The sequence below is a fragment of the Flavobacterium sp. genome (assembly GCF_017744675.1).
In the GTDB taxonomy this organism is placed as follows: Bacteria; Bacteroidota; Bacteroidia; order Flavobacteriales; family Flavobacteriaceae; genus Flavobacterium.
In genome coordinates, this window is record NZ_JAGIAV010000002.1 from 57,672 (window position 1) to 173,014 (window position 115,343).

Annotated in this window: 86 protein-coding genes, 2 other RNA genes and 1 pseudogene (2 of these 89 cut by a window edge); 35 read left to right on the top strand and 54 right to left on the bottom strand. The window is 34.2% G+C overall.

The annotated features are described in order from the left end of the window. The 8 genes from J7574_RS05755 to J7574_RS05790 form a co-directional block, all read left to right on the top strand. A protein-coding gene (locus J7574_RS05755) for an ACP phosphodiesterase (protein WP_290965541.1) crosses the window boundary here: on the top strand, nucleotides 1-418 show its 3' portion. The gene continues 167 nt to the left of window position 1, outside the view; the window shows 418 of its 585 coding nt (coding positions 168-585); the start codon falls outside the window, past its left edge; the stop codon is at nucleotides 416-418. Between the two features lie 21 nt (nucleotides 419-439). Further along, a complete protein-coding gene (gene ggt, locus J7574_RS05760; protein WP_290965543.1) occupies nucleotides 440-2,128 on the top strand; it encodes a gamma-glutamyltransferase in 1,689 nt (562 codons plus the stop codon). Between the two features lie 74 nt (nucleotides 2,129-2,202). Further along, complete coding sequence (locus J7574_RS05765; protein WP_290965545.1) at nucleotides 2,203-3,987, top strand: chloride channel protein; 1,785 nt, start codon at nucleotides 2,203-2,205, stop codon at nucleotides 3,985-3,987. 64 nt (nucleotides 3,988-4,051) lie between these two features. Then, a complete protein-coding gene (locus J7574_RS05770; protein WP_367272542.1) occupies nucleotides 4,052-5,005 on the top strand; it encodes a Fic family protein in 954 nt (317 codons plus the stop codon). A gap of 102 nt (nucleotides 5,006-5,107) precedes the next feature. After that, nucleotides 5,108-7,939 (top strand): excinuclease ABC subunit UvrA, encoded by a 2,832-nt coding sequence (gene uvrA / locus J7574_RS05775; RefSeq protein ID WP_290965549.1) that lies wholly within the window; start codon nucleotides 5,108-5,110, stop codon nucleotides 7,937-7,939. Between the two features lie 840 nt (nucleotides 7,940-8,779). After that, nucleotides 8,780-9,508, top strand: coding sequence for a TIGR00730 family Rossman fold protein (locus tag J7574_RS05780; RefSeq protein WP_290965551.1), 729 nt, complete (start codon nucleotides 8,780-8,782; stop codon nucleotides 9,506-9,508). A gap of 270 nt (nucleotides 9,509-9,778) precedes the next feature. Then, a complete protein-coding gene (locus J7574_RS05785; protein WP_290965553.1) occupies nucleotides 9,779-12,526 on the top strand; it encodes an aminopeptidase in 2,748 nt (915 codons plus the stop codon). 189 nt (nucleotides 12,527-12,715) lie between these two features. After that, a complete protein-coding gene (locus tag J7574_RS05790; RefSeq protein WP_290965555.1) occupies nucleotides 12,716-15,136 on the top strand; it encodes a thiamine pyrophosphate-dependent enzyme in 2,421 nt (806 codons plus the stop codon). Between the two features lie 306 nt (nucleotides 15,137-15,442). Here J7574_RS05790 and kdsB read toward each other — a convergent pair whose 3' ends face one another. Further along, a complete protein-coding gene (gene kdsB, locus J7574_RS05795) occupies nucleotides 15,443-16,177 on the bottom strand; it encodes a 3-deoxy-manno-octulosonate cytidylyltransferase (protein ID WP_290965557.1) in 735 nt (244 codons plus the stop codon). A 132-nt stretch (nucleotides 16,178-16,309) separates the two neighbouring features. Here kdsB and J7574_RS05800 point away from each other — a divergent pair, with 132 nt between their 5' ends. Next, on the top strand, nucleotides 16,310-17,650 hold the full coding sequence (locus J7574_RS05800; RefSeq protein WP_290965559.1) for a PQQ-binding-like beta-propeller repeat protein: 1,341 nt from the start codon (nucleotides 16,310-16,312) through the stop codon (nucleotides 17,648-17,650). 83 nt (nucleotides 17,651-17,733) lie between these two features. On the opposite strand, the gene ygiD is transcribed toward J7574_RS05800, so the two are convergent. Together ygiD and J7574_RS05810 are read right to left on the bottom strand one after the other, a co-directional pair. After that, nucleotides 17,734-18,564, bottom strand: a complete 831-nt coding sequence (ygiD, locus tag J7574_RS05805; protein WP_250347816.1) for a 4,5-DOPA dioxygenase extradiol — start codon at nucleotides 18,562-18,564, stop codon at nucleotides 17,734-17,736. An 89-nt stretch (nucleotides 18,565-18,653) separates the two neighbouring features. Continuing rightward, nucleotides 18,654-20,063, bottom strand: coding sequence for an ATP-dependent RecD-like DNA helicase (locus J7574_RS05810; protein WP_290965566.1), 1,410 nt, complete (start codon nucleotides 20,061-20,063; stop codon nucleotides 18,654-18,656). A 380-nt stretch (nucleotides 20,064-20,443) separates the two neighbouring features. Between J7574_RS05810 and J7574_RS05815 the strand changes: the two genes are divergently transcribed. Together J7574_RS05815 and J7574_RS05820 are read left to right on the top strand one after the other, a co-directional pair. Beyond that, nucleotides 20,444-21,265: a DUF3822 family protein gene (locus tag J7574_RS05815; RefSeq protein WP_290965569.1), complete on the top strand. Its 822-nt coding sequence runs from the start codon at nucleotides 20,444-20,446 to the stop codon at nucleotides 21,263-21,265. Continuing rightward, the gene (locus J7574_RS05820) at nucleotides 21,262-21,867 is read left to right on the top strand and encodes an RsmD family RNA methyltransferase (RefSeq protein ID WP_290965572.1); all 606 of its coding nucleotides are present in this window, start codon (nucleotides 21,262-21,264) and stop codon (nucleotides 21,865-21,867) included. Before J7574_RS05815 ends, J7574_RS05820 begins: the two co-directional genes overlap by 4 nt. 176 nt (nucleotides 21,868-22,043) lie before the next feature. On the opposite strand, the gene J7574_RS05825 is transcribed toward J7574_RS05820, so the two are convergent. Then, nucleotides 22,044-24,158: a TonB-dependent receptor gene (locus J7574_RS05825; RefSeq protein ID WP_290965575.1), complete on the bottom strand. Its 2,115-nt coding sequence runs from the start codon at nucleotides 24,156-24,158 to the stop codon at nucleotides 22,044-22,046. Nucleotides 24,159-24,295: 137 nt separating this feature from the next. On the opposite strand from J7574_RS05825, the gene J7574_RS05830 reads away from it, so the two are divergent. The 3 genes and pseudogenes from J7574_RS05830 to J7574_RS05840 all read left to right on the top strand — a co-directional run. After that, nucleotides 24,296-25,654, top strand: coding sequence for a sensor histidine kinase KdpD (locus J7574_RS05830; RefSeq protein ID WP_290965578.1), 1,359 nt, complete (start codon nucleotides 24,296-24,298; stop codon nucleotides 25,652-25,654). A 10-nt stretch (nucleotides 25,655-25,664) separates the two neighbouring features. Beyond that, a complete protein-coding gene (locus J7574_RS05835) occupies nucleotides 25,665-26,351 on the top strand; it encodes a response regulator transcription factor (RefSeq protein WP_290965582.1) in 687 nt (228 codons plus the stop codon). A gap of 90 nt (nucleotides 26,352-26,441) precedes the next feature. Beyond that, a pseudogene (locus tag J7574_RS05840) lies at nucleotides 26,442-26,642 on the top strand (hypothetical protein); the annotation flags it as partial. A 69-nt stretch (nucleotides 26,643-26,711) separates the two neighbouring features. Here the strand turns inward: J7574_RS05840 and J7574_RS05845 are convergent. Together J7574_RS05845 and rnpB are read right to left on the bottom strand one after the other, a co-directional pair. Continuing rightward, nucleotides 26,712-27,962 (bottom strand): cation:dicarboxylase symporter family transporter, encoded by a 1,251-nt coding sequence (locus J7574_RS05845; protein WP_290965584.1) that lies wholly within the window; start codon nucleotides 27,960-27,962, stop codon nucleotides 26,712-26,714. Nucleotides 27,963-27,992: 30 nt separating this feature from the next. Further along, an RNA gene (rnpB, locus tag J7574_RS05850) (RNase P RNA component class A) lies at nucleotides 27,993-28,346 on the bottom strand. Between the two features lie 124 nt (nucleotides 28,347-28,470). On the opposite strand from rnpB, the gene J7574_RS05855 reads away from it, so the two are divergent. After that, complete coding sequence (locus J7574_RS05855; RefSeq protein ID WP_290965587.1) at nucleotides 28,471-28,764, top strand: hypothetical protein; 294 nt, start codon at nucleotides 28,471-28,473, stop codon at nucleotides 28,762-28,764. A gap of 103 nt (nucleotides 28,765-28,867) precedes the next feature. On the opposite strand, the gene J7574_RS05860 is transcribed toward J7574_RS05855, so the two are convergent. Then, entirely contained in the window at nucleotides 28,868-29,239 is a 372-nt protein-coding gene (locus J7574_RS05860) for a LysM peptidoglycan-binding domain-containing protein (protein ID WP_290965590.1), read from the bottom strand. 7 nt (nucleotides 29,240-29,246) lie between these two features. Beyond that, complete coding sequence (locus tag J7574_RS05865; protein ID WP_290965593.1) at nucleotides 29,247-29,726, bottom strand: BON domain-containing protein; 480 nt, start codon at nucleotides 29,724-29,726, stop codon at nucleotides 29,247-29,249. Between the two features lie 242 nt (nucleotides 29,727-29,968). Here J7574_RS05865 and J7574_RS05870 point away from each other — a divergent pair, with 242 nt between their 5' ends. After that, complete coding sequence (locus J7574_RS05870) at nucleotides 29,969-30,442, top strand: hypothetical protein (RefSeq protein WP_290965595.1); 474 nt, start codon at nucleotides 29,969-29,971, stop codon at nucleotides 30,440-30,442. A gap of 76 nt (nucleotides 30,443-30,518) precedes the next feature. Here the strand turns inward: J7574_RS05870 and J7574_RS05875 are convergent, their stop codons facing one another. The 4 genes from J7574_RS05875 to J7574_RS05890 all read right to left on the bottom strand — a co-directional run bounded on the left by J7574_RS05875 (nucleotide 30,519) and on the right by J7574_RS05890 (nucleotide 32,347). Further along, nucleotides 30,519-30,812 carry a type II toxin-antitoxin system RelE/ParE family toxin gene (locus J7574_RS05875; RefSeq protein WP_290965597.1) on the bottom strand — a complete coding sequence of 98 codons (294 nt, stop codon included), beginning with the start codon at nucleotides 30,810-30,812 and terminating at the stop codon, nucleotides 30,519-30,521. Next, entirely contained in the window at nucleotides 30,805-31,056 is a 252-nt protein-coding gene (locus J7574_RS05880) for a type II toxin-antitoxin system ParD family antitoxin (RefSeq protein WP_290965600.1), read from the bottom strand. The genes J7574_RS05875 and J7574_RS05880 overlap by 8 nt, the downstream gene beginning before the upstream one ends. 82 nt (nucleotides 31,057-31,138) lie before the next feature. After that, nucleotides 31,139-31,537 carry an NIPSNAP family protein gene (locus J7574_RS05885; protein WP_290965602.1) on the bottom strand — a complete coding sequence of 133 codons (399 nt, stop codon included), beginning with the start codon at nucleotides 31,535-31,537 and terminating at the stop codon, nucleotides 31,139-31,141. 15 nt (nucleotides 31,538-31,552) lie between these two features. Beyond that, entirely contained in the window at nucleotides 31,553-32,347 is a 795-nt protein-coding gene (locus J7574_RS05890) for a hypothetical protein (protein ID WP_290965604.1), read from the bottom strand. A gap of 180 nt (nucleotides 32,348-32,527) precedes the next feature. Between J7574_RS05890 and dnaX the strand changes: the two genes are divergently transcribed. Next, nucleotides 32,528-33,613, top strand: a complete 1,086-nt coding sequence (gene dnaX / locus J7574_RS05895; RefSeq protein ID WP_066034110.1) for a DNA polymerase III subunit gamma/tau — start codon at nucleotides 32,528-32,530, stop codon at nucleotides 33,611-33,613. A gap of 275 nt (nucleotides 33,614-33,888) precedes the next feature. Next, nucleotides 33,889-34,305 carry a DNA polymerase III subunit gamma/tau gene (locus tag J7574_RS05900; RefSeq protein WP_290965608.1) on the top strand — a complete coding sequence of 139 codons (417 nt, stop codon included), beginning with the start codon at nucleotides 33,889-33,891 and terminating at the stop codon, nucleotides 34,303-34,305. Between the two features lie 43 nt (nucleotides 34,306-34,348). Here J7574_RS05900 and J7574_RS05905 read toward each other — a convergent pair whose 3' ends face one another. From J7574_RS05905 to J7574_RS05935, 7 genes are all read right to left on the bottom strand, one after another. Further along, nucleotides 34,349-34,927: an NAD(P)H-dependent oxidoreductase gene (locus tag J7574_RS05905; protein WP_290965610.1), complete on the bottom strand. Its 579-nt coding sequence runs from the start codon at nucleotides 34,925-34,927 to the stop codon at nucleotides 34,349-34,351. Nucleotides 34,928-34,931: 4 nt separating this feature from the next. Next, the gene (locus J7574_RS05910) at nucleotides 34,932-35,960 is read right to left on the bottom strand and encodes a saccharopine dehydrogenase NADP-binding domain-containing protein (RefSeq protein WP_290965612.1); all 1,029 of its coding nucleotides are present in this window, start codon (nucleotides 35,958-35,960) and stop codon (nucleotides 34,932-34,934) included. Nucleotides 35,961-36,021: 61 nt separating this feature from the next. Then, nucleotides 36,022-36,582 carry a cyclic nucleotide-binding domain-containing protein gene (locus tag J7574_RS05915; RefSeq protein ID WP_290965614.1) on the bottom strand — a complete coding sequence of 187 codons (561 nt, stop codon included), beginning with the start codon at nucleotides 36,580-36,582 and terminating at the stop codon, nucleotides 36,022-36,024. Between the two features lie 11 nt (nucleotides 36,583-36,593). Then, nucleotides 36,594-37,175, bottom strand: a complete 582-nt coding sequence (locus tag J7574_RS05920) for a TMEM175 family protein (protein WP_290965616.1) — start codon at nucleotides 37,173-37,175, stop codon at nucleotides 36,594-36,596. Between the two features lie 15 nt (nucleotides 37,176-37,190). Next, a complete protein-coding gene (locus J7574_RS05925) occupies nucleotides 37,191-38,081 on the bottom strand; it encodes an exopolyphosphatase (protein ID WP_290965618.1) in 891 nt (296 codons plus the stop codon). A 34-nt stretch (nucleotides 38,082-38,115) separates the two neighbouring features. Beyond that, nucleotides 38,116-40,194: a polyphosphate kinase 1 gene (ppk1, locus tag J7574_RS05930; RefSeq protein WP_290965620.1), complete on the bottom strand. Its 2,079-nt coding sequence runs from the start codon at nucleotides 40,192-40,194 to the stop codon at nucleotides 38,116-38,118. 5 nt (nucleotides 40,195-40,199) lie between these two features. Then, nucleotides 40,200-40,685, bottom strand: coding sequence for a histidine phosphatase family protein (locus J7574_RS05935; protein ID WP_290965622.1), 486 nt, complete (start codon nucleotides 40,683-40,685; stop codon nucleotides 40,200-40,202). Between the two features lie 817 nt (nucleotides 40,686-41,502). Between J7574_RS05935 and J7574_RS05940 the strand changes: the two genes are divergently transcribed. The 3 genes from J7574_RS05940 to J7574_RS05950 all read left to right on the top strand — a co-directional run bounded on the left by J7574_RS05940 (nucleotide 41,503) and on the right by J7574_RS05950 (nucleotide 52,920). After that, complete coding sequence (locus J7574_RS05940) at nucleotides 41,503-49,920, top strand: gliding motility-associated C-terminal domain-containing protein (protein WP_290965624.1); 8,418 nt, start codon at nucleotides 41,503-41,505, stop codon at nucleotides 49,918-49,920. 126 nt (nucleotides 49,921-50,046) lie between these two features. Next, nucleotides 50,047-50,964, top strand: coding sequence for a type IX secretion system membrane protein PorP/SprF (locus tag J7574_RS05945; protein ID WP_290965625.1), 918 nt, complete (start codon nucleotides 50,047-50,049; stop codon nucleotides 50,962-50,964). 12 nt (nucleotides 50,965-50,976) lie between these two features. After that, nucleotides 50,977-52,920: an OmpA family protein gene (locus J7574_RS05950; protein ID WP_290965627.1), complete on the top strand. Its 1,944-nt coding sequence runs from the start codon at nucleotides 50,977-50,979 to the stop codon at nucleotides 52,918-52,920. Between the two features lie 120 nt (nucleotides 52,921-53,040). On the opposite strand, the gene J7574_RS05955 is transcribed toward J7574_RS05950, so the two are convergent. The 6 genes from J7574_RS05955 to pyrR form a co-directional block, all read right to left on the bottom strand. Continuing rightward, complete coding sequence (locus J7574_RS05955; RefSeq protein ID WP_290965629.1) at nucleotides 53,041-53,547, bottom strand: CAP domain-containing protein; 507 nt, start codon at nucleotides 53,545-53,547, stop codon at nucleotides 53,041-53,043. 174 nt (nucleotides 53,548-53,721) lie between these two features. Then, on the bottom strand, nucleotides 53,722-54,366 hold the full coding sequence (gene pdxH / locus J7574_RS05960; RefSeq protein ID WP_290965631.1) for a pyridoxamine 5'-phosphate oxidase: 645 nt from the start codon (nucleotides 54,364-54,366) through the stop codon (nucleotides 53,722-53,724). Between the two features lie 129 nt (nucleotides 54,367-54,495). Beyond that, nucleotides 54,496-55,401 carry a ribonuclease Z gene (locus J7574_RS05965; RefSeq protein ID WP_290965633.1) on the bottom strand — a complete coding sequence of 302 codons (906 nt, stop codon included), beginning with the start codon at nucleotides 55,399-55,401 and terminating at the stop codon, nucleotides 54,496-54,498. A 97-nt stretch (nucleotides 55,402-55,498) separates the two neighbouring features. Then, a complete protein-coding gene (locus J7574_RS05970) occupies nucleotides 55,499-55,828 on the bottom strand; it encodes a ribonuclease Z (protein WP_290965634.1) in 330 nt (109 codons plus the stop codon). A gap of 324 nt (nucleotides 55,829-56,152) precedes the next feature. Further along, nucleotides 56,153-57,082: an aspartate carbamoyltransferase catalytic subunit gene (locus J7574_RS05975; protein ID WP_290965636.1), complete on the bottom strand. Its 930-nt coding sequence runs from the start codon at nucleotides 57,080-57,082 to the stop codon at nucleotides 56,153-56,155. Between the two features lie 155 nt (nucleotides 57,083-57,237). Next, entirely contained in the window at nucleotides 57,238-57,777 is a 540-nt protein-coding gene (gene pyrR, locus J7574_RS05980; RefSeq protein ID WP_144219125.1) for a bifunctional pyr operon transcriptional regulator/uracil phosphoribosyltransferase PyrR, read from the bottom strand. Nucleotides 57,778-57,941: 164 nt separating this feature from the next. Here pyrR and J7574_RS05985 point away from each other — a divergent pair, with 164 nt between their 5' ends. Together J7574_RS05985 and J7574_RS05990 are read left to right on the top strand one after the other, a co-directional pair. Then, entirely contained in the window at nucleotides 57,942-58,658 is a 717-nt protein-coding gene (locus J7574_RS05985; RefSeq protein ID WP_290965642.1) for a hypothetical protein, read from the top strand. 323 nt (nucleotides 58,659-58,981) lie between these two features. Beyond that, nucleotides 58,982-59,152, top strand: a complete 171-nt coding sequence (locus J7574_RS05990; RefSeq protein ID WP_290965645.1) for a hypothetical protein — start codon at nucleotides 58,982-58,984, stop codon at nucleotides 59,150-59,152. Between the two features lie 69 nt (nucleotides 59,153-59,221). On the opposite strand, the gene J7574_RS05995 is transcribed toward J7574_RS05990, so the two are convergent. From J7574_RS05995 to J7574_RS06010, 4 genes are all read right to left on the bottom strand, one after another. After that, nucleotides 59,222-60,238: an RNA ligase family protein gene (locus tag J7574_RS05995; RefSeq protein WP_290965648.1), complete on the bottom strand. Its 1,017-nt coding sequence runs from the start codon at nucleotides 60,236-60,238 to the stop codon at nucleotides 59,222-59,224. A gap of 176 nt (nucleotides 60,239-60,414) precedes the next feature. Next, complete coding sequence (locus tag J7574_RS06000) at nucleotides 60,415-62,034, bottom strand: ABC-F family ATP-binding cassette domain-containing protein (RefSeq protein ID WP_290965651.1); 1,620 nt, start codon at nucleotides 62,032-62,034, stop codon at nucleotides 60,415-60,417. Between the two features lie 157 nt (nucleotides 62,035-62,191). Beyond that, the gene (locus tag J7574_RS06005) at nucleotides 62,192-62,962 is read right to left on the bottom strand and encodes a TlpA disulfide reductase family protein (RefSeq protein WP_290965653.1); all 771 of its coding nucleotides are present in this window, start codon (nucleotides 62,960-62,962) and stop codon (nucleotides 62,192-62,194) included. A gap of 92 nt (nucleotides 62,963-63,054) precedes the next feature. Beyond that, nucleotides 63,055-63,285: a helix-turn-helix domain-containing protein gene (locus tag J7574_RS06010; RefSeq protein WP_290965655.1), complete on the bottom strand. Its 231-nt coding sequence runs from the start codon at nucleotides 63,283-63,285 to the stop codon at nucleotides 63,055-63,057. 82 nt (nucleotides 63,286-63,367) lie between these two features. Here J7574_RS06010 and J7574_RS06015 point away from each other — a divergent pair, with 82 nt between their 5' ends. Continuing rightward, entirely contained in the window at nucleotides 63,368-63,598 is a 231-nt protein-coding gene (locus J7574_RS06015) for a hypothetical protein (RefSeq protein WP_290965658.1), read from the top strand. 193 nt (nucleotides 63,599-63,791) lie between these two features. Here the strand turns inward: J7574_RS06015 and chiA are convergent, their stop codons facing one another. From chiA to J7574_RS06040, 5 genes are all read right to left on the bottom strand, one after another. Further along, on the bottom strand, nucleotides 63,792-68,516 hold the full coding sequence (gene chiA / locus J7574_RS06020) for a T9SS-translocated chitinase ChiA (RefSeq protein WP_290965661.1): 4,725 nt from the start codon (nucleotides 68,514-68,516) through the stop codon (nucleotides 63,792-63,794). A gap of 469 nt (nucleotides 68,517-68,985) precedes the next feature. Further along, nucleotides 68,986-71,052, bottom strand: coding sequence for a family 20 glycosylhydrolase (locus J7574_RS06025; RefSeq protein WP_290965664.1), 2,067 nt, complete (start codon nucleotides 71,050-71,052; stop codon nucleotides 68,986-68,988). Between the two features lie 152 nt (nucleotides 71,053-71,204). After that, nucleotides 71,205-73,142, bottom strand: coding sequence for a glucosamine-6-phosphate deaminase (gene nagB, locus J7574_RS06030; protein WP_290965667.1), 1,938 nt, complete (start codon nucleotides 73,140-73,142; stop codon nucleotides 71,205-71,207). A gap of 105 nt (nucleotides 73,143-73,247) precedes the next feature. Beyond that, the gene (locus J7574_RS06035) at nucleotides 73,248-74,825 is read right to left on the bottom strand and encodes a RagB/SusD family nutrient uptake outer membrane protein (RefSeq protein ID WP_290965670.1); all 1,578 of its coding nucleotides are present in this window, start codon (nucleotides 74,823-74,825) and stop codon (nucleotides 73,248-73,250) included. A 154-nt stretch (nucleotides 74,826-74,979) separates the two neighbouring features. Next, entirely contained in the window at nucleotides 74,980-78,027 is a 3,048-nt protein-coding gene (locus J7574_RS06040) for a SusC/RagA family TonB-linked outer membrane protein (RefSeq protein WP_290965673.1), read from the bottom strand. A gap of 276 nt (nucleotides 78,028-78,303) precedes the next feature. Here J7574_RS06040 and J7574_RS06045 point away from each other — a divergent pair, with 276 nt between their 5' ends. From J7574_RS06045 to J7574_RS06055, 3 genes are all read left to right on the top strand, one after another. Beyond that, nucleotides 78,304-79,356, top strand: coding sequence for a sensor histidine kinase (locus J7574_RS06045; RefSeq protein ID WP_290965676.1), 1,053 nt, complete (start codon nucleotides 78,304-78,306; stop codon nucleotides 79,354-79,356). Beyond that, entirely contained in the window at nucleotides 79,346-80,047 is a 702-nt protein-coding gene (locus tag J7574_RS06050) for a LytTR family DNA-binding domain-containing protein (RefSeq protein WP_160783677.1), read from the top strand. Before J7574_RS06045 ends, J7574_RS06050 begins: the two co-directional genes overlap by 11 nt. Before the next feature lie 175 nt (nucleotides 80,048-80,222). After that, nucleotides 80,223-81,692: an MFS transporter gene (locus J7574_RS06055; RefSeq protein WP_290965684.1), complete on the top strand. Its 1,470-nt coding sequence runs from the start codon at nucleotides 80,223-80,225 to the stop codon at nucleotides 81,690-81,692. Between the two features lie 126 nt (nucleotides 81,693-81,818). On the opposite strand, the gene J7574_RS06060 is transcribed toward J7574_RS06055, so the two are convergent. From J7574_RS06060 to ffs, 4 genes are all read right to left on the bottom strand, one after another. After that, nucleotides 81,819-82,316, bottom strand: coding sequence for a hypothetical protein (locus J7574_RS06060; RefSeq protein ID WP_290965687.1), 498 nt, complete (start codon nucleotides 82,314-82,316; stop codon nucleotides 81,819-81,821). Between the two features lie 89 nt (nucleotides 82,317-82,405). After that, complete coding sequence (gene fsa / locus J7574_RS06065; RefSeq protein WP_290965690.1) at nucleotides 82,406-83,062, bottom strand: fructose-6-phosphate aldolase; 657 nt, start codon at nucleotides 83,060-83,062, stop codon at nucleotides 82,406-82,408. 510 nt (nucleotides 83,063-83,572) lie between these two features. Further along, a complete protein-coding gene (locus J7574_RS06070; RefSeq protein ID WP_290965692.1) occupies nucleotides 83,573-84,376 on the bottom strand; it encodes an SDR family oxidoreductase in 804 nt (267 codons plus the stop codon). A gap of 151 nt (nucleotides 84,377-84,527) precedes the next feature. Beyond that, nucleotides 84,528-84,625: signal recognition particle sRNA small type (gene ffs / locus J7574_RS06075), an RNA gene on the bottom strand. Nucleotides 84,626-84,713: 88 nt separating this feature from the next. Between ffs and J7574_RS06080 the strand changes: the two genes are divergently transcribed. Further along, nucleotides 84,714-85,766: a glutaminyl-peptide cyclotransferase gene (locus tag J7574_RS06080; protein WP_290965695.1), complete on the top strand. Its 1,053-nt coding sequence runs from the start codon at nucleotides 84,714-84,716 to the stop codon at nucleotides 85,764-85,766. 120 nt (nucleotides 85,767-85,886) lie between these two features. After that, nucleotides 85,887-87,125: an imidazolonepropionase gene (hutI, locus tag J7574_RS06085; RefSeq protein WP_290965698.1), complete on the top strand. Its 1,239-nt coding sequence runs from the start codon at nucleotides 85,887-85,889 to the stop codon at nucleotides 87,123-87,125. Nucleotides 87,126-87,380: 255 nt separating this feature from the next. Here the strand turns inward: hutI and J7574_RS06090 are convergent, their stop codons facing one another. Then, complete coding sequence (locus J7574_RS06090; protein ID WP_290965702.1) at nucleotides 87,381-88,259, bottom strand: hypothetical protein; 879 nt, start codon at nucleotides 88,257-88,259, stop codon at nucleotides 87,381-87,383. Nucleotides 88,260-88,357: 98 nt separating this feature from the next. Between J7574_RS06090 and J7574_RS06095 the strand changes: the two genes are divergently transcribed. Both J7574_RS06095 and J7574_RS06100 read left to right on the top strand, forming a co-directional pair. Next, nucleotides 88,358-89,395, top strand: a complete 1,038-nt coding sequence (locus tag J7574_RS06095) for a formimidoylglutamase (protein ID WP_290965705.1) — start codon at nucleotides 88,358-88,360, stop codon at nucleotides 89,393-89,395. A 136-nt stretch (nucleotides 89,396-89,531) separates the two neighbouring features. Then, a complete protein-coding gene (locus J7574_RS06100; RefSeq protein ID WP_290965708.1) occupies nucleotides 89,532-90,779 on the top strand; it encodes a DEAD/DEAH box helicase in 1,248 nt (415 codons plus the stop codon). Here J7574_RS06100 and J7574_RS06105 read toward each other — a convergent pair. The 3 genes from J7574_RS06105 to aroC form a co-directional block, all read right to left on the bottom strand. After that, complete coding sequence (locus J7574_RS06105; protein ID WP_290965711.1) at nucleotides 90,776-92,959, bottom strand: response regulator; 2,184 nt, start codon at nucleotides 92,957-92,959, stop codon at nucleotides 90,776-90,778. The two genes, J7574_RS06100 and J7574_RS06105, sit on opposite strands and share 4 nt — an antisense overlap. Before the next feature lie 126 nt (nucleotides 92,960-93,085). Further along, nucleotides 93,086-94,348, bottom strand: coding sequence for a cation:dicarboxylase symporter family transporter (locus tag J7574_RS06110; RefSeq protein WP_290965714.1), 1,263 nt, complete (start codon nucleotides 94,346-94,348; stop codon nucleotides 93,086-93,088). Between the two features lie 52 nt (nucleotides 94,349-94,400). Beyond that, entirely contained in the window at nucleotides 94,401-95,459 is a 1,059-nt protein-coding gene (aroC, locus tag J7574_RS06115) for a chorismate synthase (RefSeq protein ID WP_091133017.1), read from the bottom strand. A gap of 188 nt (nucleotides 95,460-95,647) precedes the next feature. Between aroC and J7574_RS06120 the strand changes: the two genes are divergently transcribed. Further along, nucleotides 95,648-96,469: a UDP-2,3-diacylglucosamine diphosphatase gene (locus J7574_RS06120; protein ID WP_290965722.1), complete on the top strand. Its 822-nt coding sequence runs from the start codon at nucleotides 95,648-95,650 to the stop codon at nucleotides 96,467-96,469. Between the two features lie 139 nt (nucleotides 96,470-96,608). Further along, nucleotides 96,609-97,106 (top strand): hypothetical protein, encoded by a 498-nt coding sequence (locus J7574_RS06125; protein ID WP_290965725.1) that lies wholly within the window; start codon nucleotides 96,609-96,611, stop codon nucleotides 97,104-97,106. Between the two features lie 134 nt (nucleotides 97,107-97,240). Here the strand turns inward: J7574_RS06125 and J7574_RS06130 are convergent, their stop codons facing one another. The 7 genes from J7574_RS06130 to J7574_RS06160 all read right to left on the bottom strand — a co-directional run bounded on the left by J7574_RS06130 (nucleotide 97,241) and on the right by J7574_RS06160 (nucleotide 104,141). Next, nucleotides 97,241-97,666 (bottom strand): protease complex subunit PrcB family protein, encoded by a 426-nt coding sequence (locus tag J7574_RS06130; RefSeq protein ID WP_290965727.1) that lies wholly within the window; start codon nucleotides 97,664-97,666, stop codon nucleotides 97,241-97,243. Nucleotides 97,667-97,681: 15 nt separating this feature from the next. Continuing rightward, nucleotides 97,682-98,827: an N-acetyl-alpha-D-glucosaminyl L-malate synthase BshA gene (gene bshA, locus J7574_RS06135; RefSeq protein ID WP_290965730.1), complete on the bottom strand. Its 1,146-nt coding sequence runs from the start codon at nucleotides 98,825-98,827 to the stop codon at nucleotides 97,682-97,684. Nucleotides 98,828-99,139: 312 nt separating this feature from the next. Then, nucleotides 99,140-99,622 (bottom strand): ABC transporter ATPase, encoded by a 483-nt coding sequence (locus J7574_RS06140; protein WP_290965733.1) that lies wholly within the window; start codon nucleotides 99,620-99,622, stop codon nucleotides 99,140-99,142. A 106-nt stretch (nucleotides 99,623-99,728) separates the two neighbouring features. Continuing rightward, on the bottom strand, nucleotides 99,729-100,520 hold the full coding sequence (locus tag J7574_RS06145; protein WP_290965736.1) for a (Fe-S)-binding protein: 792 nt from the start codon (nucleotides 100,518-100,520) through the stop codon (nucleotides 99,729-99,731). A gap of 136 nt (nucleotides 100,521-100,656) precedes the next feature. Further along, entirely contained in the window at nucleotides 100,657-101,994 is a 1,338-nt protein-coding gene (locus J7574_RS06150; RefSeq protein ID WP_290965739.1) for a (Fe-S)-binding protein, read from the bottom strand. Nucleotides 101,995-102,000: 6 nt separating this feature from the next. After that, nucleotides 102,001-102,966, bottom strand: a complete 966-nt coding sequence (locus J7574_RS06155; protein WP_290965742.1) for an MlaD family protein — start codon at nucleotides 102,964-102,966, stop codon at nucleotides 102,001-102,003. 50 nt (nucleotides 102,967-103,016) lie between these two features. After that, nucleotides 103,017-104,141 (bottom strand): N-acetylmuramoyl-L-alanine amidase, encoded by a 1,125-nt coding sequence (locus J7574_RS06160; protein WP_290965744.1) that lies wholly within the window; start codon nucleotides 104,139-104,141, stop codon nucleotides 103,017-103,019. A gap of 82 nt (nucleotides 104,142-104,223) precedes the next feature. Here J7574_RS06160 and J7574_RS06165 point away from each other — a divergent pair, with 82 nt between their 5' ends. Beyond that, nucleotides 104,224-106,926, top strand: a complete 2,703-nt coding sequence (locus tag J7574_RS06165; protein ID WP_290965746.1) for a putative LPS assembly protein LptD — start codon at nucleotides 104,224-104,226, stop codon at nucleotides 106,924-106,926. Nucleotides 106,927-107,048: 122 nt separating this feature from the next. Further along, entirely contained in the window at nucleotides 107,049-107,429 is a 381-nt protein-coding gene (locus J7574_RS06170; protein WP_202003948.1) for a RidA family protein, read from the top strand. Here J7574_RS06170 and J7574_RS06175 read toward each other — a convergent pair. The 5 genes from J7574_RS06175 to J7574_RS06195 all read right to left on the bottom strand — a co-directional run. Next, entirely contained in the window at nucleotides 107,410-107,784 is a 375-nt protein-coding gene (locus J7574_RS06175; RefSeq protein ID WP_044048067.1) for a methylglyoxal synthase, read from the bottom strand. The two genes, J7574_RS06170 and J7574_RS06175, sit on opposite strands and share 20 nt — an antisense overlap. Before the next feature lie 10 nt (nucleotides 107,785-107,794). Next, on the bottom strand, nucleotides 107,795-108,646 hold the full coding sequence (locus J7574_RS06180) for an N-acetylglucosamine kinase (protein WP_290965751.1): 852 nt from the start codon (nucleotides 108,644-108,646) through the stop codon (nucleotides 107,795-107,797). Nucleotides 108,647-108,776: 130 nt separating this feature from the next. Continuing rightward, entirely contained in the window at nucleotides 108,777-109,781 is a 1,005-nt protein-coding gene (gene gap / locus J7574_RS06185) for a type I glyceraldehyde-3-phosphate dehydrogenase (protein WP_290965754.1), read from the bottom strand. A 94-nt stretch (nucleotides 109,782-109,875) separates the two neighbouring features. Continuing rightward, on the bottom strand, nucleotides 109,876-110,862 hold the full coding sequence (pfkA, locus tag J7574_RS06190) for a 6-phosphofructokinase (protein WP_290965757.1): 987 nt from the start codon (nucleotides 110,860-110,862) through the stop codon (nucleotides 109,876-109,878). 309 nt (nucleotides 110,863-111,171) lie between these two features. Further along, nucleotides 111,172-115,343 carry the 3' portion of a translocation/assembly module TamB domain-containing protein gene (locus tag J7574_RS06195; protein WP_290967149.1) on the bottom strand. Its footprint extends 355 nt past the window's final position, so the window shows 4,172 of its 4,527 coding nt (coding positions 356-4,527); its start codon lies beyond the right edge, outside the window; it ends in the stop codon at nucleotides 111,172-111,174.

Below are 115,343 nucleotides of genomic sequence, written 5' to 3' on the forward strand. Positions count from 1 at the left end.
TATTTTTAGAAAAAGTACCAAACGCCTTCATGATCGATACCATCATTATGCTGGCGTTATTGTAGATATTGTTTACGATCATTTTCTAGCCAAAAACTGGACACAATATTCAGATGAAAAATTGGAGGTTTTCGTAAACCGCTTTTACCATTCGCTACATGATAATTACGAGATTTTAACCGAAAAAACACAAGGTTTAATGCCGTACATGATCGAGAGAAACTGGCTTGTGAGTTATCGCACTACAGAAGGAATTCAGAATATTTTGACCCAAATGGACAGAAGGTCTAAAAATATTTCCCAAATGCAATTTGCTGTTGAAGAGCTAACTGAATTTTATGATGAATTTGAAGAAGAATTCACCCTTTTCTTTGAAGAAATGAGAGCACAAGCCAAAGAAAAACTGCTTACGCTCTAGCCCAATTTAATTTTATTACCAATGAAAAAAATTACACTTTTAATAGCACTTTTATACCTAAGCAATAGTAATGCACAACAATCTGCTCCAAATCCGACGGGATTGGTCGTTACAAAAGCAATGGTCGTTTCAGCCCGTGAAGAAGCTTCTAAAATTGGCGCTGATATTATGAAAAAAGGAGGCAACGCTTTTGACGCTATGGTCGGGACTGAATTGGCTCTTGCAGTTGCTTTTCCGTTTGCAGGAAATATTGGCGGCGGCGGATTTATGGTTTACCGAAAAGCAAATGGCGAAGTCGGTTCTTTGGATTATCGCGAAAAAGCGCCATTGGCAGCCACAAAAGACATGTTTTTAGACAGTGAAGGAAATGTAATAAAAGGCAAAAGTACTCAGACAGCACTTGCTATTGGCGTTCCTGGAACTATTGCAGGCGTTTTTGCCGTACATAAAAAATACGGGACAATGCCAATTTCTAAAATTCTTGAACCTGTAATTGCTTTGGCTGAAAGAGGTGTTGTAGTGACCAAAAAGCAAGAGAAAAGCTTAAAAGACTATCATGAAAGCATTGTAAAAATAAATGGAGAGAATTCGCTTTTATCGGGCAATTTCAAAGAAAACGACACGATTAAATATCCTGCACTTGCTAAGACTTTAAAAAGAATTCAGAAAAATGGAAGAAACGAATTTTATAAAGGTGAAACAGCAAAAATCCTTGTCAATTATCTTAAACAAAAAGGCGGCATTATCACTATGGCCGATTTGGCAAAATACGAAGCCAAATGGAGAAAACCACTTCAGTTTAAACACAAAGATTTAAAAATAACGTCAATGGCTCCGCCAAGCAGCGGCGGAATTTGTCTGGCTCAAATCTTAAAAATGCTTGAACCTTATGATTTAGCCAAAATGGGACATAATTCGCCAGATGCCATTCAGGTTATTGTTGAAGCAGAACGAAGAGCATATGCAGACAGGAGCTACTTTTTGGGTGATCCCGATTTTGTCAAAATTCCGATGAAAGAATTATTGGATGAAAACTATCTGCGTGAAAGAATGGCTAGTTTTAATCCGGAAAAAGCAACTTTATCTACCGAAATAAAAGAAGGAAAAGTAAATTATGCCGAAAGCACAGAAACGACGCATTACTCTATTGTAGATCAATTTGGAAATGCAATTGCGGCTACTACAACTTTAAATGACGGTTACGGTTCTAAATACTATTGCGACGAATTAGGTTTCTTTTTGAATAATGAAATGGATGATTTTAGCGCTAAACCTGGCTCTCCAAATATGTTTGGATTGGTAGGGAATGAAGCCAACAGCATTGCACCGCAAAAACGCATGCTAAGTTCGATGACGCCAACCATTGTAGAAAAAGATGGGAAACTTTTTATGGTAGTTGGAACTCCAGGAGGTTCAACAATTATTACTTCGGTTTTACAAACTATTTTGAATGTTTACGAATACAAATTAAGTATGCAGGAAGCTGTAAATGCTCCTCGTTTTCATCATCAGTGGCTTCCAGATTTAATTACCTTCGAGCCCAATGCTTTTGAAACCAAAACTATCGATGCTCTAAAAACGAAGCATTACATCATTAACGAAAAACCAACTCCGATTATCGGAAAAGTAGATGCTATTTTGGTTTTGCCAGATAATAAATTAGAAGGAGGGGCAGATTTTAGAGGAGACGATGCCGCTTCTGGTTTTTAATTCTTTCTTGATTTTATATTTTTTTAAATTAAGATTATACTCTAATTTTGTAAGTCAGATAATTTTAGAACAGAATGATAAAAAAATATTTCAGACGACTTGAAAGTATAATTGCTTTGGCTCAATCATTAATGACTCCAAAACAATTCCTTTTTTTATCTAGCGTTTTAACAGGTATATCGTGTGCGTTTGCGGTAATTGTGCTTAAAACATTCGCTCACAGTGTTTTCTCTTTTGCAACCTACATTAACGGAATCCTGAAATTGAGTTTCATCAACAGTATTTTGCCTATTATTGGTATTCTATTGACCGTTTTTGTGGTAAAAAAAGTACTTAACGGAACAATTCAGAAAGGAACTTCGCAAATACTTTATGCGGTTGCCAAAAAAGCAAGTATCATTCCGAAAAAACAAATGTATGCGCAGATTGTAACCAGTTCGTTAACGGTTGGTTTAGGAGGTTCAGCAGGTCTAGAGAGTCCGATTGTGATTACAGGAGCTGCGTTCGGATCTAATTTTGCCCAAAATTATAAGTTACAATATAAAGACAGAACTTTATTAATTGGCTGTGGAGTGGCGGCCGGAATTGCTGCTGCGTTTAATGCACCCATTGCAGGAGTACTTTTTGCTATTGAAGTTTTATTGGTAGATGTGAGTATTTCTGCCTTTACACCTATTATGATTTCTGCGGCAACAGGTGCTTTGGTTTCTGCTATTGTCTTAGACGAAAGCATTTTATTGAGTTTCAAAAAACAAGAAACATTCGATTATCACAATATCCCTTTCTATATTATTTTGGGAGTTTTAACTGGCTTGGTTGCCATTTATTACTCGAGAAATTTCCAGAGAGTCGAGCATTATTTTGCCAAACAGCAAATCAATCCATACAAAAAAGCTTTAATCGGTTCGTCGTTATTGGCCTTATTAATCTTTATTTTTCCAACCTTATTTGGTGAAGGTTACGAAAGCATTAAAACACTATCTGAAACAGATCCAGGAAAACTGTTAGACAACACTTTGTTTGCCGATTTCAGAAACAATCAATGGGTTTTACTTTTGTTTGTTGGTGCTACAGCAATGGTAAAAGTTTTTGCTTCGGGATTAACCATCGGAAGTGGTGGAAACGGAGGAAACTTTGCTCCTTCTCTATTTTTAGGATCTTATTTAGGCTATTTCTTTTCTAAACTTATAACACTTACCGGTTTAACAAAACTTCCAATCAGTAATTTTACTATGGTTGGAATGGCCGGAATCCTGAGCGGTTTGTTTCATGCTCCGCTAACCGCAATTTTCCTAATTGCAGAAATCACAGGAGGTTACGGACTAATGATTCCGCTTATGATTGTCTCTTCCATCAGTTTTGCCATTTCTAAACGTTATGAAAAATATTCACTTGACGTAAAAGGCTTAGCCAAAAAGGGACATGCTTTTACGAGCAATAAAGACACTAATATTCTATCGACTTTAGAAATTGACACGATCATACAATGCGATTATTTAACGGTTCATCCAGATGAAAATCTAAGCAAATTGGTCGATCTTATTTCGCACTCCAATCAAGTGGTTTTCGCAGTTGTCAATCACGACAAAGATTTAATTGGCGTTGTGCATTTTAATGATATTCGCGAAATTATCTTCAATGCCTATCGCGTAAAATATACCAGCATTAAAGATGTTATGAAAGCGCCATTGGCCACAATTTCTACTCTAGACAGCATGGAAATTGTAATGAGAAAATTTGAAACCTCAAAATCTGCCTTTCTTCCAGTTTTAAGAGACGGAAAATATTACGGCTTTATTTCCAAATCAATAGCACTTGAAGCTTATAGAACCAAACTTCGTTCTATGACAATTGAATAGGCTTAATATCGGATAAGTTAAAAATTTTATTTATCCGATATTAAGAAGTATCTTTGTCTGCATTATGTGGAATATCGATTTAACATACAGGCCAGAATTTGAATCAACCTTTGAGAGATTGTATCAAAAAAGGCAAGAACTGCAAAATAGCAGACCTTTGCCTAATATTGCTTTGAACAAAATACGAGAAAGTCTAGCGCTAGAATGGACCTATAATTCTAATAGCATCGAAGGAAATACACTTACCTTGAGAGAAACCCAAATGGTCATTCAAGAAGGAATTACCATAAAAGGAAAATCGTTACGTGAACATTTTGAAACACATAATCACGATAAAGCGATCGATTATCTCTACTCTATTGTTGATGAAAATTACAAGCTAAGAAGCATAGATATTCTATCTCTTCATGGTTTGGTGATGCGTTCTATCGAAGAAGATTTTTCTGGCAGAATTCGCAACGGAGGCGTTAGAATTTCAGGAGCCAATTTTATGCCACCAAACGCCAATAAAGTCTCGAATTATCTGGATGAACTGATTGATTTTATCAATACAAATCCGTTAGAATTAAATGATATTGAACTAGCCACTATTTACCATCATAAATTAGTTTGGATTCATCCTTTTTTTGATAGAAACGGGCGTACAGTTCGTTTAAGCATGAATTTGCTCTTAATGCGTTGTGGTTTTCCGCCTGCTATTATTTTAAAAAATGATCGCAAAAAATATTACGAAGCGCTTAATCAGGCCAACAATGGCAATTATCAAAAATTAACGCTTTTGATGTGCCAGGCTTTAGAACGAACGCTTAATATTTATTTAGGAGCAATGCCAGGAAGCAGTTATGATTACCAATCGATCCAAAATATTGTTAGCGAACCCGATACTCCTTATGGTCAAGAGTACGTCAGTTTATTGGCCAGAACAGGCAAAATTGACGCCTACAAAGAAGGAAGAAATTGGTATACGACAAAAGAAGCTATTGAAAACTATATGGCAACCCGAAAAAGAAAACGCTAATTGATTATTAGCGTTTTTTGTTACTATTTGTAACATAAACTTTTGCTATCGAGCACTAAAAGAACAAATCAAAGTGGTAACTTTGCGTTTTTGCTCAAAATTATGTTAGATAAAGATAATACTATAGAAGTTCTTGGTGCAAGAGTTCACAATCTAAAAAACATTGATATATCCATTCCGCGTGAAAAACTGGTTGTTATTACTGGTTTATCAGGTTCGGGAAAATCTTCTTTGGCATTTGACACTATTTATGCCGAAGGCCAGCGCCGTTATGTGGAAACTTTTTCGGCATACGCGAGGCAATTTCTTGGCGGATTGGAACGTCCTGATGTTGACAAAATCGACGGACTTTCTCCTGTAATCGCGATTGAACAAAAAACAACAAGTAAAAGTCCGCGCTCTACAGTTGGAACCATTACCGAGATTTACGATTTCCTGAGGCTTTTATACGCACGTGGTGCAGATGCCTATAGCTATAACACAGGTGAAAAAATGGTTTCCTATTCTGATGAACAAATTAAAGATTTGATTATTCAGGATTACAACGGAAAACGCATCAATATTCTAGCTCCCGTTATTAAAGCCAGAAAAGGGCATTATGCCGAATTGTTCCAACAAATTACCAAACAAGGATTTTTGAAAGTTCGTGTAAATGGCGAAGTTCAAGATTTGGTTGCAGGAATGAAACTGGATCGTTATAAAACGCACGATATTGAGATTGTTGTAGATAGAATGGTGATTGAAGACAATCCTGATACTCAGAAACGATTATCTGAAAGCATCAATACAGCCATGCATCATGGCGAAGATGTTTTAATGATTTTAGATCAGGATTCTAATGAAGTACGCTATTTCAGCAGAAATTTAATGTGTCCTTCAACAGGAATATCGTATCAAAATCCGGAACCAAATTTATTTTCTTTTAACTCTCCAAAAGGGGCTTGTCCGCATTGCAACGGCTTAGGAACTGTTCACGAAATCAACGTTAAAAAGATTATTCCAAATCCAAAATTATCTATAAAAGCAGGAGGTTTTGCGCCTCTTGGCGAATATAAATCGTCATGGATTTTTAAACAGTTGGAAACCATTGGAGAAAAATTTGGTTTTAAAATAACCGATCCGATTGAGAAAATTCCTGAAGAAGCCATGACTATGATTTTGTATGGCGGAAAAGATAAATTTTCTATTAGCTCCAAAGATCTTGGCGTAACGAGAGAATACAAAATTGATTTTGAAGGAATTTCAAATTTTATCAAAAATCAATACGATGAAAGTGCTACAACTAGCATAAAACGTTGGGCAAAAGATTTTATGGACGAAATTAATTGTCCTGTCTGCGACGGTTCTCGTCTTAAAAAAGAAGCTTTATTTTTTAAAGTTAATGGAAAAAACATCACCGAATTGTGTGATATGGATATTTCCGATTTGACAGCATGGTTCTTAGATTTAGAAAATCATTTGACCGACAAACAGCTTTTAATTGCTTCTGAAGTGGTGAAGGAAATTAAAGACCGTTTGAACTTCTTGATGAATGTTGGTTTAAATTATTTGGCTTTAAGCCGAAGTTCAAAATCGCTTTCGGGTGGTGAGGCGCAGCGTATTCGTCTGGCAACACAAATTGGTTCGCAATTGGTTGGCGTTTTATATATTTTGGATGAGCCAAGTATTGGTTTGCACCAAAGAGATAATGAAAAACTGATTCAGTCTCTGGAGCAACTGCGTGATATTGGAAACTCTGTAATTGTGGTAGAACATGATAAAGACATGATCGAAACTGCCGATTATGTTATTGATATTGGGCCAAAAGCTGGAAAATACGGCGGACAAATCATCAGTACAGGAACTCCAAAAGAAACCTTAGCTTCTAATACAATTACCGCTCAATATTTGAATGGCAAAATGAAATTTGACATTCCGAAAGAAAGAAGAAAAGGAAATGGCAAATTCTTAAAACTAACTGGAGCAACAGGAAACAACCTTAAAAATGTTTCGATCGAAATTCCGTTAGGTCAGATGACATGCGTTACAGGAGTTTCAGGAAGCGGAAAATCGACTTTAATTAATGAAACTTTGTACCCGATTCTGAATGCGTATTATTTCAATGGCGTAAAAAAACCGCAACCTTACAAAAAGATTGAAGGTTTGGAGCATATCGACAAAGTAATTGATATTGACCAAAGTCCGATTGGTAGAACGCCACGTTCGAATCCGGCAACTTATACAGAGGTTTTCACCGAAATCAGAAATCTATTTACCATGACTTCTGAGAGTATGATTCGCGGTTATAAAGCGGGTCGTTTCAGTTTTAATGTAAAAGGCGGACGTTGCGAAACCTGCGAAGGTTCTGGTGTAAGAACAATCGAAATGAACTTTTTACCAGACGTTTATGTAGAATGCGAAACGTGCCAAGGAAAACGTTTCAACAGAGAGACTTTAGAAATTAGATACAAAGGAAAATCTATTTCAGATGTCTTGGATATGACAGTTGATGAAGCAGTTCCTTTCTTTGAAAATATTCCAAAAATTCACAGAAAAATCAAAACGATTCAAGATGTTGGTTTGGGTTATATCACGCTTGGTCAGCAAAGCACAACGCTTTCTGGCGGTGAAGCGCAGCGTATTAAACTGGCAGGTGAATTGTCTAAAAAAGATACTGGAAATACATTTTACATATTAGACGAACCCACAACAGGATTACATTTTGAAGACATTCGTGTTTTGATGGAAGTAATCAATAAACTGGTTGACAAAGGAAATACGATTCTTGTGATCGAACATAATATGGACGTGATAAAACTTGCAGATTATATTATCGATATTGGCCCAGAAGGAGGAAAAGGCGGCGGACAATTGGTCGCCAAAGGAACTCCTGAAGAAGTGGCAAAGAACAAGAAAAGCTATACGGCTAAATTTTTGAAAAAAGAATTGGAGTAAACAAAACCCGACAGGTTTTTAAAACCTGTCGGGTTTACTATGTATAGGGATCTTTTTTCAAAGTTTAAAACTTTGACAAAGGTTAAATCTCTTTAATCTACTCTATTAATATCTGTCGAACCTACGGTTCTTTTTTTCTTTTCGTTTTATCTTTCCGACGGATTAAAATCCGTCGCTACAAAATGAATTGAGCCGATGGCTCTTTTTAAAATCTTAATTAGCATTGTTCAGTAAAAGTTTCGTAGAAACGAATATATTGTAGCAACGGATTTTAATCCGTTGAAGATTTATGGAGAGATCTATATTAGTTTCATAGAAACGAACATTTTGTAGCAACGGATTTTAATCCGTTGAAGATTTACGGAGAGATCTATATTAGTTTCATAGAAACGAACATTTTGTAGCAACGGATTTCAATCCGTTGAAGATTTACGTTGAAAATTATTACGAACACAATATTGAGTTCCATAGGAACGGAACATTATTTTTCGCATTCAAATTATTCAATTATCTTTTTGCTTTTAATGCATTGATAATGAATCAAAAAACTGAATTTGATTATTATCACAAGATTACTTTTAGATTATAATTCGTGTTTTTTGTAACAATTCTAGAAAAAAGCGTTAATTTAGTGTCCGCTTTTTTTGAAAAATTCAATGTTTTAAAGAAAGATCTTTTCAATTAAACCAATTGTTTATTTTGAAACCAACTGCCCTAGCCCTGATGGGAACGGCATCCTTTTGTGGTGGGGTTCACCGCAAAAGATACAGTGGACAGCAGGAATTAGCTCCTTCAAATCCGCTAAATACATAAATAAAATAATAAATTAAAATACCTAAAATGAGATTAGAAGATTTTGATAATGATGAAGATAAAGTAATTCAGGATCGTTTGAAACAAAAAACGTGGAATGAAATTAAAACCAATGACAGCTGGGCAATTTTTAAAATTATGTCTGAGTTTGTAAACGGTTACGAAGCAATGGGACGTATTGGTCCGTGCGTTTCTATTTTTGGATCTGCAAGAACAAAACCAGATGATAAGTATTATAAACTAGCTGAAAAAATCGCTTATAAAATCAGTAAAGCAGGTTACGGTGTGATTACAGGAGGTGGTCCCGGAATTATGGAAGCTGGAAATAAAGGTGCGCATTTAGGTGGTGGAACTTCTGTAGGCTTGAATATTGAGCTTCCGTTTGAGCAACATTTCAACCCTTATATTGACCATGATAAAAACTTAAACTTCGATTATTTCTTTGTGAGAAAAGTAATGTTCGTAAAATATTCGCAAGGATTTGTGGTTATGCCTGGAGGATTTGGAACTTTAGACGAAATGTTTGAAGCAATCACTTTAATACAAACTAAGAAAATTGGAAAATTCCCAATTATTTTGGTTGGTGTTGAATTCTGGTCAGGACTGATCGAATGGGTTAAAACTGTTTTGGTTGAAAAAATGCATACAGTAAGCCCAGAAGATTTGAATTTGTTTAAAATCGTAGATACCGAAGATGAAGTTGTAGAAGCATTAGATAAATTCTACAAAAAGTACGATTTAAGTCCGAATTTCTAATTTTCAAACCATTCATAGTTCTTAAATGTTTTTAAGCACTTATGTCACTGATATGGTTAAATTATACTGCAAATACGCAAAAATTGAAAGCTGTTTTTTTAAACAGCTTTTTTTATATTATTTTTACAGAAATCCGAAACTCTGATATGTTCGTAACTTAAGTATATCTAATAATTTTTAAGCCACTATTTGAAAGCACTTTATAAAATTATTTGCCTCTTTTTAGCTTTATCATTTTCGATAAAACTAACTGCACAACATCTCTCCAAGATGGAAGTGGCAGTAAATCTTGAGCTTAAAACATTAAACGTTAGGCAGGATATTACGTATCACAATACTTCAAACGACACTTTAACTTCGATTGTCTTAAACGATTGGAACAACGCTTTTGTAGACAAAAATACTCCTCTAGCCAAACGTTTTTCTGATGAATTTTATAGAGGATTCCATCTGGCAAAAGCTGCTGATAGAGGAAAAACAACGATTATAAATCTAACCGAAACCAATTATTTGGCTTTGGAATGGGAAAGAAGCGCTCAAGATCCAGACTATATTATTGTAAAGCTTAATCGCAATCTTTTACCTAACGAAAAAATCGATTTACATCTTAATTATATCGTAAAAATACCAAACGATAAATTCACTCATTTTGGTTTTGACCAAAATGGCGGTATGGCGCTTAAAAACTGGTTTTTAAGTCCTGCCCGTTTTGAAAATGGCCTTTTTGTAAAATACAACAATTACAATTTGGACGATATTGCCAATGCAGTGAGCGATTATGAAGTCGAAATTAAAATTCCCACCCAATATTCTATTACAACCGATTTAAATTCGGTTGCAAAAGACACAACCAATCAGGGCTACAATATCCTAAGTTTCTCAGGAAAAAATAGAACCGATTTTAGTTTGTATATCGAAAAGCAAAACAGTTTTAGATCGTATGACAATGGCTCTTTGGTGGTTGAAACCAATTTAAAAAACAAAAAAATAGACGAATTTCAGAAAGCGATTATTATCAATCGCGTGGTTTCGTATGCTGAAAAAGTTATTGGCAAATATCCGCACGAAAAAATAACCGTTTCTCAGATCGATTACGATCGAAATCCGTTTTATGGTTTAAACCAGCTGCCTTCATTTATTAGTCCGTTTGAGGATGATTTTGTATTTGAAATTCAATTTTTAAAGACTTTTTTAAATAATTACCTTAAGAACAGTCTTCGATTAGACCCAAGAAAAGACAATTGGGTTTATGACGGAATCCAGATTTATACTATGATGAAGTACATGGAAGAACATCATCATGACGAAAAAATGCTGGGAAGGCTTTCTGACATGAAACTCTTTAAAAGCTATAACATTACCAATCTTACTTTTAATGAGCAATACAGCTATTACTATATGCTAATGGCTCGTAAAAATTTGGATCAGCCGTTAGGTGACCCTAAAAACACATTAATAAAATTTAACGAGCAAATTGCCAGTAAATACCGCGCAGGTTTAAGTTTAAGCTATTTAGACGATTATCTCAATCACGATATTGTTCCTAAAAGCGTAAAAGAGTTTTACAATCTAAACCAAATTGGACAGTCGAATCGTTATGATTTTGAGAAAATCTTAACCCAGAAAAGTCCAAAAAAAATAGACTGGTTTTTTAAAACTATTATCGATTCAAGAGATATTATCGATTATAAATTTTCTCACGTTTCTCGAACTGCAGATAGCATTACTTTCTCTGTCAGAAACAAAACCGGAATCTACGCTCCTATTCCAATTTACGGAATCAAAAAGAAAGAAGTCGTGTTTAAGGAATGGATTGAGCCAAAAACAGCGGATTCTGTTTATCAATTCAGCCGAAAAAATGCAGACAAGATCGTTATTAATTACGACAATGAAGTTCCAGAATACAATCAAAGAAACAACTGGAGGTCTTTAAAACATGTTGCGCTAAACCGTCCTGTAAAATTTAATTTTGCCAAAGATCTGGAAGATCCAGATTATAATCAGATTATCTACATTCCAACATTAAATTATAATTATTATGATGGTTTTGCACCTGGAATTCGTTTTAGCAATAAAACCATTTTAGACAAACCTTTCAATTTCGATATCAACCCAGCCTATTCTATAAAAGCGGGTACAATTTCTGGATCATCAGCTTTTTCATGGAATCAGTATTATAGAAATAGCACTTTATACAATGTTCGTTATTCTATCAGCCAGAATTATTTCCATTATGCTCCAGATGCGACTTATTTGAAATTAAATCCGATGGTCATATTTCGCATTCGCGAAAAAGATTTCAGAGACAATAGAAAACAAGCATTTTTATTTCGTCAAGTCATTGTAAATCGTGAAGAAAGCCAGTACATCACAGATAATTCAACACCTAATTATTCTGTTTTTAATGCCCGCTATTCTAACACCAAAACAGAATTAATCGATCATTTCAATTTTATGACCGATTTACAGTTTTCTAGCGGATTCGGTAAAGTTTCTGGGGAAATAGAATACAGAAGACTATTTCAAAACAATAAGAAATTAAATTTAAGATTATACGTTGGAAGTTTCTTGTATAATAAAACAAACTCAGATTATTTTAGTTTTGCTTTAGATCGTCCGACAGATTATTTATTTGATTATAATTTATTTGGAAGATCAGAAAGTAAAGGTTTCTTCAGTCAGCAGTATGTCATTGCAGAAGGAGGTTTCAAATCGCAGTTAGAACCATCTTACGCCAATCAATGGATCACGACTTTAAATGCAAGTTACGCAATATGGAACTGGGTAGAACTTTACGGAGACATTGGTTTTTTGAAAAACAAGCATCAAAGTGAGTTCTTTGCTTATGATTCTGGAGTGCGTTTAAACTTGGTTCCAGACTATTTTGAACTCTATTTTCCTGTTTATTCTAATAATGGATGGGAAATATCGCAGCCTAAATACAATGAAAAAATACGATTTATCATCACTTTTTCACCAAAAACGTTAGTTACCCTTTTCACTAGAAAATGGTTTTAATCAAATAAATTTTAAACAAAAACTTGCGAAATTGTCAATAAAATTAAATTTTACATAAAAATAACAAAAATAAAATACGTTGTTTCTGAATTTGAATACAAATAATTAAATTATATTTAGTTCAAAGAATTATGATTATTGATTGTTTTTAAGTAATTTCGCGTCAAATAACATGACCACTACAAGATTATGATAAAAGAAAAAAGCAATACTACACTGACATTTGAAGATTTCAAAACTGAGGTATTGAATGACTATAGAATTGCGGTTACAAGCCGTGAATGTAGTCTTTTAGGTCGAAAAGAAGTATTAACAGGAAAAGCTAAATTTGGAATTTTTGGCGACGGAAAAGAAGTTCCTCAGCTAGCAATGGCAAAAGCTTTTAAAAATGGAGACTTCCGTTCTGGATACTATCGCGACCAGACTTTTATGATGGCTATTGGCGAATTGGATGCAAAACAGTTTTTTGCTGGCTTATATGGTCATACTGATTTAGCTTTTGATCCGATGTCTGCAGGAAGACAAATGGGCGGACACTTTGTAACGCACAGTTTAAACGAAGACGGTTCTTGGAAAGACTTAACTAAACAAAAAAATTCAAGCTCAGATATATCTCCAACAGCGGGGCAAATGCCAAGATTACTTGGTTTAGCTCAAGCTTCTAAAATTTATAGAAACGTTGACGGAATTACGATTAAAGATAAATTCTCTGTTAATGGAAATGAAGTAGCATGGGGAACTATTGGCAATGCAAGTACTTCTGAAGGTTTATTTTTTGAAACCATAAATGCTGCAGGAGTTCTTCAAGTTCCAATGGTAATGAGTGTTTGGGATGATGAGTACGGAATTTCTGTTCATGCCAAGCATCAGACTACCAAAGAAAATATCTCTGAAATTTTAAAAGGATATCAGCGCGACGAAGATTCTAAAGGTTATGAAATCTTTAGAGTTAAAGGTTGGGATTATGCCGAATTGGTTTCGACTTACGAAAGAGCTGGAGCAATCGCTCGCGAAGAGCATATTCCTGTTTTAATACACGTTAATGAATTAACGCAACCTCAAGGCCACTCGACTTCTGGTTCTCACGAACGTTACAAAAGTGCAGAAAGATTGGCTTGGGAAAGAGATTTTGACTGTATTCGTCAAATGCGTCTTTGGATGATTGCGATTAATATTGCTTCTCCAGAAGAATTGGCAGAACTTGATTTCGAATTAAAGAAAGAAGTTTTAGAAGCTAAAAAAGAAGCTTGGAATTCTTTCATTAATCCTATTATTGAAGAACAAAAAAACCTTCTGGCTTTATTGGAAGAAATTGCTGAGGCAAGCATCAACCATAAAGACAGAATCAAAAAATTAATTGCTGAATTGACAGCGATTAAAGCGCCTTTGAAAAAGGAACTATTGGTTTATGCTAGAAAGATTCTTCGTTTTATTGAAGTTCCAAACAGCAAAGTTCTTTTATCAAATTGGATTACAAAATTCTTGAATGAAACTCAAGAAAAATTCAGCAGTAATTTGCATTCAGAGTCTGCTCAAAATGTATTTTCAGTACAAAAAGTGCTTCCAAAATATGCCGAAAATGCAAAACCAGATTTGGATGGAAGAATGATCTTGCGAGATAATTTTGATGCTTTATTTGCGAAATATCCTGAAACTTTAATTTTCGGTGAAGATGTTGGAAACATCGGAGACGTAAATCAAGGTCTTGAAGGCATGCAGGAAAAATACGGAGAACTTCGTGTTGCCGATGTCGGAATTCGTGAAGCGACTATTATTGGTCAAGGAATCGGAATGGCTTTAAGAGGCTTACGCCCGATTGCTGAAATTCAATATCTAGATTATTTATTGTACGCTATTCAGATCATGAGTGATGATTTAGCTACTTTACAATATAGAACAGTTGGTAAACAAAAAGCGCCGTTAATCATTAGAACTCGCGGTCACCGTTTGGAAGGAATCTGGCATTCTGGTTCTCCAATGGGAATGATCATCAATGCGATTCGTGGAATTCATGTTTTGGTTCCAAGAGATATGACACAAGCAGCTGGTTTTTATAACACTTTGTTAGAATGTGACGAACCTGCCTTGGTTATCGAATGTTTGAACGGATACCGCTTAAAAGAAAAGACGCCGCTAAACTTTGGTGAATTTAAAACGCCAATCGGAGTTGTAGAAACTTTAAGAGAAGGTTCTGATATTACTTTGGTTTCTTACGGATCCACTTTAAGATTGGTGATGCAGGCCGCTAATGAATTGGCAGAAAAAGGAATTGAGTGCGAAGTTATTGATATTCAATCTTTACTTCCATTTGATATTAGCAAAGACATTGTAAAAAGTATTGCCAAAACAAATCGTCTTTTAGTAATTGACGAAGATGTTCCTGGAGGAGCTTCGGCCTTTATTTTACAGCAGATTTTAGAAGAACAAGACGCTTACAAATATTTAGACAGCAAACCGCAGACTTTAGCAGCGAAAGCACACAGACCTGCTTACGGAACTGACGGTGATTATTTCTCTAAACCTTCTGCAGAAGACATCTACGAGAAAGTTTACGACATGATGCATGAAGTGAATCCGTCTAAGTTTCCTGATTTGTATACGGGATTTTAGATTTTTAAATATAAAAAAAACGCTCCACAGGAGCGTTTTTTTGTTGCCCTTACCCAAAGAACGAAGCAACCTCACTAACAATTATCGACTAAGCAAATGAGGTTGCTTCGTTCCTCGCAATGACCCAATCTTTGTCGAGTTTCTTGCGGAGATCCCTCGTTCCTCGGGATGACAAGATTATGGATAATTCTTGTATTTATGTTTTAGTAATTTCAGGTTCAACCATCAACCATCAACCATCAACCATCAACAATCAACAATCAACAACCACCATCAACAATTAACAATTAACAATTAACCATTAACTTAAAGATCTCTGAGCATAGCTCTCGCTCTTTCCAAATCCTCGGCAGTATCAATTCCGATTCCTACGTGAGTGGTTTCAACCATTTTAATGCGTTTTCCGAATTCTAAATAGCGTAATTGCTCTAACTTCTCTGAAGCTTCTAAAGATTTCATTGGAAGGCTGTAGAAGTCTAATAAGGCTTGTTTTCTGAAAGCATAAATTCCTATGTGCTGAAAGTATCTTACTCCAACATTTTTTTCTCTTGGGTACGGAATTACAGAACGAGAAAAATACAAAGCAAACTGCGATTGATCTACCACAACTTTCACATTATTCGGATTATTGATTTCTTCTTCATCTGTGATTTCACGCATTAGCGAAGCCAAATCAATCTTTTTATCTGGGTCATTTTTAAAAACAGATAAAACTTGTTCTAGTGGCCCAGCTTCTGTAAAAGGTTCATCACCTTGCACGTTTACCACAATATCAACATCAAGATTCGCAACGGCCTCTGCAATTCGGTCGCTTCCAGATTCGTGTTCTTTGATGCTCATAATCGCTTTTCCGCCATTAGAAACAATTTCGTCAAAAATCAGATCAGAATCCGTAACCACAAAAACATCATCGAACAGTTTTGTCGAAACTGCCGCTTCATACGTTCTTAAAATCACAGTTTTCCCCCCTAGGTCCTGCATTAACTTAGCAGGAAAACGAGTTGAAGCATATCGTGCCGGAATTACAGCTATTATTTTCATTTGAATATTCAATTTTAAAGAGTCTAACAAATATACTATACACCAAGAGCTTTCAAAAATATATTTATAACATATTTCTTAAAGCACTGCATTTTAATCTCTTATAAAATTTTTACTTTTAAGGGAAAAAACATGAAAAGAAACTTTACTTCACTCCTGCTCTTTTTCTTTTTAATTTTAAGCTCCAATACTTTTTCGCAAAACAGCAATCCTACTATTCTAAATGCATTTTCGAATCGTGTTTTTTCAGGAAAAGGATACCAGCAAATCCAAAATTTAAAGTGGAAATTCAAGACTGAAGGCAAGATCTTTTCTTCGCCAATTGTACAAAACGGCATTGTTTACATTGGCAGTGAAGATGGCTATTTTTATGCCATTGATGAAAAATCAGGAAATCTAAAGTGGAAATTCAAAACCAATGGAGCCGTTCACAGTTCGGCAAGCATTTATAATGATATGGTTTATTTTGGGAGTTTTGACGGTTATTATTATGCTATAAACACAAAAACAGGAAAACAAATCTGGCGTTTTAAAACTAAAGGTGAACATTGGTACAGCGAAATCGGAATGTGGGGCATGAAACCAACCGATTCGCTTATGGCCGACTTATGGGACTTTTACCTTTCAACTCCCGTTATTTATTCAGACAACAAATTGGCTTTGGCCATTTTTGGAAGCAGCGACGGAACAATGTACGCTGTTGATGCCAAAAATGGAAGTTTAAAGTGGAAATTCGAAACAAAAGCCGCCATCCATAGCACTCCTATAATAGATCAAAATACTGTTTATTTTGGAGGCTGGGATGGAATATTTTATGCTTTGGATGCAAAAACTGGAAAAGAGAAATGGAAATTTTCGACCGAAGTGAAAACGGGTTTTACCGGAATTCAAGCTTCTGCTGCAGTTTCTTATGGAATCGTATATTTTGGCTCAAGAGATCCTTATTTATTTGCGCTTGACACCGAAACGGGAAAATTAATATGGAAATACAATGCTGAAAATTCATGGATTTTAAGCTCAGCAGTTGTTAAAGACAATACGGTTTATGTTGGAACTTCAGACACTTATGCTTTATTGGCGCTTGACTCGAAAACTGGAAAAGAAAAATACCGATTTAAAGGCAACGGATATATTTATTCTTCCCCTGCAATTGCCAGTAACACGATTTATTTTGGAGATTTCTCCGGAAACTTCTTTGATTTGAATCTGCTTTCAGATGGAAAAGAATCGCATACTATTTCGACAGAAAATAGAAATAAATATGCGAACACTATTCTTAACAACAATCATCTAGACTTTCTATTTGTGGCCAAACAAGCAGATTTATCTATTTATGCCGAAAACAAAAAGATTATGGATGAATTTTATAAATTAGGTCCGATCGTTTCTTCTCCGTTTATCAGTAATAATGTGATTTTTTATGGAAGCGCAGACGGTTTTTTATATGCTTACAATTTGAGAAAAGAAAAATAATCTTAGTGAATCTCTGCGAATCTTTGTGGTATTTATATTTCACAGAGTTACACAAAGGTTTTCGCAGAGATTCACTAAGTAAATTACATGATTTTTACAGAAGTCATGCTTAAAGAACCTGCCAATAATTTGTCATTAAACAAGTCCAATTCATCTGTTTTATCCTTTAATCCTAAAGTATACAATAGCGGAAGATAATGTTCTGGAGTTGGAACTGCCAATTGAACCGCTTTGTTTAATTTTTCGAAATCAATTAACGGCTGGAAATTTCCGTCTAGCAAATAATTATTTACAGTTTCTCGAGCTTCAATTGCCCAATCGTAACCGTAATTGTCTTTATCGAAATTTCTAAAATCAACCATTCTAAGATTATGCACAATATTGCCGCTTCCGATGATTAAAACACCTTTGTAACGAAGCGCTTGCAGTTTCTGAGCCAATTCAAAATGATATTGCCCTGATTTGGTATAATCAATACTCAACTGAATTACAGGAACATCTGCATTTGGATACAAATGCTTGATAACACTCCAAGCTCCGTGATCCAATCCCCAATGTTCGTCTAATTCAACCATCACAGGATCTAAAATCTTTTGTGTTTCAACTGCCAATTCCGGACTTCCTTTTGCAGGATATTGCACATCAAAAAGCGCTTGCGGGAAACCTCCAAAATCATGAATAGTTCTTGGCATTTCCATTGCGGTTACTTTTGTTCCTTTCGTAAACCAATGTGCCGAAACGCATAAAATAGCATTGGGTTGTGGCAATGTTTTGGCTAAATTGCGAAAACCCGTTACAAACTGATTTTCTTCAATAGCATTCATGGGACTGCCGTGTCCTAAAAACAGAACTGGCATTTTATCTGTATTCGAAAACGTTGATGAAATCGAATGTAAGTCGTTTAGTGTTGTCATTGTCTTGAAATTTTTTCCGCCATAAATTCACGAATTTTATTTTAAAACCTTTCCCTATTCTCTATAACTCGGATCGTGGATAATAAAAACTATTCCACGAAACTCTCGTCTTTAAATCCTATCAAATATAGTTTATTTTTGGCACGTGTCATAGCAGTATAAAGCCATCTAATATAATCTGTATCAATGCCGTTTGGCAAAAATGGCTGTTCGATAAAAACAGTATTCCATTGTCCTCCTTGCGATTTATGACACGTTATAGCATAAGAGAATTTCACCTGCAATCCGTTAAAATATTCGTTTTCTTTTACCTTTTGAAATCTTTTGTATTTTGTTGGTTCATCTTCATAATCTTTCATCACTTCTTCATACAAACGGTTCGATTCTTCGTAAGTTAAAGAAGGGGATTCGCTTGTTAGAGTATCCAAAATCAGAACTGTTTCAAAAGGCTTTTGTTCGGGATAATCGACCATTCTGATTTTCACTTTGGCAAACTTAAATCCGTACAATTCTTTGATTCCGAAAAGTTCTAAAACTTCGATAATATCACCGTTGGCAATAAATCCAGCTTCGTCAGTTTCTTTCAGCCAGAAATAATTGTTTTTTACCACCATCAAGAAATCTCCAACCGAAAGTTCGCTTTCTTTAAATAAAATTCGGCTTCTAATCTGTTCATTATACTGATTGGCGCGTTTATTTGAACGAACAATAAATGCAGTATCTTCAATGCTATAATTGCTGTATGCAGTATTAATTGCATCCTGAATATCGTAACCATCAGTCAGTCGAACGATATCTTTGAACTTTTTTACATTGAATTTAAATTCGGTAATAAAACTCTCTTTCAGCAACTCGCGTAACTCTGTAGCATTATATAAAATCCCAGAGCTTTCTTCCTGACGCATTACTTCGTCCAATTCGATATGTTCGATTTCCTTATCGTAATGAATTCCCAAGGTTTGGATATCTAAAGCCGGACTAATATCTAGATTGACAGGAGGCAGCTGCGCCGTATCTCCCAGAAGAATCATTTTGCAATTGCTTCCAGAATACACATAATTGATCAAATCGTCTAAAAGGGAACCGCTATCTAAGGTACTGTCTGAAATCATAGAAGCTTCATCGACGATAAAAATGGTATTTTTATGTTTATTTACTTGTTTGGTAAAAGCTACTCCACCGCCAGAAGATTTCTTCGGAAAGTATATTTTTTTATGAATCGTAAATGCTGGATTATTCGAATAATTGGCAATTACTTTTGCCGCACGCCCAGTTGGAGCAAGCAAAACATATTTTTTATTAATAGAGGCTAGATTATTAACTATGGTAGAAATAACGGTAGTCTTTCCCGTTCCAGCATATCCTTTCAAAACGAAAATCGTGTCGTTTTGAGGTTCGGTTAGGAAGATTGCAATTTTCTGAAAAAAAATGTCCTGTTTGTAAGTTGGAGCAAAAGGAAATCGCTTTTGTAAAGTACCGTAAAACTGTGCAGAATTCATAAAGTAATATTGAAATACAAAGTTCGCTTTTTTTAATGGCAATGGCAAAAATCAATTTCAATGTCAATTTCAATGTCAATGTCAATTTCAATGTCAATGTCAAATTCAAATTTCAATGTCAAATTCAATACCCAAAATACAAATTGAGAAACCATATAAGTTATATAAGTTAATATAATCTAGAAACCAAAATTTAAACGAACTTATATAACTTATATAGTTTAAAGACAGCAAACTAAACTTTTTCTTAACCTTGTTTTAAACTTAAATCCAAATTGTTTTTTGAAATTGCAATTATAATTGTTCCTTTTTAATTTGTAAGTTTGTGGTCGCTTAAATTCTTTCTTGATTTAAAACAGGTAACGAATTGTAAATCAACTATGTCATTACAAAACACTAACATTACTTCAAAAAATTACAGAAAACTTTCTATTCAGGTTTCTCTGACTGGATTTTCATATTGCTGTTTTGATACTCTAAATAACATCATTACTTCATTCAAAGAAATAAAGTTTGACACATCTAGCAAAACATCTCGAATTGAAGATTTATTTAGCGATGCTTTCAGAAACAATCCTGAATTAAAAAATGCTTACGATGAAGTAATGGTTATTCACAATAATAACCTTTCGACTTTTGTTCCGACTGCTTTGTTTGATGAGAATTATTTAGGAAGTTATTTGCAATATACTACGAAAGTATTTGAAACGGATCATTTTACCTTTGATCAAATTCCTAATTATCAGATGAATTCGGTTTATATTCCGTTTGTGAATATCAACAATTTCCTAATCGATAATGTAGGTTCTTTTGATTACAAACACGCGAACAGCATTTTGGTCGAAAAAATCTTGGACAGCTCCAGAAACAACGACGATAAGAAAATGATCGTCAATTTTAATCCAGGTAATTTTGAAATTATCGTGGTGCAAAATCAAAAACTTTTGCTGTTTAATTCATTCGAATACAATACTCCAGAAGATTTTATCTATTATATTTTATTCACGGCAGAACAAATGAGCATGAATCCTGAAAGTTTCAAACTGGAACTTCTAGGAACGATTTCAGAAAATGATCCGTTTTATGCGATCGCTTACAAATATGTGCGCCATATTTCTTTCATGGACGTTTCAAAACTGAAAGAAAGAAATAGCTTTACAACCGCTCAAAACCAAAAACATTATATCTTATTTCAATCATGAGAATCATTTCAGGAAAATATAAAGGACGACGCATTAATCCGCCAAAAAATCTCCCTGTAAGACCAACGACTGACATGAGTAAAGAAGCATTGTTTAATGTTTTGAACAACCATTTTAATTTTGACAGTTTAAAGGTTTTAGATCTTTTTTCGGGAACAGGAAATATCAGCTACGAATTTGCTTCACGCGGAAGCGCGCCAATTACTTCGGTTGACGGCGATTTTGGATGCGTTAAATTCATCAAACAAGTTTCGTCTGAATTTGATTTTGATATTGCAGCAACCAAAAGTGATGTTTTTAAATTTTTAGAAAATTCTAAAACTACTTACGATATCATTTTTGCAGATCCTCCTTATGGATTAGATCAAGCAACTTTTGAAAAAATTGTTCTAACCGTTTTCGAAAGAGATTTATTGGAAGAAGACGGAATGATGATTATTGAACATTCTAAATATACAAAGCTTGATCACATGATTAATTTTTCTTTCCAGAAAAGTTATGGCGGTTCTTATTTTAGTTTCTTCGAACTAAATTCTACCGATGACGATGAAGAATTGCCTCATGATGATTCTAAAAAAGAATCTGAAGAAGATGAAGGGTAATTTTTTTTTAAAACTCCAATATTTGAAATTCCAAATACCAATTTTTAAAATTGAAATCTCAAATTTTAAATTCCAAATTCCAATTTCTGTACGAGATTGGAATTTGGAATTTTTATTTTTGGAATTTTCCTTTTTTTGGGTTGGAATCTGGAATTTAAAAAATTTGAATTTAATTATTATCTGATTCTGTTTTCACTTTCATTCACGCTCTTTTGTTTAAATTCTGAATCTTTTATTTTTCCAAAAGAATAACGAACGGCAATAGAAATCTCATTAGCATCAACAAAATATTTAAACTTTGAATGAATATTATTCACAGTAAAACGATCTGTATAGCTTGTCGCTTTAAAAATATCATTGTAGTTTAAAGTACAATTCCAGTTTTTTCCAAATGCTTTTGCCAGCGATAAATCGACTATAAAATTGGCCTTTCGTTCAAAAATTCCATCGTTTTGTTTGGTTGCTCCCCAAAAAGATAAAACGACAGTAAAGTCTTTAGGCAATTTGAAAGTATTGTTGGAGTAATAATACAAATACGGTTTTGAAGAATGCACAAGTGCTGAATAATCTTCAACTTTACTTTTTACAAAAACCAGTGAATTTGCTGTTGTCCAGAATTTATACGTAAACGGAAGCGTAAAATCTATTGTAAAACCCGTTTCTCGCTTAAAATTAATATCGGTAATCATCAAAACATTTGTTTCGTCATTAAATACAAAACTCGGATTGGTTACATCTTTGGTCTGATAATAACTTACTTTTAAAGTTTTGTCCTGATATTGAAACGAACTCGAAATTTCGTCTACAAATGCCGGTCCTAAATTTATACTGCTTCCGTACAAAAAATACGGATTTATGTATGTCGCAATTTGACTTAACGAAGAATATTTAGGCCTCACGATACTTTTTGAATAATTTACATTAATGCTTTTTGTGCTATCTATAGGAAATGTAACATCGATTTTAGGAAACAAATTGGTATAATTTTTATCGATAGAAGGCAAAAATTGCGCTCTAAACTTGGAATACACATTGGTGTTTTCTGTTCTCAATCCGAATGAGAAATCTACTTTTTTGAGTTTTCCCGAAAACTGAACATAAGCAGCGAGATTCTCTTCTTTAAAATCATAATCAGAAACTTCGCTTTCCTTTTTTTCAAAATCAAAAATGTCCGCGTTTGATATTGACTTGGCTTTTAGATACAATCCACCGTATTCTAGCGTCATTTCATTTTTGAACTTTTTCTCCAAATCGATCCTTCCAGAAAAGACATCAACATTAAATTTCTGATCTCGGTTTTGCGACAATTCAAAATTGGTTTCGTTATAATTATTGGCAACCAAACTTTCTAAATGCTGATTAAGATTGGAATACTGAAAGCCCACAAAAAGTTTTGTATCAATCGCTTTTATTTTTTTAGAATAATTTACAAATGCATTCGCAAAATCCTTTTTACTAGAATTGCCAGTTAAGGTCAAAACATTATTTATCTGATCTTTATTTTGATTAAAAGTAAACGTATGAATATCGAAAGTATCATTCTGAAGTTTTCCATTTACATTAATAGAAAAATAATCGTCTTCATTTATTTTGTAAAACATACCTCCACCAAAAATGTATTGATTTCGATTTGTAGTTGCCATTACATCGTAATTGGAAACAATGGAAGCTCTTGGAATCTGATATTCTAAAGTATGGTTTTCCCACGGGTTCAGTCTATTATAATTAAAATTGGCTTTCCATTCTAGTTTGCCTTTTTTAAAACTAGAATTAAATCCTAAGTAATTATTATAGTTTCTCTTAAAAGAAGCCACTTCAGAAATTTCGGTTTTAAAACTGTCTTTTTTACTCAGTTTTCGAGTAATCAGAATCACAGCGCGACCTTCAGCTTCGTATTTAGAAGACGGATTCTTAACGATTTCTATTGTTTTGATATCGGCGACAGACAATGCATTTAAATCGGCTACAGTTGCTTTTTGACCGTCAATATAAATTAACGGATTTCCTTTTCCAACAATAGAAATACTCTCGCGATCACTGCTTATTTGAACTGACGGAAGTTTCGAAAGCAAATCGATCGGATTTGGAATGGTAGTATAAACCGAATTGGCAACATCAACTTTTATATTTCCGTTGGAATTGGTAATTGCTTTTTTCTCCTGACTGATTACAACTTCGTTTAATTGATTTGAAATTGAATCTTTTGGTGTTTCGTTCTGGGCATTTGCGATAAACGAAAGACAAAAAAGCAAAAGTGCAAGAAGTAATTTTAAAGGCAGATATAAATTCATTTTAAAATTTAAATTGGGTTAGCGCTGCAAAAATGCTTTGAAAACCGACTTCTGAAAGTTAATCGTAGGTTAATGCAAGGTTAATCTGCTATTTGTTTCTTAAAAGCTGTATTTTTGAAACCGCATTTTAAATCAATATGAAGCAAAGAATCAATTTATTAATCGCATTTTCTGTCGTAGCGCTAATTGTACTTATGACGGTGCAATGCTATTTGGTAAAGACCGCTTATGAATATAAAGTGGCGCAGTTTCATACGCAGATTAAAAATGAAATTGGTGCAATTACCAATAATTACAGTGATATCGATTCGGATTTGGTTTCTAGAAAAGAAATGTTGTACAAAAGCCTTTCAGAGAATTACATGAAAGGAAAAAAGAACAAATTGGATATTAAAAATGGCATTTTGAAAACAGAATTTCAAAGTGCAATTACACAGAAAATACAACGAAAATTTGAAAGAGATTTGCCAGATTTCAAAATTGATTTTGCCATTGTCTTAAACAAATTTATCCTGTATAAAAATGCCCAAAAAGCCGATACTATTTTTTCTGAAAAACCTTTTATACGAAACAAATTATACGGAAATCTGATTTCTTTAAATCATGCTTTTTTGGTAAGAAGTTATGTTGGTACAACAAACGGAAGTTTTGAAAATGAGGAATATAAATTATTGACCGAAGATTCGATGTACGTTTCTGTAATTGATTGGGAAATGATTATTCTCAGACGAATGACTTTTATCTTGATTCTTTCTTTACTCTCAATTGCAACCTTAATCAGTCTTTTTGTAATTGCAATTAGAGCGTTAATTAAACAGAAAAAAGTAAGCGACGTTAAAACCGATTTTATCAATAATATAACGCACGAATTAAAAACGCCTTTGGCAACTCTAGGAATTTCGACAAAGATTTTAGCGCAGAAAAACATTCGTGACAACGATGAAAATTTCAATTCGATTGTAAATACGATTTCACGCCAAAATAATCGTCTTCAGAATCTGATTGATCAAGTTATGGCTAACTCCTTGGCTGAAAATGAAATCGAATTGCAAAAGGAAAAAATAGAAGCCGAAGATTTTCTGCTTTCTATTGTAAATGATTTTAAAATCACTTTTCCAAAAATCACTCTTAAAACCGATTTTGAGACAGAGAAAACTATTTTGGTTTTGGATAAATTCCATTTGACAACTGCGTTCTTAAATGTTTTGGAAAATGCCGTCAAATATGGTTCGAACACGATTACTGTAAAAACAAAAATTGTAGATAAACAATTCTCAATCAGTTTTGAAGATAACGGAATTGGAATTGCCAAAAACAAACAAGCTTTTCTTTTCGAGAAGTTTTATCGCGTAGAACAAGGAAACCTGCACAATACAAAAGGTTTAGGACTTGGATTGTATTATGTTGACCAAATCGTAAAAGCGCATCAGGGTTCTGTAAGCGTGATTAGCGATTTAGGAAAAGGAACTCAGTTTACTATTTTATTAAAAGTTTAATTCCCTTATTTTGAAAAGATTACTTTTAGCCGAAGACGATTTTGATTTTGCAGCAATTTTAAAACAATATTTAGAATTGCATCAATTTGAAGTAATCTGGGCAGAAAACGGAGAAATAGCGCTTGACTATTTTAAAAACCAAGTTTTTGATATTTGTATTTTTGATGTCATGATGCCCAACTTGGATGGATTTTCTTTGGCTGAAAAGGTAATTACAATTAATCCTGAAATTCCATTTATTTTCTTAACGGCAAGAAAATTAAAAGAAGACAAAATCATTGGCCTGAAACTTGGCGCAGACGACTACATCGTAAAACCTTTTGAAGTGGACGAATTGGTTCTTCGTTTGCAGAATATCCTAAAAAGAATCGAACAAAAGAGAAGTCTGGAAGGAAATAATATAATCGAAATTGGTTCGTATATTTTTGATAACGAACGTTTAACGCTTAATAATAAAAATCACGTACAGCAGCTTACAGAAATGGAAGCTTCTCTTATTGAATATTTGTATCTCAATCATAATCAGTTATTAAAAAGAGATCAAATATTAATGTCGGTTTGGAAAAAAGACGATTATTTTTCGGGAAGAAGCATGGATGTTTTTATTAGCAGACTGAGAAAATATTTTAATTCAGATCCGAAAATTAAGATTGAAAGTGTTCGTAATATTGGTTTAGAATTTAAAATAGAAAAATAAGATCCTGTAAATCATATAATTTATCGCAAGCAATTGTATAACAGCAATTAACTTATAGGATTTTAATTTTGTTAGAGAACTTTAAATCTAACAATTATGAACCTAAAAAGATTTTTCGGTGGATTACTAACAATCCTCGGAATAGTAGGACTTATTTATACAGCCGTTATTTTTGCTGGCACATCTGGAGAAACCAGAGATATTAAATCACTTATCATTTACGGAATATTAGGAATTGTCTTTTTTGTGTCGGGAATCAGCTTGGTGCGAACTACGAAAGATGAAAGTTAATTCTAAGTAACAAAGTAACAAAGTGACAGAGTGACAAAGTTGCAAAGTTTTACATTCTTTGTCACTCTGTCACTTTGTTACTCTATCGCTTAAATCCAACTCTACAAAATCTCTTTCTGTTTTAGAAATTATGATCGTTGCGACCGTGTTTCCGATTAAGTTCGTAATGGCTCTTGCTTCGCTCATAAATTTATCTACACCAAGCAAAAAGGCCAAACCTTCAACTGGAATTTTATGCAAGGCGGTTAAAGTTGAAGCTAAAACAATAAATCCGCTTCCTGTTACACCTGCTGCTCCTTTCGAAGTAATCATCAAAATTCCGATAACAGTCATAATTTCGAAGAAACTCAAATGCACATCGTACAATTGTGCGATAAACAGCACCGACATCGAAAGATAAATCGAAGTTCCGTCGAGATTAAAAGAATATCCTGTCGGAATCACCAATCCTACAACCGATTTACTGCAGCCCATTCTTTCCAATTTGACCATAATACTAGGCAAAGCGGCTTCAGAAGATGAAGTTCCTAGAACTAGTAAAAGTTCTTCTTTTATATATTTTAAAATCGAAAGAATACTTATTTTATAATATCTCAAAATACTTCCCAGAACCAAAAACACAAAAAGCGCCATCGTTAAATAAACGCAAAGCATTAATTTCCCTAACGGAATCAGAGTTGCCAGACCAAATTTTCCTATTGTATAGGCCATTCCGCCAAAAGCACCAATTGGAGCTAAGTACATTACATATTTTAAACCAAGGAAAACCACTTTTGAGAAACGTTCTAGAACCAAAATAGTCTGCTCTCTTTTTTGATAAAAATTTAATGCAATTCCGCAGACAATCGCAGCCAGTAAAACCTGAAGCGTAAAATTGGATAAGAAAAACTCTAACCACGAAAAATCCTTTGCTGCTCCGTTTGTATATTGGCTGGCGTCGCCAAAAGTCAATCCCGATTTGTCTATTTTTCCAGGTTTAAAAATATAAGCAATCGTCACACCGATTGCCAAAGCAACTGTCGAAACTGCTTCAAAATAAGTTAAAGCTTTTACGCCAATTCGCCCTACTTTCTTTAGGTTTCCCATTCCCGAAATTCCCAAAACGATCGTCAGAAAAATAATCGGTCCAATAAAAAGAGAAATAAGCTGAATAAACTTCTTGCCCAAAAATTCCATCTTCACGCCATTTTCGGGAGAAAAATGACCGAGCAATACTCCTGAAATAATAGCAATTAAAACCCAAAATGTAAGATTGGTTACAACAGTTCTAAAAAGACTTTTTTTAGCTTTATAAGAAGGATTTGGAGTAGTGATATTCATGAAAATAAGTTAGATAGTTCACAAATATATAAAAAATGCAGACCTGTAAGCCGGATTCTGTTCTTGTCTTATTTTGCAACAAGACAATACCTTATCATTTATCTAGATCCAGCATTACTGCTGGACTCAATCTACCTACCCTTCGGCAACGAACGAGAAGCCCTTAAATGCCGATATACTTGGTATTTCACCGCATAGAGTTTACCTGGTTTCACTACAGCATTACCTGTACATACTTTCTGCTGCACTTGTCCTAATCCTCTCGTTCCTAAAAACGAGAGAACCGACGGGCGTTACCCGCTATGCTTCTCTATGGTGTCCGGACTTTCCTCCCTCCCGCCCCGATAGCTATCGGGACTGAACGACGATAAGGCGGTCTGCGCTGCAAAAATAGGTATTTAAGAACTAACAATAGTAATTTTAAAATTTAGATTTTATGAATTTTATCATAACTTTTTAATTTTAAAATAGTTATCTTTAGAAATCTATAATTTAAATTCAGTTTATCATGAAAAGAATGTATCATTACGCAACTGTTTCAAAAGCTTTAGATCAATTGAATGAGAAAGGATTTACCTGCGATTTTAATCTAAATGCAGACGCAATTAAAAAGAATCCTGAGAAATTTGAAATTGTTCATGTGTATCGATACGAGGGTGAGTCAGACCCAGCGGATGAGGCAGTTGTATACGGAATTAAGTCGACTTCGGGTAAAAAAGGAGTTTATGTTGCTGGTTTCTCAGCCGATTCAGATCAGGAAACAGCAAAATTTTTATTTGATTTAAGCATTAGAGGAAGGTAGTTTTAAAAAATCCTATCCAGAGCTTGAAAATAAAAAAATCCAAATTCCAATTGTATTCATGCAAAATTGGAATTTGGATTTTTTTTATTGGAATTTGCCGATTTTACGGTGTTGGTATTTTCAATATCCAGCCTGGCTGAATTAAATCAGGATTTGAGATTATATCTTTATTGGCTTCAAAAATATCTTGCCACGAAACTCCATAAGCTTTTCCAATCTTCGAAAGAGAATCGCCTATTTCTACTGTGTATTCTCTAGAAACACTTTCTTCCACTTCTATATTCATCACAACATCGGCCGATCTGTACTCAGGATCTAATTTTTCGTAAGCATTCCAAAGCTTATTTTTATCTGCAGCAGATTTTGCTTTTCCGTCAATATAAAGCACATTGTCTTGTTCTCTTACCTGTAAATTTTCAATTCCGAGTTGAGAGGCCAAATCTATTACTTCTCTATATTTATCCTGTACACTCATAAGTTCCTTATTTAACAATTAATTTATTGTCTACTTTTTTAGGATGCAATTCCTGAATACTTTGCATTAAAGGCTGTAATTTGTCTTTTTTGATTTCTCCTGAAAGAGTCACCACTCCACCCACAACCGTCGCGCTAACACCATCGTAAGCACCTACTATCTTGCTTACAGCTTTATCCAAATCGGTATCTGAATTGATAATAACAGTAGCCGCAGCAGGTTCCTGATTGGCTCTGGCAAGTTCGCAGGTATTTATTACAGATTTTACACCTTTGGTTGCTCGAACGCTTTTTTCAATATTTTTTTTGAAAATTTCGTCTTCGCAAGTTCCGGTTATGGTTGCAACACCATCATGTACAGCAACTTGAATTGTTGTGGCGTCACTCAGTTTTTCTCTTATTGCTTTTTCAATATCAGCATCATTAGGCTTACATGAAACCAAGGCAATACTCAGGCTCACTCCTAATAAAATGGATCTCATTTTCATAATACTTTCTTTTAATAATTAACATTTTTAAAATTAAAGAGATTAAGTATCAAAAGATTATATGATGTTGCTATAGGTTTTATATGTTTTTCAGTAAATAGCTACCAATTAAGCATTATAGAATTGGATTTGTATTTAGAAAAAAACCTTATTCTAATACAATTAAAACTTTTACAGGCAAACAAATCAAACCTCTCAAGTTTATTTTACAAAACAATCAAGCTGTTTTAAAGCTATTATATATGCAGACAGAAGAATTATTACACACATTGTTATCTCAAAATTATCAAAGTCCTATTATTTGTTTTCACAATGAGATTGAAGGCGAAAGGACGATTATACTAGATTCTGAAAACGGAACTTTATTCTCTATTTTAGAAAAAACTCTTTTTTCTTTTAAAGATCAAGATGACAATAGTTGGTCAACAGCTCCTAAGTCCATTTATATAAACAACAAAGAATATTATCCCGAAGTTGGCGACAGTATTATGAGAAGCGATGGAGTAACGCATTATTTTACAACAAAAGAAATAGTGCTAAAAAAGGCTTTATCTTACTTCACAAAATTTATTCTTTACTACGGATTACAAGTAAAACGTAGAATTTGCCATTTTGAAGAAGTTAGCAACGAAACTAAATACACTTTTAAATTGTCTGAAAAAAAATTCAAACATATAGAATACAAAAAGGCAAAAATCTATATTTCGTATAACTAGAATTACCGAAACCTTTATCTTAGAAAATCATAACGCTAGCACTTACTTGATAGCATTTATAAGTTTTTAGTAAATTTTAAATTCTACTTTTTAAATCCATTCTTCCATGAAGAATCCTAATTATTTCAATTTCTTTCCTTGAAATAATCTGATAAAAGATAATATGTTCATTAGATTTGTAACCTAGTAATTTTGGAGTAACAATATCATATTTTTTTCCAAGTTCTGGATTATTTGCAATTTCTTGGCAAGAACTTAAAAGTAAGAAATAATATTTATCAGCCTGACTCTCTGACCATTCTTCGAAAGTATAGTTCCAAATATCTTCTAAATCTTCGACCGCTTTATTGGTCAAATAATATTTAGCCATTTTTTCTTTTGTTAGCTTTTAAGCTTTCCAAATGTTTCTGTGGATCAAAGTTTTCAGCTCTTCCACTTTCTATACCATCTTTTACAGCTTTTTTCAACAGTAACAATCGATTTTCCTCTTCTTCCAAAAGGCGCAATCCTGCCCTTACAACTTCACTTGCATTTTTGTATCTTCCTTCTGTTAGACTATTTTCAATGAAGTTCTCAAAGTGGTTTCCAAGCGATATTGAGGTGTTTCTTCCCATTTCTATTTACTTTTCAAAACTCAAAGTTACCAATTTTTGGTACAATTAAATAATAGTTCTTCCATTTTTCAATAGAAAAAATTTAATTAGGCGAATAATCAAGCTTAGTTAATACTCGATCTTCAATATTGCCAACGACATCTCCATACTTTTCAGTGTACAGCTTTTTAATATCAATCCATTCCTGGTCTTTTCTAAAATCTTCCCAGGCTTTTTTCATTGTTGCTTCATCTGGCCATTCAAGAAAATAGACAAACTCGGTTTTCTTCTCCGATTTTGATTCGTAAATCGAAACTATCTTAAAGTTGTATTTCTTCATTATACGCATCGCGTGATCTCTAAAACGTTCATGAAATTGCTTTTTGTTGTTTTCAAAAATTTCATAAATACGCAATTGATAGATTGGATTTTTTTGAGTTGTGTTTTGTGATTTTACACTAAACGCCGTTAATAAAACTAAAAATAGAAAGTACTTTTTCATGCTTTTATATCTTTATTAGCTTCCTAATTTACCATATCGCTGTTGTTCAGAAAAATACAAAACAATTTTCTTTCCATTCTTTTTATAGGGATAAAACAACTCATAGTTTCCATTATACGAACTATATCTTAATTCATTATTATCTTTACTAAAAACGGAGTCAAGATATTCCCTTTCTTCTTTTGTTGTTTCATAAAGATAACCTGTCTTTAAAGGTTTGATTGTATCATTTGCATGTATAGATTGATAAGCCTGAAAACCAAGAAATACAGGTGTTCCTTTTATTGTATCTTTTACTAGAACTACAACATTTGGAAAATTCTTATCTGTTTTTGATAAAATTTCCAAAGTGCTTGCTGTTTCGTTGATGTAGTTTTTTGAAAAATTATAATCCAACAATTTATCGCTGTTGGTTTTATTCACTTCAAGTATTGATTTTGCCGATTCTACCAACATCTTTTCTTTTTTGACAGAAGTCAGATAATTTCCGCCAAACAGAATCGCCAAAATAATAGGAAAAACTAAAATCATAGCTGCAACTCCAAATTTGCCTGCTTTCTTCTGCAAAACCTCTTCTTTATCTTTTTCAGCGATTCTCGTTAAATTAAACATTATATTCACAATCAAAGAACCAAACATTAAGGCTAAGATTCCTAAAACGCTTAAATAGAAAGTTTCAGTCATGTTTTTTCGAAATACCTTCAGTCCAAAAACCTCGATAGTGATAAAGGTAAACACCCAATAAACCAATAAAAGGATTGAAATAATTCCGATAACATTGCTTAGTCTGACGATTTTTTTTGCATTCATTTTTTCTAATATTATAATTTAAAAAGGGCGTTTATTTTGAGGTAAAAATATTACATTATAATTAAATTATTTAAAAAATATTTTTTTCTTTCTCCTTTTCAAGCAATTAAAAATCTTTCATTTTTAAAATTTTTAAATCACTAAATTATACTCTATATTTGCTATCCAATAAAAGAGAATATGGAACAATTTGTAGTATCGGCACGTAAATATCGCCCGCAGACCTTTAAGGATGTTGTGGGACAAAAAGCCATTACCAACACTTTGTTGAACGCCATTGAAACCAATCACTTAGCTTCTGCTCTTTTATTTACAGGACCTCGTGGAGTTGGAAAAACAACTTGCGCTCGTATTTTGGCTCGAAAAATAAATCAGCCTGGATATGATGATCCTACTGAAGATTTTGCTTTTAACGTATTTGAGTTAGATGCTGCTTCAAACAACTCTGTTGATGACATTCGTAACCTTATCGATCAGGTTAGAATTCCGCCACAAACTGGACAATACAAAGTATATATCATTGACGAGGTTCACATGTTGTCTTCGGCCGCTTTTAATGCTTTTCTTAAAACATTGGAAGAACCGCCAAAGCATGCTATTTTTATCCTAGCAACAACAGAAAAACACAAAATTCTTCCTACGATTTTATCTCGTTGTCAGATTTTTGATTTCAAAAGAATTACAGTAAAAGATGCTAAAGAACATTTGGCTGACGTTGCTGAAAGTCAAGGAATCGTTTTTGAAGATGATGCATTGCACATTATTGCGCAAAAAGCAGATGGTGCCATGCGTGATGCTTTGTCTATTTTTGATCGTGTTGTTTCGTACTGCGGCACAAACTTGACACGTCAAGCCGTAACCGAAAACTTAAACGTTTTAGATTACGAAACTTATATTTCGATTACCGATTTACTTTTAGAGAATGAAATTCCGAAGCTTTTATTAGCATACAACGATATTCTAGCAAAAGGTTTTGACGGACATCATTTTATTGCTGGTCTGGCTTCTCATTTTAGAGATTTATTAGTAAGCAAAACGCCTTCAACAATTGCTTTATTGGAAGTTGGAGAGCAAGCACAGCAAATGTATGCCGTCCAATCACAGAAATGTTCTCAAGAATTTTTATTGAAAGGAATTGATATTGCAAATGACTGTGATTTAAAATACAAATTGAGTCAGAATCAACGACTTTTAGTTGAATTATGCTTGATGCAATTGGCCTCTATCAACTTTGATGGAGAAAAAAAAAAGCTGAGCAATTCATAATTCCACCCGTTTACTTTAAAAATGGAGGCTATTCTATTGTTGAAGTCGCAAGTCCAAGCAAGGAAGATCCAAATACAAAATCCCAAATTCCAAATTCGGAAGAAAAAAATAATGTCAATAGCATTCCTAATGGCGCATCTGTAAATACCCAAAATACAGTTCAAGCTCCTGCCGAAACTCTAAAAGTTCAAACTCCAGAAGCTCCCAAAACAGACACAAATGGTGCGCCGAAAGTTTCTGCTTTTTCTCTTGCTAGTATTCGCAAGAAAAAAGAAATGGAAGAAAGCAGCAAATCGTATGTTAAACCTTCTTCGGTATTGCCAACTGAAGAATTTAACGAAACCGATATGCGTCTTTATTGGAATAAATATGCAGAGCGTTTAGGCCAAAAAGGTTTAAAGATCATGGAATCTATCTTATTGATCAACGATCCTGTTTTGGATGGAACGAGAATTACCTATGAACTTCCAAACGAAGGTTCTAAACTGGAATTTGAAAGTCAAATGAATGGACTGCTAGGGCATTTAAAAGGACATTTACACAATCATGACATTACGATTGAAGTAATTGTAAATGAGAAAGTAGAAATGAAACGAAGCTACAATAATCAAGATCGTTATAATCGTTTCTTAGAAATCAACCCAAACATTGAGCTTTTACGCACAACATTTGGATTGGATTTGAAGGATTAATTTTTTTTTACAGCCTTTTTTAAACTGTGCTTTCTTTTTAGAATTATCTGTTTTTAAGTCCGAAATTGTAGATTTTTTCGAGCCATTTTTTTCTTTGTTCTTCGTTAGAGGTTTTTATAATTCCGACATAACTTACTTTGACCGGTTTTACCCCACAGAATTCCAAAGTCGATTTTTTTAATTGATTAACGCTTGGTCTGCCGAACATTAATCTATAATACCAGCCTGGCTGATCTAACGTTGTAATGATGTGAGCCGTTTTTCCTTTAAGCAATTTGTCCCACCAAACAGAGTTATCGCGGTATCGAAAAGCCATTCCAGGCAAAAATAATCGGTCCAAAAAACCTTTGGTTATAGCAGGAAGTCCGCCCCACCAAACAGGATGAATCCAAACCAAGTGATCGGCTCTTTTTATTTTCTCCCAAGATTCTAGTAAATCTGGTTCTAACTCAGTACGTTTTTGATAGCCAAACTGCAAGTTCGGATTGAATTTTAAATTGGTAATTGTAATCATTTCTACTTCAGCACCCGAAAAAATTGCTCCATTTTTATACGCTTCTGCGATTTCGAAATTGAAACTTTCGGCATTTGGATGTCCGTTTATAATCAGTATTTTTTTCATAATGCTATTTGTCCATTTTAAGGTTGAATGTACTGTAACTATTTAATGCTTCATAAACTTCTTTCGGGGAATGCATCTGATGACTAAAATAAACTCCGCCAGACAAAGACTCACTCAGCATTTTCTCGATGTGCAAAACAGTAGAAAATGCAGTTAACTCGGCTTGACCTTTTAAACTTTGCAAACTAATTCGTTTGGTTGTATTTTGAGTTTTAATTATCACTTCAAAAGCAGTCTGATCACCATTTCCACTAGAACCAAACAACAATTGCCTTTCTCTCAAAAGCATGATATTAAAAATTTTAAGCGATTGAAAATATCCCATTAAGCGGGTTATAAACTTAGAATTGTACGTCATCTTAACAGACACTGTTGGAATTTTTTCTATCTGGTTTAAAATAAACAAATCCGGCACATCTAGATTATAAACCTGACGATCTCCTATTCCGAATGAAAAATTAAATCTTTCAGAATCTAGAAAATGTTTAACTTTTAACGGTTTGTCATTTTTATACGTCAGAAATGGTTTGCATACATTTTCAGCTAAAAAATTGGCTGAACTTTTACCTGCCAGATCTTTTACAGAATAGTAGATATAAATACCTGTTTCCTGAATTTTAGTTTTGTCAGATTCAGCAAAATCAATCAAGCTAGGTACAATTCCACCCATCCATCCAGAACTGAAAACAATTCGGCTTTGCACATTTAGCATTGTTTTGGCCAAATCATAAGCAATGGTTAACTCTGGAGTTGGTTTTGTAATATCTATGTAATCGACTTTGTTTTTTATTGCAAACTGTAAAATTTCATTATTGCTGTCTTTTGTACATAATACAATCAGGTCAATTTTGTTATCTGTAATAGCATCAAAAGTTTTTGAATTGGTTACATCGATAACGAGATTGTTAGCATTTTTTCCTGATTGGCGGCTGCCGATAAAAAGGTTAAAATCGGGATTTCTTGCTTCTAGAATACGCAATATAACTTTTCCAACCAATCCGGTTCCTCCGATTACTAAAATATTTTTTCTCATTATATATATTGTTTTCAGCAAAAATAATGAGGCAATATCTTAAGACAACTAGACAAATGTCCTATAAAATAGCTTTACGGATTCGGCTTAAATGCCTTGGAGTAACGCCTAAGTAAGAGGCTAAATACTGAAGCGGAATTAACTGCAAATATTTCTGATGGTTTTTATAAAGTTCTTCATAGCGCTGTGTTCCCGATAATTTCTGAAATGAAATCATGCGTTTTTGAAGTGTTACATATTCCATTTCGGTCAATTTACGTCCAATTTCCTGCCAATGTGTGCCTAATTCATAAAGTTTGAATAATCCTTCACGGCTTAAAACTTCTAACTCTGTATCTGCCAGAGCCTGAATATTTTCTTCGGCAACGTTCTGCGTTATAAAACTTGAAAATGAAGCCATAAATTCATTTTCAAAAGCAAAACAATTCGTGATTTCATCTCCTTGATGGTTGAAAAAAAAAGAACGCAAAATACCTTTTTTAATAAAGTAGATTTCTTTACTAATCTGATTTTCTTTTAATAATAACTCTCCTTTTTTGAGTTTGCGTGTGATAATTAAATCATCTAACTGGTCTAATTCATTTTGCGGTATAAGCTGAATGGATTGAAATACGGATTTCATTTTAGGCAAAATTAATCTCTTGAGTCAAAAACGCGCTCAATTCTTTTATCAGGAATAAGCCATAACATTGCAACGGTAAAATAAGCCGCACCAGAAATCCACTGATTGTAAAATGCTGTAACAATTCCTATTACGTATAAAACTAAAGATATTTTACCTTTAAAATCTCTTTTTAGCGCTTTTCTCAAAGCAGAATTCTTTCCTTCGCTGCACATAATAGTGTATTGCAAAATAATATACGAGATTGCAGAAAGAAGCAGTACAACTCCGTACATTGTCATAGCTGCTTTTTCAAAATTATGTTCTCCCATCCAAGCGGTAGAAACAGGAATTAAAGACAGCCAAAACAAAAAGTGCAGATTGCTCCATAATACTTTTCCGTTTACTCTTGATAAACTATGAAGTAAATAGTGATGGTTGTTCCAGTATATTCCAACGTATATAAAACTTAAAATATAGCTTAAAAACTTCGGTATAAGCGGTTTTAGATCTGCAAATTGATGGCCTTCTGGCGCTTTAATCTCCAAAATCATAATCGTAATAATGATTGCCAAAACGCCATCACTAAAAGCTTCTAATCTGCCTTTGTTCATTTAAAAAATATAATATTAAATTTTACCGTAATACATTGCTTTTACGATACCATCAGAAAGTCCGATTTTAGGAACATAAATTTGGCGTGCTCCACTCCATTTCATCGCATTCAAGTAAATGCGAGTCGCGTGGATAATTACGTCGGCACGGTCAGAGTTTAATCCTAATTCGGCAATTCTCTGTTCGTAGGTCAATGAATTTAAAAATGCATATTGCGAGTTAACATAAATGTACGAAAGCGGCTTTTCCTGCTGTTTTCCAGACATTTTAAACAATTTATTGATGTTTCCTCCAGATCCTATCAGCGTTACTTCATCGTAATCTGCGGTATTGGTTTTAATCCATTTTTCGATTTCATCCCAAACTGAATCATGAACCATGTTGTTCAATAAACGAACAGTTCCCGCTTTGAAAGATCTTGACGTTATCATTTTTCCGTCAGAGAACAAAGTAAACTCGGTGCTTCCGCCTCCAACATCTACAAAAAGATAAGTTTCGTCTGATTTGATTAAATGATGCAGGTCTGTAGAAGCAATAATTGCCGCTTCTTTTTTACCATCGATAATCTCAATTTTAATGTCGGCTTTTTTCTTAATCAAAGCCACCACTTCTTTTGCATTATAAGCTTCGCGCATTGCAGAAGTTGCAAATGCCATATAACGCTCTACTTTATGTACTTTCATCAAAAGGTGAAATGCTTTCATGGCATCTACCATTCGATCTATATTTTCTGGTGAAATTTCTCCAACTGTAAAGGCATCTTGCCCTAAACGAATTGGCACACGAACAAGGGAACTTTTGTTAAACTGCGGTTCCTTGCCTTCTTGTTCTACGACGTTAGCGATCAAAAGCCTCATAGCATTTGAACCGATATCTATCGCCGCAAACTTCCTAATATTAATCATGCTCACTTTATGATTTGAAAATTGGTATTTATTATTAATTTACTTTTTGAGGAACCTCATCTAGTATGGCTACTTTATTCTGATAATATTTATAGGTCTCAAATTGTGCTCTAAATGGGGCATGATGATTTTTGGGTTTATATTTATTATCTAATTTATAGGAATGATATCTTACTTTTACGTTTCCTTTCCAGCCGATGTTAAAGTTGTCGATTAGTTCTTTCTTAATTTCAAGGTCATAAATCGGACATGTTACTTCTACCCTTGCATCCAGATTTCTAGTCATGAAATCGGCAGATGAAATGTATACTTCGGTTAAACCGGCATTTCCGAAAATATAAACTCTAGAATGTTCTAAGTAGTTGTCTACAATACTTATGGCTTCGATATTTTCGCTCATTCCCGGAATTCCTGGAATTAAAGAACAAATTCCTCTTACTTGAAGTTGGATTTTTACTCCCGCATTGCTTGCTTCGTATAATTTATCAATCATTTTAAAATCCGATAAACTATTCATTTTTAACTTTATGTGCGTTTTTCTGCCAGCAAGCGCATGAAGAATTTCACGATCAATGAGTTTTATAAATTTGGTTCTCGTGTAATGAGGAGATACAATTAAATGTTTGTATCTGTGAACTCTATAATTGATATCGAAAAACTCAAATATTTTTGAAGTGTCTTTTAAAATTCCCTGATGGCAAGTTAAAAGCGTAACATCGGTATAAATTTTTGCTGTCGATTCGTTGAAGTTTCCAGTTGAAATAAATCCGTAACGACGATTTTTACCATCTTCTAATCGCTCTATCACACATATTTTACTATGTACTTTAAGACCTTTCATTCCAAAAATAAGTTCAATTCCTTCCATCTGCATTTGTTCTGCGTATGAGATGTTCGAAGCTTCATCAAAACGTGCCTGAAGTTCGATTTGAACTACTACTCTTTTACCATTTTTAGCAGCATTTATAAGCGAACTGATAATCTGCGAATTCTTTGCTAATCGGTATAGTGTAATTTTAATGCTAGTTACTTTTGGATCTAAAGCTGCTTCGCGCAAAAACTTAGTCAGGTACGAAAATGACTGGTATGGTGCATGAACCAAATAATCTTTTTTGGAGATTTTTTCTAGAATACTTCCTTCGAGACTCAAACCAGGAACTGGTAGAGGTTCGTTTGGCTTATACAATAGATCGTATCTGCCAAGGTTTGGAAAACTCATATAATCGCGACGATTGTGGTATCTACCGCCTGGAATTATACTATCTGTTTCTACAATTTTCATTTTATCTAGGAAAAATTGCAGGGTATCTTCTTCTATTAGATTATCATAAATAAAACGAACAGGTTCTCCAATACGACGGTCTTTTACAGAAGAAGCAATTTTTTCGAGCATACTTTTACTCAAATCACTGTCTATATCCAATTGTGCATCGCGAGTAATCTTGATCATGTGTGCAGAAACACTCTTGTAATCAAATATATTAAAAATGTTTTTCAGTTTGTAACGAATCACATCATCAATTAAAATCACGTATTGTTTTTCGTCTTCAGAAGGAAGTACGACAAACCTGTTGATGTTTTTTGGAATTTCGATTAAGGCATATCGAACCTCATCATTTGCCAATTCTAAACGAACTGCCAAATACCCTAAAGTATCTTTTAGAATTGGAAAAACGGCTAGATCATTTAAGATAATCGTTACTAGTTCTGGACTTAGTTTTTGGGTATAAAAGTCTTTTAAGAAGCACTCTTGTTTGGGTGTAATTTGTGTCTCGTTAATGATAAAAATATTCTCAGATTCTAGCTCAGCTTCAATATTGCCCAGAATTCTCAAACTTTCAGACTGCTGCTGAATTACGATTTCGGTAATATCTTTAATTAATTGATGAGCAGAAATACCACCTAAATATTTTTCACCAGAAATACCCGAAAGACTCAATCGTCGAATGGCTGCGTACCGAACTCTAAAAAATTCATCTAAATTGTTTGAAAAAATTCCAACAAAACGCAGTCTATCCAAAAGTGGCACTGTGTTGTCTGCGGCTTCTTGAAGTACTCTTGCATTAAACGCTAACCAGCTTTTTTCTCTATCGATATATTTATGTTCGTACACTGTTATTATTTTAAATCTTTGGGGAAAATAGTTTTATGTGTTTTGCCCTTATGGATAGTGTCCCAGCTTTCGGCATCAAATTGTAAGGATACAAAGCCTGAAGTTGGAACATTTTCTATAAAAACATCCCCAAATTTATTAACAAAATTTGTAATAGCCTCGTTATGTCCAAAAAGAATAACGCTTTCTAAACTATTATCACATGATTTGATAACTTTTTCGAGTTGCTTATCATCAAATGTATATAACTCATCTTTGAAAACGATACTTTCTAGAGGATAGGAAATATTTTGTGCAAAAATTAAAGCAGTTTCTGTTGCTCTCGCGGCAGTACTGCTCCATATAATATACGTTTTAGGAAGATACTCTGAAATATTTAATGAAACATCATGCGCATCTAGAATTCCTCTTTTCATTAAAGGACGATCAAAATCTTTTAGTGGCGCTTCCCAGCTAGATTTGGCATGACGAATTAAAATAAGATTTTTCATAAGCAGCAAAATTTAAAAACCTGTTTTACAGGTTATTTTTTTTAATTAAGTTCTAATTTACAAAAGATATTTTAAACCTTTTCTTTTTTTTATTTCTGTTAACACTCTAACTAAATTTTAACAAGAATTAAGAATTATCAAAATGAGAAATCAGAAAAAAAGCGAAAAGACAAATTTTGACTTTTTATGTACTTCATCTATAAAATCAGTATTTAGTCGATGTTATTCGATTTCCTAAATTTTTTAACTAAATCACTGATTATCAATAAATTAAATCTCTTTAAAAAAACTCAATATCGTCAAAAAAGCAAAAAAATACGAGAAATATTTTTACTTTTTCGAGTTAAAAAAAAGCTTTTTTGAGTCAATTTTTGATAAAAAAACAACACTTCAACGAGTTTTTAGGTTAGTTACAGATAAAAAAATCATATTAGAAAAACTCTAATATAACTTTGATTCTGTTAAAATATTAAATATATCACAAAACACAGAAGTAATTTATACGAATAAAAAAACAGCACTTCTACGGTCCTAAAAAGTGCAAAATTGTAAGTTATTTTTTTGTTAGAAATGCACGATGTGATTAATAACCTATTTGCTTGAAAATAAATAGAACTGTTTTTCCATCTTCTTACGGATTTATAGTAAACATTAACCCAAAATCTTTTAAAAAAAATACACTCTTTTTTATACAAGCCTCTAAATCGATTTATAACTTTTATTAAGAACAGCCTAGGCAATTTATAATCCGTTAAAAAACAGATTATAACTTAAAGAATCTCAAAATACGATTACTAAAGTTTAAAAATTAGAGATTATGAAAAACATTACTTTAATGAATATGAATATTAATATTAAATACGTTTTTATAACGTTGCTTTTAATATTTATTACAAGTGGTTATTCTCAAAATACATACGATGGCAATTACTGCCCTGGTCCAGGTGCAGTTGGTGATGAATATGCGACTGGAACGGTTTATAGCACAGTATTATTAGCTAACCCTTCTTCAACATGTAACATCGGGACGATTCACGCTAAAGTTGATACCCAAAATCAAATTTTAAGATTAGGTATGGACATTGGTAATGGTGGTTCGGCACTTTTTAGATTGTACTTAGACACCGATAATAATTCGGCAACAGGATTAACATCAGATTCCTTTGGAGGAACCATTACTGTAGCTGGTGCTGAGTATATCTTAGAAATTAATTCTAACGGAAATGGTTTTACTTTATATACCGGAAATGGTAGTGTCAAAACTCAAACTAATGTTATCCCTGCAGGTCTTGCCGCTCAGGCAGGTCGTGCTAATTGTAATACTGGTGCCACATTTTTAGAGTTTAATGTTCCTTTTGGAAGCTTGGGGATTAACATTTGTGATCCCAATAATCCTGGTGTAATTAACGTTACAAAATTAGCTTCTGTTAGTGGTAATTCACCTAATTCAAGTCTATGTACTAATACTCCACTTACTTTTGGAATTCCACTAAAAGGAACAGTTGGACCAAACACAACTATTTGTTCAGGAGCTAGCGCTGCTTTAACTATAACAGGCCTCAATGCTGGTTCCAATGTTATTAAATGGCAATCATCTGTTGCTCCATTTTCAGTTTGGGTAGATATTGCTAATACTACAACATCTTACAATACAGGTAATTTAACACAAACTACAAAATTCAGAGCAATATTTTCTAATTCAGGTTTATGCTCTGGAAGTAATATCGCAACAACTGAAGCAACCGTAACGGTAAATGCTCCAACTGTTTGTTCTATTACTGGTAATGATGGCCCTGTATGCTTGTCTTCTTCCAATGTTTATACGGCTCCAGCCAGTATGACGACCTATTTGTGGTCTTTGCCTCCGGCAACTGCAAATGGTGCTACAATTACATCAGCTACAAATTTACAAAATGTAACTGTTCAAGCTGGTTCTACTTGTAATACAACGTTTAAATTATTATTAACTACTACTTTAAATGGATGTAGTTCTACTTGTGAAAAAATAGTGACTGTTAACGACACAACGGCACCAACTTGGACAACTCAAGCAAGTGCTTTAAATGTTACTTTGCAATGCAGTGATGCAGCAGGATTGACAGCCGCTCAAGCTCAGGCTCCTGTTGCCACAGACAATTGCGGTGGAACTGTAACTTATACAAAAGTGAGCGGTGCTTTCACAGCTGGTACTTGTGCAAACTCTGGAACTTACACCAACACTTGGACGGCTAAAGATGCCTGCAATAATATTTCAGCAGTTTTTACTCAGGTAATCACTATTCAAGACACCACCGCGCCAACTTGGACAACTCAAGCAGGTGCTTTAAATGTTACTTTGCAATGCAGCGATGCGGCAGGATTGACAGCCGCTCAAGCTCAGGCTCCTGTTGCCACAGACAATTGCGGCGGAACTGTAACCTATACAAAAGTGAGCGGTGCTTTCACAGCTGGTACTTGTGCAAATTCTGGAACTTACACCAACACTTGGACTGCCAAAGATGTTTGTAATAATACTTCAACAGTTTTCACTCAGGTGATCACTATTCAAGACACTACTGCTCCAACTTGGACAACTCAAGCAGGTGCTTTAAATGTTACTTTGCAATGCAGCGATGCGGCAGGATTGACAGCCGCTCAAGCTCAGGCTCCTGTTGCTACAGACAATTGCGGTGGAACTGTAACTTATACAAAAGTGAGCGGTGCTTTCACAGCTGGTACTTGTGCAAATTCTGGAACTTACACCAACACTTGGACAGCTAAAGACGTCTGCAATAATACTTCAGCAGTTTTCACTCAGGTGATCACTATTCAAGACACTACTGCTCCAACTTGGACAACAGCTCCAACAGCTTTAAATGTAACTGTAGAATGTAGCAATACTGCAGGATTGACAGCAGCCCAAAATCTGGCTCCTGTTGCCACAGACAATTGCGGTGGAACTGTAACTTATACAAAAGTAAGCGGAACTTTCGTTGCTGGAACTTGTGCAAACTCTGGAACTTACACCAATACTTGGACTGCTAAAGACGTCTGCAATAATACTTCAGCAGTTTTCACTCAGGTGATCACTATTCAAGACACTACTGCTCCAACTTGGACAACAGCTCCAACAGCTTTAAATGTAACTGTAGAATGTAGCAATACTGCAGGATTGACAGCAGCCCAAAATCTGGCTCCTGTTGCCACAGACAATTGCGGTGGAACTGTAACTTATACAAAAGTAAGCGGAACTTTCGTTGCTGGAACTTGTGCAAACTCTGGAACTTACACCAATACTTGGACTGCTAAAGACGTCTGCAATAATACTTCAGCAGTTTTCACTCAGGTGATCACTATTCAAGATACTACTGCACCGACTTGGTCAACTCCTGCTGGTTCTCTAAATGCAACCCTAGAGTGCAGTAATACAGCTGGACTAGCAGCCGCACAGGCATTGTTCCCAACTGCTTCTGACTTATGCGATAATGATGTATCTGATATTATTAAAGTAAGCGGTCAATTTGTAGCTTCTCAAGGATGCGGAAATGCAGGAACTTACACCAACACTTGGACTGTAAAAGATAACTGCGGAAACACTTCTGTTATTTTCACTCAGGTAATTACAATCCAAGATACTACTGCTCCAACTTGGACAACAGCTCCAACAGCTTTAAATGTAACTTTAGAATGCAGTGATGCTTCTGGATTGGCAAATGCTCAAGCAATGTTCCCTGTAGCTTCTGATCTTTGCGATGCTGATGTTACCAATATCACTAAAGTGAGCGGGCAGTTTGTAGCTTCCCAAGGATGCGGAAATGCTGGAACATACACCAACACTTGGACCGTAAAAGATGATTGCGGTAATACTTCAGCAACTTTTACTCAAGTAATTACTATTCAGGATACAACCGCGCCAACTTGGACTACTGTAGCTGGCACTTTAAATGTAACTTTAGAATGTAGCGATACAGTGGGACTTACTGCTGCTCAAGCTCAATTCCCTATTGCTTCTGATCTTTGTGATACAAATGTATCCAACATCATTAAAGTAAGCGGACAGTTTGTAGCTTCTCAGGGCTGTGGAAATGCCGGAACATACACCAACACTTGGACCGTAAAAGATGATTGCGGCAATACTTCTGCACCTTTTAGCCAAGTAATTACAATTCAAGATACTACTGCTCCTACTTGGACAACAGCGCCAACAGCTTTGAATGTGACTTTAGAATGCAGCGATGCTTCTGGATTGGCAAATGCTCAAGCAATGTTCCCTGTAGCTTCTGATCTTTGCGATGCTGACGTTACCAACATCACTAAAGTAAGCGGACAGTTTACAGCAACTGAAGGATGCGGAAATGCAGGAACATATACCAATACTTGGACCGTAAAAGACGACTGTGGCAATGCTTCAGCAACTTTTACTCAAGTGATTACAATACAAGACACTACTGCTCCAACTTGGACAACAGCTCCAACAGCTTTGAATGTGACTTTAGAATGCAGTGACACAGAAGGTCTTGCAGCAGCTCAAGCTCAATTCCCAACAGCTTCTGATCTTTGCGATACTGATGTTACCAACATCACTAAAGTAAGCGGACAGTTTACAGCAACTGAAGGATGCGGAAATGCTGGAACTTACACCAACACTTGGACAGTAAAAGATGACTGCGGAAACACTTCTGGAACTTTCACTCAAGTAATTACAATTCAAGATACAACTGCCCCAACCTGGACAACTGCGCCAACAGCTTTGAATGTAACTTTAGAATGCAGCGACGCTTCTGGGTTGTCTTCAGCTCAAGCCATGTTCCCTGTAGCTTCTGACTTATGCGATAATGATGTTCTAAACATTGAAAAAGTAAGCGGACAATTCGTAGCTTCTGAAGGATGCGGAAATGCTGGAACTTATACCAACACTTGGACAGTAAAAGATGATTGCGGAAACACTTCAGCAACTTTCACTCAAGTAATTACAATTCAAGATACTACAGCACCAACTTGGAATACTGTTGCTGGAACTTTAAACGTGACTTTAGAATGTAGCGACACAGAAGGTCTTGCAGCAGCTCAAGCTCAATTCCCAACAGCTTCTGACCTTTGCGATACAGATGTTACCAACATCACTAAAGTAAGCGGACAGTTCGTAGCAACTGAAGGATGCGGAAATGCTGGAACTTATACCAACACTTGGACAGTAAAAGATGATTGCGGAAACACTTCTGAAACTTTCACTCAAGTAATTACAATTCAGGATACAACCGCTCCTACTTGGACAACTGCACCAACAGCTTTGAATGTTACTTTAGAATGCAGCGATGCTTCTGGATTGGCAAATGCTCAAGCAATGTTCCCAACAGCTTCTGATCTTTGTGATACAGATGTTACCAACATCACTAAAGTAAGCGGACAGTTCGCAGCAACTGAAGGATGCGGAAATGCTGGAACTTACACCAACACTTGGACAGTAAAAGATGATTGCGGAAACACTTCTGAAACTTTCACTCAAGTAATTACAATTCAAGATACTACAGCACCAACTTGGAATACCGTTGCTGGAACTTTAGACGTGACATTAGAATGCAGCGATACAGAAGGTCTTGCAGCAGCTCAAGCTCAGTTCCCAACTGCTTCGGACTTATGCGACGCTGATGTTTTAAACATTGAAAAAGTAAGCGGACAGTTTGTGGCTTCTGAAAGCTGTTCAAATGCAGGAACTTATACCAACACATGGACTGTAAAAGATAACTGCGGTAATATTTCTGATACTTTCACTCAAGTAATCACGATTAAGGATACTACAAAACCAACTTTTGTTGGTGACCTTCCTGCAAATATCACAGTTTCTTGTGATGCAGTTCCAGAACCATTTAATATGGAAGCTTCTGATAATTGCAATGGAGACTTACCAATTGTTTTCAGTGAAACTAAAAGCGATATTAAAAACGAATGCGGTACAGAATACACCTTAACACGTAACTGGTCAACAAGTGACTGTGGAGGAAATTCAATTTCTTATACTCAAATTATAACCGTAAGAGATACTACTCCTCCAACTGGTACCGCACCAGCAAATGTTGCTAATCTACAAAGTGCAACAGACATTCCAGCAGGAAGCCCAGATGACATAAAAGATGCCGCAGACAATTGCTCAGGAGCTGTAAATATAACTGTAAGCGACACTAACAATGGAGGAACTGGATGTAATGGAGAATCTTACATCTTAACCAGAACTTATACTCTAACAGACTGTGCAGGCAATAAAACTGAATTAGTTCAAACCTTTACAGTTGAAAATAAAGTTTCTGTAAGCGGTATTGCTACAAATGTAAGCTGCCAAGGAGAAAGCGACGGTTCAATTGCAGTTACCACCAGTGCTGGAGCTACTGTAGTTATTACCAATCAAAATAATGAGGTAGTTGGAAATACTAATCTACCAGCTGGAACCTATACACTTACTGCAACATCTACAGTAAATACTGAAAATGAAACTTGTACAGCAACTGCAACAGTTGTGATTACAGAACCAAATTACAGAGTTAAAATTTCTGGACAAATTATTAATGTTGACACTAACACTCCTCTTGCAAATGTACCTGTAACATTGATTCCTCAGGGAACAACAACAGGGACAATACAAATGCGTATTACAGGTGCAGACGGAATGTACAGTTTCACAGGAATGCCTGCTGGAAGTTATTTGGTGCAAGTACAAGACGCTAATTTAAATAGTGCATATCAATTATATCCCGTTAATTCTAGCTTATTCTTTACTACTCTAGAAGAATGTGCTTTCCAAGTGCATAACTTCGAATATGGCGCTTCTAAACTTCCTGTTCTTGGAGATTATGTTTGGTATGACACTAATAGCAATGGAATTCAAGACGAATGGTACGACGCCAACAATGATGGAGTTGTAACTAAAAATATTCCAGACTCCAATGGAGCTGTTGATTACAGCCAATGGGAATGGATAGATCTTAACGGAGACGGAAGCTATACTGGCCCTCAAAATGTAGGCGAGTTAAATGCTGGAGGCTTCGGAAATGCACTTAGCCCTAATGTAATAGTTGATGGTCCAAATGGCTACCATAAAGAAGTCATTATAGGAATTGAAGGCTACTGGAGAGACCGTCCAGACAGCGAAAATCCTTACGGACAGTATACTGTTAAATTGGTAAGAGATGCAAATTTCGATACTATGGCCGCTAACTTTGGCTTTACAGGTTTAGTAAAAGTTATTCCTTCAACGTCAGCTAAAAACATAGCAGGAAAAACAAGTAAAACACAGTTACATACCGTTTGTAAAACAACAACAGATAGCGGATATGTAGTAAATGTAACTCCTGACGATTTAGTTCATTTAGATCTGGATTTTGGTGTTAGCTGTAAAGAATACCAAGACATAGTTGCCAATGATGACAGTGCAGGACCAATTGCAGGTGTTAATCATACAACAACTAATGTATTGAATGTATTAACAAACGACACTTTAGAAGGAAATGCCATAACAGCATCTGAAGTTATTATCACAACAGTAACGCCAAATGAGTTCTTACATTTAAACACTGATGGTTCTGTAGATGTATTGCCAAATGCTCCAGTAGGAACATTGACAATGGTATATCAAATCTGCGAAGCCGATCAAACAGATAATTGCGACACTGCAACTGTTACTATTACAATCGAAGCGCCAGTAATGACCGTTACCGCAACATCAATATGTGTTAACGACGTTCCTTACCTCGATTATGTAGTAACACCAGTAAACTTTACTCCTATAAATGGTGTAACCATCGCTTGGGCAGATAGCGCCAATAATGTTATATCAACAATGAACAATCTGCCATTAAGCGGTCGTGTATTGTGGCCAGGAGCAGTTGTTGATGATCAAGGAAAAGGAATTGACTGGCCAGGCTGGATTTTTGAAAACAACAGATGGATTGAAGGTGCTGATGGATTTGAAAAATTGCGTCCAACTGCTAATGTAACCTTCTCTGTAAATCCTAGTCAGACTCTTACAATAAGTTATCCGCCAGCAGATCCTTACTGTACTTCAAGACCAACATTTGCAATAGTTGCTAACGATGATAATCCTGCACCAATAATAGGAGGTTCACCACAAACCACATTAGGTAACGTTCTAACAAATGATACGCTAAATGGTACAGCAGTAAACATAAATGATGTAACGTTAACAACAAGTATTGCCGACCCAACTGGATCGATAACAATAAGTCCTGACGGAACTATAAATGTTGCACCAAATACACAAGGAGGCACCTATACCTTAACTTACCAAATTTGCGAAAAAGCCGATTTTGGAAACTGTGACACTGCTATAGTGACTGTTACTATAATTTCTCCTATAGTGGCAAATGATGATGTCTATAGTAACATTGGATGTAACTCTTTTGGACTAGTTGGTAACATATTCAGCAACGACTTAAAAGGAAAAACACATGTAACATTTGATTTGGTAGATTTTACCCTTATCACAACAGGAAACAATACCAAAACAGATCCAAACATTACTGTTGATAGCTCTGGAAATGTAAATGTCTCTAGTTTGACACCTGCCGGCACTTACACCTATAGCTACACGATCTGTGATAAACAAAGTGCCCAAAATTGTGATTCTGCAACTGTTACTATCATAGTAGTTCCAAATGGTGTTGTTGAGGTTAGAGGTACAGCATGTAACGATGACTCTACACTGGTTAATTTAAGCAGCTTACTGCCAGAAGGTAGCCCTACAACAGGAGTTTGGCAAGATAAAAGCAATAGCCACGCTCTGCAAGGAGGTATCCTTAATCCATTTGGTTTAGCATTAGGTACTTACGTTTTTGAATATGTAATAGCAGATGAAAGATGCCCAAGAAGTGTAGTTTTAAATATGGAAATCAATGATGATTGTAAAGTCTTAGCTTGTGGTAATATACTAGTACACAATGCTTTTTCTCCAAATGGCGATAACATAAATGATTTCTTCAAAATTGACAATATTGATGAAACAACTTGTTATCCTGGCAATACTGTCGAAATATATAATCGCTGGGGAGTTTTAGTTTTTGAAACTACAAATTACAATAATACAACAAATGCTTTTGACGGAACTTCAAGAGGAAGAACAACTGTTAAGCAATCTGATGGACTACCAACTGGGACTTATTTTTACATTATTACCTATAAATCTCTAGATGGAAACAACAATGTTCAAGATCATAAATTAGACGGATATCTATATCTATCAAAATAATAAATCGGCACGCTGCAAACCTTTTTTTGCAGCGTGCTAAAAAATCCGAAATTTTTGATTAATTTTAAACAATGCATTGAATTTCAAAGATTTAAAAGTCAATAGTAATTACTTAATAAAATCACTATGAGAACAAAATTATTTTTCTTCGTCATTCTGTTAGTTACATGTTCTGGGTATTCACAGCAAGATGCACAGTATACGCAGTATATGTATAACACAATAAATATAAATCCTGCCTACGCAGGTTCTCGTGGAGCACTTAGTATTTTTGGCCTTTACCGTACGCAATGGGTTGGTCTAGATGGAGCACCAGAAACAAGCAGTTTCTCAGTTAACTCTCCACTAAACAATAGCAGGCTAGGAATAGGAGCTTCATTGGTAAATGACAAAATTGGTCCTACAAATGAAAATAATATTTCAGTCGATCTATCTTATACAATTCAGACATCTGCAGATTTTAAACTTTCATTTGGTATTAAAGGAACTGCAAATATCTTCAACTTAGATGTAAACAAATTAAATCCTGCAGATCAGGGCGACCCTCAATTTCAGGATTTAAATAATAAATTTTCTCCCAATGTGGGCGCCGGAGTTTACTGGCATTCTGATAAAGCATACATTGGATTGTCTGTTCCTAATTTTATTGAAACAAATCGCTATGACGATAATGATGTGGCAATTTATAAAGACAAAATCAATTACTACTTAATTGGAGGTTACGTATTCAATCTTGATAAATATCAGTATATAAAATTCAAACCTGCTGTTTTAGCCAAAATGGTTCAAGGAGCACCGCTGCAAGTAGATCTTTCAGCCAATTTTATGTTCTATGATAAATTCATGCTTGGTGCAGCTTATAGATGGAGCGCTTCTTTAAGTGCTATGGTTGGATTTCAAATCACAGACGGACTTTATTTAGGTTACGGTTATGATCGAGAAACTACCAATTTAAACAATTATAATTCAGGTTCACACGAGATCTTCCTGCGTTATGAATTCTTCTCAAACAAAGGCAAAATGACAACTCCTCGTTTCTTCTAAAAATAAGGTATCATGAAAAACTATACACTACTTTTCGTTACAATTATAGGTGCTTTTTCATTTAGCAGTTATGCACAGCAGTCCAAAATAAATGCAGCAGACAAAAAATATGACAGCTATGCTTACGTAGACGCGATAAAAATTTATGAAAAAGTGGCCAATAAAGGCTACAAATCTGAAGACATGTTTAAAAAACTAGGAAATGCCTATTATTTCAATTCAGATTTTCAAAATGCTGCAAAATGGTATGGCGAATTATTTGCAATGAACCCTAATCCTGAACCTGAATACTATTTTCGATATGCACAGTCTCTAAAATCAACTGGAGATATGGCTAAAGCCAATAAGCTTCTGGAAGATTTTAATGCCATTTCAAAAAATGACAACAGGGGAAAGCTCTATAAAGAAGATGTGAACTACCTGGACCAGATAAAAGCAAATTCTGGGAGGTACCAGATAGAAAATGCGGGTATCAATAGTAGGTACTCAGATTATGGATCATTTGTTTACAATAACAAAATTTATTTTGCATCTGCGCGAGATACAGGAAATTTTATAAAGCGTAAACACAAATGGACAGGGGAATATTTCACGAACATTTATAATGCCGATCTAGATCCCGAAACAGGAAGCGCATCTAAAGTAAACAAATTTAAATCGGCCATTAACACCAAATTTCACGAAGCATCTCCCGTTTTTACCAAAGACGGAAAAACAGTTTATTTCACCAGAAACAACTATATCGACGGGAAGAAAGGTAAGGATGAAAACAAAGTCACATTAGTAAAGTTATACAAAGCAGAGCTGGGAAAAGATAATAAATGGACCAATATTACAGAGCTTCCTTTTAATAGTAATAATTACAGTACAGCTCACCCAGCTCTTAGCCCAGATGAAAAAACGTTGTATTTTGCTTCAGACATGCCTGGCACAATTGGAGAATCAGATTTGTATAAAGTAAGCATTAATCCAAACGGAGGTTTTGGCTCGCCAGAAAGTCTAGGCAACACAATTAATACAGAAGGAAAAGAAACTTATCCGTATGTGACTTCTGAAAATGAAATTTATTTTGCCTCTGATGGCCATCCTGGTTTGGGAGGATTAGACGTTTTTGTTGCCAATATTGATAAAGATGGAAAAATAAGCAATATCCAAAATGTAGGTGCCGATGTAAACTCTCCAAAAGATGATTTTGCTTACATCATTGATCCAGAAACAAGAAGAGGATTTTTCTCTTCCAATAAAGATGGCGGACAAGGCTCTGATGATATCTATAAATTCTTAGAAACAAGAAGACTTAAATGTACTCAGGAACTGTATGGTATAATATCAGATGCAGAAACAGGAGTTGCTTTGCCAGGTGCAAAAGTGACTTTGTATGACGATCAAATGAATCTGAAAAATTCTGTCCTTGCAGATGGTACTGGATTATATACCTTTGAGGTAGAATGCGGAAAAACCTATTATGTAAGAGCCGAGAAAACGGATTACACAACAAGAGAGCTAAGCGTTACGATCGAAAAAACAAATGGCAAAACCAATCTCCCAATTGCTTTAGAAAAAGCAACCTGCAAAGTTACTGTGGGAGATGATTTAGGAAAATGTTTTGGCATTAAAATGATTTACTTCGATTTGGATAAATCTAATATTAGAACTGAAGCGGCATTGGATTTAGAAAAAATATTGGCTGTTATGAACGATTATCCGAACATGAAACTAGATATCCGTTCGCACACAGACAGTAGAGCTTCTAATCAGTACAACGAAGCTTTATCTGACCGTAGAGCAAAATCAACAATTCAATGGTTAGTTAAAAACGGAGTCGCTCCGAACCGATTAACTGGAAGAGGATATGGTGAAACAGAACTAGTAAACAAATGTTCTGACGGAGTGCCATGTACCGAAGCAGAACATCAGGCCAACAGACGAAGCGAATTTATTATTACAGCTTTATAACCTTAAAAACAGAAATACAAAAAAAAAGCTGCCTTATTGGCAGCTTTTTTTAATTTAAAAAGTCGTTGCAATTCTATGAATTACAACGACTTTTAAAAAACCAACCTGTCCAAATTTTCTTTAAAGCTTAACAAATATGTTAGTATAATATTTTTTTCCTGTAGCAGCATCTGTAGTTACAGATAATCCAAAGTGAGTATAATCGCCAACTATATTTTCTTTATGGCCTGGACTATCAAGCCAAGCTCTTACCGCCGCCTCTGGAGTTTTGTAATTGTAGGCAACATTCTCTCCTACTTTTTTCGCTCCCAATACATTAGTCATATTAGTCGATCTTGCCACAAAATCGTTATGATCCACAACATTATTTTGAATCATGTACTTATTATGTTCCTCGCATTTATAAGATATATGATTAACCCTTTCTAGGGCATTTAAACCAATACTAACACGGTATTCGTTTATTAACCTCATCGTTTCTATCTCAGTATCGTTGTAAGTGTAATTGGCAACTAGCGCTTCTGTTGGAGTAGTAGAATTCGGGCTGGCCTCGGCAGTATCAGCAGAACATGCGTTCATTGCGACTAAAATCGCAATGAACAACATGGTGCGCATAATCTTTTTCATAATCATCAGCATTTTAGCGGTTTAAAGTAAATGTTGGGGCAAATCCTTTAAATTTATCTTTGAATAAATATCGTTTGCTTTATTTGTGTTCCAAACGTATTCATTTTACCGTTAAACTACAAAATTAATCGATGAAATGCATGTATTTTTTATTTACAGATGTATTTTCCTATACTAAGAAGATAATCGTTCAATTTTCCAAGAAAAATCGGACTGACTTGTATAACGAATTCTATCATGAAGTCTATTAGGTCTTCCTTGCCAGAATTCAACTTGTAGCGGAGTTACAATATAACCGCCCCAATTTTCAGGTCTTGGAATTGGCTTTCCTTCATACTCTGTTTCTAGTTTTTTTAAGTTTTCTTCTAGAAAAGTTCGTGACGGAATTACTTCGCTTTGATGAGAAACAATTGCTCCAAGCTTACTTCCATCAGGACGAGAATCAAAGTAATTATCTGAAATAATTTCAGACGTTTTCTGTGCAATTCCCTTTATAATAACCTGACGTTCCATTTCCTGCCAAAAGAAAGACAGACAAATATTTGGATTTGCTTCTATCGCTTTTCCTTTTTCAGAATTATAATTGGTGTAGAATATAAACCCTTCTTCAGAAAATTTCTTCAATAAAACCACACGAGATTTCGGGAAACCGTCCAATCCAATTGTAGAAACCGTCATGGCATTCACCTCACCACTTCCGCCAAAATCCTCCACTTCATGAAACCATCGGTTAAAAAGATTAATCGGATCTTCTGGAATATTAGTTTCTAACAATTCACTTTTCTCGTAAGATTTTCTATAATTGCTTAAATCGTTCATAGCTTTTTTTGTGTTTTTTGTTTCAGGTTTCAAGTTTCAAGTTTTACACGTTGCCATCCTGAGCGGAGTCGAAGGTTTTTTTGTTTAAAAACTTAGAATCTCAGAACCTTAGCATCTTAGCATCTTTTTTCATAACTCAAAACTTACCCCGTCATCTCCCAAAAGAACATGTGGAAAAATTTCTTCTGCCTCTGTTTTAAAACGCTCCAACCCATCATAACGCGTTGAATAGTGTCCTAAAATTAACTGTTTTACATTTGCTTTTAAAGCAATTTTTGCTGCTTCTTTTGCAGTAGAATGCAATGTTTTTTCTGCTAGTCTCGCTTCCGATTCTAAAAATGTCGATTCGTGATATAAAACATCAGCATTCTGTATTATTGGAATTATCTCTTCATAATATACCGTATCAGAACAGAAGGCATAGCTCTTTGCTGGCGGAGGATCAAAAGTTAGTTTTTCATTTTCGACTACCGTTCCATTGTCAAGTGTGATATCGCTTCCGTTTTTGATTTTCTGATAATACGCTACATGAATATTATAACGTTGAACTGCTTCAACATCTAATTTTCTTTCATCTGGTTTTTCCTGAAATAAAAAACCGTTGGTATACACACGATGTTTGAGCGGAATCGTTTTCACAATAACTTTTTTATCTTCAAAGATTACTTCGCTTTCTTTTGATTCTAATTCATGGAAAAACAAAGAGTATGTAGTCCAAGATTCTGTCAATTTCAGTTGAAGCAAAATCAGTTCTTTAATTCCTTTTGGACCGTAAATATGAAGATCGGTAGTTCTTCCTAAAAGCGAAAAAGTCGAGATAGTTCCAATTAATCCAAACAGATGATCTCCGTGAAGATGTGAGATAAAAATGTGATTAATTTTAGAGAATTTAATTTTGTTTTTGCGAAGCTGTACCTGAGTTCCTTCACCACAATCAATTAAAAACAACCTGTTTTTAATCTCTAAAACCTGCGAAGTCGGATTAGTAAGCGTTCTGGGAGTTGCGGCATAACAGCCAAGTATAGTTAATTTCAATTTTATTGTTTATTCGTTTATCTGGCAAATCGTTTAATCGTATAAAATTAAATCAAATCGATTAAACGGTCAAACGAATAAACAATTAAACCAATATTTAAAATCCTAAATCTCGTTCGATTTCTTCCATTTCGATAATATCATGTGCTTCTAAAAGAGAAGGCACGACTGCCAATTTATCTGAAATAGCATTAAAATCAAGATCTGAAGCTACAATTACAAATGATTTTTTTGCTTTTTTATGTATTTTAGAAAGTGGTAAAAAAGCTTTTAAATCTTTTTCGGCAATCACGTCAGCAGATAAATCGATTATAATATTTTGTTTTTCAAAAGTTTTAAACTGTTGCGTAACATTTTCCAAGAAAGCATTTACATCTCCTTGCGTGTCTTTAATAGTAACGGTATGTCCTTTTTGATCTACTTTCATTTTTTAATTTATGGGGCTTATATAAAAATTGATTTTCTGAGAGCTAAGGTACGAAGTTTTTTTATTTGTTGTTTTTCGTTTTTTTAGTTTCAGGTTTCAAGTTTCAAGCTGTATTACGTGAAGTTTGGTTTTACCGCAAAGCACGCTAAGTCTTTACATCTCAGTTTGTACTGAAACCCGCAAAGTTCGCAAAGCTAAATCTACATAAAGCTTTGCGAACTTTGCGTATTTATTAAGTTTGGCTTGTTTAAAAAAACTTAGCGTACTTTGCGGTAAAAAAATATTATTCCGACAATAACTTGAAACATTAAACTTGAAACAAATCTAAGCCTGTATTTTCGAAGCCAAAAGATAAATAACCGCCATTCTAATCGCTACACCATTTTCAACCTGATTTAAAATCACAGATTGATCAGAATCAGCAACTTCAGAAGTGATCTCTACTCCTCTATTGATTGGTCCTGGGTGCATGATTACGATTTCTTTACTTAGCGAATCCAGAAGCGGTTTATCTACTCCGTATTGCTGTGCGTACTCACGTGTTGATGGAAAGAAATTCACATCCATACGTTCATTTTGCACACGAAGCATATTTGCAACATCACACCATTCAAGAGCTTTACGTAAATTCGGTTCAACGGTAACTCCAAGCGATTCAATATATCTCGGAATCAATGTTTTTGGTCCACATACTTTTACCTCAGCACCTTGCATCTGCAAAGCATATATGTTGGATAAAGCAACTCTCGAATGCAGAATATCACCCACAATCACCACTTTTTTTCCAGCCACATCACCCAGTTTTTCTCTGATAGAGTAACTGTCTAGTAAAGCCTGAGTTGGATGTTCGTGTGCGCCGTCACCTGCATTTACAATACTTGCTTTGACATTTTTAGATAAAAAATAAGCCGCTCCGGGATTGGAGTGGCGCATTACAACCATATCCACTTTCATCGAAAGGATATTATTAACAGTATCAATCAAGGTCTCTCCTTTTTTAACTGATGACTGAGCTGCAGAAAAACTGATTACATCAGCAGATAAACGTTTCTGCGCTAATTCGAAAGAGAGTTTGGTTCTGGTGCTGTTTTCGAAGAAAATATTGGCAATAGTAATATCTCGTAATGAAGGAACTTTTTTAATCGGTCTATTAATGACTTCTTTAAAATGATCTGCCGTTTCAAAAATCAGGTTAATATCATTCTCGTTGATATATTTGATTCCTAATAAATGATTTACGCTTAATTCTTTCATGTTTAATGTTTAACTGTTTATTTGTTGAATCGTTTAATCGTTTGCTTTGCGATTAAACAGTTAACCGATTTAACGATTAACTATTTTTATAATTTTTAATTGAGTAATCGAAATGAATCGATTAAACAATTAACCGATTAAACGATTAACCAAATTTAATTTGTCACTAAGTGAACAACATCTTCACCATCATTTTCTTTCCAGCTTACAATCACTTTTTCGCCATTAATGGCATCTACCTGACGACCGCGATAATCGGGCTGAATTGGCAAATGACGGCTGAAACGTCTGTCGATTAAAACTAACAATTCGATCTCTGAAGGTCTCCCAAAAGATTGAATAGCAGTTAGCGCAGAACGAATGCTTCGGCCTGTAAACAAAACGTCATCAATAAAAATGACTTTTTTGTCTTCGACTATAAAATTGATTTGAGTTTTGTTGGCTTCAAGTGGTTTTTCTGTACGACGAAAATCATCTCTAAAAAAAGTAATATCCAAATACCCCAAAGAAATCTCAGGAACTTGGTATTCGTTTTCTAAAATTTGTTTTAAACGTTCAGCTAAAAAAACGCCTCTTGGCTGAATTCCCACTAAAATAGTATTTGAAAAATCAAGATGTTTTTCGATTAACTGACAAGCCAAACGGTGAAGTATGATAGTAACTTCTTTTGAATTAAGTAATACTTTCTGGCTCATAATTAATTGTAATGATTGATCGGGCAAATATACGGAATCTGATTTTATTTGTTGGGGTGTTAAGAAAGGAAATATTTTTTGTCTTTTATATTTCATTTGTCCTTTTATAATATATTTTCGTACTCTAAATATTTTTATTTCATAAGTTCAATACAAAATAACAAATGAATCAAACTTTAATTGAAAATGTAAGACTTGCTATCAATCCTAAATTTCAAGATTGGGTTTTATTTCAAAACGGTAGCTACATTATTTTTAATAATACTGATGCAATTGGAGACATAAGAAAAGAGGCTATGAAAATTATGGCTGAATATGGCCCTGTTCATATAGGATCTCCTGCGGGCGATTTCGGAGTCACTACACTTAAAAAAGCTGAAGGATGGTCTATTTCAGGACATTACTATGGAATGTATACCTATGTTCACCCGTCAGAAATAAGTGAAATAACTTTAAATGAAAGTGAAATTGGCTTATTTGGTCGTTCAAAAAGAGACTTAGATGGTCAAAATCCCATTATCATACATATTAACAAAAAAGATATTGATGTAAAATTAATCGCTGGATTTACTGGTATAAAAAAAATACCCCTGCCTTTTGTCTGGGCAATAAACAATTACAATCCGAAATTAATTTTAAAAGAAGAATCTTTTGAACATAGAGGTGGTTTTTGGGGCAAAACTGATTACTATGAGAATATTGAAAAAATTGACATCTATTTAGCTTACAAAACCACTAACATTGAAATCACGAAAATAGATTCAAAATTTACTTTTGTTGGAAATACAAACAATAATCTCGAACTAAAAAAATGTTTAGCATTCTTTCACGAAAAAAAATGCATTCTGACACAAAAAGCTTTAGATTTTTTAAATCAATAATATTTTCACAAAAAAATTCCGTAGGAATGAAACATTTTGTAGCAACGGATTTTAATCCGTTGAGAAATTAATCGGCATTTACATGGAGTTCCATCGGAACGGTACATATATAAGGCATTAAATGTGTCGAACCTACGGCTCTTCTAATCAATCCTCATTATTACTGACCGGATTAAAATCCGGCCCTACAATATTTATTCGAGCCGATGGCTCCCTTTCTTTGAGATTTATCTCCAAATCCTAAAACATTTACAAAAAATTCTATAACACCTTTTCTTGATTCTTGAATTAATTTTAATTACAAACTTTAAAACATCAGAATCATGCAAAATAAAATACTAAGATTGTTAATGGTATTTGTAATACTGTTTTCATTTACAAGCTGTGAAGTTATAGGAGACATTTTTAAAGCCGGAATGGGATTCGGGATATTTATCGTAATTTTTATCATTGCGATTATCATCTGGATCTTTGCCAGAGTTTTCAAAAAGTAAAACATAAAAAATCCCCTTAAAACGGGGATTTTTGTTTATTAAAGATTGATATTTTCAAAAAGCAAAAAGTCAATTGTTAATTACTTTATTGATCTCAAATAGCATTCTTTCCTTTAACCATTCTTTCTCATCTAGTGACAGGTCTTCAAACAAATTATTATTGTTTTCATCGAAACTAATAATAGTATCTTTTAAAAATTCAGTTCTAATTTGTTCAACTCGCACCGCATCATTTAAATTTAAACTTCCAATTTTTGAAATAGCACTTTGCAATCTATTGTGCGTAACATAATTGCGTAACTCCTCCATTATAAAAGATAGATTTTCTGTTTTTGAAGATAAATTGGGAACAAACGACCATTTTTCTGCTTCGTGAAATTTCTTTTCTTCATCAAACTCCGGATTTTTCAATTTAATAATCGGTCTTTCCAAATTAATATTAGAGTCCAATGAATTGAAAGGTTTTATTACAATTCCTTCAATAAGATTATCTTTAAGTTCAGGCAAATTCAATTCTTTTGGAATTGTTGAATTTATTCTTTTATTAAAATTCATTGCCTCATTCAGTTTTCCAATAAAAAGAGGTTTTGCATGAAGTATTTCGAACTTCTCAAATAAGCTTAGTGCTTTTTCGTAGTCCAAATAATATTTTGTTTCTTCATCTGATTCTATAGCAATATCAAAAGCGCAAAACTCAATAGAAGGAGCATAATAAACACCTGTTTGGATTGGATGTAAATTTTCTAAAGCTTCAACATCAGGATGAGGATATTTACCGCCAAAAAGTTCTCCGTAAACTACAAGTTTTGAAGCTTTAATTTCAGTACTCAATTGCTCAAATAATCTAAGTATTTTATTTTCTAATTTATGTGCAACAAGCTGGTAACCAAAAAAATCATCAGTCCACGACAAATACTCTTTTCTTTTTGCAAATTTCAAACTGTTATTTTCATAAACAAAACTAAAGTTTGCTCCATGCACTTTTTCGGTAACAGCCCATTTGTATTTTTCTATTTTAGATAAATCGCTGCTATCAAGCCCAAGTTTTTTAAGACTATTGGGCATTTTTTCATATTCAGAAAACATCTTTTATTGATTAAAAACAATTCTACAAACGTAAGAAAAATGACAAATAAAAAATCCCAAATACTAAATTAGAATTTGGGATTTTTTATTTATACAACTTTGTCAAAGTTTTAAACTTTGACAAAGTTGTAAGTACAGTTTGGAATTTGGAATTTGTGATTTCCAAAATTGTAATTTTATAGATTGTACATCTTCTTTCTTTGTTCCTGAATCTTTTCATCATCAAGATATTCATCAAATGTCATGTAACGATCGATAACTCCGTTTGGTGTTAATTCTACAATTCGGTTACCAACAGTTTGAGCAAACTCGTGGTCATGTGTTGTGAAAATTACAGAACCTTTAAAGTTTTTCAATGAGTTGTTGAAAGCTGTAATAGACTCCAAATCTAAGTGGTTTGTTGGCTCGTCAAGCATTAAAACGTTAGCACGTTCCATCATCATTCTAGAAAGCATACAACGTACTTTTTCTCCTCCAGATAAAACTCTAGAAGTTTTTAAAGCTTCTTCTCCAGAGAAAATCATTTTTCCTAAGAAACCTCTAATGAAAACCTCATCACGCTCTTCTTCTGTTTTAGCATACTGACGTAACCAGTCAACTAACGTTAAATCATTTTCGAAGTATTTGTGGTTTTCAGCTGGCAAATACGCTTGATTTGTTGTAATTCCCCAATCGAAAGTTCCAGAATCTGCTTTTTGTTCACCGTTTAAGATTTCGTAGAAAGCTGTCGTTGCACGAGAATCTTTAGAGAAAAGAACAATTTTATCGCCTTTTGCCATATTCAAATCCACATCTTTGAACAGAACTTCACCATCTACAGAAGCAGATAAGTTTTGCACATTCAAGATTTGATCTCCAGCTTCACGATCCTGATCGAAGATAATCGCAGGGTAACGACGGCTTGAAGGTTTGATTTCGGCAATATTTAATTTCGAAATCATTTTTTTACGAGAAGTAGCTTGTTTCGATTTCGCCACGTTTGCACTAAAACGACGAATAAATTCTTCCAACTCTTGTTTCTTCTCTTCTGCTTTTTTGTTTTGCTGTGCACGCTGTTTTGCCGCTAATTGGCTAGACTCGTACCAGAACGTATAGTTTCCTGAGTAGTGATTGATTTTTCCGAAATCAATATCAGAAATATGTGTACAAACCGCATCTAAAAAGTGACGGTCGTGAGATACAACGATTACAGTGTTTTCGTAGTTTGCCAAAAAGTTCTCTAACCAAGCGATTGTCTCGAAATCCAAATCGTTGGTAGGCTCATCCATAATCAATACATCAGGATTTCCGAAAAGCGCTTGCGCCAAAAGCACACGTACTTTCATTTTTCCTTCCATATCGCTCATTAAAGTATAATGATCTGCTTCTGAAATTCCTAAGTTAGATAACATAGATGCTGCATCAGAATCCGCATTCCATCCGTTCATTTCTTCAAACTGAACTTGAAGCTCTCCAATTCGGTCGGCATTTGCATCGTTATAATCTAAATAAAGCTCATCCATTTCTTTTTTAACAGCATACAGCACTTTATTCCCCATTAAAACGGTTTCCAAAACAGTATGTTCGTCGAACATGTTGTGGTTCTGGTTTAAAACCGACATACGTTTTCCTGGCTCTAAATGAATATGACCAGAAGTTGGGTCCATATCACCTGAAATGATTTTTAGAAAAGTAGATTTTCCAGCACCATTGGCTCCAATAACTCCGTAGATGTTTCCGTGAGTGAAAGTTGTATTTACTTCATCAAATAAAACTCTTTTACCAAATTGAACTGATAAATTATTGACTGTTAACATGAATGTCTTTTTAATTAATTTGGTGCAAAAGTAGTGAAAAAGGTTCTAAGTTGCAAAGATGCTAAGGCGCTAAGGTTTTTATTTTAACCATATAAGTAACATAAGAAAATTTAAGTTTTGCTAAAATGAACTTATATTACTTATATGGTTAAAAACTTCACAATTTGCTTTCTTTAGATAAAGCTACTTCCAAACTTTCAAAATTAGGAAGCACTTTTGAAATTATTCCTTCTTTGTTGATGATGAAATGTGTTGGGAAAGAATTCAACTGTAAAACATTATTCATGTATTCTTTCATATCTGGAATTACAGAATAGGACAATGGTTTTCTGGCTAAGAAAGTTTTTAATTGTTCTGGAGTATCTTCGGCTAAACTCATGAAAACAATGTCTTTTCTTTCTTTATATTCTTCGACTAATTTGTTGACTTGAGGAAATTCTCTAATGCATGGCGTGCAGTGAATGTACCAGCATTTTATTACAATGATTTTTCCTTTCATGGATTCGTTGGTAACCAAATTTCCGTTTAAGTCTTTGAATGAAAACTGCGGAAAAGAGGTTCCTTCCATCTTGTAGTTTTTATAGGCATCAAAGCCAATTTGATTGATAGTTGCTTTTATACTTGTATCGGTTTTGGGCTGAATTTTGAATAGTTTATAAACGTAAACATTCGCTTCTGATTTCAATCGAATTGGGATAAAATTTCCATTTGCCAATTGATCTAAAAAAGCCTCTTTTGAAATTTCTTTAGACGCGAAATCAAGTGCGGTAAAATCTCTGGAAAGCATTATACTTTTATTATAAAACGACCATTGTTCGTAGTTTTTCTGAATCTGTAAAGGATCGACTTCTGGATTTCCGAATTTATTTTGAGCAGTGCTTATTGTAAAAATAAAAAGAAGAGTAAGTAAGCTAATGATTTTCTGCATGGATTCTGAAACGTATTTTATTTCAAAAGTAGTGAAAGTTTTTTAACCGCAAAGGCGCTAAGGTTTACGCAAAGTTCGCAAAGTTTTTTTCTCTATTTTGATTGAAAACTAAGCAATTCAGTAAGTTCAATATCCAAAGCATTTGCAATTCTAATAAGAGTTTTTATGCCAGTGTTTATCTTAGCTCTTTCGATTCTACCTATTTGATTTCTTGGAATGCCACAATCATCAGCCAAATCTTGCTGAGATAAACCTTTTTTTTCACGCAATTGTCTAATGTGAATTCCAAGATTTGCAATAAAAGTTTCTTCTGAAATATCCATATTTCAAAAGTCATAACAATTATTTTTTAATATGACACAAATTTGTGTCAAAAATCAATATATTTACTAAAAATATAAGATTATGATTACACAAGACATTTTAAATGAAGTTCAAGCTAGATTAAACAATCTTTTTACAGATGAAATTGATTGTAAAGAAATGGCAAAAATAATTCGAGAAGTAAATAATGCGCTTTCATTATCTGTTATGAGAGATTGTGAAACCGTCAAATTTGGAGTGAAGAATATTGACGATAGTTTTTATTGGCTTAACAAACTGGCAGAAGTTTTAGATCCTTATTTGGATGTATAAAACATTAGAAATTGTTTAAACATAAAAAAACCTGGCAGTAAAAACTACCAGGTTCATAATGTGCATCTTTAGGCAAAAACCAAATAACAAATTACCTAAAGCCACATTTGTTAGAAATAAATAGATTAAAACATAAATAACCAAACTCAATTTTAATCGTCCCGTTTTTTATTTCTAGATTTTCAATTCTTTTTTAATTTAAAAAGTTCATTACTTTAAATGACTTTCTGCTTCCAGATTTGTCTGTCACAATCACAATAAAGACTTGTTTGCTTGTAAAACTATGGTTATGAAGCACGATTTCTTTGTTATTTTGAAGATTTCTATGCGTCATAATAGTTTGTCCAATTGTGTTAAATACATCAACCTGAGCGATATTTTCTTCATCATTTGCTACAGTCAAAGCATCATTTTTAAAATAGGCTAACGTTGCATTATTTGTAGCTGAAACAGTATCAACTGCTAATACTTTTGCTGTTGCTTGTGATGCGAAATAGGCTGCATAAGCTTTTGATAATTCAGATGAATTTCCGCAAGAAGAGGCATCCCAGTTTACAGACCAAGTCATTAAACCTCTTAAAGAAGGATATGGACCTCCTGGCTGCATCGTGTATGTTCTTCCTGTAAAATTGGTTCCGTTTCTTAAATAATCCATAGCATTAATTCCTTCTGTAGGAGTTAGATAACCGCTTCCTGCCGCACTTGGACAAGCTGGCAAAGCAATAAGTACTTTTGAAGCTGGTAAACCATCAAAATGCATTCCTGTTGAAGCAATGTTATATCCTTTGATCACCATATCAGTCAAGGCTGTTACCATGTTTGATTTTTTAGCCGTACCATAATATTGTCCATCTAATCCGTTTTCTCCGCCGGTATTGTACAACTGTACCGCTAATAAGTCTAACTCGTTACGTAAGTTTTGAATAATTGGCAGGAATGAACCAAAAGTGTCTGTATAAGTAGTATATCCTCCTTGTACATATTGTGTTTCTGGAGCTGCAGTTAATAAAAACCCAGGGCCATAGTAAGCTTTCAATTCTTTAAAAGCATCTACTACATTTTTTAATCTTGGATAAGCAGAAATTCCCGCATAAGAAATATCTCTTAAATTTCCTGCGCTAAAATTCATCGATCCGCCTTCAAAATCAATATCAACCCCATCAAATTGATACTCGTCAATAATTGCTTTTAGACCATTAACAAAAATATTTTTTTGAGTTACGTTATCTAAAACAACATGGCCATTTTGACCTCCGATAGAAACAATAACAGGAACTCCGCTATCTCTTAAAGATTTTATATCGTTTTTCAACAATTGCTTGTCGAAAACACCATTTGTCAAATATCTAGCATCATTTGTAGTCAATATTGGCGTATAACCATCACGATTAACGGTTTCTACGAAAGAATAATCCACTACATTAAATTTACTTCCGACCATTTGAGAGAAATATAAAAACGGAGCACCGGCATTTTCCCAAGAATGTGCATATCCTAAAATAATTTTAGACGGAAGCGGAATAAATCTATTAGTTCCTACTTTAGCAATTTTAATAGTATTGTTTAATGTTGTAACACCAGATTTATTATCAGTTGCTTTGATTACAATTGGGTAATCTTGATAAGCAGTTGGGGTAAAATTATAGGTATAAGTATTATTTGTACCCGCTGTCATATTAAATGTACCTCCATTGATTGTAATGGTAACACCAGAAACCGATCCGTCGCTATCAACAGCTGTAACCGAAATTGGCACCACTTGGAAAGAATTTTGGTATACGGTAGTATTTGATGGTGAATTCCAAGTAATTACAGGCAATGAATTCGGACAGGTTGTTCCTGAGCATTGCAGAGAAAAATCTTTTGTACTTACTGCAGTTGCTCCACTAGATGCTGTTACAGTTGCTTTCAACGTATAGTTTTTATTGAAATCTGCTGCAACTGGCGTCCAACTTGCCACATATTCTGATCCAGAAAGTGTTGCCGTAATATTTTGTGAGTTGATATTAAATACAACCGATGTAATGGTCAAACTAGCATCTACACTTGCCGTTGCTTTAAGCTGAATTGCAGTTCCTGGAGCAATAGCAACAGCTGCAGTTGACGGACTGGTAATAGTAATCTGAGGCGGTGTAGTTTGGTTGGTGTTGAAATTGTAAACTGTTGGCGTTGTTGGAACCGCAAAGTTTGCTAGATTATTTGGATAATAAGCTACTTCTCCATTTTGCCATGAGTTCAATTTCAAGCTTAAAATTTGTGTATAACCTGCTACAACTGAATTGTCAAAAGTATAATTTCCTGATGCATCTGTTGTTGCTAAAACACTTTTCCAGTTGTGAGTATTGTCTGTCCAAGGTAAAACAATTTCTACTTTAGCATTTGCCACTGGAGCTGAACCATTTTTAACCGTTCCGCTAATTAAGTTTGTGGCTGCCGCCAATGCTACTTTAGCTGTTGAACTTGTATTGAAATTATAAACCGTTGGAGTTGTAGGAATTGCAAAGTTGGCTAAATTATTTGGGTAATACGCTACCTCGCCATTTTGCCAAGAGTTTAATTTCAAACTCAAAGCTTGTGTGTAACCGTCTATAACTGAATTATCAAAACTGTATTTTCCTTGTGCATCTGTTGTTGCAATAACACTTTTCCAGTTGTGTGTGTTATCTGTCCAAGGTAAAACTAATTCTACTTTTGCTCCTGCAACTGGCGTAGATCCGTTTTTCACAGTTCCGCTAATTTTACTTGTACTTACAACAACATCTTGCGTAAAGTTCAACGTTTTATTAGCATTTAAATTAGAATAAACTGTAGAAGCTGGAGTAAATGTTTGTCCTGTTAAGGCTGCAGTTACGGTATAATTGCCGCCAGAAGCTAAAGTAAGTGAGTAAGCTCCGCTTGAATTAGTGGTTGCAGTAACATTTCCTGCTGTAGAAGATGCCGTTACTGTTACGCCAGAAACTGGAGCTGTTCCGTTAAGAACTGTTCCGCTTACGGTATAAGTTACCACTGCTGCACCTTGAGTGAAATTCAACGTTTTGTTTGCATCAATTGCATTGTAAACTGTTGAAGCTGGTGTATAAGAAAATCCAGATTTTGCAGCTGTAACTGTAAAGTTTAATCCCGCTGTTAAACCTGCAACGCTGTAAGCACCGCTTGCGTTTGAAACTGCTGTTAAAGTTGTGCTTCCAGAAACTGCCGAAACGGTTACGCCAGAAACTGGTGTTGTTCCGTCTAGAACTGTTCCGCTTACAGTATAAGTTGGCTGAGTTCCATTTATTACAACTCCTGTTTGATTTGTTGTAACATTTGTTAACGTAACTGGAGTAAATGTATAACTCGCTTTTAAAGCTGTTAGCGAATAATTTTGTCCAGAAGTTAAATTATTGAAGGTAAAGTTTCCTGTTTGAGAAACTACTGTCTGAATAACTACATTAGATGCATTACGTAATTCTACTGTAACATCTGTAACCAAAGCCGATCCGTTTTTTACAGAACCAGCAATGCTTACTGTTCCTGGAACTACGCTTCCAAAAGAAGTATCAACTTGAGCAAGCAATGAATTTGGAATTGCACCTCTCGTATCCTGAGATAATTCCCAAATCATTCCTCCTGCTAAGTTTTTTGATTTAATGTATTGCACTTTTAAATCCATTGACTGTTTATCCTCATAAGAGATAAACTCTTTTCTAGTAGCATTATATAAATAAGGAACTTTCGTCGTATTATCAAAGTAACGAACCCATCCTGCTGAAGCTGCAGATGGCGTTACCATCATAGTACTCGGATCCAAATAAGCATGTGAATTTGTAACTGGATTTCCGACTAAATCACAAATTTCGATACTTCCAGATTTTTCGCAAGCTCCAGAACCATCCCAAGTTCCTGTTGGGTTTTGCGGATTAGTACATCCTGGAACTACATATCTTGGTGCTGAAACAAATAATCCGTTTGTTGAATTTGCAGCAACGTTATCGAATTTTTTTCCGTAGAAAGGCAATCCCATAATTAATTTATTTGCCGGGAAACCAACTACATTTAAATATTGATTGGTTAATTCGTCTAGTGATTCTGATTGCGTTGCGCCATACAACGGATCGTTTGGATTTCCACTAGCATACAAAGGAGCATTGTAACAGGTTTTATCGTACCAGTTTCCTCCAAAATCATATCCGAAATAGGTAATATAATCACAATAAGTAGAAATATCTTCTGTCATTCCGTATTGTGATCTATTATTTGGACCTAAATACTGTTTAGAGACATTTCTAACATTGTTTCCTGCAGCAATAGTAATTAGTTTATTTGGCATTGCCTGACGCATAGCTTTTAATAAGTAAACCAAATTTTTGTTGTCATCAGGACTGTATTTTTGCGGAGGAACAGGCGCGCCATTTACAATTTCTGTTCCGTCAGTTCCGCCAGAAAGAGGATATTCCCAATCAATATCGAAACCATCAATAAACGGATACGTTGTAATGAAGTTTGCCATATCTGTTGCCAAAGCGGCTCTTGCCACAGGGCTTGCAGCAATTGGAGAAAGGTCTTGACCTTTTGTCCAGCCTCCAACAGAGATTAAGATTTTTAAATGCGGATACTTTTCTTTCAATTTCATTAAGTCGTAAAAGTTTCCTTTAACTGGAGCATCCCACGGAATTCCGCCTTCCATATGCTCAAAATCGGCATAGGTATCCAAACATTTTAATTTTGTATTCTCTGGATGGGCAGGATCATAAGTTGTCCCATAAAAAGAATAATTTAAATGCGTCAATTTACTTCCATCAATCTTCGGAACATTAAAATCCCTCGCATAGATAGACCATTGCGCATAATACCCCACTACTTTTTTTCCGTGAGCCGGCTGGGCTAACGCGAGTAAGGGAAACAACAACAAAAAGAGTAATCTGTAATAATGTTTCATAGTTAATAAATATTGGTTAATAGAAAATAAGTACTTGGGCCATAACTGTTTTCTTAACAGTCAGGTTTCGCTTAACTGCAGGTTGGAAGGCTGCTGTCAACTGGAAATAAACTCAAATTACATTCTATAGATAAATATTACTATTTCTGATTCATTCATAATCTTTAGCAAATAGCATTGACTGATATTTATTTATAATTTTTAAAAATTAATCGTAAATACAAATGATAAATTTGGGACTAATCATCAATCTATACTCTCGTTTTTTGTCATGTTTTGTTGTATTCTTTTTATTTGGTTTTTAAAGGTTAATAATTATTTTCACGGCTTATATTTTTTTATTTAATTAAGTTAAGTGCTATCATTTTTGAAATCTTGGCCATAACCATCTCTACCGAGAAACTCGGCAGAGATAATTAAAAGCCTGATTAATGGTAACTCTAATTAACACACTAACTCAACCAAAATTTCATATTAGTTTCTTTAAACTTTCATAAACTGACAGTTCTACGTCAGCATGATCTTTTGTATTGCATTGCTCTATTAGACTTTTTAAGTCTGCTGGTTTTAAAGTCGATTTATTATCTAAAACCAACAATAATTCTTGTGAAGCATCGCTTAATTTTTGAGACAAAGGCAAAATTGGCTGCACTAATGGCGCATTTGCACTAAGCGTAGTCAGGTCTTTGTGCACTGCAATCCATTTACTAAAAAAAGCAGCTACTTTTGCTTTATTATCTGCCGATTTATTTGCCAAATATTGGCTTACAGCTTCACTAAAAGCTAAAGAATCTTTCGCATCTGGTCCGCAAGCATCGGCAAACAAGGTAAATGGAGAATACATTTGGTATTCTGTTCCTCCTTTGTTACGAGTATATCCTTTTAAAGGTTCACTTACATTAGAAAATGCTTCAAGGGATTGAATACTTTGATTGTTGGCAATATTTCTCAAAATCACATCTTTGTTACGAATGTGTGTAATGCCTAATTCTTCTAGCCTAAAAGAAATCGTTTCTAAACGTTTGCGCATATTTTCTACATCTACCACATCTTCTGCAGACCAAAGTCTCTCTGCAATTGCAGCTGTTCTTGGCCAAATTCTAGAATCGATAGTTGTTGGTGTAGCTAATTCTGTCCACATTGTAGCCTCTCCACCCAAAATTCTTGCTTTTTCATCGCTAGTTAAATTAGCTCCTTTTGGCATCGGATCGTTTAAGTAATGACTTGCAATTGGATACATCAAATCAATATAATAACCATTTGAAAGAACGGTTTTGTATCCTTTTTTAACGGCGTCTACAAGAGATTGTCCCGCAGGCATTCCTTCATTTGGACCTCTCCAAGAATGCACGATAGCTTCTTTAGACAAATCTTTTGTCAAAATTTCTTCCCAACCCATTAATTGTTTTCCGTGTTTCTTTAACATCGGCGCCAATTGCATGGTGAAATACGTTTGCAATTCGTGGTTGTTTTTTAAATTATGCTTTTTCATGAATTCTTGAATTTTCGGATTTGCATCCCAATCCTTTCCTTCGTTTTCATCTCCTCCAATATGGAAATAAGCACCTGGGAATAATGGACAAACCTCATCAAAAACTTCACTTAATAATTGGTATGTTTTAGGATTTGAAGGATCTAATGTTGGCGAAAAAATACCAGCATTTCTTTCAATTCCATAGGTAGCGATTGCTGTACCTTGAATATTTTTTTCGGATGTTCCGCCAGTCAGCGTGATTACTTTACTGCCAATTTCTGGATAAGCCGTTAAAATTGCAGATCCGTGACCTGGAACATCTATTTCTGGAACGATTAAAATACCGCGCTCATCAGCATATTTTACGATATTTTTAATTTCCTCTTGTGTGTAATACATTCCATCCGAAGCCAGTTGAGTAAACTTTGGATGTTTTTTCATTTCGATTCTCCAGCCTTGATCATCAACCAAGTGCCAGTGAAAAACATTCATTTTCATTGCAGCCAATGCGTCAATATTTCTTTTAACAACATCAATTGGCTGAAAATGTCTAGAAACATCCATCATCAAACCTCTCCAAGTAAATCTTGGGAAATCTGAAATTTTTGAAACTGGAAAATAAAAAGTTTTTGAGTTGTTTTGAAGCATCTGCAATAAAGTCTCCAAACCATGCAAAGCTCCCAAATCACTTGTTGCATTAATTGTAATTTTATTCGAAGTGATATCTAAATGATAGCTTTCATCTTCGTATAAACCAATTTTTCCACTTTTTGTGCAATTGATTTGCAATTCTGCATTTGGAACTTCATTTAATTTGGCTATAAAACTTTGTTCAAAGAAAATACCTGTTCTACCATCTAAACGGCGCAAAAAACGCGTTACTCCTCCAAATATTCTAGCATTTGGATTTCCTGTAATGTTTACTTTAAAATTTTTAGTTAAGTTAAAATTACCTTCATTAATAACAACATTCTGAGGCCAAGGCATAAGATTCAGCTGCTCCTTCTGGACTTGAGCACCTGCAGTTATACCCGCAAATAATAGCACAAATAGATATTTCATTTTTTTCTTTTTTTTTGGTTGGATAGCTTTAATAAGCATCCGAAATTTATATAAAAAGACAAAATCCAGAATGACTTCTGCAGTACCTCACTTTTACAAGTAATCATCTGAATTTTGCCATTTGATTTGTTTAAAAACAAATCATTAAAAACCTAATAATCAAAACGTTTAAAAGCTTCAATAGCTTCGTATTCAGCCAAACCTAATTCATCATATAAAACCGCCGTATTCTTATTTCGATCTTCTGCCCTAACCCAGAATTCACGAGAATCATTGCCTTGAAACATTACTCTATCTTTTTGAGATTGGTGATGTAAAATAGCATGACGTTTTAATAAAACTTCAGACGGGCTCAACGGAACCGCCATGTCAATTTCATGAATATCCCATTCGTGCCATGCTCCTCTATATAACCACAACCAGCAGTCATTCATGTATGGTTCTGGTTTAAGTTCTTTTAAAGCGGCAAAAATGGCATTTAAACAAACCTCATGTGTTCCGTGCGGATCTGCCAGATCTCCAGCTGCAAAAACCTGATGCGGTTTTATTTTTGCGATAATATCTTTTACAATAGCGATATCTTCTGGACCTAACGGATTTTTCTTCACCTGTCCTGTTTCATAAAAAGGAAGATCTAAAAAGTGTGTGTTTTCATCTTTCAGTCCAATATATCTCGTTGCTCCGTAAGATTCTCTTCTTCTAATTAGTCCTTTTAATTTTCTTACTTCTAAAGAATCAATCTGATTTTCAGATTTGTTATTTAAAAACTCGATAACCGATTTGAAATTGATATCTGCTTTTTGATCTCCAATAAAATCACTGGCTACTTCTGCAAATTTTAAAGCTTCATCGTCTGAAACCGCAATATTTCCTGAAGTCTGGTACACTACATGAACATCGTGGCCTTGTTTGATTAGCTTCGAAAATGTTCCTCCCATAGAAATCACATCGTCATCTGGGTGCGGACTAAAAAGTATAACTCTCTTTTTTGCCGGATTTGCCCTTTCTGGACGAAATGAATCGTCTGTGTTAGGTTTTCCTCCTGGCCATCCGGTAATGGTATGCTGTAAGATATTAAACATATTAATGTTCATATCGTAAGCAGAACCTTCTTGAGCCAAAAGATCGGACATTCCGTTATTGTTATAATCACGGTCTGTCAATTTTAGAATTGATTGTTTTGTTTTTTGACAAAGCCAAACAATAGCTTTACTTTTTAATTCAGGAGTCCAAAGACATTCTCCAACCAACCAAGGCGTTTTGAAACGAGTTAATTCTGATGCCGCAGACTGATCTAAAACGAAAGTTGCGTTTGGATGGTTTTGTAAAAATGTTGCTGGAACTTCGGAACTGATATCACCTTGAACTGTTCTCTTGATAATATCAGCTTTATTTTGCCCCCAAGCCATCAAAACAATACGTTTTGATCTCAGAATGGTTGAAACTCCCATTGTAATGGCACGTTTCGGCACATTATCAATACCATTAAAAGCTGATGATGCATCGACTCTTGTGATATGATCTAAAGTAATAATTCTAGTTCCTGAATTGATATGTGAGCCTGGTTCGTTAAATCCAACGTGCCCTGTTCTACCAATTCCAAGCAATTGAAAATCAAGACCACCTGCATTTTTAATATTCATTTCATAATCGATGCAATATTGATTGATTTCCTCAATAGCTACTGTACCATCAGGAATATTAATATTTTCGGGTTTGATATCAATATGATTAAAAAGATGCTCATGCATGAAATAATGATAGCTCTGATTGTTCTCCTTTGTCATCGGATAATACTCATCCAAATTAAAAGTGATTACATTGCTAAAACTAAGTCCTTCTTCTCTGTGCATTCTTACTAGTTCTTCGTAAACTTTAATAGGAGAAGAACCTGTTGCCAGACCTAAAACACAAGATTTGTTTTTCTCCTGCCTAGACCTAATTAGCTGCGCAATTTCCTGTGCTACAATTACAGAAGCTTCAATCGAACCTTTGAAAATTTCGATGTGTATTTTTTCAAATCGAGTTTCTTCAAATTTTCCCGCGCTTTTGTAACTGATATCAGGTTTTATTTCTAAAGCACTTTTCATTTTTTTCTTTTTTGTAGTAAGTACCATTTTGGTTTTTAAGATATGGTATAGATAGCTTTCGCCATCTATACCGTACCACTAACCAAACTTAATATTCTTTTTTTTTTAGAATTTGTTTACTCCAGTATCCCACCAAAGTCTTGTTGCTCCTGTATCTGGACCTCCTAAAAGCTGAACCCCTTGAGCATAACCTGTTGGATTAGAAGTTTTTTCATTTACGTAGAAATTCAATCTTCTTACAAACGTTCCATTAGGAATTTTTCCTCCAGAGAAGTTATTTACTGGCAAGAATAATTTTGGATAACCCGTTCTTCTTGTCTCAGCCCAAGCTTCTTGACCATCAGGGAAACCAGCGATCCATTTTTGAGTAATAATTTTTTGTAGTTTAACTTCATTAGAATCCGATTCTGACCATTTTACTGTTACCAAATTTTGTGCTGCAATATTATTTGTTGCATTTAATGGATCTGTAAAGTTTGCTGGCATTGAAACATCATCAGCAATGTAAGTTGCCGCACTTCCTGCACCTAATTGAGCGAAAGAAGTTGCAATTCCTGCTTCATAAAGTGACTGTGCAGATGCACCAACATTCCAACCTTTTAATGCTGCTTCAGCTTTTAAGAAATAAGATTCAGATGCATTAAACCAAGGAATCAAGTTATTTTCTACGATTGGTCCAACTTTAGAGAACAAATCTGCTTTTGCTGTTCTATAATTAGCATCAACCAAAGTTCCCATTCTAATACCTTGATAAACATTTCCAGTCGCTTTATGAAAGAATACATCTCTTCTTGGATCATTATAGCCATTCATTATAGATGTAATTGCTCCACCTGCATTGATATCTGCCCAAGGACCGGTATATGTTTTAACAGGATGTTCAGCAATATACGCCATGTTATCAGCATTAGAAGTAATTACTCCTAAACCAGCCAATGCAGCCTCTCCTTCAGCTTTTGCTTTTACAGGATCAACATTAGAAATACGCAATGCTAAACGTAATCTTAAAGAGTTAGCAAATTTTACCCATTTCTGAATATTTCCGGCTGCAGTAGTTCCATCTGTTGCATCACCTGTCGCAAAGAAAGTTGCAGAAGCATCTGCAGCTTTTGGAGTTAAAATATCAATCGCAGTTTTTAACTCTGTAAAAAATTGATCATAAACTGCTTTTTGAGAATCATATGGAGTTGTTCCATCAGGATTTCCAAAACCTGAATAAACGATTGGTCCGTAATAATCTGTTGTTTTATGCATTGCATAAACTTTTAAGATTAAAGACCATGCATAAAATTGAGGATATTTATTTTTTGTTAATTTTTCAAGATTATAGGCATTTACCATCTCTTTTTGGTACTTCTGAACCCATTCAGCACCATTCCAGCCATCAACAAGAGCATAAGTAGAGTTATTACTGTTACCCGCAAAATCGTGAGGCGTTCCCATGTATCCTGAAAAGATATCTGCATTTAAGTTAAACTGAATATCTCCCTGCCAATCATCAGCAACCAAGATATACATTCCTCTCTGCATTGTCTTAAGAGGCGCTTTAACCTGATTAAAATCTTGTTCTAATTGTTCGTTGCTAAAGCCAGTCTCATTGGTATTTATGTCTTCAAAGTCTCCCGTACAACTACTTAATGAAAGAGCTAAAACTGAACCTAATATTAATAATTTATTTTTCATCTGTGAATTTTTATCGTTAATTAAAATCATTTTTATTGATTTATAAGCCAACCCATTAAAGAGTTACTTGTTTATTATTTTACATTATTTCTACATTCAATCAATAAACAAGAGTCTTACAACAACCAGAAGGTTTTGTCCTTTATTAATTATTTTAGAAAGTTAAATTCAAATTAACACCTATACTTCTTGTTGAAGGCAATCCGAAAATATCAACACCTTGCAATCCTTCTCCTGAACTTAATGTTACGTTTGGATCAAATGGAGCATCTTTGTAGAAGAAAAATAAGTTTTTACCAACAAGAGAAACATTCACTGCTTTGAAGATTGTAGTTTTACTGAAATCAAAAGTATATCCTAAAGAAAGCTCGCCTAATTTAACATTTGTTGCTTTGTACATATATTCTCCAGTAGCACCAGCTCTATCTCCAACTGAGCTATAGTAATTTTGTGCAGACATTGTTGTCACTGGAGTTCCGTTTTCATCTATAGCATTTACTTTAACTCCACCAGCATCTCTTGCAGCACCTGAAGCCTTAGAAACGCCATAAGAATCAAGCATTGCCTCAGTCATACTCATTACATTACCCCCAAATCTACCGTCAATAAGAATATTTAAGAATACTTTTTTGTATTTGAATGAGTTTGAAAAACCTAACATAAAATCAGGGTTTGAACTTCCCATGTCTACCCAATCCGTTTTTTGAACTAAAGCCTGATCTCCAACACCAGCAAGCAACATTTGACCTTGTGCATTTCTCAAGATATCTTTCCCTTGAATTGTCCCGAATGGTTGTCCAACTTTCATAACATATCTGTAACTATTTGGATCTCCGTTAGTCAAAATAACTGTATTAACTTCGCCATTTGCACCTGTACCTAAGCTAAGAACCGTGTTTTTATTTGAAGCATAATTCAATCCAAGATCCCAAGAGAAGTTATCTGTTTGAATTGCTTTACCTGTTACTGTAATCTCAAAACCTTTATTTTCTATACTACCAGCATTGAATGCATAATTAGTATACCCTGTAGTATTTGGAATTGGCGCCGGAGAAGTAATTAATTGATTTTTTGTTTCATTTCTGTAGTATGTAAAATCAAATCCAATTCTGTTATTTAAGAATCTCCATTCTGTACCAAATTCATATGAATTTTGCATTTCTGGCTTCAAAGAAGTTCCAGGTTGCGGACCAACTATTGGTGCTGTAACTTGACCTCCTACTAAAGTATTTACTGGAGAAGTTAAAAAAGGAGATATATCATTACCTACTTGAGCAAATGAAGCTCTAACTTTTGCGTAACTAATTGATTCTGGAAATGTTACCATTTGACTCAATATAGCTGATAAACCTACAGATGGATAAAAGAAGCTTAAATTATTTGTATTTACTAAAGTTGATGACCAGTCATTTCTTCCTGTCAAATCAAGGTAAAGCATATCTTTGTAACCAATAGTGGCACTTGCAAAAAGTGACTGTACTTCTTTTTTACCTCCAATCGTGTGTGCATTTCTTTCAGCAGACACGAAGTTTCCTGTATTAAACCAGTTCGCATTGATTAATCCATTTTTTTGACCAGAATCACTGATGTAAGCGTCATTAATTGTAGATTTTGTGATACTTGTACCAAGGTTAGCACTGAAAGAGAAATCATCGCTGAATTTTGTATTGATAGTAGCAATTAAATCACCATATAATTGATTACTTTCACTATCTGAATAAATATATCTACCTGTAGATGGTGCCAATGTTTCATTTGTACCAGCATACATTCTCTTATCAAAAATGTTATCAAATTTATTATAACCTCCTCTTGCTTTAATACTCAACCAGTCAGTTGCTTTATATGTAATAGCTGCAGAAGTAATTAAAGATTGGTTTTTATCAATAGATTGATTTCTGTTTAAAATCCAACCTGGGTTTTGAATAATATCAGATGTTTGAGATGGCCATCTTTGAGTCATTAAGTTTCTTGCAGGATCTAATACTTCAAAGTTTTTATAGTAATCGTTAAAATCATTTCCTCTTGGGAACAAATAAACTCCTGTCAATGGGTTGAAATACAATCCGTTTGTTGGTTTATTTATAATTTTTTGCTCCGCATAAGATATCGCACCATCAATCGTCACTTTATCGTCAAATAATTTAACGCTTTGACGAAGTGCAATATTGTTTTTCTTGAACTCATTTGTTGGAATTACCCCGTCAACTTTAGTGTTTGCATAAGTAAGACTAGTTGACATTTTATCAGATCCACCATTCACAGATACAGAGTTGATCATAGTAAGACCTGTATTGTAAAAATCTTTTACATGGTCAGGAGATTTTTTAGGATCACCCCAAGTCTTGTCAGATGATGGCGCTGCTCCATAGCTAGTTTGAAATTCTGGTAATGAAACTACATTATCAACAAACACACTTGCGTTATAACTTGCCGTTACGTTTCCTTCTTTTCCTTTTTTAGTTGTGATCACAATAACACCATTTGCGCCTTGAGAACCATATAAAGCAGCTGCAGAAGCTCCTTTAAGAACTGTCATCGATTCAATATCATCAGGGTTCATCATTGAGATTGCATCTCCTCCATCTCTATTTCCTCCTGCTGTATCACCAAAAACCTGATTTGCTTGAGATGAGTTAGAGTTTAACATTGGAATCCCGTCAATAACATATAATGGCTGGTTATTTGTCGCAGATGAGTTACCACGTATTGTCACTTTTGCTGCACCACCAGCTCCAGCCGAGCTTTTTCCTACAATAAGACCAGCAACCTTACCAGATAAACTGTTCATTAAGTTAGCATCTTTTACTCTTGTAACTTCTTCCCCTTTAACTTCTTGGGCTGCGTAAGTCAAAGTCTTTTTTGATTTTTTAAGTCCCAATGAAGTTACTACTACCTCATTTAGAGCATTTGATGCTGCTTGTACCATTTTCACATTTATTGTAGAAGCATCTCCTACAACTATGTTCTGTGTTCCAAGACCTACATAACTAAAAACTAATGTCTGTCCTTTTTGAACTTCAATCGAATACAGTCCGTCAAAATCGGTAGTTGTTCCCTTTTGACCTCCTTGTACTAAAACAGAAGCTCCTGGTAATGGCATACCTTCAGAATCTGTAATCACACCTTTGACATTTTTTACTTGTGCAAGTGAAACTTGCGCCGTAAAAACAATCATAAAGATTAAGAAAATTTTTTTCATGTTTATTTTTATTTTGTTAGTTATGAAGTAAAATTATTCTTAAGACATTGTTAAAAAAAATAAATTAAACCAACGACAACAAAATTTAAACCAACGACATAAATCATTCAATAATACGCTTTACGAAAACGTTCTATTTAAAAAATAAAGTACCAATATCCTTTTTTTGCGAAATTTTATTCAAAAAAATTGCCTCTTTGCAGTTAATTGTTTAAAGTTGCACAATATTTACATATTGTTAAGAAAAACTAAAACTCTCTAATAGCTCAAAACCAGTTGAAAGAAATACGAAAAGTTAAATTTGATATTAAACTGCAAAATCATATTTGGTTTTGGGGAGTATATTTTACTTTAAACTTTTTAAGATGGGGCGCTTACTTTAATGATTACCCTTACGCTTTCAAATCTAACTTAATTGAATTCTCATTGGTTATACCTTTAGTATATCTAAATCTATTCGTTTTAGTTCCAAAGTATGTATTAAAACAAAAATATATTACTTATACATTTTTTCTCCTTCTAAGTTTATTTGGAATTTATTTAGCAAAGACTGCTCTTACCTATTATATCATATCCGAAAATATCTGGCCAGAAGCCAATCGCGAATATCATCCTTTCGAACTCAATCACATTGTTGCGGTATGTATCGGGGAACTGTATGTTCTTGCAATGGCTTCTTCTGTTTATCTCACTTTAACTTGGCTAAGAGAACGTGAAAGAAACAGATCTTTAAGAGAAAACCAGTTTAAGATAAAATTGAAATATCTCGAAAATCAAATTCAGCCGCATTTTTTCTTTAATACCTTAAACAATCTCTATGCTTTATCTTTGGAATCTTCTAAAAAAGTTCCAGACGTAATTATCAAACTTTCCAATTTGATGGAATATGTTTTATATGATGTCAAAGGAACTAAGTTTGTGCCGCTAATTAAAGAAATCGATTATATTCAGAATTATATCGAAATCGAAAAGCTTCGTTTTGAAAATGTTGAAGTAACCGTAAATCTAGAGTCCAATATAGAAGACGTTGTGGTGCCACCATTAATCTTTATTTCTTTGGTCGAAAATGCGTTCAAGCATGGCGGTTTAAACAACAAAAACTTGAAAATAAAAATCAATTGCAGAGTTCTTGAAAACAAAACGCTCGATTTTGAAATCTTAAATAATTTTGTACTTTCACAAAATCATAATCCAAAAAGAGGAATTGGCTTGGTTAACACAAAAAAAAGACTGAAACTGATTTACAAAAATAATTTTAGCCTTAAGCACCAAACCAAATTAAATTTCTATATAATTAGATTACAAATACCTACTCAGAATGAAGATTAAATGCGTGTTAATTGATGATGAGCCTTTAGCTATTAAAGTCCTGGAAAATTATTTTACCAATTTTACAGACTTTGAAGTTATAGCAACATTCACTAACTCTCTGGAAGCGCTAGATTTCATTAACAGCACTGCCGTAGACGCTGTCTTCCTCGATATTAACATGCCGATGATGACGGGTTTTGAGCTGATTAGTCTCATCGAAAACAAAACCAAAGTAATTATTACCACTGCATTTAGGGAATTTGCTGCCGAAAGTTACGATTTGGATGTTCTGGATTATTTGGTAAAACCAATTCCGCTACCGAGGTTTATCAAATGCATTAACAAAATTACGACCGAATACAATCTTAAAAACAATATAAAAGTTGAAACCGCAAAAGGTGATTCTCATATTTTTATCAAAGTCGATAAAAAAATGATGAAAATTAATATTGAAGAAATTCTATTCGTCGAAGGAATGAAAGAATACATAAAAGTTGTAACACCAGACAAAACGTACATTACCCATAAATCACTTACTTCACTTTCAGAAGAATTGCCTGCAGATCGCTTCCTAAGAATACATAAATCTTATGTAATTGCCCTAAATAAGGTAAAATCTATAGAAGGAAACCGAGTTCAAATACAGTCTTACAACATTCCTATAGGCAGAAACTACAGTAAAGAGGTAAAAAACAAGATATTGGAATAAAATATAATTACGAAATACATTTTCTAAGTGGGTTAAAATTAACACTTTGTTGAAAAAACACAGTCGTTGGTTTAAATTTAACATTATTTATACCTTTTTATTTTTTTTTGATAATCCTAACAAATATATTTACGGTCTTCAAAAAACAATAAAATAAAAAATTAACCTTATTATTATGAGTTCAGAAAATGTTCAAACCAAATGGGGGCAATTTATCTCTTTGATAATCGTCTTCTTCTTTTGGGGTTTTGTTGGTTCTGCTAATGACATCCTGATTCCAGTATTCAAAAAAGTATTTACGCTATCGCAAGTACAATCTCAATTAGTAGCTTGGGCTTTCTACGCTGCTTATTTTGTTGGATCCATTATATTCTTTATTGTTTCTTTAAAAGTAGACGTTTTGCAAAAATACGGATACAAAAGAACTTTATCGGCAGGATTAGTTTTGTCTGCTGTAGGATCATTTTTATTTGTTCCAGCAGCTACAACTCAAAGTTTCCCTTTCTTTTTAACAGCTTTATTTACAGTAGGATTAGGATTTTCTATCCAACAAATTGTTGCCAATCCGCTAGCTATTAAAATGGGAAGCCCAGAAACTGGAGCACACCGTTTAACCCTAGCAGGAGGTATCAACTCTTTCGGAACAACTATCGGAGCTATTTTATTAGGTATTGCTTTGTTCGGAATGGGAGACAACAAAAAAACAGCTCTTTCATTAGAAGATATTAAATTGCCATTTATCATTTTAGGTCTTGCATTTATCGCTGTTGCAGTTTTTATGAACTTCTCAAAAATTGAAGATCCTGTAAAAGAGGAAGAAGCAATTATAAAAGACAAACACAGTAAATTTAACATTCTTGACTATCCGCAATTATATTTGGGTATGTTAGGAATTTTTATTTACGTTGGAACCGAGGTAACGATCATCAGTAATTTACCTGCTTTATTGCATACACACGAATTCGGAAACATTCTAGAAGACGCTGTTGCACCATTTATTGCACTTTACTGGGGTAGTTTAATGATCGGCCGTTGGAATGGTGGAGCAAACGTGTTCAACACTTCAAACCTAGTAAATACGGCACTTAAATTTATCGTTCCAGCTGCTGCATTTGGAGTAATTATTGGAGCAAATATCTTTGCTGCTCACGATGTATCTTCATTCTATATCTACCCATTCTGGATTTTATTATTTATTGCGGTAAGTTTTGTTGGTGGTAAAAACGCTGGAAAAACATTAATGCTTTTCGGAATTTCAGGATTAACTATGATGGCATTAGGATTAGCTTGGCCAGACCCAGAAATTGCTAAATTTTTCTTTATCTCTGGCGGATTGTTCTTATCTATCATGTGGCCTTCAATCTTCGATTTAGCGATTGCAGGATTAGGAAAAAATACAGGAAAAGCATCTTCTTTCTTAATCATGATGATTCTTGGTGGTGGAGTTATTCCATTAGTACAAGGGAGTATCTGTGATTTTGATGCAACAAATCCAAACGGAATTTTCGGTATCACGTACACTCACTTCTCTTACATTGTACCTCTTTTAGGTTTTGCATATTTAGGATTCTATGGCTTCTACTGCCCTAAAATCTTAAAAAGACAAGGAATCAGTCACGTAGAAAGTGCTGGTGGCGGACACTAATATTTAAAATATCAATATAAAAAAATCCAAATTCCAATTACTATAATAGGAAATTGGATTTTTTTATTTCCAAACAGAAAAAACTTAGATCCTTAGCATCTCAGAATCTTAGAATCTTAGAAAGATTTACTTCGCATTAATAATATTACTTAAGTTCTTCTTAAAAATAGCCTTATTTTGCGCCGTTAACGGATAAACAACATCTTTGTCCGCATGAACAATTATCTCATCAATATCGGCATTTAAAAGCGCTTGAGGATCTTTTATTTTCAAAGTGCAAGCCCCATCAAAAAAACCGTCATCTTCAATAGTTTTTCTAGCTTCTATTTTCGTTCCATCACTTAAAACTGCCGAAATCGTCATTTCGCTGTTTAAAGTTTTCGAATAAAATCCGTCCATTACCAATAAAAGACGATAAGTATTTTTTAATTCTGGACCTTTAAATTCGTGTCTCGTAATATTATACCTGAGACCTTTGGCTAGAGTTTGAAATTTAACAGAACAATCCAATTCGTAAGTAGCAACATCACCCGCATCATTTACTGAAGTAATAACTTTAGCAGCTTGTGCGTTTACAGAAAAACTCGCTACAAAAAAAGACAACATAAGTAGGATAACTTTCATATTTAACTGTTTAAGATTCAATATAAAAGTAAAAAAAATCGCCTTTTCTCGTTAGAAAAAAGGCGATTTTATTTTGTAAGTATCTAAGATTATTTGTTTCCTTTTTCGAAGTCAGCTACGAATTGAGCCAAACCGATATCTGTCAATGGGTGTTTCAATAAACCGTAAATTGCAGAAAGTGGTCCTGTCATAACATCTGCACCAATTTTAGCACAGTTTACAATGTGCATTGTATGGCGTACAGAAGCCGCTAAAATTTGAGTTTCGTAACCGTAGTTATCGTAAACTTCTCTAATTTCTTGGATTAAGTTTAATCCATCAGTAGAAATATCATCTAAACGTCCAACGAAAGGAGAAACATAAGTAGCTCCCGCTTTAGCAGCCAAGATAGCTTGTCCGACAGAGAAAACAAGAGTTACGTTAGTTTTAATTCCTTTATCAGAAAAATATTTTGCTGCCATAACACCTTCTTTAGTCATAGGAAGTTTTACAACAATCTGCTCATGCAATTCAGCTAGCTCCTCGCCTTCTTTTACCATTCCTTCAAAATCCAGAGCGTTAACTTCTGCACTTACATCACCATCAACAAGATTGCAAATGTCAACATAATGCTTAAGGATATTGTTTTTTCCAGTGATTCCTTCTTTTGCCATTAATGACGGATTAGTTGTCACACCATCCAAAACACCTAAAGCCTGTGCCTCTTTAATTTGAGATAAATTAGCTGTGTCAATAAAAAATTTCATAATTTATATATTTAAATTGTGTTGATTACTTTGGGCGTGACCAGATTTATAAAAGGCGCACTTACCAAACCGCTTACGAGCGCCTTTCCCAAATCTGGTCGGGCTATCCGCACTACTTCGGTAGTTTGCTCCTATCCCTCACGCAAACGCAGCTGCAAAATTACGAAATCACGAGCAATAACAATTTCAAAAACGAAATCAATTTGCAAATTATACTAAAATTCACAAAATAATTACAAACCGTAATTTATTACATCTTTAAAAAATGTTTACTAAAAATTAAACGTAACTCTAGCAGATCAAAATTATCTAGCAATATTGTTTCTATTTAATTCCTTCAACTCATCTCTAATTCCTCCAAAACCTTCAAAGTATCTTCTTTATAAGCTTCAGCATTATTGATTTTATTGCTTACAGATTTTAATATCTTACGAATTATAAACCAAACGGCTATAAGAAATAAAATAGGAATAAATGTTATTACATAATCAGTATTCATTATCTATAATTTTATAATTTGTAATGATTCATAAGCATCTTCTCATATACCTTATCTGGAAGCGCACGTTTCAAAACAATCGAAAACTTCTGCATAAAAGCTCCCACTTTGTAATGTACATTTGGCTTTTTAGTTTGAATAATTTTATAAACCGCTTCTGCCATTTCATTTGGGTTACTTCCTGCATCAACATGATCATTCATTGTTGCTAGAACATCTCCATAAACCTTTTCGTAAGCAGAATCTTTAATCACTGGCGCATGATAACGTCCTGCTGCAATATTAGTCGCAAAATCTCCTGGCGCAACATTTGTAATTTCTACACCAAAAGCTTTTACTTCCATTCTCAAAGCTTCTGTAATTAATTCTAAAGCTCCTTTTGAAGCCGAATAAACGCTTCTATACGGAAGTCCCATATAACCAGCAATCGAAGTAACATTAATAATAAGTCCCGAATTCTGTTTACGCATTTGTGGCAGCGCCGCTTTCATAACCTCAATTGGTCCGAAAAAGTTGGTTTCAAAATTATTTCTAATCTCTTCTGTCGGAATTTCTTCTAAAGGCCCCGTAATTCCAACACCAGCGTTATTAATTACAATATCCAATCTTCCAGAAGTTTCTATAATTCGGTTTACAGCATTCTTAATAGAATCTGAATTTCGAACATCTAAAGCAACCAAAGGAAATACTGAATTTAAAACTTTCTCAGGATTTCTGCTTGTTCCGTATACCACAAAACCTTTATGGTGTAAAAATTCACCAATAGATTTTCCAATTCCTGATGATCCTCCGGTAATTAAAACGACTTTGCTCATTTCTAGGTTAGATGTTAAATGTTATAGTCTATTGAGCAGAATTTGACGTTACAAGTTTAACTTCTAACCTATTGCTTCTAACTCTGAAAAGTCCAAAAATAAAAAAATCCTCCTAAAAGGAAGATTACAAAAACGAATTAAATTCAAAAAAAAATGGCAAGCGACCTACATCGCACCGCTCAACCACGTACCCTTGCTATGTTCCCATCCTGGGGGAGTCTGCAGGAGCTGGTCGTGTAGGACTTGCCGGTGCAAATATACAACCTTTTTATATTTTTGCAAGACCTTTGTTGCTATAAAAATATCGTCGTATATTGGCTTATTCAAATTTTAAACTATGAAAAAATATAACTTCCTAACTGTCATTTTATTAGGAATCACATTAATCGGATGTGGGGAAAAAAATAAAGGTGAAAATTCTTTATTTACTATCGATGATTCTGCTTTTCCGGCTCATCTTACCCAAAAAGAAGTGCTAAATATTGGAATTTTAAATCCAAAATCGAAAGAAATCGACAGCGTTGCCTACTTCGTGAACGACAAAAGAGTTGGAGGCACAAAAGGCACTGCTAATTTTAGATTTGAATTATTAGATCAAAAATTAGGTTATCAATACCTAAAAGCTAAAGTTTATTTTGGCGGAGATTCTTCTGATGCTACTAAAAGAATTGAAATTGTTTCTGATATCGAACCTAAACTATTAAATTATAAAATTGTAAACACTTTTCCTCATGACAAAAAAGCGTTTACTGAAGGTTTAGAGTTTTATAAAGACACTTTATATGAAAGCACTGGGCAAGAAGGAGCGTCTTTCATAAAAAAATATGATTATAAAACTGGAAAGGTTTATCATCAGATTGATCTTGACCAACAATATTTTGGAGAAGGAATTACATTTATAAATGACAAACTGTTCCAATTAACATACAAAAACAAAAAAGGTTTTATCTACAACGCCAAAACTTTAAAACTTGAAAAGACCTTTGACTTCGAAAAAGACATTGAAGGATGGGGAATGACAAATGACGGAAAGTATATTTACCAAACAGATGGAACTGAAAAAATTTGGAAAGTTGATCCTGCAACTCAAAAAATGATTGATTACATTAATGTTTATTCTGGAGCTTCAAAAATTAAAGCTGTTAATGAAATTGAATGGATTAATGGAAAAATATATGCAAATGTATGGTTCAAAGATGCGATTGCTGTTGTAAATCCAAATTCAGGAGCTGTTGAAGGAATTATAAATTTATCTGATTTAAGAAAATCTATGACAGACATTACAAAAGATGATGTTTTAAACGGTATCGCCTACAATCCTAAAACTAAAACCATTTTTGTAACGGGTAAAAACTGGAGTAAAATGTTTGAAATTACAGTTTCAGAATAATTCTTCAACAAAAACAATTTTACGAATTTCACAAGTTTTCACCTATTCATAAGGGAAAATTTGTGACTCGACCGTAGGGAATAGGCGAAGCAAATTTGTGTTTTATAACAATTCGTATTGATGATCACTTTAATAACAAATATACAAGAACTGCTACAAGTTCGCGAAACTTCGGTTTCTAAAGTTTCAGGTTCCGAAATGGCCAAACTACCAACCATTAAAAATGCTTTTTTACTATTAAAAGACAATTTAATTGAAGATTTCGGCTCAATGGAGCATCTGCCAAAAGTAAATGCAGATGAAATAATTGATGCAACAGGAAAAGTCGTTCTTCCGTCTTGGTGTGACAGCCATACTCATATTGTTTACGCAGGAAATCGCGAGCAGGAATTTGTAGACCGAATTAACGGACTTTCTTATGAAGAAATCGCTAATCGTGGTGGCGGAATTCTGAATTCGGCTAAAAAACTAAACGAAACTTCAGAAGAAGAGATTTACGAGCAATCTAAAACTCGTCTCGAAGAAGTAATGCATTTAGGAACCGGTGCTGTTGAAATTAAATCAGGTTACGGATTAACAATTGAAGGCGAACTAAAAATGCTTCGAGTTATTCAAAAATTAGCTGAAAATTACCCAATTTCAATCAAAGCTACTTTCTTGGGTGCGCATGCATTTCCTATTCATTACAAAGAAAATAAAGCTGGTTATATTTATGAAATCATTACTAAAATGATTCCTGAAATTGCTAAAAACAAATTGGCAGAATATGTCGATATTTTCTGCGAAAGCGGTTATTTTTCTGTAGAAGAAACCGAAAAAATCATGCAAGCAGGAATTGAATATGGCTTAAAGCCAAAAATTCACGTGAATCAATTTAATTCTATTGGCGGAATTCAGGCTGGAGTTAAATTTAAAGCACTTTCTGTCGATCATCTTGAAGTTATGAATCCAGAAGATATTCAAGCCTTAAAAGACTCCGAAACGATGCCTGTTGCTTTACCGTCTTGCTCTTATTTTTTAAGCATTCCGTATACGCCAGCGCGCGAAATGATAAAAGCAGGTTTACCTTTAGCATTGGCTACAGATTTTAATCCTGGTTCTACTCCATCAGGAAATATGAATTTTGTCGTAGCAACAGCTTGCATCAAAATGAAAATGACTCCAGAAGAAGCCATTAATGCCGCTACAATAAACGGCGCGTACGCAATGGGACTTTCAGAAACTCACGGAAGCATCACAAAAGGCAAAAAAGCCAATCTGATCTTGACAAAACCCATTTCTTCTTATTATCAGATTCCATATGCTTTTGGAAGCAATCTTATCGAATCTGTTTTTATTGAAGGCAAAATTTTAAAATAAAACGCTTTCAGAAATAGAACAAAACAAATCGCTTCAATAAGTAAAATCTAATTTGATCTGTTTAAATCTGTTTAAATCTGTTCAAATCTGCGTGAAACATTTTGCGCAGATTTTTTTTTCACGCAGATTTAAACAGATTATAGCAGATGCACAAAGATTAAATTAAGAAAATCACCAAAAGTAATCTATAAAAAAAGGTCTGTGAAAATCACAGACCTTTAATATCTTAAGTGGTATTTTATCCCTTAGACTGAATTATCTTAAACTGAAACTAGTTTTAGAAACCAACTCATCATTATCAAAAATATTGATAAAATAAGTTCCTTTAGCAAAATCTTTTCCTGGAAGATCTTCACTCACATTAACGCTTTTGTTCTCATACTTAACAGTAGTTTTAAAGCTGTAAGTTAATGTGTTATCTCCAAAACTTTCTGTTTTCTTTTCGCCTAAAACATTGTTTTTAGCATCGATAACTTGAACATAATATGTTTTGTCACCAGATTTTGCAATTTGATTCTCAGCAATTGTAAAACTTACTTTCAACATATCAGCACGGCTTGCTTTATCCGTTTCGATTTGTTTTCCAGAGCTTTTCAATTTGTAAGCTGCTGTTTTAGTATTTAAAACTGATAATTTAGAACCTTTTTCTACAGTTTTAGCTAGCTCTTCGTTTTGACCAACTAATACTTCATTATATTTTTTAGATTCTCCTAAAACTACAATAGTACTATCTCTTTGAGTAGTCAAAACACCATTTTGTTTTTTCAACTCATCGTTTTCAGCAACCAAAGTTTTCATTTTGCTTTGCATTGCCTGAACTTGAGATCTGTATTTAGAAACGTCTCCTTTAGACTTGTTCAAATCATCCATTAAAGCCACAACTTTGTCTCTCTCTTGGATTAATTCGTCAGACATAGAAGTATTTTCAGCAATTGCAGCATCATAAGTCGCTTTTAACTCCTGCAAATCTTTCATTACAGATTCTTTTTCTGTCAAAGTAGTTGTAAGTTCTGTCTTAACTACGTCTGTATCAGAAGATAATTTAAAAATATACACTAAGCTACCGATCAGTAGGACTGCTAAAACTGCGATTACCGCCTTTAGACTTGAATTGTTGTTCTTTGGGTTTTCCATATTTAAATAATTTTCTTTAATAACAAATTTAAGAATTAATATAAGGTAATAACGTAAGTTTCTACAATTATATTATTTTTGGAAAATAAATTTTTTTCATGGAAAAATTAATCCCTTTCACTATAAATGATTTAGCAAAAGTCACAAATCACAGAAGTGGTGAACTAAAATTCGGAGAAAAAATGATTGTCATTCCGCCAGGGGCTGACATTGTTAATTTTCTTAAAGAAAGCGAAGCTAAATATGTACTTTTAGGAATTCCCGAAGATATTGGTGTGCGTGCCAATTACGGAAGGCCTGGAGCTGCTTCTGCATGGCAATGCGCCATAAAAAGCATTGCAAACATTCAGCATAATCGTTTTTGTAAAGGAAGCAATATTATTGTTTTAGGACAAATTAATGTTGCAACCGAAATGCGAGAAGTAGAAAACCTTGATTTTAATGATATTGACGATCGTTCAAAATTAAGCCAGCTGGTCGAAAAAATAGACAAAGAAGTCTCTCACATTATTTTCACTATAATTAAAGCCGGAAAAACGCCTATTATTATTGGCGGAGGCCATAACAATGCATACGGAAATATTAAAGGTGCCGCTCTTGCGAAAGGAAAACCTATAAATGCCATCAACTTCGATGCGCATTCTGATTTTAGGATTTTAGAAGGTCGCCATAGCGGAAACGGGTTTTCATATGCGTACGAAGAAGGTTTTTTAAAAAAATATTTCATCTTTGGACTTCACGAAAATTACACTTCAAAAAGTGTTTTAGATATCATTAAAAAGCTGGAAGATCGCGTTCGCTATAATACTTACGACAGCGTTAATATCAGAAAAGAAAAAGATTTTAATCGTGAAATGATTACGGCTCTGGATTTTATTAAAAATGATGCATTCGGAATCGAAGTTGATCTTGATGCCATTCCAAATATTGCCAGCAGCGCTATGACTATTAGTGGATTTTCGGTAGAAGAATTGAGACAGTTTGTTTCTTTCTTTGGCGAACATAAACATGCGACTTATCTGCATATTTGTGAAGGCGCACCAGATTTAGACAACTCTCCAAACAACAATTTAATTGGCAAATTAATAGGTTATCTCGTAACCGATTTTATTAAAGCAAACATAGAACCAGCTTAATTTTAGACATCCTATTCAATTATACTGCAAGGTATGTTTGCCAAATAAAAGCCAATTCAAACAAACGATTGAACGAATAAACATATCTTTGCACAGCATTTTAGTAATTAAAACTAAAATAGTTAATCCCTAAGATATGTTATTCGAAGATCTATCACTTTCAAAAAGTATACAAAAAGCCGTATTTGAAGAAGGCTATTTAAATCCGACTCCAATTCAGGAAAAATCAATTCCTGTTGTTTTACAAGGCCGTGATTTAATTGGCTGTGCGCAGACAGGAACAGGAAAAACGGCGGCATTTGCTATTCCAATCATACATCAATTACACCGCATTGTAGGCTCATCAAAAAAAGCAAAAGTAATTCGTGCGCTTGTGGTTACGCCTACTCGCGAGCTAGCAGTGCAAATCGGGCAAAGTTTTGACACTTATGCCAAATATACTAATTTGACGCAGCTGACTATTTTTGGAGGCGTTTCTCAGAATCCGCAAGTTGATGCGTTAAAAAATGGAGTTGATATTTTAATTGCCACTCCTGGGCGTTTGCTTGACCTTCATAAACAAGGTTTTCTTGATTTGAATCACTTGCATACTTTAGTGTTAGATGAAGCCGATCAGATGCTGGATATGGGTTTTATAAACGATGTCAAAAAAATCGTAAAACTGACTCCTAAAAACAGACAGACTTTACTTTTTTCTGCTACTATGCCAATTGCAATTCGCGAACTGGCAGAAATGTTCCTTCAGGATCCGGAACAAGTTGAAGTTTCTCCAGTTTCTTCTACAGCAGAAAATGTAGAACAACGTATTTATTTTGTTGACAAAACCGAAAAAAGAAACTTATTGTATAGTTTGATTAAAGAAGAGAACTTATCAAACGTACTTGTTTTTTCAAGAACAAAACATGGCGCTGATAATGTTGTAAAAGCGCTTCGTAAAAAAGATATTCCGGCAGAAGCCATTCATGGAGATAAATCGCAAAACGCAAGACAAAGAGTTTTAGATGCTTTCAAAAACAAAGAAGTTGGCGTTCTAGTAGCAACTGATATTGCTGCGCGAGGAATTGACATTGAACAATTGCCGTATGTAATAAATTTTGATTTACCGAATATTCCAGAAACTTATGTGCACCGCATTGGCCGTACAGGTCGTACAGGAAATGGCGGAATCGCGATTTCTTTCTGCGGAAAGGACGAACTTCCTTACTGGAAAGACATTCAGAAATTGATAAAAGTTGATGTAAAAACGATTGCCGATCATCCGTACCAATGGCATTCTGGAAGTCCAGAAGCTGGAGAAAAGCCTAAAAGCTCTAACAGAAGCGGTGGCGCTCACAAATCGAGAAAATCAAATAATGCAAAGAAAAACAAAAAACGCTGGTACTAAACAGCGTTTTTTTCGTTTATCAAGAAATTGATTATTTTAAATAATTTAACCGGTTCAAAAGGTTTGATTATAATATCATTCATTCCAGACGAAATTGCTTCATCTGTAATTTCATCCTTATCAAAAGCCGTCAAAGCTACAATTGGAGTTTCTATACCTTGAAGACGTATTCTTTTGGTCGTTTCAAATCCGTTCATTAGAGGCATATTGATGTCCATCAAAATCAGATCGAAAGTTTCATCTTCTAAAATTTTAAGCGCTGCAAAACCATCATCGACTACTTTACAGGCATAATTATTTTTTTCGATAATCTTTTTAGTCACAAGCTGATTAATCAAGTTGTCTTCAACCACTAAAATTTTATACACTTCGCTTGAAGTCAAATCAACTTCAATCTCGTCGATAATACTTTTTGTCTTGGCCAAATCATGCTCGAAGGCTATTGTAAACGAAAAAGAAGTTCCTTTTCCTAAATCACTATCCAAAGTAATTGTACTTCCAAAAAGTCCTAAAAGTCGTTTTACAATGCTAAGTCCTAAACCTGTGCCTTGATAATCTGCATCTTTTCTTCCAACTTGAACAAACTTCTCAAAAATCTTATTTTGATCTACAAGTGCAATTCCAATTCCGTTGTCTTTTATCAAAAAGTCTAAATAATACAGTTTCCCTTCCACTTTATTTAGGTTGATGATAATTTCGACTTGTCCGTCTTTGGTAAACTTCAGTGCATTGCTCACCAAGTTCATTAAAATCTGAGCTAGACGCAGTTTGTCCCCAATTAAATACTCAGGAATATTCGGATCGATATCAATAGAAATGCTATTATTATTTTTCTGCGAAAGAAAAGAAAGCGAATTCTTGATTACCGTAATTTCATCAGAAATATTAAAAGTCAGATTTTCAAGTACAATTTTATTTTCTTCGATTTTATTAATCTGCAGAATATCATTTACAAGAGATAATAAATATCTGGCAGAAAATTTCAGCGAACTTAAGTGCTGGCTTCTTGAGATTTCTTTATGCTCTTCGAGCAGCATATTGGTAATTCCCACAACACCATAAAGCGGCGTGCGTAATTCATGGCTTATTGTCGATATAAATTGTGTTTTGAGCAGAGAGGCTTCTTCTGCAATTTCTTTCGCTTTAAGAAGCTCTAAATTGTGTTTTTTCTTGTATGCAATATTCTTAATCAATGTTATAATTAAGATTAAGAGAATCAACGAAATCAAAATAAAAAGAATTACAATGATTTTTGATTTTCTTAAACTCTGCGATTGCTCTACTTTTTCTCCTTCAACCTTGTCAATCTGTCTTTTGTATTCATCCAATTCAAGACTTAAACCTGCTTGAGATGCCTTTTTAAGCTTCTTAACATCATATACCTTGTCCGAAACTTTATAATGGTTGACCAGTGCATCATACGCTTCTTTGTGCTTGTTAATTTTATTTAAAAAATACGAATATTCTAAATAAGCATTTGCCAGATCTGTTTTCTCCTGACATTTTTTTCCTGCTTCAATAGCACTTAAAAAATAAGCATTTGCTGCTTTATTATCATTTATATGGCTAGAATAAATACCATTGAGCATATCAACAATGACTTCTGTTGAACCGTCATTATATTTTATTTTAGTGCTGTTAACATATTTTAAAAAAAGATTTCCCTGTTTATAATTTCCTATATCAAAATAAGCCCAAGCGATATTTACATTGGTAAAATAAACTTCTTTTAGATCATTAATTTTTAAAGCATAAGCTACTGCTTTTTTATAATACCGAATTCCTTCATCAAACTGCTTTTTTTCAAAGCAATACATATTTCCTAAATTATTATAGAGAATGCATTTTAAAGTATCGTTGCTGGTTTTATTAGCATAATACAGCCCTTTTTTATAGAAAAAAATAGCTTTATCAAACTCTGCCAGTTCGTTGTAATTTGCTGCTATAATATTATATGAGCGAGCAATAAGACAGTTATCTTTTATGACCGTTGCAGCGCTTAGGGCAGCTCTAGAATAGATGAGTGATTTCTCGAAATTAGATTCCCTAAAATTTAAAAGTGCTTTCTTTACAGTCTTATCAATCTTAGGATCTAGATTACAATTAGATTGCGCGATTGCCGAATTGGCGAAGCAATTCAGTACCAAGAGTAAAAGTAAAAAAATCCGTTTTTGGGGCATTAATCGGCTAGTTTGATCAAATATACATTTAAAAATAAAAAAAAGCTGTATTTTTAAAAAAAATACAGCTTTTCAAATATTACTTCAATAATTAAGATAAAAAAAATTAAAATCTTAGTTATTTTATTATTCTTTACCACTTTCCCATTGTCCCACAACAGAAGTCGCTAATGCATTTCCTAATACATTGGTTGCGCTTCTAAACATATCGCAGAAGTGATCAATTGGAAGAATTAATGCAATTCCTTCAATCGGAATATCAAACATACCACAAGTAGCGGCAACAACTACCAAACTTGCACGAGGCACACCTGCAATTCCTTTACTAGTAAGCATTAAAACTAAAAGCATTGCCATTTGCGAACCCAAATCTAAATGCACATTATAAAACTGAGCGATAAAGATACTTGCAAAAGTCATATACATCATACTTCCGTCAAGGTTAAACGAATATCCAAGCGGCAGCATAAAAGAAACAATTTTATCCTTTACTCCAAAGGCTTCCAATTCTTCAGTCAATTTAGGAAATACAGCTTCACTGCTTGTTGTTCCAAATGCAATTGCTAAAGGGCCTGTAATGCGTCTTAACAATTCAGTCATTCTTCCTTTAAGGAAAATATATCCAATAAGAATTAAAATTGCCCAAAGCGTACTGATACCAATTAAAAACGAACCGAAGAATTTAAAGTAAGTAATAACCAATTCTTCTGCATCACGTATAGCAAACACACCTGCAATGGCTCCAAAAACTCCAATTGGAGCAAACTTCATTACATAGTTCACCATTTTAAGCACAATATGCGATAATTTATCAAAAGCACCTATGATTGGCTTTACCGTTTCGCCTAAAGAAGCTGCTGCTAATCCGAAGAAAATAGAAAAAACTACAATCTGAAGAATCTCATTAGTTGCCATTGCTTCGACAATACTTTTTGGCACAATATGTTCAACAAAATTGTCAAAAGACAGATTTTGTGTTTTACCTGTAACTTCAGAAGCCGCCGCCATGTCTACGTGTTCTAATTTTAAACCAACACCTGGCTGCAAAACATTCACGTAAAACAATCCGATTAAAAGAGAAATAAATGAAGCGGTAAAAAACCATCCAATAGCTTTTCCTCCAATTCTTCCAACGGTTTTAATATCTCCTAATTTTGCAATTCCCACAACCAAAGTGGTAAAAACTAACGGAGAAATAATCATTTGCACCAAACGAATGAAGATGGTCGCCAGCATTTTAATTTTACTGCTAAATGCCTGCGCTGCTTCGGGCGAAATGGAATTGTGCAATATAATTCCTAAAATGGCTCCAAGAACCATCGCAATTATAATTTGACCCGTTAATCCCGAAAGAAATGATTGTTTTTTAGTTTCTGTAACTTCTTGCATTAAATTATTTTTTAATTATTAAAATATAAGACCCTCACTGTCTTACCTTTTATTAATATGTTTTGTTGATCAAATAAAAATCAGCCAAAACAATTGCTGCCATCGCTTCTACGATTGGCACTGCGCGAGGCACTACACACGGATCATGACGTCCTTTTCCTGTCATTGGTGTAATGTTTCCTTTATTATCTAAAGAATCTTGAGTCTGCATAATAGTTGCAACAGGCTTAAACGCCACTCTGAAATAAATATCCATTCCGTTGCTTATACCACCTTGAATTCCTCCAGAAAGATTTGTTTTTGTAGTTCCGTCAGGATTGTATAAATCGTTGTGCTCGCTTCCTTTCATTTCAGATCCAGAAAAACCGCTTCCGTATTCAAAACCTTTTACAGCATTTATAGAAAGCATTGCTTTTCCTAATTCGGCATGAAGTTTATCAAATACAGGCTCCCCTAAACCAACAGGAACGTTCTGAATTACACAAGTTACAACACCTCCAACAGTGTCTCCTTGTTTACGGATGTCACGAATATATTCTTCCATAATCGCAGCAGATTTCTCATCTGGACAACGAACAGGGTTGCTTTCGATTTTAGAAAAATCCAATTCTTGATAAGGTGTATCTAAATGAATTGGACCAACAGAAGAAACATAAGCATTGATTTTAATTTCAGGCAACATTTGCTTTGCAATTGCTCCTGCTACTACTCTGCTTGCCGTTTCTCGAGCAGAACTTCTTCCGCCACCGCGATAATCACGAAAACCATATTTCTGATCGTAAACATAATCAGCATGGCTTGGTCTGTAATTGTCTTTTATATGAGAGTAATCGTCTGATTTCTGATTGGTATTTGGAATAATGAAACCAATTGGAGTTCCAGTTGTTTTTCCTTCAAATATTCCTGATAAGAATTGAACGCTGTCTGGTTCTTTTCTTTGGGTAACAATTGCCGACTGACCTGGCTTTCTTCTTGCCATATCTACTTCAATTGCTTCAAAATCTAATTGTATTCCTGGAGGACAACCGTCAATAATGCCGCCTAATGCTTCACCGTGAGATTCTCCAAATGTAGTTACTTTATATAGTGTGCCGAAGCTGTTTCCTGCCATTGTGTTTTGTTTTGAGCAAATGTAAGTTTTATGAATTAAATTAAAAAATTTAAAACTGGTATTATTAACGAAACATTAAATGGGATAAAAATCACAATTTGGTAAAATTAATCTCTTTTTCGTAACCTTTTAATAAAATCAAATTTCACAAACTTTCTTTCATTTGTAAAACTTCAAATCAAGAAAAATTGAAAAAAAGAAACGTCGAATTGGTTATTCTTTCTGATGTCCATTTAGGAACTTACGGAAGTCACGCAAAAGAATTAAACAACTATCTTTCAAGCATTAAACCCAAAACTTTAGTCTTAAATGGTGATATCATTGATGCTTGGCAGTTTCGTAAATCGTATTTTCCAAAAGCACATTTACGAGTTATTCAGCGCATTATCGGGATGGCTTCTAAAGGAACAAAAGTGTATTATATTACTGGAAATCACGACGAGATACTTCGAAAATTCAGTGATATGAATATGGGAAATTTTGCTCTGGTTGATAAATTAGTTCTAGAATTAGACGATAAAAAAGCCTGGATTTTTCACGGAGATGTTTTTGATGCTTCAGTCCAGCATTCAAAATGGATTGCAAAATTGGGAGGATTAGGGTATGATTATTTAATTCTAATTAATCGATTTGCAAATTGGTGTTTAGGAAAACTTGGCCGCGAACCTTATTCTTTTTCTAAAAAAATAAAGGCAAGCGTTAAAAAGGCCGTTAAATTTATCTCCGATTTTGAAACCACAGCAACCGATCTGGCTATTGAAAAAAACTACGATTACGTAATCTGCGGACATATTCATGAACCAAAAATCATAACAAAAGAGAATAAACATGGTTCTACCTTATATCTCAATTCTGGTGATTGGGTAGAAAATCTAACTGCACTTGAATACCACAAAAAACGCTGGAAACTATTTTCTTACAAAGCCAGTAATTTTGTAGAAGAAGAAAATTTATTAGAAATGGAAGATGTTCTCACTTCGCAGCTCATTTCATCCATAATCCTCAAATAAACCCCTCAGAAGCAGGTTTTTAAGAATTTTAACGCTCGAAATTTCAGAAAATGTAAATTATGTAACAATTTTCAAAAATATTATACGTTTTGTATCCAACTGTAATAATACATTTGAAAAAAAATTAATAACCATTTTTATGAAAAAGATTCTTTTATCTGCCATTATGCTTCTTGGTTTAGCATTTACGGCTCAATCGCAAGAAATTTCGAAAAACGCTTTAGGATTACGTCTGGGAGACAATAACGGATTTGGGGGTGAAATATCGTACCAACTAGGATTAAATCAAAAAAACAGACTTGAATTCGATTTAGGCTGGAGAAACAGTAGTGATGTAGACGCAATAAAAGGCGTTGCTCTTTACCAATGGGTTTGGAACATCGATGGAGGTTTTAACTGGTATGCTGGTGTCGGAGGTGGACTAGCTGCTTGGGATCACGATTACTACAGTAACAACTATAGATACAAAGATAGCGGAACTTATGTTTTTGCTGCAGGAGATATCGGTATTGAATATAGATTTAAAGAAGTGCCAATTACTCTATCATTAGACGCAAGACCAGAAATTGGCTCTGGATATTATGATGATGACAATTTTGGATTTGACGTTGGTTTTGGTGTTAAATTCAGATTCTAATTAAAAATAAAAAATAATTGTAAGAAGAAGCCTGTCGTTTAAAAGCGACAGGCTTTTTTTATGTTTCAAGTTCGATGTTTCACGTTCATGTTTCATGTTCACATCAAACATTTTACATCTCACACTTTAACCAATTACTTAATAATAATTTCTTTTTTAGAATGAATTTTTACTACGGTGTAAGGATATGAAATTACCTGCATGGTCATAGCATCTTTCGCAGGACTGTTTTCTTTTACCGTAATAATAATGTTCTTATCTGTTTCTTCTACTTTTTCGACATCAATAGAATAACCGCTGGTGTTTTTTTCGCCCATATTCAAAATCACATAATTGTAGTCCTGAACATCTGGATCTTTCATTTTGTGCGCTAAATGCGGATCGTTTTCAAGCATCTTGATTTCATTTGGCTCAGTTAAAATTTCGAAAAATTTTATATTTCCACCGCCATCAGACTGTTTTGTTAAAACTTCATACAAAGCTGCATTTGAACTTTCATTTTTTTTCACTCCGCACGAAACCATAACAAAAACTGCTAAAACAGATAGTACTTTTTTCATTTTTATCCTTTTAAATTAGTGCTTTTCATATTTGTAATCATCAATCGCTTTCTGATATAAAGCTTCATATTTAGGCAGAATGTTCTTGATGTCAAACTTTCTTGCTACTTCTAAAGCATTCGCCTTAAATTGATTTAAAACTGCATCATCTTTTAAAATCTTGATTGCATTTTGAGCCATTTCTTCCACATTACCCACATTACTTAAGTAACCCGAAAAACCGTCAAAATTAACTTCAGGCAAGCCTCCAGAATTACTAGAAATTACAGGAACACCGCACGCCATTGCTTCTAAAGCTGCCAAACCGAAACTTTCTGTTTCTGAAGGAAGCAAAAACAAATCGGTCATACATAAGATTTTATCGATCTCATGGCTATTTCCAAAGAAAATAACTTTATCTAAAATGCCTAATTCCTGACATAAAAGTTCTGCTTTTTCTTTTTCAGGACCATCTCCCACCATCATCAATTTAGCTGGAATTTCTTTTTGGACACTGTAAAAGATCTTAATAATATCTGGAATACGTTTTACTTTTCTAAAATTACTGATATGTGTAATGATACGCTCATTCTCGTTTGCCATTACATAACGATGGCAAGGCGCGCTCGGATCTTTTTTAACTTTATCCAATTCGATAAAATTGGGAATTACTTTGATTTTATTCTTGATTTTGAATAATTTCAAAGTATCATCTTTTAAACTTTGAGAAACTGAAGTCACATAATCTGATTTATTGATGCTGAATGTTACTGCAGGTTTGTAGAACGGATGATTTCCAACAAGTGTAATATCGGTTCCGTGAAGTGTTGTAATCATCGGAAGGTTAATGCCTTCATTTTTCAGCATTTGTTTTGCCATGTACCCTGCATAAGCGTGAGGAATGGCATAATGCACGTGTAGAAGTTCTATTTTATACAATTTAACCATATCGACCAATTTGCTCGATAACGCTAATTCGTAAGGCTGATAATGAAACAAAGGATATTCCGGAACATTTACTTCGTGATAATGAACATTCGGATTTAAAAGTGCCAATCTAACGGGCTGGCTGTATGTGATAAAATGTATTTCGTGTCCTCTTCTGGCTAATTCGAGACCTAACTCTGTGGCTACTACACCACTACCTCCAAAAGTAGGATAACAAACAATTGCTATTTTCATGGATTAAATTTAATTCTACGAAAATACTCAAAAATAGCGTTTCATCAGGCTTTTAAATTGTTAGATTTTTGACAAAATTAGATTAATTCTAGTTAATAACTATTTTCAGAAAAAGCAGCTTTTTCCAACTTTCTCAAAGTTGGAAACTTTGACAAAGTTTAACAACAAACATTAATACTAATAAACCTGACAGGTTTTTAAAACCTGTCAGGTTTCCGACTTCAAACTTGAAACCTAAAACTTTAAACAACAAAAAAAAGGCACAAAACTTAAAATTTCATGCCTTTTAATTATTTTATAATAAATTCTTTCTTAGAAGAATCTGCTGTGCCAACTGTCGGCTGCAGGAACTTCCCAAGATTCATTAAACTCTTCTATATTGTTAACTAGATTATTAAAAACAATCGTATTCTCAGAAACCGATTTATCTTTAACCATCTTTTTAAAATCAATTAATGGTTTGTGAGCAATGTGTTCTCCATGTTTAAAAGTAACGTTCATTTTATCTAATAAATCAACGTCATATTTCTTTTCTAATCCTTGGATAAATTCAACAGAACTATCAATAGAACATCCTGTAGCAGCTTGCACTTCTTGGTTTACCGCTAAAATGATGAATCGATTGTATTTCAATAAAAACGAAGCTTCAAGACTTGTGCCATGTGCAGCCCATTGTTCTACAAAAGCTTTCAAATCTGTTTCTATTTCAGAAAACTCTTCCTCAGAAAATTTTCTGTTCGATTGGTAAATCCAAACTCGAGATTCACCTGGTAAATTTTCAAAAGGTATATACATTTTTTAATTTTTTGTTTGTTTTTTGTTTCAGGTTTCAAGTTTCAAGTTTCAAGTTTGAAAAAAACTTAGCTTCTCAGAACCTTAGTATCTCAGGACCTTAAAAAAATTATAGATCCTGCGCATTCGCGATAAGCTCAGCAATATCTAGAACTTTAACCTGACCTTCTTTTTCTTTATTTTTAATTCCGTCAGTCAACATTGTATTACAGAATGGGCAACCGGCTGCAATAATATCTGGCTGAGTTTCTAATGCATCTTCTGTACGAAGAACGTTAACTTCTTTGTTTCCAGGTTCTGCATCTTTAAACATTTGTGCTCCACCTGCTCCGCAGCATAATCCGTTTGCTTTAGAACGTTTCATTTCAACTAATTCAACGTCTAATTTTTGAATTAAATCTCTTGGCGCTTCATAAACTTTATTCGCTCTTCCTAGATAACAAGGATCATGGAAAGTGATTTTTTTTCCTTTATATTGTCCGCCTTCTACAGTCAGTCTTCCATCATCAATTAATGATTTTAAAAATTCTGTATGATGAATAACCTCATAATTACCTCCTAATTCTGGGTATTCATTTTTTAAAGTATTAAAACAGTGCGGACAAGCTGTAACAATTTTTTTAGCTTCATAAGCATTCAAAACCTCGATATTCATCATGGCTTGCATTTGAAACAAAAATTCATTTCCAGCTCTTTTTGCAGGATCACCAGTACAACTCTCTTCTGTACCTAAAACTGCAAAAGAAACATTCGTACGATTTAGAATTCGCACAAATGCTTTAGTAATTTTTTTTGCTCTATCATCAAAACTTCCTGCGCAACCTACCCAAAACAAAACCTCTGGCTGTTTTCCTTCGGCAAGCATTTCTGCCATTGTTGGTACTACTAAATTTTCTGACATCTCTCTCACTTTTGTTTAATCGGTTAATCGTGAAATTGTTTAATCGCTACAAGCAAATTGACAATTCTACAAAAACCGAAATATTATTTTAAAATCGATTAAACGGTTAAACAACTAACCGATTAAACAATAAATATTAATTCTCGTTTTTCCAATTTAAACGGTCTTGCTGACTGTACTGCCAAGGTGCACCGTTATTTTCAATATTAGTCATCATGGCATTTAACGACATTGGAGCAGCACTTTGTTCCATAACCAAATAACGACGCATGTCCATAATAATAGACAACGGACTAATATTTACAGGACATTCTTCAACACAAGCGTTACAAGAAGTACATGCCCACAATTCTTCTGGAGTAATATAATCGTTTAAAAGTGTTTTATTATCTGGAATAAAAACACCTTTGTTAGCATCGATATTTTTACCCACTTCTGTCAAACGATCTCTTGTATCCATCATAATTTTACGTGGAGACAATTTTTTACCCGTTTGATTTGCTGGACAAGAAGAAGTACAACGTCCGCATTCTGTACAGGTATAAGCGTTTAATAACTGAACCCAATTTAAGTCCTGAACATCACTTGCACCAAATTTAGCTGGATGTGCATTCTCATCTGCCGGCACAGCCGCAAACGGATCTGCATTTGGATCCATCATTAATTTCACCTCTTTTGTAACCGAAGCTAAATTATCAAACTGTCCTTCTGGTTTTAAGTTTGCAAAATACGTATTTGGGAAAGCCAAAAGAATATGCAAGTGTTTTGAGAAGTACAAATAGTTCATAAAAACTAAAATACCGACAATATGCAACCACCAGAAAACTTCAAACAATAATCCGACAACTTCATTAGAAGTTCCATTAAAAATTGGCGCAATAAACTGGCTTATCGGGTAACTTCCTGCTTTATGAAAATGAGAATATCCTCCTGGAACATTCTGCAAATGCAAATCTGAAGCATTCATCAATAAAAACAGAATCATTAAAACTGTTTCAAAGTAAAGGATGTAATTGGCATCACTTTTAGGAAATCCTGTCAAATCGTTACTTACAAAACGTTTTAAACGAATTACATTTCTTCTAATCCAAAAAGTAACTACTGCAATAATTACAAGTATCGCCAATATTTCAAATGAAGCAATTAAAACATCATAAACTACACCCAAATAAGGTGCAAAACCTCTATGTGTTCCAAAAAGTCCATCAATAATGATTTCTAATAATTCGATATTAATTATTATAAAACCAACATACACAAAAATATGAAGGATTCCTGCAACAGGGCGTCTCACCATTTTTGACTGCCCTAAAGCAATCAATGCCATGTTTTTCCAACGAGCTTTAGGATTATCTTTTCGATCTACATCGACTCCCAAATTAATATTTCGGATGATTTTTTTTACGCTCGCTGCAAAAAAACCGAAACCTACTATAAGAAGTACTGCGAATAAAATATTATCTAAATAACTCATTTATAATTATTTTTTATCAGTTGAGTTTGTTTCTTCTGTTGGTGCCACGTATGGTTTGTTTTTCTTTCCAAAAAGAGAAACATTTACATAACGAGTTGGATAAAGACGAAGATCTTGCAATAATAATTCAAGCTCCTTTGAAGTTTTAGTCAGGTTATTGTATAATGCCTCATCATGCAAAATTTTTCCTGCTGTCCCTTTTCCTGAATTCAAGTTCCCCATTAACAGATCTACTTTAGCCAAAGTTTGGTTCAAGTTACGAACAGTTTTACCTAAATCTGCTTTGTTTAGCGAATCTGAAATTTTATTGAAGTTTCCAGACATCTTATTAAAGTTGGTAACCATTCCATTAATCTGTCCTTTATTCGTATCCAAAATATTGTTGAGACTTCCTGATGCTTTATGAAATTGCTCCATAGTCTGACTCAATTCAGCAATTGTTTTCTTTAGATTTTCTTGAGTATTTTTATCTAAAGTATTATTTAATCCTGTAACCAAATTATCAATATTCAAAAGCATTTTATCAAGCTTTTGCTGAATTGGTTCAATTTTTCCTCCTAATGATTCTGTCAAACCCAATTCAACAGTAGAAACCAATTTCTGTCCGTCTTCTGCCAATTCTTTATCAGCAAAATTAGGGATGATTTTAATCTGTTTTCCCGCAATTAAACTTGGAGAATAAATTGCTGCTGTACTGCTTTTAGAAATAGGAAAATCTGTTTTAAGTTGAAGTTCCACTAGTAATTTACCTGTAACTTCGTCAATTGTAATTTTATTTACTTTACCAATCGCAAGTCCGTTAAGAGTTACTGGAGCTGACGGAGACAAGTCCTCAACATTATCATATTCAGCATATAATATGGTATAATTAGTAAAAAGATCTCTGCCCTTTAAAAAGCTATATCCCCAGATAAATAGTAGAATGGATGCGATGACTAAAATAGCCGTTTTAATTTCTCTTGTTAGTTTCAAAATTCTAAGTGTTTGTACAAAATTAATATAAATATTCGAACTTGCGCTTATTATTTAATCGCGTCCTGAATACTGATTTTTTCACCATCTTTAGTTGCCACTAAAAATGCAGCGCCATAACCTTTACTTTTAGCTTCTTGCAGATATTTTTGTGCTGTTTCGTAACTTGTAGTTTCTTCGTAGAAATATTTATAAATATTATTTTCGTATATCATTGTTACATTTTTAAGTCCTTTAAAATTTTTAGGTTCCAAAGGTGTCTTCTTAATGCTTGCAATAAGCTGTACTTTAAAAAATGTTCCTTTTGGAGCATTTTTAACAGCAGCAACTGGAGTATTTGTTTTTGGTTTTGCCTTAGTTGAAGTATCTCTTATGGGCCGACTATCCTCTGACTCAGTTCCTGAACCAAAGTATTCTCTTTTATAACTCAAAATAGCTTCAGCAATAGCTCTTGCAATATCGTCTTGACCTTCTTCTGAATTTAGAATATTACCTTCTGTTGGATTTGAAACAAATCCAGTTTCAACCAAAACTCTAGGCATATAAGCTTTATGAAGTACCATAAAAGGTGCTTGCTTCACTCCGCCATGACGAAGTTTTTTTCCTAATTTCTCAAAATTCTCTTCGATTTTAGTGGCAAGGGTAATACTATTATCTAAATATTCTTCCTGCATTAAAGTCATACCAATCATCGATTCTGGAGAATTTGGGTCATAACCTTCGTATTTACGTTTATAATCTTTCTCTAATGTAATTACGGAGTTCTCTTTTTTCGCCGCTTCAAGGTTCGATGCTACTTTACTTAAACCCATCACGTAAGTTTCGGTTCCGTCTGCCGCAGTATTCTTATTAGCGTTACAGTGAATTGAAACAAATATATTTGAATTTGCCCTGTTTGCAATATTTGCCCTTTCGACCAAATCAACAAAAACATCCGTTTTACGAGTATAAATTACATTAACATTAGGATTAAGCTCTAAAATCTTCCCAACTTTCAAAACAATAGCTAAAGCAATATTTTTTTCAATTCTTCCGCTGTAAACAGCTCCAAAGTCATGATCTCCATGTCCGGCGTCGAGTGTTACCTTAAACACATTTGACTGACTATGAGCACAAAAAGACGATATCGTTAGAAATAAAGCAAATATTACTTTAAATTTGTTAATTCTATTCATAAATCTAAAAGTTAATTTTAATAAAATGCAGCTGTTATAATTTTTAGAATTGATTATTTTTGCCAAAAAATTATATGTAAGTTTGACATGTCAAAAAACAAGCCATAATTTTACAAAAATAGCATTTAAACCTTTGCATACAAACTTATTTAATATCGTTTTAATATCATTTTTCCTAACTATAGGTTGTGGTAATTTATACTCGCAAGAAATAAAAAACAAAAAAAAGCCTTTACCTGCTGTAAAACAATCAGATAAAGAAAGCACTGCGATTACAGACACCATAAAACTCGATACAGTTAGACCCAAAAAGACTTTTTTGGATGGAAAAGTAAGATACAAAGCAAAAGATTATGCTAAAATTGATCAGAAAAAAAAGCTGATCACTCTATATAATGAAGCCGAATTATACTATAAAGATGTAGAATTAAAATCGGGTATAATTGTGCTCAATTATGAAAAAGACGAAGTTTACGCGGGAAGAATTAAAGATTCTGCAGGAGTTTTAACTCAGTATCCAAACTTCAAACAAGGATCTAGCGAAGTACAGCCAGACTCTATTCGTTTTAATTTCAAAACAAAAAAGGCTTTAATTTACAATTCGAGAACAAAACAAGGCGAGTTAAATATTAAAGCTGCTGTTACTAAAAAAGAAAACGACTCTGTATACTTTTTAAAGGGCGCACGTATTACTACCGCTCAAGATATTGACCATCCTGAATACTATTTTCAAACCAGCAGAATTAAATTTGTTCCTGGCAAAAAGATTGTTGCCGGCTTAACGCAAATGGTAATTGCAGATGTGCCTACTCCGCTTGCGCTTCCTTATGGTTTTTTCCCTTTAAGTAAAGAAAAAAGCGTTTCGGGTATTATTATCCCAAGTTATAACGACTCTAACACACGAGGATTTTCATTGCAAAATGGGGGGTATTATTTTGCCCTAAGCGATAATTATGACTTGACAGTCCTTGGAGATTATTATACCAACGGAAGTTACGCCATGCGCTTTGAATCGGCGTATGCCAAAAGATATAAGTATAGAGGAAATGTTAATATTCGTTTTGAGAATCTGATAAACAGCGAGCGTGGTTATCCAGATTACTCCAAACAAAATATTTACAACATTCAATGGTCGCATTCTAAAGACACCAAATCGAATCCGAATTCTACTTTCTCTGCTTCTGTTAACATGGGTAGTAGTAAATATTTCAAGCAGTCTATTAACCAAGCCAACATAGGGTCGAACTTAAACAACACCTTAAACTCGTCGATTTCATACAACAAAACCTTTAATACAATTCCAGGTTCCCGTCTTTCGTTATCTGCAACTCACAGCCAGAACACGCAGACAGAAGACATTGTAATGACACTTCCGTCTTTACAGGGAAGTATCGATCGTGTTTATCCATTTGTTGGAAAGGATGGCGTAAAGAAAGGATTTATAAAAAATATCAACTTACAATATAATGTAAGCGGTAAAAACTATTTTAAAACAAAAGATTCGCTGTTTTTCAAGCCTCAGATGTTTAATGATGCACAATTAGGATTGCAGCAAACTATTCCGTTGAGCACCAACTTTAAGATTTTCAAATATTTCAGTGCTGGAGCTTCTACTACTTATCAGGAAACTTGGGTTAACAAGACGATCCAGAAAGTTTACGATCCTTCTGCTGGACAAACAGTCAATAAAACTGTAAACGGTTTTGACTCTTTTAGAACATACAACTTCAGCACCAATTTAGGTACGACTATTTACGGAACTTTTAATTTTGGAGACGATAAAAGAATCCAATCTATTAGACACGTCATGCGCCCTAGCATTACTTATGCTTATACGCCAAGTTTTGAAAAATACTACGACACTTATACAGTCGATGCTTCTGGTGTAATTAAGTCTGAATATACAAGATTTGAAAACGGATTGTATGGAGCACCAGGAAAAGAAAACTCTAACATTGTTGGTTTTGCTTTGAGCAACACTTTTGAAGCTAAAGTAAGAGATCGTGACAGCACAAAAACAGAGCCTAAGAAAATAATGCTGCTAAACAACTTAAACTTCAGCACTAGCTATAATTTTAATGCTGACGGGAAAACTACATTTGGATGGCAACCTGTATTGGTTAGTGGTGGAACGCAGTTTTTTGACAATAAAATGAATATGAACTTTGGTGCGACATTAGATCCTTATGCGATTGATAATGGAGGTAACAAAATTGATAAATTCAATATTGATAATGGCGGAAGTTTATTCAGAATGACAAGTGCAAACGTAACTGTAAACTACTCATTCTCGAATAAAGGAAGCGGAAAAGAAAAAGAAAAAAACACACAAAGCCAGCGAAACGGAGGTCGAAGCGATGACTTATTTGGTACGAATACCGACTTAAATGACAGCCGTAACAGCCAGTTTGCCAATGAACCTGAAAAAGACGATGTAATTACAGAATTCTTTAATTCTAAAGTTCCGTGGGACATGACACTTGCTTATTCCTTAACGTATTCCAACGTAAAACGAGAAAGCACCATTTCTGGAAACTCCATCATGATTTCCATCAATACCGATCTTACTCCTAAATGGAAGGCTGGGGTTTCTACAGGTTACGATTTTGTACAAAAAGGAGTTACCTTTACGCAATTCCGTTTTGAGCGAGATTTATTAAGCTGGAGAATGGCCTTTAACTGGCAGCCTTTGGGAACAAATTCTAACTGGAACTTCTTTATCGGAATTAAATCTGGTATGCTTAGCGATATCAAATGGAACAAACGCAGCGTTTCAAATAGATAATTTTTTGTCGTAAAGTCTAAAGTCTAAAGTCTTAAAGTCTAAAATTGATGGGATTCTTTAGATACATAGAAACTCTACAGTTTGTATAAAAACAAAACTTATATTTCTAATAAAATTATATTATGAAAAAAATCATTTTTACCGAGAAAGCTCCGGCTCCAATCGGACCGTATAATCAAGCTGTTTTGTCTGGAAACACACTTTATGCTTCTGGGCAAATTGCAATCAATCCTGAGTCAGGAGAATTGGTTACAGACAACATTAATGATGAAACCAATCAGGTTATGAAAAACATCGCGGCTATTCTTGAAGCGGCAGACATGACATTTGAGAATGTTGTAAAGTCAACTATCTTCATCATGGACATGAATAACTTTGGAGCAATAAACACCGTTTACGGTTCTTATTTTAACGAAAAAACCGCTCCAGCTCGTGAAACGGTTCAAGTGGCTTGTTTGCCAAAAAATGTTAATGTAGAAATTTCTATAATTGCTGTGCAATAGCATCTAATAATAATTGTGCCGTTGCTTCATTAGTTGCCAGCGGCACATTATGCACATCGCAAACACGAATTAGCATATTAATATCTGCTTCATGCGGATGGCTCGATAGAGGATCTTTAAAAAAGAAAACCATCTGTGTAATTCCCTCCGCTACTCTTCCTGCAATTTGCGCATCGCCTCCAAGAGGACCAGAAAGCATTCTCTGAGTTTTAAATCCAGCAGCTTCTGCTTTTCCTCCAGTAGTACCAGTACCGATCAGCCTTATTTTTTCATTATGCAAAACAGCTTCATTCTTGATTAAGAAATCAATTAAATCTGCTTTTTTTCCATCATGAGCAATAATGGCAATTTCCATAAAACCAGAACTATTGATTAGCGACATGGTAAGCAATTAATCCATCAATAGGTCTTCTTAAAACATTCCCTAATTGAAGTTCATATTTATTAAATGTTTCTTGTAATTCATCTTTCAAGTAAAATGCGATAGAACCAACAAAATGTACTGGAACTTCTTTGCAGTTGTCGAATTGTTTGATGTAATTCTTAACGAAAGATTTCATTCCTTTGAAAATAATTTTTCTGCAGAACTCAGTATCTTTATGCTTAATCAAAAACTTAGCAAAAGTTGCTAAATAAGCATTTGGATTCGGCTCTTTGTATAATTTATTTTTAATAAAATCAGGATCAACGTCGTATTCTTTTTCAAATTCAACCGCTAATTCTTTTGGCATTTTATTAAAATAGTATTTTCTAATTAATTCTTTTCCAAAAACATTTCCGCTGCAGTCATCCATCACGATATAACCTAATGATTGAACTTTTTGATGCAATACTTTTCCATCAAAATAACTGCAGTTAGAACCTGTTCCTAAGATTGAAACTATTGCTTCTTCACCTTTTGGAGTTGTAGCATAAACAGCCGCATAAGTATCTTCCTGAACGTCTACAATTGCGTTAGAAAAATACTCTTGAAAAACCTGTTTTAAGTATTCTTTCATTCTATCTGTACCACAACCGGCACCGTAAAAGAACAAGTGAGTTGCTTCTTTTTTGTTTTGTAAAATATCAAAACGGTCGTTTAGTCTTGAAACGATTTCCGGCCCGTCTAGAATTTCAGGATTTAATCCTAAAGTTTGTGTTGTGAATAATACTTTTCCATTATCATCTATCGCAATCCAATCGGCTTTAGTAGATCCACTGTCAACTATTAATTTCATTTGTTTAGTTTTTGGAATTAGGTTTTCTATATTTAATTTAAAAGTGTGTTTTTTACATTAATTATAGAAGTAACAAAATAAGAAAATCCCGTTATTGTAAAGTAACGGGATTTTGCAAAAATATATATTATTATTTTAAACCTGCAATGTGTACAGATAAATCAATTAATTTGCTTGAGTATCCGTACTCATTGTCATACCAAGATACTAATTTGAAGAAAGTTGAATTTAAACCGATTCCTGCACCAGCATCAACAATCGAAGTTCTTTTATCTGAGATAAAGTCTTGAGAAACTACTGCATCTTCAGTATATCCTAAGATACCTTTCAATTCGTTTTCTGAAGCTTTTTTCAATACAGCTAAGATTTCTTCGTAAGTAGTTTCTTTAGCTACTTTTACTGTTAAATCTACTACAGAAACGTCAGCAGTAGGAACACGGAAAGACATTCCAGTTAATTTTCCATTTAAAGATGGGATAACTTTTCCAACCGCTTTAGCAGCACCTGTTGAAGAAGGAATGATGTTGATTGCAGCAGCACGTCCACCTCTCCAGTCTTTTCTAGAAGGTCCGTCAGCTGTCATTTGAGTTGAAGTAGTTGCGTGAACAGTTGTCATTAAACCTTCAACGATTTCGAAATTATCGTGGATAACTTTAGCTAAAGGAGCTAAACAGTTTGTAGTACAAGAAGCGTTAGAAACTACTAAATCAGAAGCTTTTGCAGTTTCGTGGTTAACTCCCATTACAAACATTGGAGCATCAGCAGAAGGAGCAGAAATGATAACTTTCTTTGCACCACCTTTTAAGTGCTCACTAGCAGTTTCAATAGTTGTGAAGATACCAGTACATTCAGCTACTACATCTACATCAACTTCGTTCCATTTTAAGTCAGCAGGATTTCTTTCTGCAGTAATACGGATGTTTCTTCCGTTTACATATAATTTTCCTTCTTTAACTTCTACAGTTCCGTTGAAACGACCGTGAACTGAATCATATTTTAATAAATAAGCTAAGTGGTCTACATCTAATAAGTCGTTGATTGCAACAACTTCTACATTATCTCTATTGAAAGACTCTCTAAAAACGATTCTTCCGATACGTCCAAATCCGTTTATTCCTAATTTTACTTTTGACATTTTACTAAATTTTTTGCTTTTGTTTTTATTACACTAATTCAAAGTCTAATTTCCTCACAATAAACTTCTTTTTCTTTTTTAAACTTTATATTGGTTATGTCGACATAATGTCAGACACTCTTAACAATTCTCTATCAATTTCAGATTTGCCTTTGATAGCTTGCTCAAGCGGCGTTAATATCACTTTATCTTCGCGAAGTCCCACCATATAATTTGATTTTCCTTCAATTAAAGATTCTACAGCCTTAACTCCTAAACGGCTTGCCAGAACACGGTCAAAACAAGACGGAGAACCTCCACGCTGCATGTGTCCTAGAACAGAAACACGCACATCGTACTCAGGCAAATTAGCTTCAACATAATCTTTTAATTCAAATACGTTTTTACCAATTTTATCTCCTTCAGCAATTACAACAATACTTGATGATTTTCCTGATGCTTTACTTTTTTGAAGCGAATCTAAAAGACGATCTAAACCAAGATCTTCTTCAGGAATAAGAATTTCTTCTGCTCCTGCTCCAATACCTGCGTTAAGAGCAATATGGCCTGCATCTCTACCCATAACCTCTACAAAGAAAAGACGGTTATGCGAACTTGCAGTATCTCTAATTTTATCGATACAGTCTACAACAGTATTTAAAGCAGTGTCATACCCTAGAGTAAAACTTGTACCATAAATATCATTATCAATAGTACCTGGAATTCCCATTACTGGAAAACCAAATTCTGAATTAAAAATTAATCCTCCTGTAAAACTACCATCACCACCAATAACAACCAAAGCATCTACACCAGCCTTAACCAAATTCTCGTGTGCTTTTTTTCTACCTTCAGGGGTTCTAAACTCAACTGAACGAGCCGATTTTAAGATCGTTCCACCTTTGTTTACAATATTATTTACGCTTCGTGGTCCCATTTCCTTGAAGTCTCCTTCAATCATTCCCTGATACCCTCTATAAATTCCGATGCATTCTATATTATGGTATGCGCAAGTTCGAACAACTGATCGTATTGCAGCATTCATTCCAGGTGAATCTCCTCCTGAGGTAAGAACACCTACTTTTTTTATTGTTTTTGGCATTATTTAAGTATTAAAGTGTAAAATTAGCAAACATTCAGCACTTTTCGGGTTACGATTATCATAAATTAATAAAATCTGTTAAATTCAAACGTTTTCGTTAATAAGTTTTTTCTAGAAAAAAATTTCATTAAAAATAATAAAACGCTATTTTTTTAATTAAATCGTCAAAATTAACAATACCCTGATGAAGTGTTATAAAAATCAAAATTTCCGGCTCACATGGAAAATTTTATTAGAGTGCCTAAATTTAGCACAAAAAAAACCATTATGAGAATAATGGTTTTATAAAAGTCTTTTTTTAACAAAGTGTTAATAATCGTTGTCTGGAATTAGCCCATGATTATTATTGCTTGGAGTTTCCTGCTCTTTTTTCTTCTTTTCTTCTTCTTTTTTCCTTTTCTCCTCGTCTTCTTTTGCTTTCTTCTTGTTTTTCTCTGAATCTTTCTTACTCGTAAAATTCATATAATCAGGATTCAAAGAAGAATCACCCAATTCACTAGAAGAAGAACCTTTTACCGCTTTTTCAATCTTATGACTTTTAAAGAGCTTATTTACTAGTTCGCTGAAAGTATCAAAATCTACTTCATATGAAATACCGACTCCTTGCGTATAACCAATTCCTTGTCCTATATAATTAATGTCATTTTCTTTATTGAATAAACGGAGGTTCATTGTACCGTCTTCATTTACACGATACAAGATTTCGATATCACCGACAATAGCCGACTCGTTTACTCCTCCAACTGGAACTCCAAGCTTACCATTGATTGTAATACGTTCATTAACTTGAGACGAAATATTGGCCACAAACTGACCATCTACCTCCTGCCCTGTTCTTCTATCTGCAGCAATATAATTTAAATCGATATTTACTTTATCATTATCCGATTTGATTATTCCTCCCAATAAACTCGATGCCGTTTCTGTTAATGTTCCCGAAAAATCTCCTTGGCTGAATCCGTCGGTACTCATAAACGAACCAGTTGATAATAAATATAGCGCTTGAGTCTGGCGAATATCTTTATCGTCTAGCTTATATTGTATCTCTGATTTTAAAACATTACTTACCGATGGAAACTGAATATCGAAATTAGGTTCTGGACTCGCCAAATCTCCTCTTAAACCAATAACTACTTCTACTGGAACTTTTTTATTAAATGAAGAAGTGTTATCCAAAAGCACTGCTGGATTGGCTTGCGTTTTATAAACAGCTTCCAAATTCAGCTGCGCACGCATCGGGTTTCCTTCCCAAATAATCGACCCACCTTTTTTAACAGTAAACTTTTTATCGATAAGTCCGCCATATTTAAAATTATAGGTTCCTTCGTATGCCTGGAAATCTCCCCACATATTAAATTTACCCAACGTATTAATTTTAAATAAAAGCGATCCGTATCCTTTTCCTTTCATACCATGCCCCGAATTTCGATCTAGAATAACCTCTACTTCGGCATCTGGCGTAATATCAAAATCAAATTCCAACTCAAGTCCATTATAGTCTCTTGTTTTTTCTACAATTCCGTTGGCCAGATTATATTTCTCTTTTGGCGTTACAAAATGAATCCAGCTGCTTTCTCCAACACTTTGTGCATTATTAATAGGTATTTTAACTTCGGTGCCTTTTTCAGATTTTGCATCCACTTTAATAAACAGTGCATCAACAGGACCTTTTATACTGGCTGTTCCATTTATAAACGCTGTTCCAAAATATGCCGCATCATCGCTATCTTTTGTATCAAGAGCCACCAATCGTTTAGAGGTAATGTTTAAGTCTAATTTCCAATCGCCAAAATTGTTATGCTCAATGCTTCCATTCAGCAAACCTTTTGTACCATATTTAGTATCGGTTAACTGATTATTCCTAAACAAGAATTTCTCGTTAGTTAAGTCAACAACCGTTCGATCACTCAATTCGTAATCGGTATTTAAGTACGGAATCGTCATTCCTGCCTTTTCTACATACAAACGCCCGTTGATTTCCGGTTTTTTTAAATTCCCAACAACAGAAGCATTTCCGGAAACAGAACCGCGAACATTAGACAGAACATCGCCGCCCACAGTTCCTAACGTAGCCAGATTGAAACCTTCTAGCTTTAAGTTCATATCCATGATTGTTTCCTTGTTTTCTACAGCAAAAGTCCCGTTTGCCCTAAACGATTCTGTAAAACCATTCTGAATGGAGGAGTTAACTGTGAATTTCCTGAAATTTTCATCTCCCGAAATATCAAAATTAAGCGTGCCCAGTTCTGTATTATTCATAACTAGGTGATCAATTTTTATGGAAGCGGTGGGCTGATAAACACTTTTATTTTGCTTGTAATTGACATTTCCATTCAAATTACCATTGAATACAAATTTGGAATTGACAGGCGTAATTTTATTTATATCAACATCTTCAAAGGTAAGCACGAGATCTTTATAATCCGTTCCTTTAATGACTCCGTTTAAGTCAATTTTCTGGTTTTCATGAGATAAAACAATATTATCAAAAGAAAAGTTTTTAAAATATTGGTCTATTACAATTTGATTGTCTTTTTCAGCATCTTCATTTAAGTACCAGATATAGTCCTTAAATTTCATCTCCGATTTCTTGATTCCGACAATGTTGTTTTTGCTCTTATCAATCGTGTGGTACAAATCTAGATTAAAGTAATCTTCGCCTTTATCTCCTCCTTTAAACTCCGAACGAACAAAAAGGGTATCTTTTGAAGTAACATTAATTAAATTGAAATCACGTATTTTATAGTAAGGTGTCTTAATACTATCCAATTCGACATACGCGTTATAAAGCGGGTTTTTATTATCGATATTAATACGAATATTATCAAATGTATTTTTGTCTGCAGTAATTTTTTTAGATCTGAATCTGAATTTAAATTCCTCTAAATCAGAATCTATTTTTCCGCGTACAACTGTAGACGAATCAATATTAATTTGCGGATAAAGCATTTCGACCACTTTATCGTAAACACGGAAATTAAAATTCAAAAATTGTCCTTTTCTAACTTTGTACGGTTTATAATTGGTATACAAACTACCCACAGAATTCATGACCAATTTATCCAATTGATCAAATCTAAATTTACCCACAATTTTTCCGTCGACAACATCATTTGAACTAATGGTAATTGTTCTTAAACGATCTGCATCAAAACTTGAATTTAGATTTACTTGGTCAAAAACATAAGTTGCTTTAGGGTTTTGATATTCTGCATCTTTTATAAAAATATCTCCTTGCAGATTTTCAATAGAATTTCCAGTCAGCTGAACTACAACATCTCCTTTAAAACGTGAAATAGAATCGCCAACAAACTTCAGTTTTCGCAAATCTGAATTTTCAACATTGATATGAAAATCGTATCGGTTTTCTCTTTTGCTCAAATCCAATAAACCATCAAAATTCAAATTCAAATTAGGATCGTTTATTGCAATTTGTCCTTTATAATAGGGCAGTTTAAAATTACCGTTGACCACGATATTATTATAGGTATATTTATTGTAGTCCAATTTCGAAATATCTCCTTTAATGACTGTATTTAAATACTTCTCTGTAAAACCCACTCCATCTACATCAAGATTCAACGTAGTTCTGCCAATGTCTTTTCGGCTTAGAACAGTACCAACATCAAAATTTGTCAAAATGATATTTCCAGAATAAGAAGCTCTGTCTATAAAATCCATATTGTTCATATGGAGATCTATTTGCCCATTTCCTAAGTCGGTTGCCATTTTGAAATCTGTTTCTAGAGCTGTAGTCGAAACTTTTGCTTTTCCCACAATATTGAACTTCCCGATTTTCTTCATTTCCTTCGGAAGTCTTTTTCCTAAAACTCCAGGAAGCAAAATCACTAAATCGTTGTAACTAGAAAGCAATTTGTCAAATTTTCCATCCATAGAAAACTTCTGTTCCTTGCTGCCCAAAAGATTTCTAAATTTGATTGTACCGTTAATTTTTGATCCGTTTGTATCGCTTAATCTCAATCTTGTAAGCGTCATATTATTCAACGGACCATCTAATTTCGTTTTAAGCTTAAAATGCTGATTTTTTCCTAAACCATCATAAAAATGGCGAATATCATTTGTTGCAATAGAAGAAGAATCTATCAAAACATCAAATCGAACTTTATCTGTAAAATCAAGAAAATCTGATGGTTTATAATTCAAAATTGCGACACCATAAATAGAAGATCTTTTGGTTTTAATGGCCAGATTTTCAACTATAATCTGTTTTTTAGTATAGCTGAATTTCCCCGCAAAATTAGAAACATACAAACCGCGGTGATCCATAAACGAAAATCGATGAATGTTTGTGTTTACATTTGGGCCGTACAATTTAAACTCACTGATGTAGGCGTTTAATTTTGTAAAATCAAGAAATTTTGGAGTTGTTTTATTTTCATCAACAACAGAAAATCTTCCTTTTTCGATATAAGCATTTTTAGCCGTTAGCAAAAAGTGTTTTGTTGATTTTTTCTTAGGCG

Excerpts from the sequence above, each read along its gene's own strand:
- J7574_RS06060 (WP_290965687.1), bottom strand. The coding sequence starts at position 82,316 with ATGAAAGTTATCCTACTTATGTTGTCTTTTTTTGTAGCGAGTTTTTCT.
- J7574_RS06025 (WP_290965664.1), bottom strand. The coding sequence starts at position 71,052 with ATGAAATATCTATTTGTGCTATTATTTGCGGGTATAACTGCAGGTGCT.
- J7574_RS05880 (WP_290965600.1), bottom strand. The coding sequence starts at position 31,056 with ATGGGAAGAAACACCTCAATATCGCTTGGAAACCACTTTGAGAACTTC.
- J7574_RS06105 (WP_290965711.1), bottom strand. The coding sequence starts at position 92,959 with ATGCCCCAAAAACGGATTTTTTTACTTTTACTCTTGGTACTGAATTGC.
- J7574_RS05855 (WP_290965587.1), top strand. The coding sequence starts at position 28,471 with ATGAAAAGAATGTATCATTACGCAACTGTTTCAAAAGCTTTAGATCAA.
- J7574_RS06110 (WP_290965714.1), bottom strand. The coding sequence starts at position 94,348 with ATGCAAGAAGTTACAGAAACTAAAAAACAATCATTTCTTTCGGGATTA.
- J7574_RS05765 (WP_290965545.1), top strand. The coding sequence starts at position 2,203 with ATGATAAAAAAATATTTCAGACGACTTGAAAGTATAATTGCTTTGGCT.
- J7574_RS06055 (WP_290965684.1), top strand. The coding sequence starts at position 80,223 with ATGAGTTCAGAAAATGTTCAAACCAAATGGGGGCAATTTATCTCTTTG.
- J7574_RS05940 (WP_290965624.1), top strand. The coding sequence starts at position 41,503 with ATGAAAAACATTACTTTAATGAATATGAATATTAATATTAAATACGTT.
- pfkA (WP_290965757.1), bottom strand. The coding sequence starts at position 110,862 with ATGCCAAAAACAATAAAAAAAGTAGGTGTTCTTACCTCAGGAGGAGAT.
- J7574_RS06035 (WP_290965670.1), bottom strand. The coding sequence starts at position 74,825 with ATGAAAAATAAATTATTAATATTAGGTTCAGTTTTAGCTCTTTCATTA.
- J7574_RS05810 (WP_290965566.1), bottom strand. The coding sequence starts at position 20,063 with ATGAATTCTGCACAGTTTTACGGTACTTTACAAAAGCGATTTCCTTTT.
- pyrR (WP_144219125.1), bottom strand. The coding sequence starts at position 57,777 with ATGAGCCAGAAAGTATTACTTAATTCAAAAGAAGTTACTATCATACTT.
- J7574_RS06090 (WP_290965702.1), bottom strand. The coding sequence starts at position 88,259 with ATGGAAAACCCAAAGAACAACAATTCAAGTCTAAAGGCGGTAATCGCA.
- J7574_RS05825 (WP_290965575.1), bottom strand. The coding sequence starts at position 24,158 with ATGAATTTATATCTGCCTTTAAAATTACTTCTTGCACTTTTGCTTTTT.
- J7574_RS05770 (WP_367272542.1), top strand. The coding sequence starts at position 4,052 with ATGTGGAATATCGATTTAACATACAGGCCAGAATTTGAATCAACCTTT.
- J7574_RS05990 (WP_290965645.1), top strand. The coding sequence starts at position 58,982 with ATGCAAAATAAAATACTAAGATTGTTAATGGTATTTGTAATACTGTTT.
- J7574_RS05870 (WP_290965595.1), top strand. The coding sequence starts at position 29,969 with ATGCAGACAGAAGAATTATTACACACATTGTTATCTCAAAATTATCAA.
- J7574_RS06040 (WP_290965673.1), bottom strand. The coding sequence starts at position 78,027 with ATGAAAAAAATTTTCTTAATCTTTATGATTGTTTTTACGGCGCAAGTT.
- J7574_RS05885 (WP_290965602.1), bottom strand. The coding sequence starts at position 31,537 with ATGAAAAAGTACTTTCTATTTTTAGTTTTATTAACGGCGTTTAGTGTA.
- kdsB (WP_290965557.1), bottom strand. The coding sequence starts at position 16,177 with ATGAAAATAATAGCTGTAATTCCGGCACGATATGCTTCAACTCGTTTT.
- J7574_RS05875 (WP_290965597.1), bottom strand. The coding sequence starts at position 30,812 with ATGGCTAAATATTATTTGACCAATAAAGCGGTCGAAGATTTAGAAGAT.
- J7574_RS05925 (WP_290965618.1), bottom strand. The coding sequence starts at position 38,081 with ATGATTAATATTAGGAAGTTTGCGGCGATAGATATCGGTTCAAATGCT.
- J7574_RS05955 (WP_290965629.1), bottom strand. The coding sequence starts at position 53,547 with ATGAAAAAGATTATGCGCACCATGTTGTTCATTGCGATTTTAGTCGCA.
- J7574_RS06125 (WP_290965725.1), top strand. The coding sequence starts at position 96,609 with ATGAAAAAGATTCTTTTATCTGCCATTATGCTTCTTGGTTTAGCATTT.
- J7574_RS05845 (WP_290965584.1), bottom strand. The coding sequence starts at position 27,962 with ATGAATATCACTACTCCAAATCCTTCTTATAAAGCTAAAAAAAGTCTT.
- J7574_RS06015 (WP_290965658.1), top strand. The coding sequence starts at position 63,368 with ATGATTACACAAGACATTTTAAATGAAGTTCAAGCTAGATTAAACAAT.
- ggt (WP_290965543.1), top strand. The coding sequence starts at position 440 with ATGAAAAAAATTACACTTTTAATAGCACTTTTATACCTAAGCAATAGT.
- J7574_RS05830 (WP_290965578.1), top strand. The coding sequence starts at position 24,296 with ATGAAGCAAAGAATCAATTTATTAATCGCATTTTCTGTCGTAGCGCTA.
- J7574_RS06080 (WP_290965695.1), top strand. The coding sequence starts at position 84,714 with ATGAAAAAATATAACTTCCTAACTGTCATTTTATTAGGAATCACATTA.
- chiA (WP_290965661.1), bottom strand. The coding sequence starts at position 68,516 with ATGAAACATTATTACAGATTACTCTTTTTGTTGTTGTTTCCCTTACTC.
- J7574_RS05950 (WP_290965627.1), top strand. The coding sequence starts at position 50,977 with ATGAAAAACTATACACTACTTTTCGTTACAATTATAGGTGCTTTTTCA.
- J7574_RS05995 (WP_290965648.1), bottom strand. The coding sequence starts at position 60,238 with ATGTTTTCTGAATATGAAAAAATGCCCAATAGTCTTAAAAAACTTGGG.
- J7574_RS05905 (WP_290965610.1), bottom strand. The coding sequence starts at position 34,927 with ATGAAAAAAATACTGATTATAAACGGACATCCAAATGCCGAAAGTTTC.
- J7574_RS05910 (WP_290965612.1), bottom strand. The coding sequence starts at position 35,960 with ATGAGAAAAAATATTTTAGTAATCGGAGGAACCGGATTGGTTGGAAAA.
- J7574_RS06145 (WP_290965736.1), bottom strand. The coding sequence starts at position 100,520 with ATGTCAGAAAATTTAGTAGTACCAACAATGGCAGAAATGCTTGCCGAA.
- J7574_RS06070 (WP_290965692.1), bottom strand. The coding sequence starts at position 84,376 with ATGAGCAAAGTCGTTTTAATTACCGGAGGATCATCAGGAATTGGAAAA.
- J7574_RS05945 (WP_290965625.1), top strand. The coding sequence starts at position 50,047 with ATGAGAACAAAATTATTTTTCTTCGTCATTCTGTTAGTTACATGTTCT.
- nagB (WP_290965667.1), bottom strand. The coding sequence starts at position 73,142 with ATGAAAAGTGCTTTAGAAATAAAACCTGATATCAGTTACAAAAGCGCG.
- J7574_RS05970 (WP_290965634.1), bottom strand. The coding sequence starts at position 55,828 with ATGAAAGTAGATCAAAAAGGACATACCGTTACTATTAAAGACACGCAA.
- pdxH (WP_290965631.1), bottom strand. The coding sequence starts at position 54,366 with ATGAACGATTTAAGCAATTATAGAAAATCTTACGAGAAAAGTGAATTG.
- J7574_RS06175 (WP_044048067.1), bottom strand. The coding sequence starts at position 107,784 with ATGGAAATTGCCATTATTGCTCATGATGGAAAAAAAGCAGATTTAATT.
- aroC (WP_091133017.1), bottom strand. The coding sequence starts at position 95,459 with ATGGCAGGAAACAGCTTCGGCACACTATATAAAGTAACTACATTTGGA.
- J7574_RS06050 (WP_160783677.1), top strand. The coding sequence starts at position 79,346 with ATGAAGATTAAATGCGTGTTAATTGATGATGAGCCTTTAGCTATTAAA.
- J7574_RS05975 (WP_290965636.1), bottom strand. The coding sequence starts at position 57,082 with ATGAAAGAATTAAGCGTAAATCATTTATTAGGAATCAAATATATCAAC.
- J7574_RS05860 (WP_290965590.1), bottom strand. The coding sequence starts at position 29,239 with ATGAGTGTACAGGATAAATATAGAGAAGTAATAGATTTGGCCTCTCAA.
- J7574_RS06140 (WP_290965733.1), bottom strand. The coding sequence starts at position 99,622 with ATGTATATACCTTTTGAAAATTTACCAGGTGAATCTCGAGTTTGGATT.
- J7574_RS06005 (WP_290965653.1), bottom strand. The coding sequence starts at position 62,962 with ATGCAGAAAATCATTAGCTTACTTACTCTTCTTTTTATTTTTACAATA.
- J7574_RS05890 (WP_290965604.1), bottom strand. The coding sequence starts at position 32,347 with ATGAATGCAAAAAAAATCGTCAGACTAAGCAATGTTATCGGAATTATT.
- dnaX (WP_066034110.1), top strand. The coding sequence starts at position 32,528 with ATGGAACAATTTGTAGTATCGGCACGTAAATATCGCCCGCAGACCTTT.
- J7574_RS05820 (WP_290965572.1), top strand. The coding sequence starts at position 21,262 with ATGAGAATCATTTCAGGAAAATATAAAGGACGACGCATTAATCCGCCA.
- J7574_RS05815 (WP_290965569.1), top strand. The coding sequence starts at position 20,444 with ATGTCATTACAAAACACTAACATTACTTCAAAAAATTACAGAAAACTT.
- gap (WP_290965754.1), bottom strand. The coding sequence starts at position 109,781 with ATGTCAAAAGTAAAATTAGGAATAAACGGATTTGGACGTATCGGAAGA.
- J7574_RS05780 (WP_290965551.1), top strand. The coding sequence starts at position 8,780 with ATGAGATTAGAAGATTTTGATAATGATGAAGATAAAGTAATTCAGGAT.
- J7574_RS05800 (WP_290965559.1), top strand. The coding sequence starts at position 16,310 with ATGAAAAGAAACTTTACTTCACTCCTGCTCTTTTTCTTTTTAATTTTA.
- J7574_RS05985 (WP_290965642.1), top strand. The coding sequence starts at position 57,942 with ATGAATCAAACTTTAATTGAAAATGTAAGACTTGCTATCAATCCTAAA.
- J7574_RS05900 (WP_290965608.1), top strand. The coding sequence starts at position 33,889 with ATGGAAGAAAGCAGCAAATCGTATGTTAAACCTTCTTCGGTATTGCCA.
- bshA (WP_290965730.1), bottom strand. The coding sequence starts at position 98,827 with ATGAAAATAGCAATTGTTTGTTATCCTACTTTTGGAGGTAGTGGTGTA.
- ygiD (WP_250347816.1), bottom strand. The coding sequence starts at position 18,564 with ATGACAACACTAAACGACTTACATTCGATTTCATCAACGTTTTCGAAT.
- J7574_RS06130 (WP_290965727.1), bottom strand. The coding sequence starts at position 97,666 with ATGAAAAAAGTACTATCTGTTTTAGCAGTTTTTGTTATGGTTTCGTGC.
- J7574_RS05935 (WP_290965622.1), bottom strand. The coding sequence starts at position 40,685 with ATGAAAAATCTTATTTTAATTCGTCATGCCAAATCTAGCTGGGAAGCG.
- J7574_RS06095 (WP_290965705.1), top strand. The coding sequence starts at position 88,358 with ATGGAAAAATTAATCCCTTTCACTATAAATGATTTAGCAAAAGTCACA.
- J7574_RS06160 (WP_290965744.1), bottom strand. The coding sequence starts at position 104,141 with ATGAATAGAATTAACAAATTTAAAGTAATATTTGCTTTATTTCTAACG.
- hutI (WP_290965698.1), top strand. The coding sequence starts at position 85,887 with ATGATCACTTTAATAACAAATATACAAGAACTGCTACAAGTTCGCGAA.
- J7574_RS05790 (WP_290965555.1), top strand. The coding sequence starts at position 12,716 with ATGATAAAAGAAAAAAGCAATACTACACTGACATTTGAAGATTTCAAA.
- J7574_RS05920 (WP_290965616.1), bottom strand. The coding sequence starts at position 37,175 with ATGAACAAAGGCAGATTAGAAGCTTTTAGTGATGGCGTTTTGGCAATC.
- J7574_RS06010 (WP_290965655.1), bottom strand. The coding sequence starts at position 63,285 with ATGGATATTTCAGAAGAAACTTTTATTGCAAATCTTGGAATTCACATT.
- fsa (WP_290965690.1), bottom strand. The coding sequence starts at position 83,062 with ATGAAATTTTTTATTGACACAGCTAATTTATCTCAAATTAAAGAGGCA.
- J7574_RS06170 (WP_202003948.1), top strand. The coding sequence starts at position 107,049 with ATGAAAAAAATCATTTTTACCGAGAAAGCTCCGGCTCCAATCGGACCG.
- J7574_RS06150 (WP_290965739.1), bottom strand. The coding sequence starts at position 101,994 with ATGAGTTATTTAGATAATATTTTATTCGCAGTACTTCTTATAGTAGGT.
- J7574_RS06100 (WP_290965708.1), top strand. The coding sequence starts at position 89,532 with ATGTTATTCGAAGATCTATCACTTTCAAAAAGTATACAAAAAGCCGTA.
- J7574_RS05915 (WP_290965614.1), bottom strand. The coding sequence starts at position 36,582 with ATGAAATCCGTATTTCAATCCATTCAGCTTATACCGCAAAATGAATTA.
- J7574_RS05785 (WP_290965553.1), top strand. The coding sequence starts at position 9,779 with ATGGAAGTGGCAGTAAATCTTGAGCTTAAAACATTAAACGTTAGGCAG.
- J7574_RS05865 (WP_290965593.1), bottom strand. The coding sequence starts at position 29,726 with ATGAAAATGAGATCCATTTTATTAGGAGTGAGCCTGAGTATTGCCTTG.
- uvrA (WP_290965549.1), top strand. The coding sequence starts at position 5,108 with ATGTTAGATAAAGATAATACTATAGAAGTTCTTGGTGCAAGAGTTCAC.
- J7574_RS06180 (WP_290965751.1), bottom strand. The coding sequence starts at position 108,646 with ATGAAATTAATAGTTGACAGTGGATCTACTAAAGCCGATTGGATTGCG.
- J7574_RS06000 (WP_290965651.1), bottom strand. The coding sequence starts at position 62,034 with ATGTTAACAGTCAATAATTTATCAGTTCAATTTGGTAAAAGAGTTTTA.